The sequence below is a fragment of the Propionivibrio soli genome (assembly GCF_025770765.1).
Classification (GTDB): Bacteria; Pseudomonadota; Gammaproteobacteria; order Burkholderiales; family Rhodocyclaceae; genus Propionivibrio; species Propionivibrio soli.
On record NZ_JANZKY010000015.1, the window covers coordinates 55,936 to 168,390 of the forward strand.

117 protein-coding genes and 2 riboswitches (2 of these 119 cut by a window edge) are annotated in these 112,455 nt (G+C 58.5%); of the genes, 78 read left to right on the forward strand and 39 right to left on the reverse strand.

Annotation, left to right across the window (positions count from 1 at the left end; genetic code table 11):
- Window positions 1–1,531, reverse strand: the start of a protein-coding gene (locus NZ453_RS17265; RefSeq protein ID WP_263772021.1) for a proton-conducting transporter transmembrane domain-containing protein. 2,336 nt of this gene lie to the left of the window's left edge; only the first 1,531 of its 3,867 coding nucleotides appear in the window; its start codon is at window positions 1,529–1,531; the stop codon falls past the left edge of the window.
- A 284-nt stretch (window positions 1,532–1,815) separates the two neighbouring features.
- Here NZ453_RS17265 and hypA point away from each other — a divergent pair, with 284 nt between their 5' ends.
- From hypA to NZ453_RS17295, 6 genes are all read left to right on the forward strand, one after another.
- A complete protein-coding gene (hypA, locus tag NZ453_RS17270; protein WP_263772022.1) occupies window positions 1,816–2,196 on the forward strand; it encodes a hydrogenase maturation nickel metallochaperone HypA in 381 nt (126 codons plus the stop codon).
- Between the two features lie 290 nt (window positions 2,197–2,486).
- Window positions 2,487–3,014, forward strand: coding sequence for a PAAR domain-containing protein (locus NZ453_RS17275; RefSeq protein WP_263772023.1), 528 nt, complete (start codon window positions 2,487–2,489; stop codon window positions 3,012–3,014).
- A complete protein-coding gene (locus tag NZ453_RS17280; RefSeq protein ID WP_263772024.1) occupies window positions 3,011–3,925 on the forward strand; it encodes a DUF6402 family protein in 915 nt (304 codons plus the stop codon). The genes NZ453_RS17275 and NZ453_RS17280 overlap by 4 nt, the downstream gene beginning before the upstream one ends.
- Window positions 3,912–4,334, forward strand: coding sequence for a hypothetical protein (locus NZ453_RS17285; protein ID WP_263772026.1), 423 nt, complete (start codon window positions 3,912–3,914; stop codon window positions 4,332–4,334). The genes NZ453_RS17280 and NZ453_RS17285 overlap by 14 nt, the downstream gene beginning before the upstream one ends.
- Window positions 4,335–4,447: 113 nt before the next feature.
- Window positions 4,448–4,804, forward strand: a complete 357-nt coding sequence (locus NZ453_RS17290; RefSeq protein WP_263772027.1) for a hypothetical protein — start codon at window positions 4,448–4,450, stop codon at window positions 4,802–4,804.
- 31 nt (window positions 4,805–4,835) lie between these two features.
- Window positions 4,836–5,249 (forward strand): hypothetical protein, encoded by a 414-nt coding sequence (locus NZ453_RS17295; RefSeq protein ID WP_263772029.1) that lies wholly within the window; start codon window positions 4,836–4,838, stop codon window positions 5,247–5,249.
- A gap of 128 nt (window positions 5,250–5,377) precedes the next feature.
- On the opposite strand, the gene NZ453_RS17300 is transcribed toward NZ453_RS17295, so the two are convergent.
- Entirely contained in the window at window positions 5,378–6,040 is a 663-nt protein-coding gene (locus NZ453_RS17300) for a glutathione S-transferase family protein (protein WP_263772030.1), read from the reverse strand.
- A 106-nt stretch (window positions 6,041–6,146) separates the two neighbouring features.
- Here NZ453_RS17300 and NZ453_RS17305 point away from each other — a divergent pair, with 106 nt between their 5' ends.
- The 21 genes from NZ453_RS17305 (at window position 6,147) to hypE (ending at window position 25,557) form a co-directional block, all read left to right on the forward strand.
- On the forward strand, window positions 6,147–6,296 hold the full coding sequence (locus NZ453_RS17305) for a hypothetical protein (RefSeq protein ID WP_263772032.1): 150 nt from the start codon (window positions 6,147–6,149) through the stop codon (window positions 6,294–6,296).
- 353 nt (window positions 6,297–6,649) lie between these two features.
- Window positions 6,650–7,492 carry a hypothetical protein gene (locus NZ453_RS17310; RefSeq protein ID WP_263772033.1) on the forward strand — a complete coding sequence of 281 codons (843 nt, stop codon included), beginning with the start codon at window positions 6,650–6,652 and terminating at the stop codon, window positions 7,490–7,492.
- A gap of 70 nt (window positions 7,493–7,562) precedes the next feature.
- On the forward strand, window positions 7,563–8,006 hold the full coding sequence (locus tag NZ453_RS17315; RefSeq protein ID WP_263772034.1) for a hypothetical protein: 444 nt from the start codon (window positions 7,563–7,565) through the stop codon (window positions 8,004–8,006).
- A 120-nt stretch (window positions 8,007–8,126) separates the two neighbouring features.
- A complete protein-coding gene (locus NZ453_RS17320; RefSeq protein ID WP_263772035.1) occupies window positions 8,127–9,125 on the forward strand; it encodes a hypothetical protein in 999 nt (332 codons plus the stop codon).
- Between the two features lie 116 nt (window positions 9,126–9,241).
- Complete coding sequence (locus NZ453_RS17325) at window positions 9,242–9,892, forward strand: hypothetical protein (protein ID WP_263772036.1); 651 nt, start codon at window positions 9,242–9,244, stop codon at window positions 9,890–9,892.
- Between the two features lie 629 nt (window positions 9,893–10,521).
- Window positions 10,522–11,280, forward strand: a complete 759-nt coding sequence (locus NZ453_RS17330; protein ID WP_263772037.1) for a hypothetical protein — start codon at window positions 10,522–10,524, stop codon at window positions 11,278–11,280.
- Between the two features lie 195 nt (window positions 11,281–11,475).
- Window positions 11,476–11,787, forward strand: coding sequence for a cupin domain-containing protein (locus tag NZ453_RS17335; RefSeq protein ID WP_263772038.1), 312 nt, complete (start codon window positions 11,476–11,478; stop codon window positions 11,785–11,787).
- Window positions 11,788–11,849: 62 nt separating this feature from the next.
- Window positions 11,850–12,518 carry an alpha/beta hydrolase gene (locus tag NZ453_RS17340; protein WP_263772039.1) on the forward strand — a complete coding sequence of 223 codons (669 nt, stop codon included), beginning with the start codon at window positions 11,850–11,852 and terminating at the stop codon, window positions 12,516–12,518.
- 67 nt (window positions 12,519–12,585) lie between these two features.
- Complete coding sequence (locus NZ453_RS17345) at window positions 12,586–13,251, forward strand: HAD family hydrolase (protein WP_263772041.1); 666 nt, start codon at window positions 12,586–12,588, stop codon at window positions 13,249–13,251.
- Between the two features lie 486 nt (window positions 13,252–13,737).
- Window positions 13,738–14,103 carry a hypothetical protein gene (locus NZ453_RS17350; protein WP_263772042.1) on the forward strand — a complete coding sequence of 122 codons (366 nt, stop codon included), beginning with the start codon at window positions 13,738–13,740 and terminating at the stop codon, window positions 14,101–14,103.
- Window positions 14,104–14,216: 113 nt separating this feature from the next.
- Window positions 14,217–14,858 carry an FMN-binding negative transcriptional regulator gene (locus NZ453_RS17355; RefSeq protein WP_263772043.1) on the forward strand — a complete coding sequence of 214 codons (642 nt, stop codon included), beginning with the start codon at window positions 14,217–14,219 and terminating at the stop codon, window positions 14,856–14,858.
- Between the two features lie 106 nt (window positions 14,859–14,964).
- Window positions 14,965–15,882: an SDR family NAD(P)-dependent oxidoreductase gene (locus NZ453_RS17360; RefSeq protein ID WP_263772044.1), complete on the forward strand. Its 918-nt coding sequence runs from the start codon at window positions 14,965–14,967 to the stop codon at window positions 15,880–15,882.
- 128 nt (window positions 15,883–16,010) lie between these two features.
- The gene (locus NZ453_RS17365) at window positions 16,011–16,445 is read left to right on the forward strand and encodes a hypothetical protein (RefSeq protein ID WP_263772045.1); all 435 of its coding nucleotides are present in this window, start codon (window positions 16,011–16,013) and stop codon (window positions 16,443–16,445) included.
- A gap of 51 nt (window positions 16,446–16,496) precedes the next feature.
- The gene (locus tag NZ453_RS17370) at window positions 16,497–16,847 is read left to right on the forward strand and encodes a cupin domain-containing protein (protein WP_263772046.1); all 351 of its coding nucleotides are present in this window, start codon (window positions 16,497–16,499) and stop codon (window positions 16,845–16,847) included.
- Window positions 16,848–17,021: 174 nt separating this feature from the next.
- Window positions 17,022–18,044 carry a GTP 3',8-cyclase MoaA gene (moaA, locus tag NZ453_RS17375; RefSeq protein ID WP_263772048.1) on the forward strand — a complete coding sequence of 341 codons (1,023 nt, stop codon included), beginning with the start codon at window positions 17,022–17,024 and terminating at the stop codon, window positions 18,042–18,044.
- Between the two features lie 71 nt (window positions 18,045–18,115).
- A complete protein-coding gene (gene hypB / locus NZ453_RS17380; RefSeq protein ID WP_263772049.1) occupies window positions 18,116–18,832 on the forward strand; it encodes a hydrogenase nickel incorporation protein HypB in 717 nt (238 codons plus the stop codon).
- Window positions 18,833–18,863: 31 nt separating this feature from the next.
- Window positions 18,864–20,594, forward strand: coding sequence for a heterodisulfide reductase-related iron-sulfur binding cluster (locus tag NZ453_RS17385; RefSeq protein ID WP_263772050.1), 1,731 nt, complete (start codon window positions 18,864–18,866; stop codon window positions 20,592–20,594).
- On the forward strand, window positions 20,591–23,011 hold the full coding sequence (gene hypF, locus NZ453_RS17390) for a carbamoyltransferase HypF (protein WP_263772052.1): 2,421 nt from the start codon (window positions 20,591–20,593) through the stop codon (window positions 23,009–23,011). Before NZ453_RS17385 ends, hypF begins: the two co-directional genes overlap by 4 nt.
- 12 nt (window positions 23,012–23,023) lie before the next feature.
- Entirely contained in the window at window positions 23,024–23,302 is a 279-nt protein-coding gene (gene hypC / locus NZ453_RS17395) for a HypC/HybG/HupF family hydrogenase formation chaperone (RefSeq protein ID WP_263772053.1), read from the forward strand.
- Window positions 23,303–23,314: 12 nt separating this feature from the next.
- Window positions 23,315–24,478, forward strand: coding sequence for a hydrogenase formation protein HypD (gene hypD / locus NZ453_RS17400; protein WP_263772054.1), 1,164 nt, complete (start codon window positions 23,315–23,317; stop codon window positions 24,476–24,478).
- Complete coding sequence (gene hypE, locus NZ453_RS17405; protein ID WP_263772055.1) at window positions 24,475–25,557, forward strand: hydrogenase expression/formation protein HypE; 1,083 nt, start codon at window positions 24,475–24,477, stop codon at window positions 25,555–25,557. The genes hypD and hypE overlap by 4 nt, the downstream gene beginning before the upstream one ends.
- A gap of 164 nt (window positions 25,558–25,721) precedes the next feature.
- Here hypE and NZ453_RS17410 read toward each other — a convergent pair whose 3' ends face one another.
- The 3 genes from NZ453_RS17410 to NZ453_RS17420 all read right to left on the reverse strand — a co-directional run bounded on the left by NZ453_RS17410 (window position 25,722) and on the right by NZ453_RS17420 (window position 28,769).
- Complete coding sequence (locus NZ453_RS17410) at window positions 25,722–26,669, reverse strand: manganese catalase family protein (protein ID WP_263772056.1); 948 nt, start codon at window positions 26,667–26,669, stop codon at window positions 25,722–25,724.
- Window positions 26,670–26,928: 259 nt separating this feature from the next.
- Complete coding sequence (locus NZ453_RS17415; protein WP_263772057.1) at window positions 26,929–28,071, reverse strand: sensor histidine kinase; 1,143 nt, start codon at window positions 28,069–28,071, stop codon at window positions 26,929–26,931.
- Window positions 28,072–28,391: 320 nt separating this feature from the next.
- Complete coding sequence (locus NZ453_RS17420; protein WP_263772058.1) at window positions 28,392–28,769, reverse strand: hypothetical protein; 378 nt, start codon at window positions 28,767–28,769, stop codon at window positions 28,392–28,394.
- A 151-nt stretch (window positions 28,770–28,920) separates the two neighbouring features.
- On the opposite strand from NZ453_RS17420, the gene pncB reads away from it, so the two are divergent.
- Window positions 28,921–30,129 carry a nicotinate phosphoribosyltransferase gene (pncB, locus tag NZ453_RS17425; protein WP_263772060.1) on the forward strand — a complete coding sequence of 403 codons (1,209 nt, stop codon included), beginning with the start codon at window positions 28,921–28,923 and terminating at the stop codon, window positions 30,127–30,129.
- A gap of 54 nt (window positions 30,130–30,183) precedes the next feature.
- On the opposite strand, the gene NZ453_RS17430 is transcribed toward pncB, so the two are convergent.
- The 7 genes from NZ453_RS17430 to NZ453_RS17460 form a co-directional block, all read right to left on the reverse strand.
- Entirely contained in the window at window positions 30,184–31,173 is a 990-nt protein-coding gene (locus NZ453_RS17430; protein WP_263772061.1) for an alpha/beta hydrolase family protein, read from the reverse strand.
- Window positions 31,174–31,201: 28 nt separating this feature from the next.
- A complete protein-coding gene (locus tag NZ453_RS17435; RefSeq protein WP_263772063.1) occupies window positions 31,202–32,260 on the reverse strand; it encodes an ABC transporter ATP-binding protein in 1,059 nt (352 codons plus the stop codon).
- 18 nt (window positions 32,261–32,278) lie between these two features.
- Window positions 32,279–33,289 (reverse strand): ABC transporter ATP-binding protein, encoded by a 1,011-nt coding sequence (locus NZ453_RS17440; protein WP_263772064.1) that lies wholly within the window; start codon window positions 33,287–33,289, stop codon window positions 32,279–32,281.
- Window positions 33,286–34,164, reverse strand: coding sequence for an ABC transporter permease (locus NZ453_RS17445; protein ID WP_263772065.1), 879 nt, complete (start codon window positions 34,162–34,164; stop codon window positions 33,286–33,288). Before NZ453_RS17445 ends, NZ453_RS17440 begins: the two co-directional genes overlap by 4 nt.
- A gap of 3 nt (window positions 34,165–34,167) precedes the next feature.
- The gene (locus NZ453_RS17450; protein ID WP_263772066.1) at window positions 34,168–35,145 is read right to left on the reverse strand and encodes an ABC transporter permease; all 978 of its coding nucleotides are present in this window, start codon (window positions 35,143–35,145) and stop codon (window positions 34,168–34,170) included.
- Complete coding sequence (locus NZ453_RS17455; protein WP_263772067.1) at window positions 35,139–35,981, reverse strand: class II glutamine amidotransferase; 843 nt, start codon at window positions 35,979–35,981, stop codon at window positions 35,139–35,141. The genes NZ453_RS17450 and NZ453_RS17455 overlap by 7 nt, the downstream gene beginning before the upstream one ends.
- A 79-nt stretch (window positions 35,982–36,060) precedes the next feature.
- On the reverse strand, window positions 36,061–37,656 hold the full coding sequence (locus NZ453_RS17460; protein ID WP_263772069.1) for an ABC transporter substrate-binding protein: 1,596 nt from the start codon (window positions 37,654–37,656) through the stop codon (window positions 36,061–36,063).
- 262 nt (window positions 37,657–37,918) lie between these two features.
- Between NZ453_RS17460 and NZ453_RS17465 the strand changes: the two genes are divergently transcribed.
- The 14 genes from NZ453_RS17465 to NZ453_RS17530 all read left to right on the forward strand — a co-directional run bounded on the left by NZ453_RS17465 (window position 37,919) and on the right by NZ453_RS17530 (window position 51,873).
- On the forward strand, window positions 37,919–38,383 hold the full coding sequence (locus NZ453_RS17465) for a GNAT family N-acetyltransferase (RefSeq protein WP_263772070.1): 465 nt from the start codon (window positions 37,919–37,921) through the stop codon (window positions 38,381–38,383).
- 222 nt (window positions 38,384–38,605) lie between these two features.
- On the forward strand, window positions 38,606–39,013 hold the full coding sequence (locus NZ453_RS17470; protein WP_263772071.1) for a RidA family protein: 408 nt from the start codon (window positions 38,606–38,608) through the stop codon (window positions 39,011–39,013).
- A gap of 464 nt (window positions 39,014–39,477) precedes the next feature.
- Window positions 39,478–40,425, forward strand: a complete 948-nt coding sequence (locus NZ453_RS17475; protein WP_263772072.1) for a sugar ABC transporter substrate-binding protein — start codon at window positions 39,478–39,480, stop codon at window positions 40,423–40,425.
- A 66-nt stretch (window positions 40,426–40,491) separates the two neighbouring features.
- Window positions 40,492–42,051 (forward strand): sugar ABC transporter ATP-binding protein, encoded by a 1,560-nt coding sequence (locus tag NZ453_RS17480; RefSeq protein WP_263772073.1) that lies wholly within the window; start codon window positions 40,492–40,494, stop codon window positions 42,049–42,051.
- A gap of 7 nt (window positions 42,052–42,058) precedes the next feature.
- Window positions 42,059–43,048 carry an ABC transporter permease gene (locus NZ453_RS17485; RefSeq protein ID WP_263772074.1) on the forward strand — a complete coding sequence of 330 codons (990 nt, stop codon included), beginning with the start codon at window positions 42,059–42,061 and terminating at the stop codon, window positions 43,046–43,048.
- Window positions 43,049–43,100: 52 nt separating this feature from the next.
- The gene (locus tag NZ453_RS17490; RefSeq protein ID WP_263772075.1) at window positions 43,101–44,123 is read left to right on the forward strand and encodes a LacI family DNA-binding transcriptional regulator; all 1,023 of its coding nucleotides are present in this window, start codon (window positions 43,101–43,103) and stop codon (window positions 44,121–44,123) included.
- Complete coding sequence (rbsK, locus tag NZ453_RS17495; protein WP_263772076.1) at window positions 44,120–45,058, forward strand: ribokinase; 939 nt, start codon at window positions 44,120–44,122, stop codon at window positions 45,056–45,058. Before NZ453_RS17490 ends, rbsK begins: the two co-directional genes overlap by 4 nt.
- A gap of 190 nt (window positions 45,059–45,248) precedes the next feature.
- Complete coding sequence (locus tag NZ453_RS17500) at window positions 45,249–45,695, forward strand: RbsD/FucU family protein (RefSeq protein WP_263772077.1); 447 nt, start codon at window positions 45,249–45,251, stop codon at window positions 45,693–45,695.
- Window positions 45,696–45,810: 115 nt separating this feature from the next.
- Entirely contained in the window at window positions 45,811–46,806 is a 996-nt protein-coding gene (locus tag NZ453_RS17505; protein ID WP_263772078.1) for an ABC transporter permease, read from the forward strand.
- 88 nt (window positions 46,807–46,894) lie between these two features.
- A complete protein-coding gene (locus NZ453_RS17510) occupies window positions 46,895–47,896 on the forward strand; it encodes an autoinducer 2 ABC transporter substrate-binding protein (RefSeq protein WP_263772079.1) in 1,002 nt (333 codons plus the stop codon).
- A gap of 136 nt (window positions 47,897–48,032) precedes the next feature.
- Window positions 48,033–49,613 (forward strand): sugar ABC transporter ATP-binding protein, encoded by a 1,581-nt coding sequence (locus NZ453_RS17515; protein ID WP_263772080.1) that lies wholly within the window; start codon window positions 48,033–48,035, stop codon window positions 49,611–49,613.
- Window positions 49,610–50,635 (forward strand): ABC transporter permease, encoded by a 1,026-nt coding sequence (locus tag NZ453_RS17520; RefSeq protein ID WP_263772082.1) that lies wholly within the window; start codon window positions 49,610–49,612, stop codon window positions 50,633–50,635. The genes NZ453_RS17515 and NZ453_RS17520 overlap by 4 nt, the downstream gene beginning before the upstream one ends.
- A gap of 286 nt (window positions 50,636–50,921) precedes the next feature.
- Window positions 50,922–51,410, forward strand: coding sequence for a VOC family protein (locus NZ453_RS17525; RefSeq protein WP_263772083.1), 489 nt, complete (start codon window positions 50,922–50,924; stop codon window positions 51,408–51,410).
- Window positions 51,411–51,423: 13 nt separating this feature from the next.
- Window positions 51,424–51,873, forward strand: a complete 450-nt coding sequence (locus NZ453_RS17530) for an SRPBCC family protein (protein WP_263772084.1) — start codon at window positions 51,424–51,426, stop codon at window positions 51,871–51,873.
- A gap of 96 nt (window positions 51,874–51,969) precedes the next feature.
- On the opposite strand, the gene NZ453_RS17535 is transcribed toward NZ453_RS17530, so the two are convergent.
- Entirely contained in the window at window positions 51,970–52,101 is a 132-nt protein-coding gene (locus NZ453_RS17535) for a hypothetical protein (RefSeq protein ID WP_263772085.1), read from the reverse strand.
- Window positions 52,085–52,783: an enoyl-CoA hydratase-related protein gene (locus tag NZ453_RS17540; protein ID WP_263772086.1), complete on the reverse strand. Its 699-nt coding sequence runs from the start codon at window positions 52,781–52,783 to the stop codon at window positions 52,085–52,087. The genes NZ453_RS17535 and NZ453_RS17540 overlap by 17 nt, the downstream gene beginning before the upstream one ends.
- 43 nt (window positions 52,784–52,826) lie before the next feature.
- Here NZ453_RS17540 and NZ453_RS17545 point away from each other — a divergent pair, with 43 nt between their 5' ends.
- Complete coding sequence (locus NZ453_RS17545; RefSeq protein ID WP_263772087.1) at window positions 52,827–52,991, forward strand: hypothetical protein; 165 nt, start codon at window positions 52,827–52,829, stop codon at window positions 52,989–52,991.
- Window positions 52,992–53,071: 80 nt separating this feature from the next.
- Window positions 53,072–53,680, forward strand: a complete 609-nt coding sequence (locus tag NZ453_RS17550) for a trimeric intracellular cation channel family protein (RefSeq protein ID WP_263772088.1) — start codon at window positions 53,072–53,074, stop codon at window positions 53,678–53,680.
- Window positions 53,681–53,748: 68 nt separating this feature from the next.
- Here NZ453_RS17550 and NZ453_RS17555 read toward each other — a convergent pair whose 3' ends face one another.
- A complete protein-coding gene (locus NZ453_RS17555) occupies window positions 53,749–54,852 on the reverse strand; it encodes an aldo/keto reductase (protein ID WP_263772090.1) in 1,104 nt (367 codons plus the stop codon).
- A gap of 99 nt (window positions 54,853–54,951) precedes the next feature.
- Between NZ453_RS17555 and NZ453_RS17560 the strand changes: the two genes are divergently transcribed.
- From NZ453_RS17560 to NZ453_RS17570, 3 genes are all read left to right on the forward strand, one after another.
- Window positions 54,952–55,848 carry a LysR family transcriptional regulator gene (locus tag NZ453_RS17560; RefSeq protein ID WP_263772092.1) on the forward strand — a complete coding sequence of 299 codons (897 nt, stop codon included), beginning with the start codon at window positions 54,952–54,954 and terminating at the stop codon, window positions 55,846–55,848.
- Window positions 55,849–56,013: 165 nt separating this feature from the next.
- The gene (locus tag NZ453_RS17565; protein ID WP_263772094.1) at window positions 56,014–56,868 is read left to right on the forward strand and encodes an NAD(P)-dependent oxidoreductase; all 855 of its coding nucleotides are present in this window, start codon (window positions 56,014–56,016) and stop codon (window positions 56,866–56,868) included.
- 125 nt (window positions 56,869–56,993) lie between these two features.
- The gene (locus NZ453_RS17570) at window positions 56,994–57,458 is read left to right on the forward strand and encodes a RidA family protein (protein ID WP_263772096.1); all 465 of its coding nucleotides are present in this window, start codon (window positions 56,994–56,996) and stop codon (window positions 57,456–57,458) included.
- A gap of 133 nt (window positions 57,459–57,591) precedes the next feature.
- On the opposite strand, the gene NZ453_RS17575 is transcribed toward NZ453_RS17570, so the two are convergent.
- Together NZ453_RS17575 and NZ453_RS17580 are read right to left on the reverse strand one after the other, a co-directional pair.
- Window positions 57,592–58,071, reverse strand: a complete 480-nt coding sequence (locus NZ453_RS17575; RefSeq protein ID WP_263772098.1) for an ATP-binding protein — start codon at window positions 58,069–58,071, stop codon at window positions 57,592–57,594.
- Window positions 58,072–58,211: 140 nt separating this feature from the next.
- Window positions 58,212–58,643, reverse strand: a complete 432-nt coding sequence (locus NZ453_RS17580; protein WP_263772099.1) for a GNAT family N-acetyltransferase — start codon at window positions 58,641–58,643, stop codon at window positions 58,212–58,214.
- Between the two features lie 304 nt (window positions 58,644–58,947).
- On the opposite strand from NZ453_RS17580, the gene NZ453_RS17585 reads away from it, so the two are divergent.
- Complete coding sequence (locus NZ453_RS17585; protein WP_263772100.1) at window positions 58,948–59,382, forward strand: ester cyclase; 435 nt, start codon at window positions 58,948–58,950, stop codon at window positions 59,380–59,382.
- A 71-nt stretch (window positions 59,383–59,453) separates the two neighbouring features.
- On the opposite strand, the gene NZ453_RS17590 is transcribed toward NZ453_RS17585, so the two are convergent.
- Window positions 59,454–60,053, reverse strand: a complete 600-nt coding sequence (locus NZ453_RS17590) for an MSMEG_1061 family FMN-dependent PPOX-type flavoprotein (protein WP_263772102.1) — start codon at window positions 60,051–60,053, stop codon at window positions 59,454–59,456.
- 266 nt (window positions 60,054–60,319) lie between these two features.
- Here NZ453_RS17590 and NZ453_RS17595 point away from each other — a divergent pair, with 266 nt between their 5' ends.
- On the forward strand, window positions 60,320–60,976 hold the full coding sequence (locus tag NZ453_RS17595) for an alpha/beta fold hydrolase (protein ID WP_263772104.1): 657 nt from the start codon (window positions 60,320–60,322) through the stop codon (window positions 60,974–60,976).
- Window positions 60,977–61,051: 75 nt separating this feature from the next.
- Here the strand turns inward: NZ453_RS17595 and wrbA are convergent, their stop codons facing one another.
- The 3 genes from wrbA to NZ453_RS17610 form a co-directional block, all read right to left on the reverse strand.
- Window positions 61,052–61,651: an NAD(P)H:quinone oxidoreductase gene (wrbA, locus tag NZ453_RS17600; RefSeq protein WP_263772105.1), complete on the reverse strand. Its 600-nt coding sequence runs from the start codon at window positions 61,649–61,651 to the stop codon at window positions 61,052–61,054.
- A 129-nt stretch (window positions 61,652–61,780) separates the two neighbouring features.
- Window positions 61,781–61,912 carry a hypothetical protein gene (locus NZ453_RS17605; protein WP_263772106.1) on the reverse strand — a complete coding sequence of 44 codons (132 nt, stop codon included), beginning with the start codon at window positions 61,910–61,912 and terminating at the stop codon, window positions 61,781–61,783.
- Between the two features lie 402 nt (window positions 61,913–62,314).
- On the reverse strand, window positions 62,315–62,713 hold the full coding sequence (locus tag NZ453_RS17610; RefSeq protein ID WP_263772107.1) for a VOC family protein: 399 nt from the start codon (window positions 62,711–62,713) through the stop codon (window positions 62,315–62,317).
- 232 nt (window positions 62,714–62,945) lie between these two features.
- Here NZ453_RS17610 and NZ453_RS17615 point away from each other — a divergent pair, with 232 nt between their 5' ends.
- Complete coding sequence (locus NZ453_RS17615; protein WP_263772108.1) at window positions 62,946–63,353, forward strand: ester cyclase; 408 nt, start codon at window positions 62,946–62,948, stop codon at window positions 63,351–63,353.
- Between the two features lie 78 nt (window positions 63,354–63,431).
- On the forward strand, window positions 63,432–64,085 hold the full coding sequence (locus NZ453_RS17620) for a dihydrofolate reductase family protein (protein ID WP_263772109.1): 654 nt from the start codon (window positions 63,432–63,434) through the stop codon (window positions 64,083–64,085).
- 344 nt (window positions 64,086–64,429) lie between these two features.
- Here the strand turns inward: NZ453_RS17620 and NZ453_RS17625 are convergent, their stop codons facing one another.
- Complete coding sequence (locus NZ453_RS17625) at window positions 64,430–64,840, reverse strand: DUF4870 family protein (protein ID WP_263772110.1); 411 nt, start codon at window positions 64,838–64,840, stop codon at window positions 64,430–64,432.
- Window positions 64,841–65,433: 593 nt separating this feature from the next.
- Here NZ453_RS17625 and NZ453_RS17630 point away from each other — a divergent pair.
- Window positions 65,434–65,787 (forward strand): nuclear transport factor 2 family protein, encoded by a 354-nt coding sequence (locus NZ453_RS17630; protein ID WP_263772111.1) that lies wholly within the window; start codon window positions 65,434–65,436, stop codon window positions 65,785–65,787.
- A 56-nt stretch (window positions 65,788–65,843) separates the two neighbouring features.
- Here the strand turns inward: NZ453_RS17630 and NZ453_RS17635 are convergent, their stop codons facing one another.
- The gene (locus NZ453_RS17635) at window positions 65,844–66,623 is read right to left on the reverse strand and encodes an SDR family oxidoreductase (RefSeq protein WP_263772113.1); all 780 of its coding nucleotides are present in this window, start codon (window positions 66,621–66,623) and stop codon (window positions 65,844–65,846) included.
- A 155-nt stretch (window positions 66,624–66,778) separates the two neighbouring features.
- Window positions 66,779–67,408 carry a LysE family translocator gene (locus tag NZ453_RS17640; RefSeq protein ID WP_263772114.1) on the reverse strand — a complete coding sequence of 210 codons (630 nt, stop codon included), beginning with the start codon at window positions 67,406–67,408 and terminating at the stop codon, window positions 66,779–66,781.
- Between the two features lie 463 nt (window positions 67,409–67,871).
- On the opposite strand from NZ453_RS17640, the gene NZ453_RS17645 reads away from it, so the two are divergent.
- The gene (locus NZ453_RS17645) at window positions 67,872–68,660 is read left to right on the forward strand and encodes an alpha/beta fold hydrolase (protein ID WP_263772115.1); all 789 of its coding nucleotides are present in this window, start codon (window positions 67,872–67,874) and stop codon (window positions 68,658–68,660) included.
- Window positions 68,661–68,796: 136 nt separating this feature from the next.
- On the opposite strand, the gene NZ453_RS17650 is transcribed toward NZ453_RS17645, so the two are convergent.
- Window positions 68,797–69,102 carry a hypothetical protein gene (locus NZ453_RS17650; RefSeq protein WP_263772116.1) on the reverse strand — a complete coding sequence of 102 codons (306 nt, stop codon included), beginning with the start codon at window positions 69,100–69,102 and terminating at the stop codon, window positions 68,797–68,799.
- Between the two features lie 97 nt (window positions 69,103–69,199).
- Complete coding sequence (locus NZ453_RS17655; protein ID WP_263772118.1) at window positions 69,200–69,451, reverse strand: hypothetical protein; 252 nt, start codon at window positions 69,449–69,451, stop codon at window positions 69,200–69,202.
- A 92-nt stretch (window positions 69,452–69,543) separates the two neighbouring features.
- On the opposite strand from NZ453_RS17655, the gene NZ453_RS17660 reads away from it, so the two are divergent.
- Window positions 69,544–70,179, forward strand: a complete 636-nt coding sequence (locus NZ453_RS17660; protein WP_263772120.1) for a carbonic anhydrase — start codon at window positions 69,544–69,546, stop codon at window positions 70,177–70,179.
- A 111-nt stretch (window positions 70,180–70,290) separates the two neighbouring features.
- Here NZ453_RS17660 and NZ453_RS17665 read toward each other — a convergent pair whose 3' ends face one another.
- The gene (locus tag NZ453_RS17665) at window positions 70,291–71,304 is read right to left on the reverse strand and encodes an alpha/beta hydrolase (RefSeq protein WP_263772121.1); all 1,014 of its coding nucleotides are present in this window, start codon (window positions 71,302–71,304) and stop codon (window positions 70,291–70,293) included.
- Window positions 71,305–71,344: 40 nt separating this feature from the next.
- Window positions 71,345–71,770, reverse strand: a complete 426-nt coding sequence (locus tag NZ453_RS17670; protein WP_263772123.1) for an organic hydroperoxide resistance protein — start codon at window positions 71,768–71,770, stop codon at window positions 71,345–71,347.
- A gap of 110 nt (window positions 71,771–71,880) precedes the next feature.
- Here NZ453_RS17670 and NZ453_RS17675 point away from each other — a divergent pair, with 110 nt between their 5' ends.
- From NZ453_RS17675 to NZ453_RS17685, 3 genes are all read left to right on the forward strand, one after another.
- The gene (locus tag NZ453_RS17675; RefSeq protein ID WP_263772124.1) at window positions 71,881–72,732 is read left to right on the forward strand and encodes an AraC family transcriptional regulator; all 852 of its coding nucleotides are present in this window, start codon (window positions 71,881–71,883) and stop codon (window positions 72,730–72,732) included.
- 172 nt (window positions 72,733–72,904) lie between these two features.
- Window positions 72,905–72,990: riboswitch (cyclic di-GMP riboswitch) on the forward strand.
- Window positions 72,991–73,351: 361 nt separating this feature from the next.
- On the forward strand, window positions 73,352–74,977 hold the full coding sequence (locus tag NZ453_RS17680; RefSeq protein WP_263772125.1) for a methyl-accepting chemotaxis protein: 1,626 nt from the start codon (window positions 73,352–73,354) through the stop codon (window positions 74,975–74,977).
- 13 nt (window positions 74,978–74,990) lie between these two features.
- Window positions 74,991–75,593 carry a hypothetical protein gene (locus NZ453_RS17685; protein WP_263772126.1) on the forward strand — a complete coding sequence of 201 codons (603 nt, stop codon included), beginning with the start codon at window positions 74,991–74,993 and terminating at the stop codon, window positions 75,591–75,593.
- Between the two features lie 344 nt (window positions 75,594–75,937).
- Here the strand turns inward: NZ453_RS17685 and NZ453_RS17690 are convergent, their stop codons facing one another.
- From NZ453_RS17690 to NZ453_RS17700, 3 genes are all read right to left on the reverse strand, one after another.
- Complete coding sequence (locus NZ453_RS17690; protein WP_263772127.1) at window positions 75,938–77,593, reverse strand: ATP-binding domain-containing protein; 1,656 nt, start codon at window positions 77,591–77,593, stop codon at window positions 75,938–75,940.
- A 418-nt stretch (window positions 77,594–78,011) separates the two neighbouring features.
- Window positions 78,012–79,430, reverse strand: a complete 1,419-nt coding sequence (locus NZ453_RS17695; RefSeq protein ID WP_263772128.1) for a heavy metal sensor histidine kinase — start codon at window positions 79,428–79,430, stop codon at window positions 78,012–78,014.
- Entirely contained in the window at window positions 79,427–80,104 is a 678-nt protein-coding gene (locus tag NZ453_RS17700; protein ID WP_263772130.1) for a heavy metal response regulator transcription factor, read from the reverse strand. The genes NZ453_RS17695 and NZ453_RS17700 overlap by 4 nt, the downstream gene beginning before the upstream one ends.
- 324 nt (window positions 80,105–80,428) lie before the next feature.
- Here NZ453_RS17700 and NZ453_RS22085 point away from each other — a divergent pair, with 324 nt between their 5' ends.
- The 12 genes from NZ453_RS22085 to NZ453_RS17760 all read left to right on the forward strand — a co-directional run bounded on the left by NZ453_RS22085 (window position 80,429) and on the right by NZ453_RS17760 (window position 93,753).
- The gene (locus NZ453_RS22085) at window positions 80,429–81,538 is read left to right on the forward strand and encodes a TolC family protein (protein ID WP_263772131.1); all 1,110 of its coding nucleotides are present in this window, start codon (window positions 80,429–80,431) and stop codon (window positions 81,536–81,538) included.
- 19 nt (window positions 81,539–81,557) lie between these two features.
- On the forward strand, window positions 81,558–82,949 hold the full coding sequence (locus NZ453_RS17710) for a multicopper oxidase family protein (protein ID WP_263772133.1): 1,392 nt from the start codon (window positions 81,558–81,560) through the stop codon (window positions 82,947–82,949).
- Between the two features lie 65 nt (window positions 82,950–83,014).
- Window positions 83,015–83,533, forward strand: a complete 519-nt coding sequence (locus NZ453_RS17715; protein ID WP_263772134.1) for a cupredoxin domain-containing protein — start codon at window positions 83,015–83,017, stop codon at window positions 83,531–83,533.
- Between the two features lie 10 nt (window positions 83,534–83,543).
- A complete protein-coding gene (locus NZ453_RS17720) occupies window positions 83,544–83,888 on the forward strand; it encodes a copper-binding protein (protein WP_263772136.1) in 345 nt (114 codons plus the stop codon).
- A 453-nt stretch (window positions 83,889–84,341) separates the two neighbouring features.
- A complete protein-coding gene (locus NZ453_RS17725; protein WP_263772137.1) occupies window positions 84,342–84,833 on the forward strand; it encodes a cupredoxin domain-containing protein in 492 nt (163 codons plus the stop codon).
- A 96-nt stretch (window positions 84,834–84,929) separates the two neighbouring features.
- Window positions 84,930–85,367 (forward strand): DUF411 domain-containing protein, encoded by a 438-nt coding sequence (locus NZ453_RS17730; RefSeq protein WP_263772138.1) that lies wholly within the window; start codon window positions 84,930–84,932, stop codon window positions 85,365–85,367.
- Between the two features lie 41 nt (window positions 85,368–85,408).
- On the forward strand, window positions 85,409–85,780 hold the full coding sequence (locus NZ453_RS17735; protein ID WP_263772139.1) for a copper-binding protein: 372 nt from the start codon (window positions 85,409–85,411) through the stop codon (window positions 85,778–85,780).
- A 272-nt stretch (window positions 85,781–86,052) separates the two neighbouring features.
- Window positions 86,053–87,324: a TolC family protein gene (locus tag NZ453_RS17740; RefSeq protein ID WP_263772140.1), complete on the forward strand. Its 1,272-nt coding sequence runs from the start codon at window positions 86,053–86,055 to the stop codon at window positions 87,322–87,324.
- A complete protein-coding gene (locus NZ453_RS17745) occupies window positions 87,321–88,943 on the forward strand; it encodes an efflux RND transporter periplasmic adaptor subunit (protein ID WP_263772141.1) in 1,623 nt (540 codons plus the stop codon). Before NZ453_RS17740 ends, NZ453_RS17745 begins: the two co-directional genes overlap by 4 nt.
- A gap of 26 nt (window positions 88,944–88,969) precedes the next feature.
- A complete protein-coding gene (locus NZ453_RS17750) occupies window positions 88,970–92,104 on the forward strand; it encodes an efflux RND transporter permease subunit (RefSeq protein ID WP_263772143.1) in 3,135 nt (1,044 codons plus the stop codon).
- Between the two features lie 351 nt (window positions 92,105–92,455).
- Entirely contained in the window at window positions 92,456–92,710 is a 255-nt protein-coding gene (locus NZ453_RS17755) for a hypothetical protein (protein WP_263772144.1), read from the forward strand.
- A 437-nt stretch (window positions 92,711–93,147) separates the two neighbouring features.
- Window positions 93,148–93,753, forward strand: coding sequence for a thiol:disulfide interchange protein DsbA/DsbL (locus NZ453_RS17760; RefSeq protein WP_263772145.1), 606 nt, complete (start codon window positions 93,148–93,150; stop codon window positions 93,751–93,753).
- Window positions 93,754–94,374: 621 nt separating this feature from the next.
- On the opposite strand, the gene NZ453_RS17765 is transcribed toward NZ453_RS17760, so the two are convergent.
- Together NZ453_RS17765 and NZ453_RS17770 are read right to left on the reverse strand one after the other, a co-directional pair.
- The gene (locus NZ453_RS17765) at window positions 94,375–94,638 is read right to left on the reverse strand and encodes a CopK family periplasmic copper-binding protein (protein ID WP_338051182.1); all 264 of its coding nucleotides are present in this window, start codon (window positions 94,636–94,638) and stop codon (window positions 94,375–94,377) included.
- 111 nt (window positions 94,639–94,749) lie between these two features.
- Window positions 94,750–95,076, reverse strand: coding sequence for a CzcE family metal-binding protein (locus tag NZ453_RS17770; protein ID WP_263772148.1), 327 nt, complete (start codon window positions 95,074–95,076; stop codon window positions 94,750–94,752).
- A 372-nt stretch (window positions 95,077–95,448) separates the two neighbouring features.
- On the opposite strand from NZ453_RS17770, the gene NZ453_RS17775 reads away from it, so the two are divergent.
- Window positions 95,449–95,805, forward strand: a complete 357-nt coding sequence (locus NZ453_RS17775; RefSeq protein ID WP_263772149.1) for a DUF305 domain-containing protein — start codon at window positions 95,449–95,451, stop codon at window positions 95,803–95,805.
- Between the two features lie 328 nt (window positions 95,806–96,133).
- On the opposite strand, the gene NZ453_RS17785 is transcribed toward NZ453_RS17775, so the two are convergent.
- Both NZ453_RS17785 and NZ453_RS17790 read right to left on the reverse strand, forming a co-directional pair.
- Window positions 96,134–96,394: a DUF2933 domain-containing protein gene (locus NZ453_RS17785; protein ID WP_263772150.1), complete on the reverse strand. Its 261-nt coding sequence runs from the start codon at window positions 96,392–96,394 to the stop codon at window positions 96,134–96,136.
- 69 nt (window positions 96,395–96,463) lie between these two features.
- A complete protein-coding gene (locus tag NZ453_RS17790; RefSeq protein WP_263772152.1) occupies window positions 96,464–96,823 on the reverse strand; it encodes a hypothetical protein in 360 nt (119 codons plus the stop codon).
- Window positions 96,824–97,497: 674 nt separating this feature from the next.
- Here NZ453_RS17790 and chrA point away from each other — a divergent pair.
- The 5 genes from chrA to bluB all read left to right on the forward strand — a co-directional run bounded on the left by chrA (window position 97,498) and on the right by bluB (window position 102,431).
- On the forward strand, window positions 97,498–98,721 hold the full coding sequence (gene chrA, locus NZ453_RS17795; protein WP_263772153.1) for a chromate efflux transporter: 1,224 nt from the start codon (window positions 97,498–97,500) through the stop codon (window positions 98,719–98,721).
- A gap of 403 nt (window positions 98,722–99,124) precedes the next feature.
- Complete coding sequence (locus NZ453_RS17800; RefSeq protein ID WP_263772154.1) at window positions 99,125–99,454, forward strand: cupredoxin domain-containing protein; 330 nt, start codon at window positions 99,125–99,127, stop codon at window positions 99,452–99,454.
- Window positions 99,455–99,478: 24 nt separating this feature from the next.
- Complete coding sequence (locus tag NZ453_RS17805; RefSeq protein WP_263772155.1) at window positions 99,479–100,384, forward strand: FTR1 family iron permease; 906 nt, start codon at window positions 99,479–99,481, stop codon at window positions 100,382–100,384.
- 315 nt (window positions 100,385–100,699) lie between these two features.
- Complete coding sequence (locus tag NZ453_RS17810) at window positions 100,700–101,416, forward strand: 2'-5' RNA ligase family protein (RefSeq protein ID WP_263772157.1); 717 nt, start codon at window positions 100,700–100,702, stop codon at window positions 101,414–101,416.
- Window positions 101,415–101,602, forward strand: a riboswitch (cobalamin riboswitch). It overlaps the preceding gene by 2 nt.
- A 46-nt stretch (window positions 101,603–101,648) precedes the next feature.
- Window positions 101,649–102,431, forward strand: coding sequence for a 5,6-dimethylbenzimidazole synthase (bluB, locus tag NZ453_RS17815; protein ID WP_263772159.1), 783 nt, complete (start codon window positions 101,649–101,651; stop codon window positions 102,429–102,431).
- A 113-nt stretch (window positions 102,432–102,544) separates the two neighbouring features.
- Here the strand turns inward: bluB and NZ453_RS17820 are convergent, their stop codons facing one another.
- Complete coding sequence (locus NZ453_RS17820) at window positions 102,545–103,810, reverse strand: Hsp70 family protein (protein WP_263772160.1); 1,266 nt, start codon at window positions 103,808–103,810, stop codon at window positions 102,545–102,547.
- Window positions 103,811–104,158: 348 nt separating this feature from the next.
- Window positions 104,159–105,070: a LysR family transcriptional regulator gene (locus NZ453_RS17825; RefSeq protein ID WP_263772162.1), complete on the reverse strand. Its 912-nt coding sequence runs from the start codon at window positions 105,068–105,070 to the stop codon at window positions 104,159–104,161.
- Window positions 105,071–105,180: 110 nt separating this feature from the next.
- Between NZ453_RS17825 and NZ453_RS17830 the strand changes: the two genes are divergently transcribed.
- Both NZ453_RS17830 and dcuC read left to right on the forward strand, forming a co-directional pair.
- On the forward strand, window positions 105,181–106,011 hold the full coding sequence (locus NZ453_RS17830) for an alpha/beta fold hydrolase (RefSeq protein ID WP_263772163.1): 831 nt from the start codon (window positions 105,181–105,183) through the stop codon (window positions 106,009–106,011).
- Between the two features lie 21 nt (window positions 106,012–106,032).
- Entirely contained in the window at window positions 106,033–107,418 is a 1,386-nt protein-coding gene (gene dcuC / locus NZ453_RS17835) for a C4-dicarboxylate transporter DcuC (protein ID WP_263772164.1), read from the forward strand.
- A 916-nt stretch (window positions 107,419–108,334) separates the two neighbouring features.
- On the opposite strand, the gene NZ453_RS17845 is transcribed toward dcuC, so the two are convergent.
- Complete coding sequence (locus NZ453_RS17845) at window positions 108,335–109,306, reverse strand: LLM class flavin-dependent oxidoreductase (protein ID WP_263772165.1); 972 nt, start codon at window positions 109,304–109,306, stop codon at window positions 108,335–108,337.
- A 561-nt stretch (window positions 109,307–109,867) separates the two neighbouring features.
- Window positions 109,868–110,881, reverse strand: coding sequence for an AraC family transcriptional regulator (locus NZ453_RS17850; RefSeq protein WP_263772167.1), 1,014 nt, complete (start codon window positions 110,879–110,881; stop codon window positions 109,868–109,870).
- 78 nt (window positions 110,882–110,959) lie between these two features.
- Here NZ453_RS17850 and NZ453_RS17855 point away from each other — a divergent pair, with 78 nt between their 5' ends.
- On the forward strand, window positions 110,960–112,455 hold the 5' portion of the coding sequence (locus NZ453_RS17855; RefSeq protein ID WP_263772168.1) for a HAMP domain-containing methyl-accepting chemotaxis protein. The gene runs 304 nt beyond the window's last position; 1,496 of the gene's 1,800 nt are visible here — the first part of the coding sequence; it begins with the start codon at window positions 110,960–110,962; the stop codon falls past the right edge of the window.

A 112,455-nucleotide genomic window follows, 5' to 3' on the forward strand; every position in this document is an offset into this window, starting at 1 on the left:
AATACGCGAGCATGCGCTTGATCTCGGTCTGCAACAGCGCCATGACTTCGCCAAGAACGAAGGTAGCACCGCCGAGGATCAGCAATACCGTGCCGAGGTCCACCGACCCCGCGGAGAACTTCGCCAAGGCCGCGCCACCGAATACCACGTAGAGGACTTTCACCACGCCGAAGACACCGGCTTTGGTGAGGATGCCCGACAGCGGCGCCGAAATCGAAGACGGCGCTTCCGGGTGTGCGAGTGGCAGCCAGGAGTGCATCGGGAAGAGGCCGGCCTTGACGGCGAACCCGACGAAGAAACAAAGCGCCGCAAGGAATCCGACCGCCGGGGTCACTTGGCCGATGCGCTCGGCCACGGCGGCGAACTCGAATGTACCGACCTGCGCGTGGACCAGCAGAATGCCGAAGTGCATCACGTAGGCACCGGCCGCGCACATGAGGAAGTACACCATGCCGGCCTTGAGGGCCTTCGGCGTCTGCTCATGCACAACGAGCAGGTAGGAACTCCACGTCATCAATTCCCAGAAGACGTAGAAGTTGCCGAACTCGTGCGCCGTAGCGAGCCCGAGCAGCGAACCGATCAGGAGGAATACGAAGAACGTGTAGCGGTTGGTCTGTTCGGCATGCCGCATGTAGCCATGGGAATACAGAACGACGAGGAAGGCGATGCCGACGAAGATAACGGCAAAGAACCGAGAAACGGCGTCGAGCCCCGGTTCCTGCAGCGTCATCACGAGGCTCACGGCGGCAAGAGCCAACGCCGCTGCGTCGCGGGCGCGCACCGAGTAACGTCCGAGCGCGTAAAGGCAGAAGGCGCCTATATAAGGCACAAGGACCAACGCAGACCATGGCGATTCAAACTGCGGAATTGCTGCCAGATCGGAGATGCCGGCCATCGCGGCCGCGAGGTGAACGAAAGGTTCCGGCCAGACGCTCATGCCCACCGTCAGCGCGGTGAGCAGTGCGATCGGGAGCGGCAAAACCCCAGGAGCAGGCTTCAAGACGCGCTCGGTCGCCGGCGGCGTCAAGCACACGCGCTGGATGACGGCGATGTAGTAAACGGCGGCGATGATGCTCGCCAACGTTCCGCAGGCGGCCAGTAGCCACTGTCCTTGCTCGATGGCGGCATAGAGAATGATGAACTTGCTGAAGGATCCCTTGAACGGCGACAGCCCCATCACGGAGAACATGCCGAACCCAAACAACGTGGCCGCCACCGGCATACGGTGGCCGCTGCCTTCCAGATCGTCGAGAGATGACGATCCGGTCCGGCGGATCAGCCACCACGCCGAGAGCACCACCAGCCCGCGCATCACGATCTGATAACCGAGATGCATCAGCGCACCGGTGCTTCCGGCGTCTCCTCCCAGGCCGATACCGAGGAGCACGTACCCCGCCTCGGCGACCGTCGAAATCACGATCAGACGCGGCAAGTTGCGGAGCGAGAACAGCGCGGCTGTTTCTCCAAGCAGGAGAATGATCGCGCCTAGCCAGGCCATGGTCGCGGGGTCGGCGCTTGTCGAGATGAGCATGGAGTGAATCCCTTCCTAAGGTCTCGTCCGGCGCGGCAGACAAGTGATAACCGCGCCGTTTTGTTTTCGGTGTGCGCAGTATCGGAGCTGCAAAATTCAGTCGCAATGAAAACTGCGCGAACAAAAAAATCGCTGTGTCAATTCGTGACAGCGGCCTTCTTTGCCCTGGAAAGCCCCTCCGGATGATCTCCTGCGCTGGTACAAATACGCCTGTGGGAACGGTGATGGATCAGGGCGGCGGATAGCGCCGCGCGACGCCTTACCCACCAGAGGAGAAATAGTCGATGCATGAAACGGCGATCGTTGCCGGCCTGATGCGGATCATTGAGCGGCACGCCGCGCAACACGGCGTACGGCACGTAAAAAGTGTGCGCGTGAAGGTCGGCCGCCTGCGCGCCGTCGAACCGCAACAGCTTTGTTCATGCTTCGAGATGTTCGCCGAGGGCACTGTCGCGGACGGCGCGCAATTGATCATCGACGTGGTCGACGTGCGCGGGCGCTGCCGAACGTGCGCCACCGAGTTTGTCATTCCGCGCTATCACTTCGAGTGCCCGCATTGCGCTGGAAAAGACATCGACGTAATTCAGGGGCAAGAGCTTTATATCGAGAGCTTCGAGGCGAACGATAGCGGCGCAGCGGACGAAAACCCGGATCGTTCCGCGTAACCGCGGCCCCTTCGGAATAGGATGGCTTAAAGCAGCAAGATCTGTCTCAAGAGAAAAGCCGATTGCGCAGACAAGCTTGCACGCTTACCGCTCCGGACAAAACGCCTATTCGACCGGTCGTCTGTTCGCCTTTCACCGTCACTTCAGAACTGTTTAACTCTGATCACACCTGAGCTCGCGGCTAGCCGTTTGTCGACTTCCACGCCAATCGCCATTGTTGTTGATGGCATAATCACCCAATGACATCGAAGTAAATCACAAGAAAGGACGTCGCTTTGTCTGGAAAACGTGTGATTCGACTGGGTGATCCGACAACGCATGGCGGCACCGTGGTCAGTGCAACGGTGGGTTACGTGATGTTCGGTAAAGAGGTCGCGGGGAGAGGCGATACGGCTACGTGCCCTATCCGAGGGCATGGCGTCGTCACCATCGTGGAAGGCGACCCTTCCTGGACCATAAACGGCAAGAACGTGGCGCTTGAGGGACACAAATGCAGTTGCGGTTGCTCGCTGATTTCAACCCTGCCCAATGTGGGGCGTTCCTACGAGGCGGCGGGAGAGACCGATGCCGGCATTGGCGTATCGGGGGTGGGGACCCTCGCCAAGTCAAAGGAGGGCGGAAGCTACGACGAACATTTCGTCCTTCGCGATATCGCTACCGGAAACCCGATTAGCGGCTTTGCCTATGGCATGGCCACGAGTTTCGGTGAACACCATGACGACACTTACGAGGATGGCGCTACGGCGAAGGCTTATTCGGAATCGCCGATACCCGTCAAGCTCCTGTACGCCATGCAAAAGGAAATCGGACTGCGATGAGCCAACAAGCGACTGCTGCAAGCCCAACTCCTATCGCGACATCGACGACAAGTCCGACGCGGATTACGGAGGGCAAGGAAGTCAAAGTAGATGTCCTCCATCTCGATGAAATTCCCGGTGCCATGGACAAGATGGGGTGGAAGGTCTCGGCCAAGATGATGCGACGCTGGTTCTCGAACAGTCCCGCCTACGTCATGCCGGAAAACCTGCGAAGCGGCCAGGGCGTCGATTACAGGACGTTGCCAGCCAGCCAGATCGACGACCAAATCATCAAGATGGACTGGGTGCTGGGGTTTCCGCGTGCGAAGCAGGTCTTCGACAAATTCTGTAAGGAATGGGATAGCCAAAAAGCAATAGAGACACTGAGAGACAGGAGACTGCGGGGTGCGGGATGGAAGCCAGGAGCCACTGTAGCGATTGGGCAGGGATTGATGTCCGCCAAAGAACTCGATATGTCAGCTCAGGTAAATCGAGCCACGTTTGGCGAGTATTCGGATACTTTCGACGACCTATACGGTGCGATTTTCAAGGCGACACTTAAAGTTGCGGTGGTGGGAAGAACTCGCTACTCATCGCAACTCAGTAAAGACATTTTTGAGATCGAAAAACTCGGCGTCTATGTACGCGATACCTATGATTTCAATTCGGATTGGTTCACCGACGCCGCCGCTGGACTCGGGATCTGGAGCCGTGATCGATTGCTGAGTAAGGCTGAAACGGCCGAGTACCGAGCAAATCAGGCAAATGCGCCGATTGGCTGGATGGCCAATCACATCAAGTACAAAGGGTTTGTACCAGTGAAGAATCGAGATTTCCGGAGATGGCAAGAAAAGCACGGTACAGGCGGCGATTTCTTCGTTTTTTCGGACGTGAAATGGCTGCAGCCAGGTACCGCCTATGTGGTTCTCTAGACACAAAGCTTTAGCCGGTGTGGCAGTTTCCCTGCTCCTGCTCTGGTACGTCGTATTTCAGTGGGACTGGGTGACCTACACCGATGGAGGCACAACAGCGCAAGAACGGTGCTACAGCCCCAACCATGAGTACTATGTCGTTCGATCCCATTCGCTTATCCGTTCCCTGATGCCGATTGCTTTTGAACCTGCTTTTGGTACAGCCAAGCTATACGACAAATCGGGAAGATTGCTCTATTCGGGCAAGACTTTCCTGGATTTTCAAGCCGGGCCTTTATGGGGTGGCGGGCCAACGGCAGATGGCGAGAAGTACTCAGTGTGGTTCATGGGGGATTTGAACAACTGGCTATTTACTCTGCCTTCGACACCCGGAGAGGACTTCTCTATCCCGGAGAAACACTGTTTCTAGCGAGAACGGGTATGAGGCAGCACGGACGGTACAGGCTCTCAAAACGCAAGATTCTCCCTGTGGGCGCCCTCGTTCTTCTGGCAACTTGGTATGTTGTCTTTGGATCGGATTGGATGGCCTACACCGATGGCGGGCCAGTGGCACAAGAGCGTTGCTACAGTCCTAACCACGAGTACTACGTCGTCCGATATCAGTCTCTTATTCGCGCTTTGATGCCGATTGCCTTTGAACCTGCCTTTGGCACCGCGAAGCTATACGACAAGTCGGGCAATCTCCTTCATGCAGGCCAGACGTTACTCGGTTTCCAGGCCGGGCCGAACTGGGGCGATGTGTCGACATCGCGAGGAAAAGAGTATTCCGTTTTTTTCACTGGTAACGCGGACGACTCGGAGCCCCGGGGCGGTTGGGTGTTTTCCCTCCCCAGTTCTCCCGGAGATAGTTTTTCTATTCCGGAAAAGCACTGCTTCTAGCCCAGTGGATACGAAGCCCCAGGGATGCAGCATGTTCAAACTTAGCGCTCTCCTCGGGGTGGTGGGCTTTCTTCTGATGGTTTGGTATGTCGTCTTTGAATGCGACTGGATCACGTACACGGGCGGCGCGCCCTCTCAAGAGCGGTGCTACAGCCCGAACCGTGAATACTATGTTGTTCGCTTGCAGAGTCCGTTTCATGCACTGTTCACCGACTCTCTTTACGCCGAGGGAACGGCGAAACTGTACGACAAATCAGGCAAGCAGCTCTACACCGCACAAACATCGTTGAGCACTAGAGACGGTCCGATGCGGTTCGACGGATTTTCTGGTGAGCGGCCTTGGGTGACCTATATCGGAGATTTGAGCAGCCGATGGGAGTGGAAAGCCGACCTGCCTTCTTCTCCCGGGAGGTATCCGTCCGAGCCTCAACAGAGTTGTTTCTGACAGGATTCGGCGCTATCACTTCGAGTGCCCGCACTGCGCCGGAAAAGACATTGATGTCATTCAAGGGCAAGAGCTCTATATCGAGAGCTTCGAGGCTGACGATGTTCCCTGCAAAGTTAGGCCGGCCCTTAGCTCGCCGGCGACTGGCCCATGAAGACCGCCAATTGGGCGGCGAACGCCCGCTGGTAGGCCGGGCGTGCCTCGCCACTGGCTACGTAAGCGGCCAGGTTCGCATATTCGTCAAGCATGCCCGACGATTTGAGCCTGAGAAGCACGGACACCATCAGGAGGTCGCCTGCGCTGAACACGCCTTCAAGCCACTCGGCATTTCCGAGCCGAGCGGAGAGTTGGCTCAGGCGACTGCGTACTCGATTCTCCGTGAAGCGAAGGCGCTCTTCATACCATGGCTTTTCACTCTCTAGGAGCCGCGTAGTCTCGCGGTCAAGGATCGGCGGTTCCACGGTATTGAGCGCGGCAAACATCCACATAATCGCGCGTGCCCGGGCATTGGCTTCGTCCGGAAATAGACCTGCATGGCGTTCGGCGATATGGAGCACGATCGCTCCCGTCTCGAACAGAGCGAGATTCCCTTCCTCATAGGTCGGAATCTGACCGAAAGGATGAAGCGCCAGATGTTCGGGCTCCTTCATCGCGCGAAACGAAACAAGTCGAACCTCGTACGATTGCCCGACTTCTTCAAGCGCCCAGCGAACGCGCATATCGCGTGCGAGCCCTTTGCCTTTGTCGGGTGAGTGTTCGAAGGCCGTGATAATAGGGGATGGAAGCGACATGTGAATCCTCCTTCGATGTCTGTAGGGATGCCGGAGGGCAGTTCTCGTCGGCTACTGATTCGACGTTCAGGATGGAAGCAAATCGACATCCCTCAACGACTTTCTCGTGGCTAGACACATCCGCCTTGGAGCGGCACTCGGTGCCGACCTCCTGGAGGCCTTCGGAACGTTGATCGGAAACACCGATCGGAAAGCGGAAGAACTGGCGAATGGATTCCTTGCTCGGCTAGAGAGGGAGAAGCGGTTCACCGGCTGATTTCGGTCTTGCATCGCGGCGCTGGGACAACACGCCGAAATGCCCAGGGGCAGGATACGAAAGCTGGGTAAATAGCTCGTTGGCTACTGTTCCGTGATCGAAGACGTCGACTTATTGGCCGGAACGGGTGTTAACTTCACCATTCGACGAAGTCAGGAAGCAACCAGAAGCGATCGTCGAATAAGGCGGACGTTTGCTCTGTCCGTATGATTGTTGGTTGATAAGGAGACCGGAACCGGTCGGTCTCTTTTGTATTCAATACGTTAGACGCGTCTCCAACGTGTCCGTATTATTAACAATAACCCGGACGCTTTGGCGTCTGAATAACTGTTATGCATCTTAGGAGTCTGTAGTTGACCGAATCTCGTAACCCATATATCGACGCCAATGGAACTCCGAAACTGAGGCGATCAGTTGTCGGCTTCATCGACATTTTGGGCTATACGGATCTCGTGAAGTCTGCGAAGTCACGCAAGGAAAGCCAAGACATACTTGATCGCCTTCATAGGACCCTAAAGCGATCGAGAGAACATGTCGATCCGAACCAATCCGAAGACACATTGCGAAGGCTCCGCGATAAGGACTTTTCTGCGTTTCGGGCCTTTACTGACAACATCGTCATTGGTCATCCAATACATGATGATGGCGAAATCGAACTTGGTAGCGTCTTCAACGACCTGTCGTACTTCCAAATGCTCATGACGATGGAAGGATTCTTTGTGCGAGGTGCTATAGCAATTGGCGATCTATATATGGACGACATTGCAGTTTTCGGTGGAGGATTGATAGAAGCCTACGAAGCCGAAACAACGTTGGCCCGCGATCCGAGAATTGTTCTTGCGCCATCCGCTCAAACTGCAGTGAATCGGCATCTTGAGTACTACGGCAGAGGTTCTCATGCGCCTCAAAATCGAGACCTTCTCCGTGATAGCGACGGACAATACTTCGTTAACTATCTCGACACTCTCATTCCCGAAAACGGCCACTTCTACGAAAAGGAACTTTCTTCTCATAAGGCAAGGATTGAAGAGAAACTAGCGCTACTTAGGTCTCGCCCGCCTGTTTGGGCAAAGTATCTCTGGGCAGCCAACTACCATAACTATTGGTGCGACCAAAACTCGTGCGTTGACGCATCAATGAAAATTGACACAGAAACTTTTCAACTGTCGCCCGCTAGGCTGGTGTCAGATGCATAACCTTTCATTCGAGCGGACCTGCGAGAGAAGCCGCGCAGGCCGCTCAATTCAAACGTTAGCCGTCTTAAACATGAATCAACCAGTTGTCCGCGAAGTTACGCTGAAAAAAGAGTATTCGTTTCAATACGAGAACTTCGTGTTGTCATCCCAGCACGAGCTCTACCTTGTGCTCGCCAAAGATGGCTCTTCTGTCAGTGCACTGAAGTTCCGGTTCAGCACATTCAAGTACGGTAGTCCCAATGATGAAGCGCGAGGCAGTCATCCTCTCGCAAAATTCGGTTTGGGCTTGTATGGCCTGTATCAAGTCGAGAACTCGCCTTGGATTCATGAACTCATGGTTGCCAACCGGATTCATCCCAGGCATCAGGATTTAATGTTTGCTGACCGCAAACACTTTATCGCTTGCTTCAAAGATGTGATGCTGGAGGTTGTCTGTCGTGAATTCGAAGAGATCGAGATCGAAGAGCGCGCTTTACTGGCTGTTCTTCAGGCGGAGCTGCTGTGCCTAGAATGAGCGAGACGGCTAACCCTACAGTCGAGCGGGACAGCCAACAAGCTGCGCTTGTTGGTTCCCTCCGTGCTTCGCACTCCGGCTGCCCCTCACTTCCACGTTAGGCAACACAGGACGCACCGTATGTCTCTCGCGACTCTCTTCGCGCTGCATGAACGCGAGAGCCTTTACTCTGGCGCAAATTCTGCAATTTGGCATTCACACCAACTTGCCGACCACCTCGCCAAGGGCAAAATCAGAGAGGAAGACTACGTCGCCACACTCGTAACGAATGGCATTCCCCTGCTATTGGACCGCTGGGAGCCACTCCTGCGTCCAAAGGGAATTACCCTAAAGCTCGCTGGTGTGTTCTGTCACGGACATCCTCAGGTCTCGTTTGGCGTTCCTCGTAATCAGGTTGAACTCGCCGATCTACTCGTCGTACACCAACATACAAAGGGCACCCGCGTATCGGCTAGAGCCATTCTTCTTCAGGCCAAGATGTCGACTGACTCTACGCACAGACTTTCCGCATCAGATCCTCAGCTGCAACTCTTCAGTACTTGGCCGTCGTTCGAGTTTGTTACGGGTGGTCTTGCTCCTGGGCTTCGCAATATCAAGGAGAAGGGGAAAGGCTCTCGCTACGCACTGATACATGATGGCCCCTCATATCCAGAGCAGATTACGTGGACTGATCAATGTCCTTGGGCGGCAAGTCCAGCAACGCCGATGCTTACCGCTGATCGCTCGTTAGCGCGTCTGCTTGGCGACATACTCTTAAATAAGGACGGCAGGCCATTTCAACTCGGAAAACCCAAAGATGATTGGTCTCGCACGATTCAAGAGTTACTTGAGACGACGGGGAAGCGTACGTACAGGCGCGCCAATATCAAGCGTGGGCCTACGCCGCGCATCACCGGCAATCTTGTCGGCTCTGGTGTAATGCTTGCCTACGCGCCTCATCTGCAGTTTCCTTTCCCATTTTCGGCATCCAGAGTTTCCATTCTCGACCGCTACTTCGGAGCGACGCCAACCTCACAGGGCGACGGTAGCGACAACATGTCACCACCAGCAGAGCAGCCTGATCTCCCCCCCGGAGGGATTTCAAGCCTGATCATCGAAACAGCCGAAGGTGCAGGCTAAGTGGCGCAGGTGTTGCCTAACAACTCCGTCGAGAGGGACGGTTTGCAAGCTGCGCTTGCAAATACCCTCCGCCGCTTCGCGGCTCCGGCCGCCCCTCACGTCAAACGTTAGCGCTCATGAGCCCCGAGCTAGAGCAGCGCATTGCACACATCGAGAGCCTTAAGGACGCTCATCTCGCTTTGGCTATGGAGATGCTCAAGGCCGATGGCGGAACGATGTACTCGCTCGACATGCTTGCCGCCGCAGCGATCAAGAGATCAATGGCGCAATGCGCCGGCTTCGCGTCGTTGGTGCGAGATAAGAACTATGTCTGTGCAGCTTCGCTGTTACGACTTCAACTCGATAGTTGCATGAGGTTCTTTGCGGCTTTCATCGTCAAGGAGCCACACGAATTTGCGAGCCAAGTTCTCCATGGAACCCCTATTCGGAAGCTAAAGGACCGGAATGGAAAGTTCATGACCGACAAGCACCTCGTGGACCTTCTTGGGAAGAAGTACAGTTGGATGCCGAGAGTCTACGATTCAACGTCGGGATTCATACATCTCTCACAAAAGCACATTTTCACGGTGTTCCAAGATTGGGAGGGGAACGGGAAGTTCTCAGCGAGAATTGGTGCTGACGACAGAGACATTCCCGAAGACCTTTGGATTGAACTGGCAGATGGTTTTCTTGCGGCAACGGATGCATTGTTCGAGTATCTGAAGGGATGGACCCTTACCAAGAAACACCCAGAACTTGCCAGCCAGGCCCGAAAACATGAGCGCTAACCTTGCAGTGGAGCGGACGCTTCGCCTATCGGCTTGGCGTCACTCACTTTCACGTTAGCCGTTCCATGGCCGATACCCGCCCAACACCACTCTCGTTCTTTGCAGCGCTTAAGCTCTGTTTGCTTCTGCTCGTATCGCCGCGTCGATTCATCGAGATCGAGCGTGCAGATCAGGAAACGCGAAACAACTACACCGGCTATTCTGAGCCACGCCACCGCGTATATGTCATTCGGGCCGCATTTTTCAAATCGCTTGCTCTTGTGTTGGGGTTTTCGGTTCTCGGGTATGCCACCGGGCATTTGATGCATCTGCTAGGCCGATGTGCCACGTCCGAAACCGTTGTTTGGCTCCAGATCGTAGGAGCGGGCCTTCTCCTTTGGGGCACACTATTTGTTCGCGGCTGGGAAGTTCAGTCTTTTTCCGGGGTGCAATTCTCTGAGCGAGTCAATCAATGGCTATACCGCGCGCTCTATTGCCTTGGTACTACGGCTATTGTTTACTCGCTATCGTTTCCCCAATGCGGAGCGTAACGGCTAACAATTCGGTCAAGGCCGCTCCCTGCGGTCGCTGGGCGCTGCGCGATAAAGCTCCGCGCAGCGCCCCTTACCTTCGACGTTAGGCGGCAGAACATGGTCCCTTCTGAATCACCTTCTCCGTTGCCTTGGGTCGAGGCGTTGCGGTCAATTGGTGAAAGTGTGGCGCGCGTTATGCAAGCCTTCTCAGCCAACGTACTACCATCGGTCGTTGCTCTTGCAGAGGGCATACGAAAGCTCCCGGATGAATTGCGCCCCATGGTTCGCTCCTTGGCAGAACGTGGTTGGTTTATTTCCGGTGAAATGGGCATGTCCGAGCTGCGCCACTTTCAACACTTATCAGGCTCTTCTACCCCGGAAGAAGTGGACGCCATGTTGGCGCAATGGATCGAGAACGAAATTGATCGTATCTATGCAACCGCAGTGCAGCACTTCCCGAAGCGCCAAGCCATATTGGCCGCCGCCTTTAACGCACACAGAACCGGCATATATGAACTGTCCATTCCTGCGCTCTTGATACAGGTCGAAGGCATGTGCATCGAGACTCTGGGAAGGAAGTTGTTCGCCACGAAAGGTGGAATTCCAAGAACAAAAGAAGTGACAGACGCGCTAATCGACGGTGCTTTCTCTGAGGTCATTTTCCTTCCGCTAAGGGAAGCAAACGGCTTTACCGCAAGCAACGACACGAGACGCAACTGGCCCAACTCTCCCAATCGGCATGAGATTCTGCACGGCATCTCTACAGACTATCCGAGCAAGCTAAATAGCCAGAAAGCCATTTCCTTGTTGGAGTATTTCGTGACTTTCGTTGCAGCAGAAAAGGCGGAGGGGCCAAGTGGCACATCTGCCGCCTAACCCTTCGGTCAACACGGACCTTGCGAATAAAGCCGCGCAAGGCCGGTGAATTCAGACGTTGGGCGTCATGGAATGGTGTTGCGTTATGCTGACTAGGCCACTTAGTGCGGAGTATGTTGTTCCACCGATTGAGAATGTTTGCTCTGATGCTTTCACTGTCGGTAATGGTTGTTCGACGTAAGGAGATATTTCGCTGTGAAGGTATTCCGAAGCAAGAAATTCAAGGCAAGTCGACCGTGGGGCGCAGAAAACGTCGCCAACATGGCAGGTACCACGGTACGCCTCCACTGGACGGATCAGCCGTACAAATGGCACACCAACGACGGCGAGGAAGTATTCGCTGTCCTTGATGGTACTGTCGACATGCACTACCGAGCCTCAGGGGTAGAGCAAGTAGTGACGTTAGAGACCGGTGACGTTTTCTTCGCAGAGGTCGGGTGTGAGCATGTTGCACACCCTCGCGGTGAAGCCCGTATTCTGGTCGTCGAACGAGAAGGTAGCGTCTGATATGGCGCCCAACGTTTCGGTCGGCCGCCTCTCACCTCGGATGTTAGCAATCGGAGATGTTCGTGTTAGGAACCTTGAAGTTCGCGGTTGTTCTTCTTGCCCTTATCCCTCTCGATGGCATGGCTGTTGAGGTATTTGACAGTTTTCCCAACGAAATACGAGCCAGCGATCGATACGTCATTTATTCGTACGGGCTAATTGTAGAGGGTAGCGATCCGACGCCTGTCCATCCGACGCGCGGCATTTACGACTTCCCCGCGATTAAGCAGGCGCTGTTCATGAATGGGGATTTCAATCTCATCGCACCCCAGCGACCTAAGAACACCGAAATCCGCTCGTACGTAGCGACTCTCGAGTCATGGGTTCGACGCTTGGTGGCCGCAGGAGTCAAGCCGAGTCGAATCACTCTCGTCGGATTTTCTCGAGGCGGCCAGCTGACGGCATACGCTTCTGGTCGCCTCGTCGACCTTGAATTGAATACGGCAATCATGGGCGCGTGCAGCAATGGGGACATAGACCGTGATCCACCTCTAACGCTGAGCGGAAATTTCATGTCCATCTATGACGCCAAGGATTCGGTGCTGTCGTGCGAGAAGATCGCAACGCGAAGTAGGCTCACCTCGTTTGAAGAGATTGCGATCTCAACAGGCAAGGGGCACGCAGCCTTCTTTCGTCCATTGCCGGAGTGGGTAGATCCATTAAAGCAATGGATACAAAAGACCAATCGCTAACAACCCCATGCACGCGACGAGCGAAGACGCACGCACGTGACGACGAACGTTAACCCGCACAACCGAAATGCACTGCGCCATCCTCTGGGACAACGACGGAGTTCTGGTAGACAGCGAGCGCCTCTTCTATGAGGCGAACCGAACCTACTTCGCGGACCTCGGCATCGACTTGGATGTCAGCCTCTACTTCGAACACTTTCTGTGCAACAACGCGGGCTTGTGGCATCTCTTGCGAGACAGGGGTTGGGACGATCAGCGCATCGCCGAAGGGCGAGCTCAGCGCAATCGCCTCTACGCATCTCTCCTGCGTGAATCGCCAAACCTGATCAACCCGGGCATTGAGAGTGTTCTCGAAGAGTTCGTCGGCTCTTGCCGCATGGCGGTCGTCACAAGCTCCGCGCGCGAGCACTTTGATCAGATTCACGGTCGCACAAACCTCCTTAGGCACTTTGAGCTTGTGGTTGCCGCGGGAGACTACGCACGAGAGAAGCCGGACCCCGAGCCCTACCAAGTCGCTATGAACCGGCTATCCGTCGAGCCCAGAGACTGTATCGCGGTCGAAGACTCGCCTCGAGGGTTGCGCGCGGCAACCGCTGCTGGCATCGATTGCATCGTCCTGCGCTCCGAACTTACTGAGCAGCATTCGTTCGAAGATGCATTCGCCACCGTTGACTCGCCAATTGAACTTGGTTGGGAACTTCGTCGCTGGCTGGCGCGACGCAGTGCGGCCTAACCTTCGCTCAGCTTAACCGTTGGGCTGCACGCTGTTTTAGAGGCATACATGCAGAATTCTTTCTGGGAAAAGGTTGACTCTCTGATTCAAACCTCCCAAGTGATAATTGATCGCCCTAAAGGATCGATACACCCCCGTTTCAATAGCATCATCTACCCTCTCGATTATGGATATCTTCATGGGACATCGAGTGGAGACGGAAATGGAATCGACATTTGGAAAGGATCATTGGATTCATGTTTTTGCGATGCCGTAATCTGCACCATTGACGTCATGAAACGCGATTCAGAGATCAAGCTATTGATTGGCTGTAATGAAAGCGAAAAACAAATAGTTCTCAATTTTCATAACGAATCTCGATATATGTCTGGCGTCCTGATTAGTCGCAATTCATGAGCAACAGAGGCCCTCAGCAGCTTCGCCAATCGATCAACCGACTGCCCGGCAAGCTGCGTTTGCCGGGTATCTGAAACGCTAGCCATCTCCATGCGTCCATCGATTTTCCCTTCCGACGATTCGCTCCCGACATGGCTGCATACGACGCTTCTGGTTCTCGTCGTTTCACCGTTCTCACTGATGACGCTTTGGTGGGGAGTTGGCGCCTTGGTTTCAGGATACCTGGAGCCTCTGGCTGGCCCGGAGTTTGGCCAGTTCTTTTTTGGTCCCGTCGCGTTGCACGGCGCTGCAGCAAGACTCGCGGGCTTCGCACTGCTCGTTCTCAGCGGCGCCTTCGCGGCTATCGCTGTGCGGTTCTCACGATTTGCGAGCGACTCAGGATTCACTCGATTTGCACCATGGCTACTCCTTGTTTTGTTCATTTTCGTTTCGTTCGTGGTCAGCACTCTGGCATGACTTTTACACCTAAGCTCTCGGGCAGTACGAACTGCCAGCAAGCTGCACTTCCTAACACCCGCCTGCATACGGCGCACCGGCAGCCGGTTACCTGCAGCGTTTGAACCATAGCCATGTATATCCCGAAGCACTTTGCTGAGCCAAGAGTCGATGCCTTGCATCAGCTCATTCGCGCCCGTCCGCTCGCCACGCTGGTTACGCTTGCGTCGAACGGGCTCAATGCCAATCACATTCCGTTGCACCTGTCTCCGGAACCGAGTCCTTTCGGAACGTTGCGCGGCCATGTGGCCCGCGCCAACCCGATCTGGAAGGACATCGCCAACGATGTGGAGGCACTGGCTATCTTCCATGGCCCCGACGCTTACGTTACGCCTTCGTGGTACCCCACCAAAGCAGAAACGGGGAGGGTTGTGCCCACTTGGAACTATGCGGTTGCCCACGCCTACGGCACACTCCGTGTGGTCGATGACCCCGCTTGGCTTCGCGCACACCTTGAGGCGCTGGTGGCCCATAACGAGAGCGCTTTACCCGAGCCGTGGCATATCGAAGATGCACCTTCGGACTATGTTGAGAAACTCCTTGGGGCGATCGTCGGCATCGAGATCGTCGTCACACGCCTGTCAGGCAAGTGGAAGACAAGCCAAAACCAGTCCGCGGAGAACCGAGCCGGAGTCATTCATGGTCTTCGCGCCAGCGGAGCGTCGGAGGCTAATGACATGGCCGCTCTCATTGAGGGTAGCAACCCAACGCGTTAACCCAACCTTGCCAGGGACTGTCGGCAAGTTCCGCGTGGCGGTATCTGCCTTGCGGGCTCCTGCGGCCCTAGAGCTCAAACGTTGGATCTAATAGGAAGGAGCCGTTGTGACTAGACTCAAAACACCATTCGGATTTCACTCTACGGCTTCGGAGGTCATCGACGGCATCGACTTGACCGGGAAGCACGCTATCGTCACCGGTGGCGCGGCCGGTATTGGCATCGAGACCGCTCGCGCACTTGCACAGGCTGGCGCAGCCGTCACCCTTGCCGTGCGGCGGCCGGAATCGGCCATCGCCGTGGCTGAGAATTTGCGCCACGCAACCGGCAATCGGAATATCCTCGTTAGGAGCTTGGACCTTGCTGATTTGCGCTCGGTAAGTGCCTTCGCCGCAGGGTGGGAGAACCCACTGCATATTCTTGTTAACAACGCCGGGATCATGGCCGTCCCCGAGTTGGAGAAAACCTCTCAAGGGTTTGAGATGCAGTTCGGCACCAACTTTCTGGGCCATTTCGCACTGACTTATTGGTTGCACAAAGCACTTGCTGCGGCTAACGGGGCGCGTGTCGTTTCGCTGAGTTCCAGCGGCCATCTCTTCTCACCCGTCAACTTTGACGACTTGAATTTCGATTTCATTCCGTACACGCCGTTTGGCGCGTACGGCCAATCCAAGACCGCCAACGCGCTACTGGCGGTGGCCGTCACGCGGCATTGGTCCAGCGATGGCATCTTCTCCAATGCCGTAAATCCGGGCGCGATAGCCACTGGTTTACAAAAGCATACGGGTGGATTGAAGACCCCTGTTGAGCGCCGCAAGACCCCGGAACAAGGGGCCGCAACCTCGGTTCTTCTTGCGGCTTCCCCGCTTGTTGAGGGGGTAGGCGGCCTCTATTTCGAAGACTGCAACGAATCCCATCCTGTCTCGAAGCGCCCGACAGACTTCAGTGGCGGTGTCGCCCCCTACGCCCTCAATGCAGAGAATGCGGAGCGTCTTTGGGATGTGGCTCTTAGACTGATTTCGTGAGCGCAACTAGTGTTGCTGCATAGATCCGACCCGTCATTCCAGCGGGCGTTGCGCGATGGAACCGCTCATCGCCGTTGAATTCAAACGCAGGGCGTCATTCGTAGCACTTTTCTAGAGAGGATACCGCCATGCAACTTCCCCCGCTCACACAGTCAGTTGGCTCAGCAGAGCGTTCCATGCGGGCGCTGCTCGAGCGGCATCTTCAAGACGTAGGGCTTTCATTTCCAGCTTGGATTTCCCTTGTATTTACCAATGCTTCGCCACTAACCGTTGATCAAATTGCGCAACGCCAGATCAGTGGTCATGTGGTCTCAAGCATTGATGAGGTGCGCTTGGAAATAGACACACTCTTACAGGCTGGCCTGCTCAAAGCGAGTGAGAGCGGGACTCTTTCGCACACAGACAAAGGCTCCGCTCTCTTTGTCGAACTCAGCGGTAAGGTCAAGGACGTTACTCAGTCTCTTTACGGCGATTTGCCCAGTGAGGACTTGGAAGCCACTCACCGTACCCTGCTAGAAATTGCAAAAAGGGCGAACGGTATTCTCACGTCTTCCAAACCCTAATGCCTAACCGATCATTCCACCGGTTCGATTTGACGTGCCTTAATCCGACCCATGTACTCCAGCAACCTCTTCACCAACGCCAACCCGCCCGCTGAAGGCGAGCGCTTCGACGAGCTCCTTCGCCACAAGAATCTCGTGATCGAGCGGATCATCAGTTCTTCGCTCATCACTCCCCAGGAATACGTGCAATCCCAGGATGAGTGGGTGCTGCTCGTGCAAGGCGAGGCGGCGCTACAGGTTGATGGAAGGTCGGTTTCGCTGAAGGCCGGCGACTATCTGTTCCTGCCGGCCGGCACGCCGCACACGGTTGAGCGCACGAGTGACGGAGCGATGTGGCTCGCCGTTCATCTGCATCCCCAGCCCTTACCGGAATTCGACGGCGGCTCACTCCCTGCAGGCTGATCTTCAAACGCTCCACCAGGGAGGGGGGCTGGACGTTTTTTGCCTGTCCCGAAATGACACAGCCGCTTTTCTGAGTGCGCCCAATCCGTTGCGCGTGCCCGGCCCGACCCCGAATACTGCGGCCAACTGAGACGAAGGCGCTTACCGTGGCGAGCGCGAGCATGGGGTCGGACGATGGACGAGATTTCACTTTCCGCTGGTACGGCGGCCAAAGCGGCTGCGGGGCTGACGGATGGCTTCGGCCGTGCGATCACCTACCTTCGGCTCTCGGTCACCGATCGGTGCAACCTGCGCTGTTCGTATTGCATGCGTACCGACGTCAAGTTTCTGCCGAAAGCCGACATCCTTACCCTTGAAGAAATGGAGCGTTTAGGCGCGGCGTTTATCCGTTTCGGCGTGCGCAAGATCCGGCTGACGGGCGGCGAGCCTCTGGTGCGCCCGGGGGTGATGCTGCTGGTCGAGCGGCTGGGCGCCCGCGTGGCGTCGGGCGAATTGGACGAACTGACGCTGACGACCAACGGCACTTTACTGGCAAAGTACGCCACCGGTTTGGCGTCGGCGGGGATCGGCCGAGTGAATGTTTCGCTCGATACGCTTGACGATGAAGTCTTTCGCCGGCTTACTCGGCGCGATGGTATTGCCGATGTGCTCAACGGCATCGAGGCGGCGCGCTCAGCCGGGCTTGCGGTACGCATCAACGCCGTGGCGATGGCCGGGGTGAACGAGGCGGAATACGACCGCTTGATCCGCTGGTGCGGGGAGCAGGGCTGCGATCTCGCTTTGATCGAGCTAATGCCGTTCGGCGAGCGTACCGAAGGCTTGTATCTGCCGCTCGACCCGGTGCGCGAGCGTCTCGCTACGCGCTGGACGTTGACTCCGGCGAAGCACAAAAGCGGTGGTCCGTGCCGCTATTGGCGGATCGCCGAGACCGGGCGGTTGATCGGCTTCATCACACCGATGAGCCACGGCTTCTGCTCCTCGTGTAACCGCGTCCGCATTACGTGCACTGGCAAGCTGGTGCCGTGCATGGCGCGGCAGGGCGACTACGACTTGCGTGCCGCCTTGCGCTCTCCGGAAGGCGACCAGGCTCTGGAAGCCGCGATATTTGCGGCGGTGGGGTGCAAACCGGAAGGTCACCAATTCAACGAAGGTTACAAGCCCCAGCAGGGCCAGCCGATGTGGCGGATGGGCGGCTAGGGCGATTGAGTCAAACGCGGCGGCAAGCCGCCAACCGAGGAAACGACATGTGCGATAGCTGCGGCTGCAATGTGACCGACGCCAACCGGCACCTTTTGGAACACGATGGCACGCATACGATAGACGTGCTGGAAAACCTGCTGCACGAGAACGACGTGCAGGCCGATCACAACCGGGCGCATTTCGACGAGCACGGCGTGTTGGCCATCAACATGATGTCCGGGCCCGGCAGCGGCAAGACGGGCCTGCTCGAACGCACGATTCAGGCGCTGCCCGCGGGCCTGCGCATCGCGGTCATCGAGGGCGACCTGGAAACCGAGAACGACGCCGAGCGCATCCGTCGCCATGGCGTCCACGCCGTCCAGATCACCACCGGCATGGCGTGCCACCTAGACGCGCATATGGTGCACGATGCGCTCCACGACATCCGGCTGGAAGGGCTCGACATCGTGTTCATCGAGAACGTCGGCAACCTCGTTTGCCCGGCGACGTTCGACATCGGGCAGCACTACAACGTGCTTCTGCTGTCGGTCACTGAAGGCGACGACAAGCCCTCCAAGTACCCGATCATGTTCCGCATCGCCGATCAGGCGCTGATCACCAAGACCGATCTCTTGCCGTACATCGACGAGTTTGACGTGAGCCGTGCGCGCGCCAACATCGCGGCGATTCGCGGCGACCTGCCGGTCATCGAGGTATCGGCGAAGAACGGCGATGGCATCGACCGATGGGTCGAGTGGCTCGTCGACGCCGTGGCGGAGCATCGACGCGAGCTGAAGGCCGCCTGAGCGCGGGTTCGCCATCGGGATGAGCAGCGCAATGTCGCCGGACGATCCCGAAGCGCGCGCACGGCGGGTTCTCAGCCGTTGTTCGAGTTGTGGTCACTGCCGCGAGTTGATGGACGACGCGTCGTGCCTTTTCATGCCCGAGCTGTACCGTCTGGCCGACCGCGAAGCCGCTGGAGGCGAGGCGATTTCGGAGGTCGAGCTGAAGGCGTTGATCGGTCTGTGCAACGCATGCGGCATCTGCCCGTGCGCTCCGGTACAGGCGTGGATCAACGAGGCGCGGGATGCGTTCGTAAACCGCGACGGGCTGGCGTCGGGGGTGCGCCTCCTGGAAAACGTGCAACGCCTTGGACAGATCGGCGAGGCGGTTCCCCACCTTGCCAATGCACTGACCGGGGCAAACTCGATCGCGCGTACGGTACGGCGCATCGTCAGGATTCACCCTGAAAGAAAGGTGCCGCGTTTTCCGATCGACGGTTTCTCCACTTGGGCTCGCGCCCGTGGCCTGCACGGCAAGCCGCGCACGGCTTCACGCAAGATCGCCTATTTTGTCGGCTGTACAGCGCGCTACTTTTTTCCGGAAGTGGCCAAGGCGACGGTTGAAGTCCTTGAACGTAACGGAGTCGCCGTTCATCTACCCGAACAAAAGTGCTGCGGAATGCCGGCGTTGCTCGAAGGCGACCGGTCCTTCACTTTCGACCGCGTACGTTTCAACGTCGAAGAACTCGCGCGCTGCGTCGAGGAAGGATTCGACATCGTCTGTTCGTGCCCGACGTGCGGCTACTTGCTGAAATCACTCCTCCGCGACGGCGCCGAGTATTCCGAGGATTACCGATCGCTGGTCGCCAAGATGATCGACGAGGCGGGGGGCGACATGGGGTTGGTCAGCCAACGCTTGAGCGAGCGGGACGCGGCGTTCACCGGGAACGTGTCACGGCGTGCCGGGCACGGGCGGCAGCCCTGGCTGCTGGGCCTTGTACCGCGGCAGGTGTTTCAGGATCAAGGTTACTTTTCGGCGCTGAGCGGGCTCGCGCGCTTGCGCGTTGCCAATCACACGTACGATCTCGGCGAATACCTGTCGATGCTCCACCAAGCGAGAGAGCTCGCACTCCAGTTCGGGGCCATCGGGAGCAGCGCCAGCTACTTCGCCCCTTGCCATCAGCGGCAGCAGGGTATCGGACAGCCATGGAAGGATCTGCTTGGCTTGATACCCGGCCTGGAAGTCGCCCGTGTGGGTGATGGATTTGATTGCTGCGGGCAGGGCGGCCTGATGGGATTCAAGCAGGATTTTCACGTGACTTCGCTGCGCATCGGCCAGCGCTTGACGGAAAAAATCCGCGCCGCCGCGCCCGAATGTTTGGTAACGGACTGCCTCAGTTGCCGAATCCAGTTCGAGCAGGTTCTTTCAAGGGAAGCGCGCCACCCGGTTGAACTGCTGCGTGATTCGTATCGCGCTTACCGCGCGGCAATGGTCGGAGAGATCAAGGGAGAACAAACTCACGAATGTCGGGGCTCAGACTTCTCACCTGGCAGGCGAGCACCCGAAGAGGGCGGAGAGAGAGGAACGGGGAAATCGCTAAGCCCGCTTCGTTCCGGCATGACCGGTTCGGTTGGTGAAGTTGCCCACAGGCTCTTGAGATGGGACAACTACTCCCCTGACAAGGGAAGGTTGGGAGGAGGGGGCAACGCTCCGTGGACCACGCAATCGTTGTTCAACCCTCCTTGTTTGCCCCCTGTCAGTGGGGAAACGGAGCCTCGATCGTGAGCGCGGGCCACAACGTACCCAACGCCGCATCGGCCGAGCGCATCCGCGTTCGCGGCGCCGTGCAGGGTGTGGGCTTTCGGCCGATGGTGTGGCGATTGGCGAATGACTACGGCCTTCGCGGGTGGGTGGGCAATGACGGGCAGGGCGTCACGATCTACGTACGCGGAAATGCGAACGACATCGATATGTTCGCTCGCGAGTTGCCGCGCAAGGCGCCGCCCTTGTCGCGCATCGTAGCGATCGACCGCGAACGCGTCCTCGACTCGTCACCGGCGACGGAAAACGGCTCTTTTGGCGCAGACGCATTCAGCATCGTGGAGAGTGCCGGCAGCGCGGTACGCACCCAAGTCGTGGCCGATGCCGCAACGTGCCCGGAGTGCTTGGCGGAAATCACGGACCCGACGACGCGCCGTCATGGCTATGCGTTCACCAACTGTACACATTGCGGCCCACGCCTGTCGATCATCGAAGCCATCCCGTACGATCGGCAGTCGACGACGATGCGGGATTTCCAGCTTTGCCGGCAATGCGCAGCTGAGTACGCGGCTCCCGCCGACCGCCGCTTCCATGCTCAGCCGATCGCCTGCCCGGTATGCGGCCCGAGGCTCTGGCTTGAAAAGGCCAATGGAAACGAGTCGGCAGAATCCGATCACCCCATTGAAGCCGCTTGCGCGGCGATCGAAGCTGGCGACATCGTTGCCATCAAGGGCCTCGGCGGCTTCCAGCTCGCGTGTGACGCGGCGGACGCCGCTGCCGTCGACAAGCTGCGCCGCCGCAAGCAACGCGAGCGCAAGCCCTTCGCGCTGATGGCGCGCGACATCGAGATGATCCGTCGTTATTGCAAGGTCGACGAGGCGGAAAGCGCGCTCTTGCTCAGCCCCGCCGCGCCGATCGTAATTCTCGAACGCCACGGACGCACCGAGATTGCCGACGGTGTCGCGCCCGGCGTAAGCACCTTGGGATTCATGCTGCCAAACACGCCGCTGCATCATCTTCTGCTGCGGCAATTGAAAGGGCCGGTGATACTCACCAGCGGCAACCTCAGCGACGAGCCGCAGGGTATCGACAACGACGACGCGCGCGAACGGCTGGGCGCCATCGCCGACCATTTTCTGATGCACAACCGGGGCATCGCGCGCCGCGTCGATGATTCCGTGGTACGGGTGATGGCCGGCGAAGCCCGTCTGCTGCGTCGGGCACGCGGTTATGCACCGGCCCCGATCCGATTGCCGGAGGGGTTCTCGACGGCCGTGCCGATTCTCGCCCTGGGCGGCGAATTGAAGAACACGTTTTGCCTTTTGTGCGAGGGCGAGGCGGTGCTGTCGCATCACATCGGGGATCTGGCCGACGCACGTTGCCATGCCGACTACCTCGCGGCATTAGCCGATTATCGGCGGCTGTTCGAGCACGAGCCGCGCATCGTGGCCGTGGACCGGCACCCCGAATATCTGTCGCGCAAACTCGGTCTTGAGATGGCGACCGAAGAAGGAATTCCGTGCGTCGAGGTCCAGCATCATCATGCGCATATCGCCGCCTGCATGGCAGAGAACGGCGTCGAACTCACCGCTTCCCCGGTTCTCGGCATCTGCCTCGATGGCCTGGGATATGGCGACGACGGTCTGTTGTGGGGTGGCGAAATCGTCCTTGCCGATTATTGCCAGTACCGGCGCTTGGCTAGCCTGCAACCCGTGGCGATGCCGGGCGGTGCGCGCGCGATCCGGGAACCGTGGCGCAACACTTATGCGCATTTGATGGCGGCTGTCGGCCGCAAGCGGCTGGAAGAAGGTTATGGCACCCTCGACCTGTGGCGCTTTCTTGCTTCCAAACCCACGGTGATGCTCGACGGCATGATCGCCCGCGGCATCAATAGTCCGCGCGCCAGTTCATGCGGCCGGCTGTTCGACGCCGTTGCCGCCGCGGCCGGTGTGTGCTGCGAAGAGGCGCTGTACGAAGGGCAAGCGGCCGTCGAGTTCGAAGCGCTTGTCGACCGGAACGCGCTCGCCGAGGAGGATATGTACGCCTATTCCTTCGGCTATGCGCAGACGGCGGACGGCCTCTTGCGCATTGACCCCGCGCCGATGTGGATGGCGTTGCTCGATGATTTGCGCCTTGCGACACCGGTGCCGCTTGTCGCCGCCCGTTTCCATAAGGGGCTCGCCATCGCTCTTGCCCGCATCGCGGAGGATCTGGTGCAGCGACGCCCAAACGGCGGACCGATGGGGGGACCGATTACGACCGCCGCCCTTTCCGGCGGTGTTTTTCAGAATCGCGTTTTGCTCGAACAGGTGCTTACACGGCTACGGAGCGCCGGATTCGACGTGATGACGCATCGGCAGGTGCCGGCCCATGACGGCGGAATCGCTCTCGGCCAGGCGGCCATCGCGGCGGCCAGGGTCTTGGCCGTTCAAATGGATTGATTGGAGAAGTCTATGTGCTTGGGAATTCCCGGACAAATCGCGGCGATCGCGGATAAGGACGCGAAGCTCGCGGTCGTCGACGTCGGCGGCGTGAAGCGGACAATCAATATCGCGTTCATCGTCAATAAGGACCATTCGGTCGAATCGTGCGTGGGCGAATGGACGCTGGTGCACGTGGGTTTCGCCATGGTGCGCATCGACGAGGCCGAAGCCGCGGCGACGCTCGCCTTGCTGCGTGAGATGGGCGAATACGAAAGTGAACTCGATAACGTGCGGCAAGCGGTGGCTTGAGCGGGAGGCAACATGAAATACGTCGATGAATTCCGTAATCCCGAGCAGGCCAAGGCGCTCTCACAGGAGATTCGTGCGCTGGCCTCCCGCATCGGAAGAACGCGCGAACGGCCATTGCAGATCATGGAAGTGTGCGGCGGACACACGCATTCGATTTTCCGGTACGGCATCACGCAATTCTTACCTGAAGAGATTGAGTTCGTGCACGGCCCCGGCTGCCCGGTTTGCGTGTTGCCGATGGGTCGGGTGGACGACTGCGTGGCACTCGCCGAGCTGCCGAATGTGATCTTCACGACTTTCGGCGACGCGATGCGCGTGCCTGGATCGAAGAAAAGCTTGCTCAAGGCAAAGGCCGGCGGAGCCGACGTACGCATGGTTTACTCGCCGCTCGACGCGCTGCAAATCGCCCGGCAGAACCCGTACCGCGAAGTCGTGTTCTTTGGCCTCGGCTTCGAGACCACGATGCCGAGCACGGCCATGACGGTGTTGCAGGCGAAGGCGGAAGGTATCCCTAATTTCTCGTTGTTCTGCAATCACATCACGATCATCCCGACGCTGCGCGCGATCCTTGATGCGCCTGACCTGAACCTGGACGGGTTTCTGGGGCCGGGCCACGTCAGCATGGTGATCGGCACACGCCCGTACGAGTTCATCGCGAGCGATTTTTCAAAGCCGATCGTGATTTCCGGGTTCGAACCCCTCGACGTGCTGCAGTCGGTGTGGATGGTTCTCAAGCAGATCGCTGAGGGACGCGCGGAGGTCGAGAACCAGTATGGTCGTATCGTGCCGCGCGACGGTAATCCGCTGGCGCAGAAGGCGGTGCATGAAGTGTTCGAGGTACGCGAGTTCTTCGAATGGCGGGGCCTCGGATCGATCGATTATTCGGGGGTGAGGTTACGCGACGCTTACGCCGCGTATGACGCCGAGCGCAAGTTCAAACTGCCCAACCTGCGGGTGGCCGATCCAAAATCCTGCCAGTGCGGCGATGTGCTCAAAGGACTGATCAAGCCGGCGCAGTGCCGAGTTTTCGGCACGCAGTGCTCGCCGGAGACACCGCTGGGAGCACTCATGGTTTCGACAGAGGGGGCGTGCGCTGCGTACTACCGGTATGGGCGCATCGATACCAGCGGGCTTGCCAAACGTCCCCAGAGCAACGTCACGGAGATTGCCGCATGAACAGCTTAGAGAAAACGCTGGCGCCGGCCAGCACCGGGCGCCCCCGCCGGTCGCTGCGCGATTCGCACATCAACCTATCGCATGGCAGCGGCGGCAAGGCCATGCGCGATCTCATCGAGGATGTCTTCGTCGGTGCCTTCGAGAACCCTATTCTTGCGGCGATGGAGGATCAGGCGGTCTTCCCGCTTGCCGATTTCGCACGCCTTGGCAACCGTTTGGCATTTACTACGGATACTTTCGTTGTCGATCCGCTCTTTTTCCCGGGGGGCGACATCGGCACGCTGGCCGTTGCCGGTACCGTGAACGATCTCGCGATGAGCGGCGCCGTGCCGTTGTTCCTGTCGTGCGGCATGGTGATCGAGGAAGGATTGCCGACCGAGGTGCTGCGGCGTGCGGTCGCCAGCATGAAGGCGACCGCGCTTGAGGCCTGTGTCACGGTGGTTACCGGCGATACCAAAGTGGTGGGCCGCGGGGCGGCCGACAAGCTGTTCATCAACACGGCGGGCATCGGGGTCGTTCCGGAAGGGGTAAACATTTCGGCCCGGCGCGCCCGGCCGGGAGACGTGGTGATCGTGAACGGCTACCTGGGCGACCATGGAACGGCGATTCTCATCGCGCGCAACGAATTGGGCGTCGAATGCGGCGTGCGCAGCGATTGCCAACCGCTCGGGACGCTCGTCGCTTCGATGGTGGCCGCGTGTCCCGATATCCACTGCCTGCGCGATGCCACGCGGGGAGGGCTGGCGACCGTGCTCAACGAGTTCGCCGAAAGCTCGAATGTTGGGATCCGCATCCGCGAATCGTCGCTGCCCATTCGCGAGGAAGTGAAAGGCGCGTGCGAAATCCTCGGCCTCGATCCGCTCTACCTCGCCAACGAGGGCAAGCTTGTGGCCATCGTGCCGGCCGACCGGGCGGAGTCTGTCCTCGCCGCCATGCGGAGCCAGCCGGCCGGGAAGCACTCGGCAATCATCGGCGAAGTGACGGAAGCCCGATCCGCCGGCGTGATCCTGCATACGACATTTGGTGGTGACCGCGTGGTCGATATGCTGGTGGGCGAACAACTGCCACGGATTTGCTGAGCAGTTGGAGCGGCGTGCTTCCGCACGCTCGTGTGTCCGAAAACGAAGTTGACGTTATTGCTTCTCGGTTGCGGCAAGAACCTTCATCTCAGGCAGTGCACAAGGTCGGCGCTTGATTGAGCAAAGGTGACGGAGCCGTGGCCCAGACAGCTCCGTCCGGCGTGTCATCTCGTCTTCTTCTTTCCGCTTGCCGGGGCGGAGCCGGCTTCCGGGCTAGACAGGGCGCTGTCCGCTGTCGTCTCGGCCATCATGCCCAGGTCCGCACCGGTCACCGGATTGGTGCTCGGGTCCGAGAGCGTACGGTCGGCCATCTGTTTCAGCGGCTTTGATTCCTCTTTTTTGAGGATCACGCTCGCGCTTCCATCCTCTCCATCGGCCGCCGCCTGTTCGTCACGCTCCGATACGTAACTGAAGTTCTCATCGCTGTTCCAGGGACCGCGCGTATCGCCTTCGCCTTGCGACATGTTGAAGTACACGCTGGAGAAGGCTGGAACGCCCGGCAGCTTGCCCGGTGGAAAGTTACCGGCGATGGCGTACAACGCCTTTTCGAACGATTTTTGGTGCGCGATCTCGCGTGTCATCAGAAAACCCAGCGCTTCCTTGACGCCCGGGTCATCGGTCAGATTGATCAAGCGCTCATAGACGATTTTCGCACGCGCTTCCGCCGCGATATTGGAGCGCAGGTCGGCGGTCGGTTCGCCGATCGTGTCGATATAGGCAGCGGTCCATGGGACACCGGCAGAGTTCACGAGCGCCGGTCCGCCTCCGTAAAGTACTTGCGTCACGTGCGAATCGTTACCGGCGCCCGAAATCTGGCGATACATCTCGGCCTCTGTCAGATTGCCTTCCGCCAGCACGCCTTTGGCACCCTTGTTGAGCATGCCGACGATCGTGCCGATCACTTCCAGATGGCTGAGTTCTTCGGTAGCGATGTCCATCAGCATGTCCTTGCGGCCCGGATCGTCCTCGCCGAGCGCCTGCGTGAAGTAGCGGCACGCGGCAGCGAGTTCGCCTTGCGGCCCGCCGAATTGCTCCAGCATGAGGTTCGCGAGGCCCGGGTTGGTCTGGCTGACACGAACGGTGTATTGAAGGCGTTTGTTATGGGCAAACATGAATGTCCTTTCAGTGGGTGATGGCACGACGGCGCCAGTCCGCTGAATTGAGCAAGCCGTATGCCTTGTTCAAACAGTGGGCTGAGGTGTTGTCAAGGTCGGGAGGGTGAAGGACTTACGGTGGCGGGCTTACGGCGCCGGGGCGGTGCCCGGGAGGAAGATGCGCACGGTTGCCGTTCAGGAGCGGCAGCGAATACACATCGAGCTTCTGGTGAGCGCTAAGTCGGAAATGCCGCGGAGATCGATGAAGCGGGGCTCGTCAGTCGTTCTGCTCATCATCGGCGCGCTGATTGCGTGGCAGGTGCACCCGGAAGACCGTTTCCCCATCGTCCGAGCGGGCTTCGATGTTGCCGCCATGTGCCTTGGTGATCTCGCGAGCGATATAGAGCCCCAGGCCGAGGCTGCTGTGATCATTCTCATCCCGCACGCCGCGTCTCAGCGGCTCAAAAAGACTATCGAGCATTACTGGGTCGATCGTATCGCCCGTATTCCAGACCTCGATACGCACCTGATCGGCCTCTCCGATCACGACGACCTGCACTGGGGCGCCGGATTTCCCATACTTGACGGCGTTGACGACGAGATTGTTCAGCGACTGACGCAGGCGCCGCCCATCCCAGTGCCCCTGCACATCGCCGGCTATGCGCAGCTCGATCGGATGATCGGGGTAAGCGGAACGGATTTCGGTCAGCTCCTCAGCACATAGGCCGGCGAGGTCCACCAGGGCTTGCGTCACGGGAATGCCCAAGCCGAGTTGCGTCCGGTTGAAGTCGAGTAGGTCATCGAGCAGCGCGTGCATGCGCGCACCGCTGCTGATGAGGCGCTGGGCGGCCGCGGAGACCTTCTCGCCGGCATTGAGCGCGGCCAGATAGGTGGCCGTCATCTGAATGCTCTGCAACGGACTGCGCAGGTCGTGCCCCAGCATGCCGAGAAACAGATTACGTGACTGTTCGACCTGTGCCGTGAAGTAGTCGAGCGATTCGGCGAGCGCCTGGTCGATGGCCTCATTGAACCGAATCACGTCGTCGAGATGGGGTGGATTGGCCCCGCAGTCGTCTATCCACAACTGAAGCACGCTAGCTCGCAGCGCTCGATACTCCGCCGCGAGCTGCCGGACGTCGAAGCCGCTGTGCGCTCTTAGCAGGGCATGTGTTTGCGCCGCTGTTTCGGGCGCATTTTCGATCTTTGGCGCGAGGCCTTTTGATTTCTGGGCTTGTTCCTCGCGGGTTTGCGGTTTTCCCAGATCCTTGGCGATGGCTTGGAGAATCTCCTCGGCATGGTCACGCAGCGCGAGCACTTCCATCTTCGCTGCCGCAGGCAACTGCGTGCGAGCAAAGGCTTCCCATTGCGCCACGATCCTCTCCATGTCGCGCAAGATGAAATCGGCGAGTCGCATGGCCATTCCGGGCTCCTCCGTCTTGTCCGTCTATTCGGATTATTTGATAACAGATTACGAGGGTCTTTGAGTTTTCTTGCTCTGCAGGAGTTCAGGTCACCGGTCGTCGCGAGAGAGGAGGTGGTTATCTCTGGCAGCAGGAAGGGGGCGTCCCAGATTCTGCGGCGGATGATTTTTGCACCTGGTTTTCACAGAGGCGATCACCTCGCTGGGCTAGTCCGGATACCTTTGTTTGCGTAGCGCATAGCGGCAGTCGGGCCCACGCACGGTGGATACGCCTACGGGGCGGAATGATCACGCCGTACAGGCCCCTTTTGATGCGAGCGCTAATGGAGCCAAAGACTGCCGGAATGGCGGCCGGATGCCAGCCAGCCGGCGACATCCCAGCCGTCTTCTTCAAAGAAGTCAAACCGGTCCCACTCGTCGCTTTCCGAATAGAACTCGAACACTTCACGACCAGCTAGCCGGGCGGCGGCGAGAACAACAGCCTTGCAGCCTTCCTCCTCATCGACAAGATGAGCGTACTCGCGACGCAAATACTCGCCGTCCGGCGAGAGGAAGACGGCGACGACGCGGCGCCCGAACTCCAACTGTGCTTCCAGATGCGGTAACACGGTCTCAAACTCCGCCGCATAGCAGTCGAAGGCAGAGCTCAGGTAGCGGTGCCTAGCTTTTTCGAAATCGAAACGTGCGCGCACGGGCATTCTCTTCTCCTTTGTTGGTGTCCCGAACGATGATGAGCAAAGTTCGCGCCTACAGAGCCTGGTTTTCCGATCGTTCGGTGCGAGTCGTTCAACGACGTGTTGAAGGGAATACCGCATAATTCGTCCGGTGACTCATTAGCGAGCTTTGGACATGAAGAGTGTGGCCCCGGTCGTGCGCAGCCTGCTGGAGAACGACCTTTACAAGTTCACGATGTGGCAGGCACTCCTGCACAGCAATCCCGGGGCGTCGGCTGAATATCGCTTCGTTTGCCGCAATACGCCGGCGTACCCGCTCGCGGAACTGAAAGACGAGGTTGAGCGCGAACTTGGCCGGCTATGCAGCCTGCACTTTACGCAGGACGAACTTGATTACCTCTCCAGCCTGCGTTTCATCAAAAGCGACTTCGTCGATTTTCTCTCGGTGTTTCGTTTCCAAGAGCGATTCGTCGAGGTGCGGACGGTTGGCGAAACCCTCGAAATCATCGCGCGCGGCCCCTTGGTGCATGTGATGGGCTTTGAGGTCTTCATTCTCTATATCGTCAATGAACTGTACTTCAGGCGATTACCGACCGAAGGCGTGCTTGATGCCGCGCGCGAACGCCTTGAAGCGAAGATCGCGGGCCTGCTGGCGGGCATTGCGGAGCTGCCGATCGCCGAAGGTTTTCATTTCACGCTCTTCGATTTCGGGCTGCGCCGTCGCTACTCGGGCACCTGGCATGAGGAGATGGTGAGCCGGTTTGCCGAAGCGGCGCCGGACCACTTTCGAGGCACATCCAACGTCTACCTGGCAAAAAAGCTTGGCCTCACGCCGATCGGCACGATGGCCCATGAATATCTCCAGGCCTACCAAGGGTTCGGTTTCCGGTTGCGGGATTTCCAGAAAGCCGCGCTGGAAGGATGGGTACAAGAATATCGGGGAGACCTCGGCGTAGCCCTGACCGACGTGGTCGGCATGGATGCTTTTCTGCGCGATTTCGACCTCTATTTCGCCAAGCTCTTCGACGGACTACGCCACGATTCGGGCGATCCGATCGAGTGGGGCGAGAAGGCGATCAGGCACTATCAAGCGCTGCGCATCGATCCGGCGACCAAGCGCCTGGTTTTCTCCGATGCGCTCGACATTCCGCGCGCGTTGACGCTGTACCGTCATTTCCGCGGGCGTATCCACACCAGTTTCGGCATCGGCACCAATCTCTCTAACGATACGCCGCACAAGGCGCTCAATATCGTCATGAAGATCACCGCGTGCGGCGGACAACCTGTCGCCAAGCTCTCCGATTCGCCGGGCAAGACGCTGTGCGAGGACGAGACGTTTCTCGCGTACCTTCGGCAAGTGTTCAATCATCCTCAACCGACTTGAGGCAAGGAACCTCTTGCCTCTCGACGGGGGGAACCTCCCCGCAGCGAAGTGCCGCTATGGGTTCGTTACAAGGTGCTTGTCAAAGAAGTCGACCATCGCGTGTCTCAGCGCGTCATGCACGGCGGCCCGGTCCACGCCTGGCGGATCGATGCACAGAGCGGGCGACGAGATTTCCATTGCGGCGTTGCATGGGGCAAGGAAAACGAAATGGCCCGCTTTCGGGATTTCCTCATATTTGGCCGGGACCGGTAGGTGGTCTCTGAGCCAGCGTGCGTTCTCGCCCACCGGAAGAATCGCATCGGCTTCGGATGCCCAGATCGCCACGGGGCGCGAAATGGACGATAACTCTTTGGCGCTGAAGTAGGCGGCGACCGGGTTCATGACAAACGCGGCTCGAACGCGTATATCGGGACGCGGAATCAAGGGCGGTGACGAGATGTTCACCTTCCCGCCGCCGGAGCACAGGACGCTTTGCGGGTTCCTTGCGCAGTAAGGCTTCAACTGCGAGAAATCCGGTTTCGCTCCGATCATCAGGAGCGCCGTGTAGCCCCCGGCGGAAAAACCCGCGACACCGATGCGGTCGGCGTCGATACGCGCTCCATAGGACGAATGCCCAAGCAGTGCATCGAGCAACGCGATCAATTGCAAGTTGCGCCCGACAAGGACGCGGTCGCTGCCCAATCCGGATTCATCGCGGAAGTTGTCGCCGGGATGCTCGATCGCCGCGACGAGATAGCCGTGTCGAGCGAGGAACGTCGCGATGTCGTGATGACCGAACAGGCTGCCGCTGCTGCCGTGCGAGAGCAGGAGCAGCGGGTGACGGCCCGGCTCGAGCGCTGCATCCTTCTTTGCCCTGATTTCAAGCGGCCCAACGTTCATGTCCTGCGCGGCGTCATGCGTCGGGAAGAAAACCGCGGCGCGCGCGGGTCGCCCGGACACCGGGTCATTGAACTCGAACAGGCGAACGCCTGCATTCAGCCCTTCTTGCGCTGCCCACGCCGGAAGATGCAGAGCCAACGCTAGGAGGAACGTCAGGAATCGCATCGTTGGTCCGGAACGTACAAGGTGGCTGTCACGGTTCAAGGACGCAGGCCGACCAGTGCCCGGGCGCAATTTCCCTCAGCGCCGGCCGTTCCGTGATGCATTCGGCCCTGGCAAAGGGACAACGCGGATGGAAGTGGCAGCCCTTGGGTGGATGGATCGGGGAGGGCGGCTCTCCTTGAACCGGTTGATACACGCGATGCCGTTGCGAAAGTGAAGGCAATTCGGCAATCAAGGCCCGCGTGTAGGGGTGATGTCGGCGTTCAAAGATGTCGGCTGCCGAAGCGACTTCGACAATTCGGCCGAGGTACATGACAACGACGCGGTCGCTGATATGGCGGACGACACCGAGGTCGTGGCTGATGAAGAGGTACGTCAGCCCGAGATCCGCGCGCAGTTGCATGAAGAGGTTGATAATCTGCGCCTGAATCGATACGTCGAGCGCGGCGACGGCCTCGTCGCAAACGATGAATTCGGGTTGCACGGCCAACGCCCGGGCGATACCCAAACGAGCGCGCTGCCCGCCGGAGAACTGGTGCGGGTAACGTTCGGCAAGGCTCGGATCGAGCCCGACTCGCCGCATCAATTGCGCGAGCCAGTCCTCGCGATCCTGGCGCTTGATCAGTCCATGCGCTAGGGGCGCTTCGCTGATCGCCGCTCCCACCCGCATTCTCGGATTGAGCGAAGCCGACGCATCCTGAAACACCATCTGCATCCGGATCTGAATCGCCTGCCTTTCGGAGGCGGGCAGCTCGTCTATGGCGAGCCGTTCGGTTTGCTTGCCGGGAGCACCTCCCGTCTCTTCGCCGTACCAGAAGCGCTGTCCGCTGGTCGGCGCGTACAAACCGACCGCCAGGCGCCCAAGCGTCGACTTGCCGCATCCGGACTCTCCGACGAGGCCGACGATCTCCCCACGGGCAATCGTCAGCGAAACGTCGTCGACCGCGTGCACAGTCTCCGTCGAGACGGCGGCGCCAAGCTTTTGCGCCACGCGCGCCGCCAGGTCCGGCGAGCGGACGAACAACTTGCTGATGTGCCGGAGCTCAACGAGCGGCGATGAGCGAGACGCGGAAGCGGGGGAGTCGGTCATATCCAGGTTCGGGCCTGCTCAGCGCTGAATAGTAGGCATAGGCGCAGGCACCGGACTATGCAACCAGCACCGCGTGCGGCGTGGCCCGGCGTCGCCTGCGATTTCTGTCTCGCCGAGGGGTACCGAGCATTGGGCGAAAGCCCGCGGACAACGATCGGCAAAGGCACAGCCTGTGGGCAGGCTTGCCAGCGAAGGCGTCGCACCGGGAATCGCGCGCAAGGGCTCGCCTCGCTCGTGCAAAGCGGGAATCGCGCCGAGCAATCCTTCGGTATAAGGGTGTAATGGAGCGGCAAGCACGGATTGAACGGGCCCGGATTCGACGATTCTGCCGGCGTACATCACCGCCACTTGATCGGCCAACCCGGCGATGACCGACAAATCGTGCGTAATCCAGATCAAGCTTGTCTGGCGCTCACGGCAAAGCCTCTGCACGAGGGCGAGGATCTGCCCCTGGATCGTCACATCCAGCGCCGTGGTCGGTTCATCGGCGATGACCAGATCCGGTCGGTTAAGCAGGGCAATCGCTATCGCCACGCGTTGCCGCATGCCGCCGGAGAACTGGTGCGGATAGGCACTGAGCCTTTCGGCTGGCGAGGGAATGCCAACGTCGGCGAGCGCCTCGATGGCTCGCGTGCGTGCCAGAGAGCGGCTGATGGATTGGTGGGCCTGCAGCGTTTCGACCATCTGCGTCTCGATCCGGAGCACCGGATTGAGCGTCATCATCGGGTCCTGGAAGATCATGGCGATGCGGTCGCCGCGCAGTTGACGCAGGCGCTCCGGGTCCATCGTCAGCAGGTTCTGCCCCTTGAACAATACGTTGCCCGCAACCACCTTTCCGGGCGGATCGACGAGACCGAGAATCGAAAAGCCGGTCATCGACTTTCCGGACCCCGATTCTCCGACCAGGCCGAGAATCTGGCCGGACTGCACTCGCAGGCTCACGTCGTCGACGGCGCGAACCACGCCTTTGGCGGTCGCGAAGTGCGTGCTCAAGTGGCTGACGTCCAGCACGGGCAAGGGCTCCGTCATTGCTTTTGCAACCGTGGGTTGAGCACGTCGCGCAAGCGATCGGCGACCAGGTTGATCGACACGATCAAGAGCACGAGCGCGATCCCGGGAAAGAAGCTGATCCAGTAGTCGCCGACCATGAGGTATTGAAAGCCCGTCGAAATCAGCAATCCCAGCGAGGGTTCTGTGATTGGCAGACCGATGCCGAGGAACGACAACGTGGCTTCAAGCGATATGGCGCTTGCCACTTGCAGTGCCGAAACCACGATCAGCGGCGGCAGACAGTTCGGCAGCAAATGCCGGAAGAGGATGCGCCAAGTGCTTAGCCCGAGCAGTCTGGCCGCGGCGATATAGTCCTTGTTGCGCTCGACGAGCGCGGCGCTGCGCGCGGTCCGCGCGTAGTAGGCCCACTGCACGGCGAAGAGTGCGGTGATGATCTTGCCTACGCCTTGACCCAGCACAGCCAGCAGCACGAGGGCGATCAGGATGGCGGGGAACGACAATTGGATATCGGCGATGCGCATCACAGCCGTATCGATCCAGCCGCCGAAATACCCGGCCAGCAGACCGAGGGAGAGTCCGAAAGCCAGTGCCAGCAAGGTACTGCTCAGGCCCACCGTCAAACTGATGCGCAGCCCGTAGAGGATCGCCGAGAACATGTCGCGCCCTTGATCGTCGCTGCCCAGCCAATAATGTTGAGGTCCGGTGGCCGTGTCGCTTCCGGCATGGGTCCCCGGGGGCAGACGGCCGTCGGCGATGTTCAGTTGCGCCAGGTCGTACGGGTTCTGGGGCGAGATCAGCGGGGCGGCGAGGGCGGCCACCACGAGCACGAGCAGTGCGAACAACGCCAGGCGGTCGGCGAAGTGCGGCGAATAGGCGTCGAGGAGTTTGCGCATCGTTCAGTCGGCGGCGGCGTTGAGGCGGATGCGCGGGTCGAGGAGCGAGTAGAGGATGTCGACGATGAGATTGATCACGACGAACATCGCGACGACGATCAACAGGTAGGCCACGACCACCGGCCGATCGAGCAGGCTGATCGACTCGATCAGCAGCTTGCCCATCCCAGGCCAGGCGAATATCGATTCGGTGACGACGGCAAAGGCAATCAGCGAGCCGAGTTCGAGGCCAAGCACCGTGACGATAGGAATCAGAATGTTCTTGAGAACGTGGACGCCGACGATGCGCGACGCCTTGAGCCCTTTGGCGCGCGCGAAACGCACATAGTCCTGCAGCATTGCTTCCTGTGTGCCGGCGCGAGTCAGTCGAATGACGAGCGAGATCTTGAAGAGCGCCAGATTCAACGCGGGCATCAGGATGTGTTTGAGCCCGTCCCATGTCAGGATCGAAACGGGCAGGCCAAACAGGTCAACCGTGCTTCCACGGCCATTCGACGGTAGCCAGCCGAGTTGGACCGAGAACACCATGATGAGCATTAGACCGACCCAGAACGTCGGCAACGAGAAGCCGAGGATCGAGAGCCCCATGATCGTTCGTCCGCTCGCGCTTTCAGGCCGCAGCCCGGCCCACAGTCCGAGCGGAATGCCGAGGACGATGGCGATCACGAGAGCGGCAAACGCCAGTTCCAGCGTGGCCGGCATCCGATGCAGGATCAACTGGGTGGCGGATGAGCCATGCACGAAGGAATTCCCGAAGTCGCCCGAGAATGCCTTCTGCAGAAAGATCAGGTATTGCGTCCACAGCGGCCGGTCCAGGCCCAACGCCGCCGTGGCGCGTTCGATCTCCGCGCTGTCCGCTTCGGGGTTGACGAGAATATCGATTGGGTTGCCGATGGCATACACGCCGACGAAAACGAGCACCGACATGACGAGCAGCGCCACGCCGCTCTGCATCACGCGGCGCAGCAGGAACACTAGCATGCGACGCTTTCGGCCTTTTCGCTGTTGTCTGGCGCTGCCGCTTCCTGGGGTTCCTGCTCCGGCGCATACCGGCGCACGATTTCGCCATTGAGAAAGGCGATCAGTTCTCCATGCTTGAACTTGGTCCAGTTTTCGTTACAGGTGAGCGGCTGGGTGGTGATCACCGTGATCAGGTCGTTCGGCTTGTTGTAATGGCTGAAATCGATGGAGAGATCGCAGTCGACCAGTTTCGCTGTGGAGAAGGGATAACCGCGTTGCACCCAGTGCAGATTTGTCGAGCAGTGGGCAAACATCGCGTCGCCGTTGGAGAGCAGGAAATTGAAGGTGCCGTGCCGAGCAATGTCGGCAACGATTTCCTGAATGCTCTCAAACAGAACCCCGAGCGGTGGCTCGCGGTAGGGGTGCTGTTCTCTCAGCCGTTGAAGAATCAAGCAGAACGCCGCTTCGCTATCGGTAAAGCCTACGGGGAGAAACTGACCGGTGAGTTCGGGGTAAAAGTCCTTGAGATCGCCGTTGTGAGCGAACACCCAGTATTTGCCCCAAAGTTCGCGCATGAAAGGATGGCAATTGGGCAGGCATATCTTGCCCTGGGTCGCCCGGCGCACGTGCGCGATGATGTTGGTCGACTTGATCGGGTAGTGCTTGATCAGCTGCGCCACCGGCGAGTCGATCGAAGCCTGGTAGTCGATGAAGACGCGGCACCCCGTGTCTTCGAAAAATGCGATTCCCCAGCCGTCGCGATGATGGTCAGTCAAGCCTCCTCGGGCCACGAATCCTTCGAATGAGAAAGTGATTGAAGCGGGGTGGTTGCTGTTCAGCGCGAGCAATTGACACATTTTCGGGTCGTTCTGTTTGAGCGCCTCGCCCCGTTTTGTCCTCCGGGGCGAGGTTCTACGCCGGTCTACGGCATTCCTTTCATTCTGGCTGGACAAACTGCGCCAGGGTCGCTTCGTCGGGCCGCGGCGTATAGCGGATTCCCTTGCGCGAGGCCCACGTAGCAACCTGATTATACAGAGGGATTATCGCGTGGTCGTTCTTGATTGCGATTTCCGCCGCATCCTGGAAGAGCTTTTCGCGTTTTTTGTCGTCGATCGTGCTCAAGGCTTCGACCAGCGTCGCGTCGAACTTGGGATTGCTGTAGCTGCTCCAGTTGCTCGCTCCGAGACCTTTGTCCTTGTCGGTCGTCGCCAGAACGCCGCGCAGCGGGCTTGACGGCTCACCGCCGCCGACCCCCCAGCCGAGCAGGCCGAAGCCAAGCTCCTTCTTGGCGGCCTTCGGAATATAGGTCGCCATCGGCTGCGTCTGTACCTTCGTCACGATGCCTCCGCGCGTCAGCATCTGGCCGATGGCCTGCAGGACCTGCTCGTCGTTGATGAAGCGGTCGTTGGGTCCGAAGATCGTGATCCCGAATCCATCCGGATATCCGGCTTCGGCGAGCAGCTTCTTGGCGCCGGCGATATCCAGTGCGTCGGGCTTGAGGTTCGGGTTGTGCCCGAACATTCCGGGAGGCGCCGGGTTGGCATTTGGCACCCCGAGTTTGTCGAGCACCTTCTCGGTCAGCGTGTTGCGGTCAATCAGCTTTGAGATCGCCTCACGAACGCGCGCATCCTTGAGCGGGTTCTTGTCGAGCGGCTTGCCGGCCTTGTCGGTCACGAACGGCGACGTGTCGCGATGGTCGGTATAAAGGAACATGTAACGATTCGACATTTTCTCGAAGACGTTCAAATCCTTGTTGCTCTTGAACTGCGAGACGAGGTTGGCTTGCACGTTTTCGATCAGTTGAACGTCGCTCGAAAGCAAGGCGGCCATACGGGCAGGATCGTTGGGCAGGAACTTCAGCGTAACGGACGACCATGCCGCCTTGTTGCCCCAATAGCCGTCGAAGCGCGCAAGCTGGAGATTCTCGCCCTTGCTGAACTTCACGAGCTTGAACGGCCCGGTGCCGCCTTCGACCTTGCCTTGATTGAAATCGTCGGTCGTCGCTTTCTCGGCGGCCTTGCGCGAGACGATGAATATGCGCGTCAGGTCGTTGGGGAGCAGCGGCGCCGGGGCGGCGGTCGTCAACTGGATTGTCAGCGGATCCACCACTTTTTTCGCCACGATCGACTTCGTGTAGGTGGTGAAAGAACTCGGGCTGTTGGCGATCGTCGCCGGGCGTTCAAGCGAGAAGATCACATCGTCCGCCGTGAAGTCGCTGCCGTCATGGAACTTCACGCCCTTGCGCAGCTTGAACTCCCACGTCGTGTCGTTCACGGTGCGCCACGAAACTGCGAGCGCCGGCGCGAGTTTGCCATCGGCGTCGATGGCCACGAGGGGCTCGTAGATATGGCTGCACAGCGCGCTTACCGCATCGTTATTGAAGAAGTGCGGATCGACCGCCACCGGGCTGCTGCTCAGCCCAATCTTCAATTCCTGCGCGGACGCGCCATGAGGAGCCGCCGCGAAGGCCAAGGCGAGAGAAACGAAGCAGGCGCGCAGAGTCGTCATGCGCGGCAGAATGGAAGAGCTCACGAATATTCTCCTTTTTCGAGGGGGAAAGCGGCAAGAGCCGAAACCGTGCGAATGTAGCAGCGAGGTTGCCAGGGAGAAACGAACATTTTTCCATATGGGTATTCCAAAATACACCATCGGAACCGGTGTTGCCCGTCGCGATATGCAAACCTGTACCCGTTGTCCGTGGGACGATTCAGCCTGGATAATTGCCGTGTGGTATCAGACTGGAAACGGCCTGAAACCCCTTCCGCACAACTAACTTAGCCTTTGACATCCACTCATGCCAACACCGCTTGAAGTACGCCTCATCGCTCGCAACGACTACGACCAGTGGCGCCCGCTCTGGGACGGCTATAACGCATTCTATGGCCGCGTTGCCGACACGGCGCTTCCCGAGCCCATCACCGCCACGACGTGGGAACGGTTCTTTGATCCCAACGAGCCCGTCTTCGCCCTGGTCGCCATAGCCGAAGGCCAGATCGTCGGCCTTACTCATTATCTGTTCCATCGCAGCACGACCAAGATCGAGCCTGTGTGCTACCTCCAGGATCTTTTTACCAGCCAGGAGCATCGGAGGGCCGGCATTGGGCGCGCACTCATCGAAGGCGTGTATGAGCAAGCACGGATGGCGGGTGCGAAGCGTGTCTATTGGCAGACCCATTTAACCAACATGGCGGGTCGGGCGCTTTACGACAAAGTTGCAAAGCATCTGGGTTTCATCGTCTATACCTGCGAGCCCGTATGAGGCGTCCCCCGGTCGGGTGGATGACCGAAACTCATCCTGTGACTGGCGCGGTTGGCTGCTGAACTCCAATCCGCCGGCGACGCCGGTTTGGGCGCGCGCGGTATTGTTGGGTAATTCTTGGGTTGGCCGGCGGCCTGATAGGCCTTATTGAACTCTTCCTCCGATGCGGCAGTCTGCTTGCTTCATTCCATGCCGATAACCGGCATTAATCCAAGGAACCTCATGAAGCCAAGTATTGTTCGCATGAATCCCTCGTCGCTCCCAGACGCCTCCGCCATGGGCTACTCGCAGATTTCCGTTGTTGAGCCGGGGCGTATGGCGTACATCTCGGGGCAGGTCGCTTGGCGTCCAGGCGGGGAACCTGTGCCAGAGGATTTGGTGGAGCAGATGAAAATCGCGACGGGGAACGCTAAGGCGACTTTGGAAGCGCTCGGTGCAACGCCGCACGATATCGTCATCGCCCGCTGTTTCATGACCGATTTGACGACGGAAAGGCTGAACTTGATTTTCCCGCCTTTACTGGCGTTCTTCGATGGTGCCCAGCCCAGCGTTACCGGCGTCGGCGTGGCCGCACTGGCCGCGCCGGACCTTCAGATCGAGTTGGAGCTGACGGTCCGCCTTCCCGATTAGCCAGCGTTGCCTGCGGCTCGACGTCTAGGCGTCGTCTCCACGTTCGTACGCGACGCGCATTCGACCGCATTCGAACCCATTACGGTGCTAGGCAGCAAACGCCGCCCCCGCTGCCTCGTTTGACGGCAAATCTTGCTTGCTCGGTGCTCTGCGTGGGTTGGTGTCTGCTCGTTTTTCGGATCGTGGAACCGCCTCGATTCTCCTGCCAAGACGAGCAGATCACGTCCTAAAGGGGCTATCCTTCTTCTGGCGCGCTCTACGTCGCTCCAATTGTTCGTTTGACGCGAGGGCGCAACCTAACGCAAGGAGAACGTAGACGACCCCCTGTGCTTGTATTTCAAAAACACCTTCGTATAATGAGGCAAACGTTTGCGCAATCGTTTGCCTGCGAGCGCATACCGTTTTGTAGCGGTTCGGGTATCCACACGGTGGTTTTGTTATCGCAAACACTAAAGGAGAGTCACATGAATAGCCGTCGTATAGCCGTCAAGACGTTAGCCACACTCGCCGTACTCGCAGCTTTCCCGTTCACGAATGCGCTGGCCGCCGACGCGAAGCCAAAAGTCGCCTTGGTAATGAAGTCGTTGGCGAACGAGTTCTTCCAGACCATGGAGCAAGGCGCGAAGGCCCACCAAAAGGCGCATGCCGCGGATTACAACCTGGTGGCCAACGGGATCAAGGATGAGACCGACACCGCCGCGCAGATCAAGATCATTCAGCAAATGATCGTCGAGAAGGTGGACGCGATCGTGCTGGCCCCGGCCGATTCCAAGGCGCTCGTGCCGGTGGTCAAGGAAGCCGTCGACAAGGGCGTGCTGGTGGTCAATATCGACAACAAGCTCGATGACGGCGCGCTGAAGGAAAAAGGCCTGGTGGTTCCCTTCGTCGGTCCTGACAATCGCAAGGGCGCCAAGCTGGTCGGCGACTATCTGGCGAAGCAGTTGAAGGCCGGAGACAAGGTCGGCATTCTTGAGGGAGTATCGACGACGTTCAACGCGCAGCAGCGTACGGCCGGTTTCCAGGATGCCATGAAGGAAGTCGGCGCCGTCGTGGTTGGCGTCCAGTCCGGCCAATGGGAAATGGAGAAGGGCAACAAGGTCGCCAGTGCGATGTTGCGTGAACACCCCGATATGAAGGCCCTGCTGTGCGGTAACGACAACATGGCGCTCGGCGCTGTGGCCGCGGTGAAGACGGCCGGCAAGACCGCGCAGGTGAAGGTCGTCGGCTACGACAACATCAACGCCGTCAAACCGCTGCTGAAGAGCGGCAAGATGCTCGCGACGGCCGACCAGTATGCCGCCAAGCAAGCGGTGTTCGGCATCGAAACCGCATTGAAGGCGCTCAAGGCGAAGACTCCGCAATCCGAGCTGCCTGGCGTAGTCGAGACCCAAGTCGACCTCGTTACCAAGTAATCCGAGGGGAGAGCGGTGCCCGGAACGCCTCCGGGCACCTGCTTTAAGCACGAGCGGAGTATCCAGATGACCCCACCGTTGCTGCATGGCGAAGGCCTCGGCAAAACCTATGTGACGCCCGTCCTGAGCGACGTTTCGTTCGACCTGCAGGCAGGCGAGGTATTGGCTTTGGCCGGCGAAAACGGGGCCGGCAAGAGCACTCTGACCAAGATCGTCGCCGGATTGATCCCCGCCACGGCGGGCCGCATGTCCCTCAACGGCCAGCCTTTCCAGCCCGCTTCGCGGCGCGAAGCGGAACACCTCGGCGTGCGCATGGTGCTGCAGGAACTCGGCTTGATTCCGACGCTCACGGTTGCCGAGAACCTGATGCTGGATCACTTGCCCCACAAGGCCGGCTTCATCGACAGAGATACGCTGAACGAAGCGGCAGAACGCCAGATGGCCAATATCGGCCTCGGCAACATCGACCCGCGCACGCTGGTTGGAGAACTCGGCGTCGGCTACCAGCAAATGGTGGAAATCGCCCGTAACCTCGTCGGCGATTGCCGGCTCCTGATCCTCGACGAACCGACAGCCGCGCTGACGAGCCGGGAGATCGAGCACCTGTTTTCGCAGATCGCCGTTCTCAAACAACGCGGCGTGGGCATTATCTACATCTCACATCGATTGGACGAATTGCAGGAAATCGCCGACCGGGTGATGGTCCTCCGCGATGGTCGCCATATCGGTACCCGTCCGATGCGCGAGGTAAACCAGGAGGACATCGTGCGCATGATGGTCGGGCGCGACGTCCATGAGGCGCTTGATCGGCCGCGCCGTCCGGCGGGCAAAACGGCCCTCGAAGTCCGTGGCCTGAGCCGCGGCAAGGTCGTGCAGGACGTGAGCTTTTCGCTCCAGTCCGGCGAAATCCTCGGCGTTGCCGGGCTTGTGGGTGCCGGTCGTACCGAGTTGTTGCGCCTGATCTACGGCGCCGACCGCCGCGATGCCGGCGAGATATTCTTGAATGGCCGCGAGACGCCGGCCCACATTTCTTCACCGATGTCGGCGGTACGACAAGGCATCGGCTTGGTGACCGAGGACCGCAAAACGCAGGGGTTGCTGCTGCCGCTGGCGATCCGTATCAACACGACGCTGGCCAACATCGCTTCAGTTTCTCGTCGCGGCTGGCTGCAGGCCGACGAGGAAAGATCACAGGTCGGCCGCTTGAGCAGCCTCCTTGGCGTACGCAGCCAGTCGATCGAACAACCGGTCGGCGAACTCTCCGGCGGCAACCAGCAGAAGGTCGTCTTTGGGCGCTGGCTGCACCGCGACTGCGCGGTTCTCCTGCTCGACGAACCAACGCGCGGCGTCGACATCGGCGCGCGAGCCGACATCTATGCGCAGATGGATCAATTGGCCGAGATGGGCAAGGCGCTATTGATGGTGTCCAGCGATTTGCGCGAACTCATGTCGGTGTGCGACCGAATCGCCGTGATGAGCGCGGGCCGACTCGTGCGGATTTTCGAGCGAGGCGAATGGACGCAGCAGGACCTCCTCGAAGCGGCTTTCAGCGGCTATCTCACGGGCGAAAAATCTTCCGGAACAACGATTTCCACCACCGAAGCTGTTGGTGCGACTTGCCATTGAGGTTCGAATGAACAATAAGACAGGACAAATCACCGGTGCGGGGAGCAGCTCATTGCTGCGCGGTGCCTTCGGCAATTATGTGGGCCTGATCGCGGCGCTCGCCTTGATGGTGGTGCTGTTTGGGTCGCTGAGCGAATACTTCTTCTCGGCCGAGACCTTCGTCACCATCGCTAACGACATCCCGGCGATCGCCGTCACTGCCGTCGGCATGACCTTCGTGCTGATTATTGCCGGCATCGACCTTTCGGTCGGGTCGGTGATGGCGTTGACGGCCGCCGTCGCGGGAATTGCGATGGTGCAATGGGAATGGCCGCTTTATCTGGCCGTCGTCGTCGCGATGGTGGTCGGGACGGTGGCGGGGCTGTTGAATGGAGCGATCTCGGTCGGGTGGCGGATTCCGTCCTTCATCGTCACGCTCGGCATGCTCGAAGTGGCACGCGGTGCCGCCTACATCGCGACGGATTCGCGTACGCAGTACATCGGCGAAGCGGTGGAGTGGCTGAGTGCGCCGATGTTCGGCGGCGTATCGCCCGCGTTCTTGATTGCCATCGTGATCGTCATCGTTGCGCATCTTGTCCTGACGCGTTCGGTTTTCGGGCGTTACATGATTGGCATCGGCACCAACGAAGAAGCCATGCGGCTCGCCGGCGTCGACCCGCGGCCGATCAAGATCGCCGTTTATGCGATTCTCGGTGCGCTCGCCGGGCTTGCCGGCATCATGCAGTCCTCGCGCCTCGAGGCCGCGGACCCCAATGCGGGGATCGGCGCGGAGCTGGTCGTGATTGCCTCGGTGGTCATCGGCGGAACGAGCCTGATGGGTGGGCGCGGTTCGGTCATCAGCACCTTCTTCGGAGTTTTGGTAATCTCGGTGCTGGAGGCGGGACTGGCGCAAATAGGCGCTTCGGAGCCGACCAAACGAATCATAACGGGCTGCGTGATCATCGCCGCGGTAATCCTCGACATGTACCGCGAGCGGAGCCGGAGCAGGCGCACCTGAGTATTGAAATGTCGGGAAACATCGCGCTCAAGACGATACCGAAAGCAAACGAATGGCGAACATCAAGGACGTAGCGCTTCGCGCCGGGGTCTCGGTGACCACCGTGTCGCATGTGGTCAACGGCACGCGCTTCGTCAGTGAAGCCGCCCGCCAGAGTGTGGAGGAGGCGGTGCGGGAACTGGGCTACGTTCCGAGTGCCGTCGCGCGCAGTCTCAAGCACAACACCACGCGCACCTTCGGCATGGTGATCCCGAACAACTCCAACCCATACTTCGCAGAGATCATCCGAGGCGTCGAGGACCGCTGCTTCGCCGCCGGGTACAACATCATTCTGTGCAACTCCAACGACGACCCGAAGCGGCAGACGGCGTACGTGCGCGTGCTTGCCGAGAAGCGCGTTGACGGCCTAGTGTTCGTGGCGTCGGGCAGCGATGCCGTCGTGCGTGCCACCTTTAGCGACGTCAATATCCCGTTGGTGCTCCTCGACCGGGAGGTGGCGGGCCTACCGAACTGCGACCTTGTGGAGGTCAACCATACGGTCGGAGGGGAACTCGCCACACGGCATCTGCTCGACCTCGGGCATCCCCGAGTGGCCTGCATCAGCGGACCGCCGGGATTGTCGCCGAGCTCGCAGCGGCGCGCCGGGTGGAAGCAGGCACTGGAAGAAGCACGTGTCGAACGGAAGGAAACCGACTTGGCGCGCGGCGACTTCACGGCGCGTGGCGGCTACCTTGCCATGCAGGTTCTGCTCAAGCGCAAGCCGCGTCCCACAGCCGTCTTTGTGTGCAACGACTTGATGGCGTTTGGTGCATTGCTCGCGGCTCGGGAAGCCGGAATCTCCGTACCGGAGCAGCTCTCCATCGTTGGCTTCGATGACATCGAGCTCGCTGCGTTTTCTGCGCCGCCTTTGACCACCGTAGCCCAACCGAAACGGCAAATCGGCACGTCCGCCGCCGAACTCCTGCTCGACCGTCTCAATGCCAGCGGCAATGAGGGGCGGCGCATCATTCTCGACCCCGAGTTGAAGGTTCGGGAATCAACGGCCGCCTATCGACCCGCTAAAGCAAAATCATGAGCTCATTGGATTTCTCAAGCCGAAAAGGCAAACCGATCGTTGTCGTTGGCAGTCTCAATATGGACTTGGTGATGCGCACGCCGCGCGTCCCCGCCGGTGGAGAGACGCTGCACGGCCATGAGTTTTCCACCCTGCCGGGGGGGAAAGGAGCCAATCAGGCGGTTGCCTGTGCCCGCCTCGGCGCGCGCGTGAGCATGATAGGGCAGGTGGGCAACGATGGTTTCGGCACCACCCTGCGCGAAGGGCTCATAGCGGACGGCATCGACGTCACCGGTGTTCGGCAGACGACCGAAGTCGGCACGGGAGTCGCCATGATTCTCGTCGAGGACATCGGACAGAACCGCATCGTGCTGGCGGCGGGTGCCAACGGCGCTCTCACACCGCAGGCCATTGATTCCCATGCCGGGATGATCGAGGGTGCGGCCTTGCTGGTGCTGCAACTGGAAGTGCCGATGCCGGTCGTAGAGCACGCCATCGGTATGGCTCATGCGGCCGGTGTGCCGGTTTTGCTGAACCCCGGCCCGGCCGCGCCGTTGCCCGAAAACCTTTGGACTAAGATCGATTTCCTGGTGCCTAACGAATCGGAAGCTTCGCTCCTTTCGGGAATCGAAGTGGTGGACGTGCCCAGTGCGTTTGCCGCCGCGAGGGTATTGCGTCAACGCGGTGTGAAGTACGTGCTGATTACCTTGGGCGAGAACGGGGTAGTTGTTGTCTCCGACGCCGGTGAGAACCATCTGCCCGCCAACGTGGTCAAGGCCGTGGATACGACGGCAGCCGGCGATACCTTCATCGGCGGTTTATCTGCCGGGCTTATCGAAGGGATGGGATTGCTTGATGCCGTGGCACTTGGACAACGTGCAAGTGCCGTATGCGTCACGCGACGCGGAGCGCAGCCGTCGATTCCCTATCGCCGAGAACTGAAGCCGGCGGTCTGACGCCGGGTCACCGATTCAAGGTGTGTTGCTAAGCGGTTTTCGCGCCTGTATAGTGAGGCAAACGTTTGCGCAAACGATTGCTAACGGTTTTTAGTTATTGCGTTTGTTTTGTCCGGCTTGAGGAGTTGCGCCGCGAAAGGCGCGCCCGAACAGGGAGAGCCGCTGAGACGTTCCAATCAAGGAGGGAAGAATGCTGAAACACGTGCCGGCGTTCATGGATGCCGAATTGTTGTGGGTGCTTGCGGCGATGGGCCACGGCGACGAACTCGTTGTCGTGGATCGAAATTTCCCCGCGCAATCGGTCGCCATGGAAACGCAGTCCGGCAAGTTGATCACCCTGGGCGGCATGGATGCGCCGACGTCCATTGGCGGAATTCTCGAACTGATGCCGCTAGATAACTTCGTCGATGCCCCGCTCGCCTGGATGGACCCGGTTGACCAGCCCGGCGCCATCCTCCCCGTGCACGCCGATGTACTGGCTGCCTGCAACAAGGCGGAAGGGCGGGCGGTACAGCACACGGTGATCGAACGCCATCAGTTCTACGCCGCCGCGAAGAAATGCTTCGCCGTCGTGCAGAACAGCGAAAACCGACCCTACGGCTGCTTCATTCTCAAGAAGGGCGTCGTTTTCGACTAAGCGTGGTCGCCGGCAAGCGGTTTGGCCGCTGTACAGCGTTGCGCGCGTATCTCGCGCCGCGATAGCGGCGCTGTCTGACCGTCAAAGCGCAAGGCACAAAACAAGGATTGGGTCGATGAAAGAGTGGTTCTCTGATCGTCATCTGGTTTTTCTGGTCGCCATGAACGTGGTCGTCGTCCTGCTTGCGACGGCGGTCTCTGGGGGACTTTTCATTGACATCGACAACTTGCAGTCAATGGGTGGCCAGGTATCGGAACTCGGCATCCTGGCGATTGCCGTGATGCTGGCGATGATCTCCGGCAATGGCGGCATCGATTTGTCCGTGGTCGCCCTTGCCAACTTGGCGGGCGTGGTCGCCGGCCTCGTCGTTCCGCACTTTTTCTCACCGGACGATGCTCCGGTTGCTTTCACGCTCGGGTTCGTCGGGCTCTCGCTACTTGTCGGTGCAGCCGGCGGCCTCATCAACGGCCTCCTCATCGCGCGCGGCCGCATGACACCGATCCTAGCCACGCTCGGCACGCAGCTTCTCTTCACCGGCCTCGCAGTCGGACTGACCAACGGCTCGGCCGTCCGCATCGGATATGTCGAAGCGCTTTCGGCCATCGGCAACGAAACGCTGTTCAACGTGCCGATTCCTTTCCTGATCTTCATCGCCATCGTCGCGTTGGTCGGTTTCGTGCTCAAGCGCAGCCCGTTCGGCATTCGTCTTTTCTTGATGGGGACGAACCCTAAAGCGGCGCGCTATGCGGGCATTCCAGAGAACCGCATGCTGGTTTTCACCTACACCTTCTGCGGCATCCTGGCAGCGATCGCGGGAATCATCATCGCCTCCCGAACATCGAGCGCCAAGTGGGACTTCGGTAGCTCCTACCTCATGATCGCCATCCTGACGGTGGTGATGGCGGGCGTGAAACCGGAGGGCGGTTACGGCAGGGCGCTGTGCCTGTTCTTTTCAGCGACGACGCTGCAGGTCATGTCCAGCGCATTCAATCTGGTCGGCATTTCGAGCTTCTTCCGCGACATGGCATGGGGCGCACTACTGCTGCTTTCGCTCGCTTCCAGCCGTTTCGATTTACGAGCTTTCTGGCCGCTGATCCGGAGTCCGGGTTAGTCGCTTCCTAATTCATTTGTACGACCCGAAGCGGCGCCCTCCCGCGCAGGGACAAGAAACCGGGGGCATATTTCACGAGGAGAGGTTGATGAATCGTAAGCTGATTTGTTCCGCGCTCGCCCTGGCATTCCTGGGTGCCGCGGGTACGCTCTACGCGCAAGGCAAGCAACAGACCATCACGACGGTCGTGAAAATCACCGGCATTGCCTGGTTCGACCGCATGGAAGCCGGCGTCAAGGAATTCGGCACGCAGAATGCGGGGATCAAGACAGAGCAGACCGGTCCTGGCCAGGCCGACGCCGCGCAGCAATTGCGCGTGATCGAGGATCTGATTGCCAAGAAGGTCGACGCGCTGGCCGTAGTGCCGATCGACCCCGCTGCCCTTGAGCCGGTGTTCAAGAAGGCCATGTCGCGCGGCATCAAGGTCGTTACTCATGAAGCGGATAACCAGAAGAACACGATGGTCGACGTCGAAGCGTTCGAAAACGCGGCTTACGGCGCACGCATCAACGATCGCCTGGCGAAATGCATGGGCGAGGCGGGCAAGTGGACGTCGTTCGTCGGATCGCTGGGCATGCAGTCCCACGTGCAATGGGCTGAAGGCGGTGCGGCCAATGCTGCCAAGAAGTATCCGAAGATGCAGCTCGTCGACGCCAAGACCGAGTCGAACAACGATGCGACCAAGGCTTACGAGAAGGCCAAGGAACTGCTGCGCAAGCATCCGGACATCAAGGGCTTCCAGGGCGGTTCGTCGGTTGACGTGCTAGGCATCGGACGCGCGCTTGAGGAAGCCGGCCTGCAAGGCAAGGTTTGCGTGTTCGGTACCGGTCTGCCGAGCGAGACGGCCAAGTACCTCGAATCCGGCGCCATCAACGGCATCGCCTTCTGGGATCCGAAAGACGCGGGTCTGGCGATGAACAAGATCGCCAAGCTGTTGCTCGACGGCAAGACCGTCACCGACGGCATGGACCTGGGCATCAAGGGTTACGACAAGGTCAAAGTGACAAAAGGACCCGGAGGCGGAATCGTCGTTAAGGGCCAGGCGTGGGTCGACGCCGACAAGAGCAACTACAAGCAGTATCCATTCTGACGAATGGACCGGAACATGCGGACAACGGAGCAATCCGAAATCCGCGTGTTCCGGGACGCGTAGTCCCACCGCCGCGCTTCGTAACGGTTAGCGCGGCGGATCTTCATCCCTATAGCGCCTCGATGATTTGTCCGCAATGCCAATAGACACTTCAACGCAAGTCGGTAATTCGTCTCTCCAAGACTCTGGACAGCCGTTCCTGAGCGCGGTCGGAATCCACAAGCGCTTCGGTGGCGTGCACGCGCTGAAGGGGGTTTCGCTCGATATCGTGCCAGGCGAGATCTATCACCTGCTCGGCGAGAATGGCTGCGGCAAGAGCACGCTGATCAAGATCATTTCGGGGGCACAGCCGCCGGACGAGGGCCACTTGATCGTCGCCGGCCGCACGTATAGCGAGCTCAAGCCGCTCGATTCCCTGGGAGCCGGCATCGAAACCGTATACCAGGATCTTTCGCTGATCCCCAATCTGAGCGTCGCGGAAAACGTTGCGCTGACCGAACAACTGGTGGCCACCAACGGTCGTCTGTTGCGCCGTTACGATCGGCCGACTCTGGCGCAAACGGCCGTCCACGCGCTGGAGGCCGCGGGCCTGCCCAGTGATGCGCGATTCCGCGATACGCCCGTCGAACTGCTGCCCATTGCTACGCGCCAACTGGTTGCCATTGCTCGAGCCATTGCCACCAAGGCGCGCATGGTGATCATGGACGAACCGACGACGGCGCTGACGCAGCGCGAGGTCGACAACCTCATTCGTGTTATCGAAGGGCTGCGCGCATCCGGTGTCGCGGTGCTTTTCGTCAGCCACAAGCTCGATGAGTGTTATGCCATCGGCGGGCAAGTCATCATCCTGCGCGATGGCGAAAAAGTCGCGCAAGGACCGATCGCCGACTACACCAAATCGCAACTGATGCAGCTCATGACTGGAAAGCAACTCGAAGGCCGCCGTTACCGAGCCAACGCGAACTGGGGCGAAATCGTCCTCGACGTGCGCAATCTTGGCGTTGCAGGAGCGTTCGATGGCGTTTCCTTCGCCCTCCGACGCGGCGAGATTCTGGGTTTGACCGGGCTGCTCGATTCAGGGCGCAACGAGCTGGCGTTGGCCCTTGCCGGTGTCCGCCCGGCGGATCGCGGCGAGATCCGCGTCGATAACGAAGTGCAGCATTTCAAGACGCCGGCCGAAGCCATCGCCAAGGGGATTGGCTATGTGCCGGAGGACCGATTGAGCGAGGGCCTGTTCCTCGACAAATCCATTCGCGACAATGTCGCCACCGCCGTGCTCGATCGCCTGCTGGGCCGCTTCGGCATGCTCGACGCCGGGAAGGGCGATGATTTGGCCGCGCGCACGATCAAGGATTTGCAGATTGCCGCACCGAACATCCGTCTGCCCGTTCAGTCGCTCTCGGGCGGCAACCAGCAACGCGTGCTGATTGGGCGCTGGCTCGCCATCGAACCGCGGGTGCTGGTCCTGCACGGGCCGACCGTCGGTGTCGATGTCGGTTCCAAGGATACGATCTACCGCATCGTCCAACGGCTGGCCGAAAACGGGCTGACGGTCCTCATCATTAGCGACGACCTTCCCGAACTCCTGCAAAACTGCGACCGGATTTTGCTCATGCGCAAAGGACACCTGGCCGGCGAATACGATGCGGCCACCCTGCAAGAAGCGGACTTGTACCATGCGCTGATCGGTGATGACGCCGAGGAGGTACGCGCATGAATGCCGTGGCATCCGCATTGAAAGGCGGTTCGCATATGGCGGGCGTGCCGCACCGGGGCTTTTTCGCCCGGCATCCGGAGTCATTCACGCTGGTTCTTATCGTTGCCGTCAGCGTGATCGTGGGCAGCATCAATCCCAACTTCTTCGAACTCTCGACCGTCTTCGACATCCTGCGTTCGTCCACCGTCACCGGCCTGTTCGCGCTCGGCGTGTTGATCGTGCTCGCGGCCGGCGGCATCGACGTCTCGTTCACCGCCATCGCCGTGCTGTGCATGTACGCGATCACCAAGGCCGTACTGGGCTACTGGCCGGAAGCTCCATTCATCGTCATTATCGTGAGTGGAGCCATCATCGGAACGCTGCTCGGCGCATGCAACGGTTATATGGTCCACAGGCTCAAGGCACCTTCGCTGATCGTCACCATCGGGACTCAATATCTGCTGCGCGGCTTTCTTCTCACGTTCGTCGGCACGTTGTTTTTCATGGTGATTCCTCAGAGCATGGATAACTTTGGGCGCATCGCGTTGTTCAATTACCGGTCCGCCACCGGAGCAACGGCCATCCTGCCGGCGTCGGTCTTGGTCCTTGCGCTCGCGGCCGCCGTGACGTGGTTCCTGCTCAACCGTACGCTGATGGGCCGAGCGATCTACGCGATGGGCGGCAGCTTAGCCATCGCGGAACGACTGGGCTACAACGTGCGCGTGGTACACGTTTTTGCCTTCGGCTATGTCGGTCTGCTCGCCGGCATCGGAGGCATCGTGCATGCTTCCACCATTCGCCTGGCAAGCCCATTCGATCTTGTCGGCACCGAGTTGGACGTGATCGCCGCGGTCATCCTGGGTGGGGCGCGCATTACCGGCGGCACGGGAACGGTATCCGGTACGTTGCTCGGCGTGATCCTCGTCACGCTGATCAACAACGTCATGATCCTGGCCGGCGTCCCGAGCACTTGGCAAAAGGTCGTGATCGGCGCTTTCATCCTGCTGGCCGGGGCGGTGTTCGCCACGCGCGGCAAGAAATAGCCGCACATTGCCGGTACATGAGCACGTCACGGCGTGGCGTGCTCGGTGCCGGAACGCTTCGATCAAATCCCTCTCTAAGACCAACATGGCCCTTCCGTCGAATTGGGCGGCGATTCGTCCTGACGTGACTTGACGGGTAGTAGCAGGGCCTCTGTGACTTGGCCCCCTCTCGGGAGGCGCCTGCGAAGGTGCGCGTGAGGGCTTCGCGTGACCCGCACAGGCGGGAGCACGGGAACCGCTCGCCGTACCCTATGGACACCTTCTCCCACCCGTTTCAGGAGACCCCATGGTTAGCAAGAACACGATTTGCCTTTGGTACGACGGCACGGCGTTGGAGGCCGCGACGTTCTACGCCGAAACCTTCCCGGACAGCGCAGTGAAAGCCGTCCATCGCGCACCCGGCGACTATCCGTCGGGAAAGGAAGGCGATGTCTTGACCGTCGAATTCACCGTGTTGGGCATCCCTTGTCTCGGCCTCAACGGAGGGCCGGCTTTCAAGCATAGCGAAGCTTTCTCGTTCCAAGTGGCTACTGACGACCAGAGTGAAACAGATCGCCTATGGAATGCGATCATGGAAAACGGAGGTCAGGAGAGTGCTTGTGGCTGGTGCAAAGATAAGTGGGGAGTGTCGTGGCAAATCACGCCGCGCGCGCTCACGGCGGCCGTGACCGACCCGGACGCCGCGGCGGCCAAACGGGCATTCAAAGCGATGATGGGCATGCGAAAGATCGACATCGCCGCCATCGAAGCTGCGCGCCGCGGCACCGGATCTTGACGAAAGGTGAGCGATGGAACCCACTCCCAACCGTTCGGACACCCGAAGCAAACAGATTTCCGCCAGCCCCTCCGAGGTTTTTCGCGCCATGAGCGATCCGGCGCGTATTGCCAGGTGGTGGGGACCGGACGGATTCACCAACACCATCCACGAATTCGCCTTCCATCCAGGCGGAACATGGCGTTTGACGATGCACGGGCCGGACGGTCAAGACTATCCGAATGAAAGCCGCTTCACCCGCGTCGAAACCGACAGGGTTTTCGAGATCGAACATCTCAACGGACATCACTTCGTATTGACGATTGAGTTGTCTCCGCACGGCGAGGGCACCGAAGTGAGATGGCGCCAAGTCTTCGATACGGTCGAGCACTACCAACGCATAGCGCAGTTCGTTGCGGCGGCCAATCAACAGAATCTGGAGCGCCTCGAAGCCGAGGTTCTGCGCGGTAGAGGCGCTCCATAGCTCTACGAAGAATTTGCCGAAGCAGGCAGATCGCTCGCTTGACCGGAAGTGAGTGTCCGGTTTCCCCTGCAAGTAGACTGTTCCTCGTTGCTCGCCTTACTTGCCCACGAAACTCGGACGGCGTTTCTCGACAAAGGCGGCGACGCCTTCTTGGGCGTCAAGGGTTGGAACGATACGCGCGAAAGCCGCTTCTTCGATGGCGAGCCCGTCGTCAATGGAAGCGTCCATGCCGCGGTGAATCGCTGACTGAGAGCGTGGCCGCTACGGAGAGCGGAGGTTTGGCGGCCAGTTCGTTCGCGAGCGCCATTGTTTCGTGGAGCAGTTCGTCGTCCGCAACGACTCGGTTTACCAACCCAAGGTCGGCGGCCTCGCTCGATGAGAATACTCGCCCCGTCAGAATCAGTTCGATTGCCGCCTTCCGGCCGACATTGCGCGGCAAGCGTTGAGTGCCGCCAAAAGTCGGCATTATTCCGATATTGATCTCCGCTTTCGAGAAGGAGGCGGACTCCGCGGCAAGGGCAAGATGCGCGGCTTCGGTCACTTCGCAGCCGCCGCCAAACGCGAGCCCATTGACGGCCACGATAATCGGCTTGGGAAAGGATTCCACCCGGCGGGTCAGGTGATGACCAGGGCGCATGAAATGCATGACGGCGCTTTCCGGGCCCGCTCGCATGTGTTTCTGGAACTCCGCGATGTCAGCGCCAGCGCTGAAAGCTCTTCCAGACCCTACGATCACAACGACCCGGATGGTGGAATCGAGCTCAATACGGTCGAAGGCTTCCATCAGGCAAGCGATCAACTCGTTGTTCAGAGCGTTAAGCTTGCTCGGCCGGTTCAGCGTCAAGATGGCGACGGCGCCGCGATCCTCCCGCAAGACCACGGGGGGCATTTCCTGTTTGATTGCGCTCATGTTCCCTCACGCCTGTGCTCGATAAGGGGAATCAGACAAATGCATGATCTTCAAGTTCGACTGCCTCGGTGGCGAGCATGGCGAGACGGTCTATGACATTGGGTCTCGCGCCATGAGCTGGCCGGCACTGAATCACGAGGGGGCTGATGCCGAAGCCATGGATAGCCAGGGCAACAGTCTGGGAGAGGTTCGTCGGCGAGGCGTTTGATCGCAAGCATGAGCTCGTGCACCCGACGCAAAGAATGGCTGGTCCCGGCGGTCTTTTCTGGCCTGCTATAGTTGGCACCTATGACCGTATTTGCGCTTCTTGAAGCTGTCGGCGTCGTTGCCTTTGCCCTTTCCGGGCTTGTCGAGGCAAGACACCGCGATATGGACCTTGTAGGTCTGTTCGTCGTCGCCTTGGCGGCGGCATTTGGGGGCGGCACGCTGCGCGATCTATTGCTCGATCGCTCCCCGGTGTTCTGGATCGAGCATGACGCGTATGCCGTCGCGATCCTTGGCTTGTCGGCGGTTTTCGCATTTTTTCCCATCACGGCACGGCTCCCCGCTTTCGTGTTGCTGGTAGCGGATGCGCTTGGCCTTGGGCTATTCAGCGTTGCCGGGGCGGGATACGCGTTGCAGGCTGGCACGTCGACATTCATCGCCGCGCTGATGGGCACCATTACCGGAACATTCGGCGGCGTCATTCGGGACATCCTGTGCCAGGAGCTACCTTCCCTGTTCCAGCAGACGCCCCTTTATGCGACATGTGCCTTCGTCGGGTGCTACTTCTTTTTCCTCCTGACATACCTTTCCATCCCGAGCGAGGTGGCGGGGTGGGTGGCGACGGCCGGCATTACGGTCTTTCGCCTGGCCGCCGTCAAGTGGAACTGGGTGCTGCCTGTTTCTCGGCACTAGCCTGATCGACGGGCAGGGTTCCCCAATCCTTTCAAAAAGCACATCTCCAGACGCGGACTATCGCCCGGTCATTCCACGCCGCTGCCCGAGCCGTACACTCGGATTGGCCTGTAGTATCCGTCTGGTTTGTCGCCGACCGTCGCGCCGCCATACATCATTCCCTGCATGGCATTGGTAAAGAAGTAGTACGGGAACGGCAGCGGCGATTCGCTGGCTTGCGTCAGGCGTTCGGCCAATACCGAGGGTAACTCGAAATCCAACGCGCCCAAGTTGTCGACAAGCTGCTCAGGGCGACTCGCGCCCAGAATGACACTTGCTACACCGGGCCGGCCGGCTACCCAGTTCAACGCCACCTGCGCCATCGGGCGACCGACCTCCGCAGAAACGCGCTCCAGTTCTTCGACGATGCGCCAGTTACGTTCGTTGAGATGCTGGAAGGCAGGATTGCCGTTATCTTTCATCGCCCCTAAACGTCCATCGGGTGCGGCATCGCGCCGATATCGCCCGGAAAGCAGGCCGCTGGCCAATGGGCTCCAGACGGTGATTCCCATGCCGAGCTCAGTCGCCAGCCGCGCATGTTCGTGCTCAAGATGGCGTTCCACCAAGGAATACTGGAGCTGCAATGCCGAGACCGGTTCATAGCCTCGCCATTCGGCGAGCGTCTGGGCCCGGGCCGCATACCAGGCGGGAACGTCGGAGAGGCCGACGTGCCTCACTTTGCCGCTGCGAACGAGGTCGTCCATGGTGCGCATGACTTCTTCTACCGGCGTTAGCTGATCCCAGGCGTGCACATAGAACAGATCCAGGTAGTCCGTATTGAGCCGCTTGAGCGAGCCCTCGACGGCTCGCAACAGGTTTTTGCGCCCGTTACCGCCGCCATTGGCATTACGATCGCCCAGGTTGAACGTGTACTTGCTCGCGATTACCAGTCGGTCTCGTAGGTGGGACTCGGCGACGAACTCGCCGAGCCAGGTTTCGCTCGTACCGTTTGTATAGACGTCGGCGGTATCGACGAAATTGCCGCCGCGCTCGACATACAGATCGAAGATGCGTCGTGCGTTTCCTTTGTCCGATCCCCAGCCCCATTCGGTCCCGAATGTCATGGCGCCGAGTGAGAGCCGGCTGACGCGCAGTCCGCTGCGGCCTAGCGTGTAGTAGGTGTCAAGTGACATGGTGTGCTCCTTCGCGTGTTGGATGAAGAGAAGCTTAGTCATTGTCGAAAGGTGAATAAATCCACATAATCTTCACGTGCTAATAAGCAGGGCTACATAATGAAGCTCACCCAACTGGATGGTCTGCTTGCCTTTACCACGGTGGCGCGGCATCGGAGCTTCACGGCGGCCGCCTCGGCGCTTGAAGTGACGCCGCCAGCGGTGAGTCAGGCCGTCAAGCAACTTGAAGACCGCCTCGGGGTTCGGTTACTGCACCGCACGACGCGTAGTGTCAGTCTCACCGAGGCCGGGGAACGTTATCTGGCGCGGGTCGGCCCGGCGGTGAGCGAACTGATGGAGGCGTCGGAAGTGCTCGACCACTTTCGCGTGGGCGTAGGGGGCCGTTTGCGGGTCAACGCACCACTGGTGGTGCACGAGATGTTGTTGCGCCCGGTGCTGCCGGGTTTTCTGGCAACGCACCCGGCCGTGCAACTGGAACTCACCCTCGATGATGGTTTTGTGGACATCGTCGGTTCGGGCTTCGACCTCGGTATTCGCCTCGGTGAGGCCGTGCAGCGGGACATGGTAGCCGTGCCGCTGACACGCCAGGAACGCACGTGCATGGTGGCTTCGCCCGCTTATGCCAAGCGGCATGGACTACCTGAAACACTGGAGGATCTACGCAATCATTCCTGTATTCGTTATCGTTTTCGCAGCAGCGGTGCGATTTACCGATGGGAGGTCAAACATCACGGCCATGTTGCCGAAGTTGCGGTGGAAGGCCCGCTAACCGTCTCCGATAGCGTGAGCATGGCGCTAGCGGCGCTCGATGGGATCGGCATCGCCTACGTGTTTGAACGGCAGGTGAGGCGGTACATTGCCGATGGTCGGCTATTGCCCGTTATGGCCGAGGCGTGGCCCACGCATCCCGGGTTTCATTTTTACTACGCGAGCCGGCAGACGCCCACCGCCGTACGGGCCTTCGTGGAGTATTGCAAGGCACATGTAGCCGAATGACGCGCAAAGTCATGTTGCAGAGCTTCATGCCGCATGCTTTTCACTGGTTTGCTTCGCGGGAAGTGAAATTGCCGGGACGTTGCGCGTAGGATAGATCACATATTTCGCGGGCTGAATCGCTGATCGTCAGCGTGAGGGACGCACCACCTTTTGAGGAAAGACGCCATGGGCACTATCGCATTTCTCGGCACAGGATTACTCGGCAGCGCTTTCGCGGAAGCCGCCGCCAAACGTGGCGATGACGTCACGGCTTGGAACCGGTCGCCTGATAAAGTCCTCGCTTTGGCACCGTTCGGCGTCAAAGCCGCCGCCACGCCAGCCGATGCTGTTCAAGGCGTTGATCGGGTCCACCTGATTCTCAAGGATGATGCGGTGGTGGAAGACGTAATCGCCACTGCGCGTCCTGGCCTTTCCTCCAGTACGGTTTTGATCGACCACAGCACCACCTTGCCCAAACTGACCGCGGAACGAGTTACGCGGCTTCAGGCCGAGGGAATCCAGTATCTTCATTGCCCCGTCTTCATGGGACCAGCGGCCGCTCGGAATGCACAGGGATCGATGTTGGCGAGCGGGCCGGAAACCGTATTCAACAGCGTCAAAGCAGAACTCGCCCGCATGACGGGACGGCTGGATTATCTCGGGGAACGCCCGGATCTTGCCGCGCTCAACAAGCTATTCGGCAATGCCATGTTCATTGGTCTTTGGGGTATTCTGGCCGATATTCTGACGCTGGCCAAAGCCGGGGGCGTCGAGCCCGAAGATGCCATCACGTTGCTCGGAAGACTCGACCTGAATGGAGCGGCTGCCTCACGCGGTACGAATATGGCGGCATGCAACTTCACGCCAACGTTCGAACTTGCCATGGCGCGCAAGGACGTGGGATTGATGCTCGAAACAGCAGGCAATCAGCCGCTCGCCGCGTTGCGCTCCATCGCCGCGCGCATGGATCAACTGATCGCCGCCGGCTATGGCGCCGAGGACGCCGGCGTGTTGGCTATCGACGCCGTGCGCCAAAGCTGACAGCGCCGTTCTGCGCCTGCGCCGAGATAGCTAAAGCGGTGGAGCCGTCTTGGGCTGCGCGGCCCTTAGCGGGAACAGTACTTCAGCAAAACGTATAGCAGTGTGGAAAGGATAGGGGTTGCGACGTGGATGCAGAGCAACGACTAAAGGATCTTGGCCTCGTGCTTCCTCCGGCGAGTGCTCCCGCGGGGAACTACTCGTCGGCGGTTCAAACCGGAAACCTGTTGTTCATCTCCGGCAAAGCGCCACGCCCGATTGACCATCGGCCGTTGAAAGGCAGGCTAGGGCGCGAGTACTCGGTGGCCGACGGTTATGCGCTGGCGCGCTCGGCGTGCGTGGAGCTGCTTGCCGCGATCAAGAACCAATTGGGCTCCCTCGATCACGTGGCTCAGGTGGTCGAACTTACCGGTTCGATCAACGCCGTTCCGGAGTTTGAGGATCACGCCAAAGTCCTCGATGGCGCATCGGATCTTCTCGTCCAAGTATTCGGTGCCGCGGGCGCCCACGCACGCTCCGTCGTCGGTGTGAGTTCGCTGCGAAACGGATTGCCGCTCACCCTCAAGGCAATCGTGGAAGTGAAGTCCGCGTAGCGGTTTCAACGGAACGGAGAGGCCGGCTTCTCTGCCCTTGGCATACTGTACGGACTTGCCATTGGAATCTGCACCGCTAGGCGTGGAGCGGTTTGCTTCTGGCTTCAAAGCTACTGAGATGGCCCTGAAACGGTTACATTTTGTCGGCGCCGTCTACCACGATGACTTCATGAAACCCTTCATCAAGCGTAGCTGGCTCGAGATTTGAGTACACGTGCGCAATGATCGATTCAGGAACCCTCGCCAAACCTTTTCGCTGAGCATTTCGTTCTAGAGCGAGGCCGAGCGGAACCTTCACCCAGACGGCAGTAACGCTGCAGCAATAACGTCCTGCAATCGCCAGAACGCGATGACGATGCCTTCGAGAAGGCAGAGGGCCTGAAAAGAACACCGTATGGTCTGACGCGGACGGGATTCTATGGCGAACCCAGGTGGACTTGCCGCCGGCCTGCACTCCAAACACAACGAAGAGTTGGGCTCGTTCTCCGAGGACGCTGAGCCGTTGATCAAGTGCTGCGTAGGCAGCCTCCCATGCCGCCAAACCCTCTTCGCGTGAGAAGGGGGCGGTCCGGGATAAATCGAGAAACTGATCGGGATCGATCGTCGTTGCCATGGAGTCCGAGCCGTTTGCTTGCCCGCGGAAGGGGAGTCACTGGGCCATGTTCAGACTCGAGACGGACGCTGGAAGCAATTGAACGGAGCGCGTTGCTCGAAGGCCGCAGTGGAATCCAACGGTTAATCGCTAGAGGGACCTTAACGTGTGGGCGACTGGTAAATGTCAGGCCGCAGAATTTCCATGTAGATGTGGGGATTGGCAAGCTCGGAAAAGCCGAACTGGCTATAGAGCCCGTGCGCGTCTTTTGTAGCGAGCATGAAGCGGCGCAGCCCTTGAAGGTCTGCGTGCTCGAAAACATGCGCCATGAGCCTTTTCGACAGGCCGAGCCCGCGATGCCCATCGAGGATAAAGACATCAGCGAGGTAGGCGAATGTCGCCTTGTCGGAAATAACGCGAGCGAAGCCAACTTGTTTGTCATCAAGATAAACGCCGAAACACATCGATCCTTGAATCGCGCGTTCGACGGTTGAGCGCGGAATCCCCGGGGACCAGTAACTTTGTGACAAGAACTCATGAATCGCATCGATGTCTAGCCGCGACTTGTCGTCGGATATTTCGTAGTCGTGCATGCAGTAAGCCTCGGTTTGCGGGTTGTACTAGGAACGGTTTGAGAGCTGCCGTGAATCAATGCCACAGGGCAGAGAAACGCGGATCGCCAATGCCACCTTCCTGTGATTGACTCGGTGACATCCGGTTCCGTTCGCGTTCGATGTCGTCATTTCCAGGCCCTTAGCCACCTCGCAAAAAAAGAAATCCGAACTCCAACTCAAAGGAATTGTCTTGTCCGGCAACGATAGAAGGCGGTCGGGACGCTTGGGAACCATCTCATGCGGCATAAGTTGTACTTTCGTTGCATTAATGGAGGAATTCAAAGTGGTTGATCAACAAACGCTGCAGCGCAACAAGGAAGTTGTCCTAAGGTTCAACCACGATTTCATCGAAAAGGGCGACCTGACTGCATTTAAGGAGATCATGGCGCCAGACTTCGTCAATCGAACGGCCGCTCCAGGAATGTCGCCGGGATCAGATGGCATGTTTCTCACGCTGAATCAGATTCTTCGACCGGCTTTCCCCGATCTACGAGTCGAGATCCACGATCAAATCGCTGAAGGCGACAAAGTGACGACGCGCAAGACGATACACGGTACGCATTTAGGGGCGCTTCAAGGGATTGCACCTACAGGACGCTCTATCGCCATTGAAGTAATCGACATCGTCCGGCTCTGTGACGGCAGATACACTGAGCATTGGGGCATCAACACATTGCCTGTCGTCATTGCCCAGCTTAGGACGGTCTCGCCCGGATAGTGGCGAAGGTGCGGACCGAGGTTCTCCATGTACCCGGCCCCCGCTTGTCCTCCGTCTCCGTCGTTATGCGCTCACAAGTCCTTGGCAAAGTCTGCACGGGTCTCTTCGTGCGTTTTCACGGGAAGCGTTATGCCCGTTTGGTCGTTAATCATTTCGATTACGGTGGGCATAACGGAACGCTCGACGTGCGCTAGCTGATCCCATAGCCTTGAACGCATAAGTGCTTTGGGGCAATGAAGAAAGACTTCCTCGGCCGTTACCTTGATGAGCAACTTCGGTTGCCGTTTCTCCTCGGCAAAATGCGTCATCAGCGTCTCACACGTCGAAAGCTGCGCCGTACCATTCACACGCAGCGTCTCGTCGATCCCAGGTATCAGAAATAGCAAGCCCACGTGGCCGGTATCGACGATATTCTGCAAGGTGTCGATCCGATTATTCCCTGGGGCATCCGGGATAAGCAGCGTCCTATCATCGAGCACTTTGACGAAACCTGGAGCGCCACCGCGGGGAGAGGCATCCGCCGAGTAATTGCGAGCGGAGCTCGCAATCACGACGAACGGGGAGAGCGAGATAAAGCGGCTGCAATGGGAATCAAGGGAGGAAAGCTGCTTCTTCACAAGGCGCTCGGTCGGCGCTGGGTAAAGGTGGCGGAGTTCTTCGATCGTATTCATTGGAAAATAGTCTTGGAATGGGGAACGCCGTGGGTGATGCGTAGGTTACGCGCCGTTCCCGGAAAATGGCAGTTTCCCCGCCTACGGAACGCGTGATATCGAGGCAACACGCGAACTGGCCAGCAGGCAGCGCTATTCATGCCATGGGCGCGCCGCTTGCTTACACCGCCGGATGCATTCCATCCCGCTTCGGTACCCTGGAAAGCAAGAAAGCTCGATGGACCTGAAGCAAATGCCGTGGATGCAGAAACGGAGATATAAGAGAAATGGCCACCTTTATCTTGATACCTGGCGGTTGGCAGGGTGGTTGGGCGTTCGAGAAAGTCGAAGAATCGCTCATCGCGCGCGGTCATAAGGCTCTGCCGTTAACGCTTGCCGGGCTTGGCGACGTACCGGCTCCGCTGGCTAACCTCGACCTTCACATACACGAAGCGGTTCGCGCCATTCGGGCTCATCGAGGCGATGAAATCGTTTTGGCCGGTCACTCGTACGGCGGAATGATCGTCAGCGGTGCCGCCGACGTGGAAGCTGCCGATATCCGGGCTCTCGTTTATTCCGACGCGTATGTCCCCGAGTCGGGCGACTCGGTCTGGTCACTCACCAGCCCTCGCTTTCGGGATATGTTCATTCTCGGGGCGGCGGCCGACGGCCTGACTTGCGCACCGCCGCCCAACCTGGACTCCCGATGCCGCGCACACCCCATGGGGACGTTCTTACAGGCGATCAAGCTAAGCGGGTCCTGGCGCGAAGTCCCGCGAAAAGCGTTTGTCGGAGCGCATGGATGGGAAGGCAGCCCTTTTCTCGATCTCTATCAACGATTGAGCGCCGATCCTGAGTGGGCCACGTTTTCTTTCGACTGTGGCCACAATATTCCTCGCTTGAAGCCAGAAGCCTTCGTCGAGATATTGTTGGCGCAAGTCTGATGCCAGAAGGCATGACTCTCTCGTGCCTTCTGGTGTCTGAGAGTACAAGCGCAAAACTACATGGAGGCCGGAAAACTAACCGAACAATTTGTTGGCGGTTTCAGCGATCAATCGCCCCTGGTACCGGGCTCCCGCGAGTTCGTTCGCACTGGGTTGCCGCTGCCCCTGGCCACCAGCAATCGTCGTTGCGCCATAAGGGCTGCCGCCAACAATCTCGTCGAGCGTCATTTGTCCCTGATAGCTGTAGGGCAGGCCGACCACGACCATGCCGAAATGCAACAGGTTGGCAATGACGGAAAACAGGGTGACTTCCTGCCCGCCGTGTTGCGTTGCCGTCGACGTGAAGGCGCCGCCCACCTTGCCGTTGAGCGCACCGCTCGCCCAAAGTCCGCCCGCCTGATCGAGGAAGCTGGCCATTTGGGACGGCATGCGGCCGAAGCGCGTGGGGCAGCCAACGATGATGGAGTCGTAATCAGCCAACTCGGCGACTGTCGCGACAGGCGCCGCCTGGTCCAACTTGAAGTGCGCGGCCTTTGCAACCTCCGCAGGCGCCGTTTCAGGAACTCGTTTGATGTCAACTTTCGCCCCCGCGGACTGGGCGCCTTCGGCAACCGCTTGCGCCATGGTTTCGATGTGACCGTAACTGGAATAGTACAGAACGAGTACCTTGGACATGAACGACCTCCTGCGATAAGTGAATGCCTGCGATGTGAGCGGGACTCTTTGGCAACTTCCACAGCCCGTATCCCGATACCCATCCTAGGTCAAATTCCGATGCTTCGCCTCGAAACGGGTCCAGGAAAACTAAGGCGCTACCCCATACCACATGGCAAGGAGCGCGAGGATTCCTCCCAGGTTAATGAGCAAGCCGACGACGAACTTGATGGGATGTTTTTTCATCGAATGGGCGAATACCTCCGACAGGCTATCGGACATGGCGGTCTCCTTCTGTCCGGCCATTGGACAACTGGCCAAGGCAATTGTTAGCAAGGAGATTTCGACCGCGCTTTGGCGAGAGACCGGGGAATCAGCACGTAACCCGGCCTTCTGTATGAATGACAAGCTCTTTGAGCCTTGCGCAGCGCGTAATTTGCCCCGGCGAAGTGATTGACCTGCTTGCGCGGTCTACCCACCGTGCATGCCTGCGCCGGATGCCGGGTACCGATAGTCTCGAGTAATCGCTAGACAGATATTTGCTCGCTGTTCGTGGTCTTTTCAGCACCTGCTAGGCACCGAATAACGCTTTACCTTCGCGTCGCCCTCCTTGCCGAACAGGAATCCCGAGACAGGCAGTGGAGGCAACACCCAAGCTCGAAACAACAGGTTTCCGATCGTCTTCTACTTCTTCGGCTCAGGAGCAGGTTCAAATATCTCCACGAGATTTCCTGAGGGATCCTCAACAAGAATCTGTCGTCCTCCTGGGCCGGAAACAATGTCGCTGCGAAAACCAACGCCCACAGCGCGCAAGGTGGAAATGTCCTCATCAAGTCTTTCGCTTTTCACGATGAGACGATTCCACCCGCCAGGCTCCGGCCTACGGCCATCGGGCGTCGGTTGAGAGCCTCCTCCGGGCCCCTTCGGCGGACTCAATACGAGCTGCAAGTTATTCTTCTCAAGAATCGCGAAGTACGGCCCGGACTGGCCGATCACTCGGAACCCAAAGTGCTCGGTGTAAAAAGCTACCGCGGTATCGACGTCGTGAACGATGTAGCGAACCATCAGTGCGTTTAGGTTCATCAGCCGACTCCTTCTGCATTGCCCCAGGGCCCTTTGTCCAGGCAATAAGTGTTCCTTCCTTGGACTGGGGCGATCAACCGTGGGATCCCAGCAAGAGGCGTCAGCCGCTTCGATGAAAACGCGTCAAGCGGTTGTTGACGAGGGCTATCCCCTGGGTCCAAGGCCTGGACGTAGCGGGCACGACGCATGCTGAATGGCTTGCTTCTGATCGAAGCTTAGGGATGAACGCCTCTTGACTGAGACTCACCTTGCCCGCCTCTACAAGGAGTATATCGCCTGCTTGAACATGCAGAAATGGTCAGATCTTGGGCGCCATGTTCACGACGGTGTTGTGCACAACGGGAAACGTCTTGGCCTCGCGGGCTACCAGGCGATGCTGGAGAACGACTTCGCCAGCATACCGGACCTGCACTTCAACATAGAACTCCTGGTGGCTGACTCACGGTTTGTCGCCAGCCGACTGGCCTTCAACTGCACTCCCCGTGGGCGATTCATGAACCTCGATATTGATGGACTGACCGTATCGTTTTCCGAGAACGTTTTTTATGAGTTCACGGAAAACAAAATCCTTCGCGTATGGTCTGTGATTGACAAGGCCGCCATTGAGGCGCAGCTGCCGGGCGCGCGACAGCCTAGATGACAGTTTGTCATCCGCAAACGAAGAGCTTTCACGGTCGAATTCCTGCATTGGCATCAAGACGAATTAAGGAGGATTGAGGTGACCCGAGTGCGAGTCGAAAGCTTCACCATCTCCCTTGACGGATACGGCGCCGGGCCTCGTCAGGACATCAACAATCCGCTAGGCGTGGGCGGTAACGATTTGCATCAGTGGGCATTGCCGACACGCACGTTCCAGCAAGCCCTGTTTGGGTTGAATAGCGGCACCATGGGCACCGACGAGGAATTTGCGGCGAGAGGGTTTACGAATGTCGGGGCATGGATTCTCGGCAGGAATATGTTCGGTCCGATTCGAGGCCCGTGGAAAGACCTGAATTGGAAAGGCTGGTGGGGAGAGGACCCGCCTTATCACGTCCCAGTCTTCGTCCTCACTCATCATGCGCGTTCTCCTATCCAGATGGAGGGCAACACCACATTTCATTTTGTTACCGGCGGCATTCTTGAAGCGCTGGACCGGGCGCGTGATGCGGCCGGCGAGATGGATGTGCGTATCGGTGGCGGCGTCAACACGATCCAGCAGTATCTGCGCGCCGGCCTAATTGACGAGATGCATCTTGCTATTTCGCCTGTGCTACTGGGCAGCGGCGAGCGCCTCTTCGAGGGCGTTGACCTGCGAGCCTCCGGATACAAATGCGTGCAGCATGCCGCATCGGAGAAGGCAACTCACGTGGTGCTTCGCCGAGAAGTGGAGTAACTCGCAGCAGCCGGTGCCAATTGAGTTCTCCGCGAGCGCCGTGCTGAAACGGGGCCTCGGACTGCCTCTGGCTCAGCCCGGCGTCACCATGTCAACTTGGAACCCCCAATTTCCTCACCCTCGTACATGCATATGGACATGAACTCGTCTATGACCGAATTCGTGGGACGGACTGGTGAACGGGTAGGGTGGGGGAGCTGAACCGATTTCTGCTCGTCAGCCAGGCCGCGCGTTCGATCAGGACGTCGAGGACAGGCCGCGCAACCGTATGGACGTACCTTGCCTCGGAACTAAACGAGCTGAGACGGCTGGAAGCCGTGTAACTTTGCTCGAGAGAATGGAGCCTAAGCGTGCATCGGCTGGTGGGCATTCAGGCGCAACCAACCGCGCATGATTCGGTAGATGGCCCACAAGCCGAGTATGAACATGCCGAACGCCCAGGTTCCGAAGCCGATGATGACCAGCGTCAGCGGCAGAGAAACCAGGGCCACCAACACTGCCCAAGCCAGCGCGTACCAGAAGGTGCGGATTTGCCAGTCGAAATGCGACTCAAGCCACGTGCCGCGCGCATCGCCGCGATAGATGTAGTTGACGATCACCGCAATTATCGACGGCCAGCCGAGCAGGAAGGAACCGATCACCGTGGCTGCTCCAAACGCGCCTACCGCCAAGCCCAACGCATGAAGTGCGTAAACGATATGCGCCGTGCGCACCAGCGCAGGCGAGGCTTCGACGGTCATCACTGAGTTGTTCATGCGGCCCGCTCCTCGATATTGGGTGACGGCATCAACGTGGGGATCAGCCCTCGATCCCCAAGAGCCATTACATTACATAAGGATACGAAATTCAACGCCACTCTGCCGAAGTAGCGAGGGAGGGGTCTAGTCGTGGTCGATATCATTGCCACTCGGTGAGGCGCGTCGGTCTTTGCCTGATCGTCGCTCGCTATCGCCCCACCATGCGATCAAAGCGCTCGACTGCCTGCGTTCCGCGCGTCGCCTCGTGGCGTTGGCAGGTGCTTCACCTGGCGTCGCGCCGACTAGATCGCCGCCTGTTTTTCTCTCACTCTCGCGCGATACGACCCGGCCTGCGGGTTGGCATTCCTCACCATTTCTATTTTGATGTTCGCCACCCACGGTTTTTCTCCTGTCCCGTAACTAAAATTAGACAGGGCGAATTTTCCTTCCGTTCATTTTCAGCCACACCCTTAAACCGCGTGAATGATCCCACCTTTCATGGTTCCAAAGACATATCCGTCCTTCACAACCGTGGAGAACGACTTCTGGATAGTTCATGTCAAAAAATGGCGTTTCACGAACGTTAGAAGCACCACATGGGATGACGGCAGATGAACGAACTGATTGATCTGGAGCGCCAGGGATGGGAGGCGCTTTCGTCGGTAGGCGAAGCGGGGAAGGATTTTTATGCCACCATGCTCCGCGAAGATGCCGTCATGCTGTTTCCTGGCGGAATGCGCATCGAGGGGAGGGAACGCATCCTGCAGTCCCTCGGCATACAGCCTTGGGAAACATTCCAGATCGAGAATCCCCGGGTGATTGCGCTCACGGAGAACGTGGCAACCGTGGTCTACAAGGTCACGGCGCAACGCCAACGGCTCCAACCTTATATTGCTTTGATAAGCAGTACGTACGTGCGCAATGAGGGGTGGAAGTTAGTGGTGCACCAGCAGACTCCGGTGTAAGAGCTTCGGCGAGCATTGCTGACTAACTGCGAAACAAGAATTATCGTGCTTCGCCATCAGAGGACGCCTGGATAGCTCCCCCCGTCCATAAGAAAATTCTGCCCCGTCACGTAACCGGCGTGAACGCTGCAGAGGAAAGCGCAAGCCGCCCCGAACTCCTCGATTTGTCCGAAACGCCCGCAGGGAATGCCTTGCAATTGACGCGCCGTTACTTCTTCGGTGCTGAGATTGGCAGCTTCGGCTTGGGCGCGCGTGACAGTAGCTAAACGATCGGTAGCAAACAAGCCCGGCAGGAGATTATTGATCGTCACGCCATACGGCGCGACTTGGCGGGCTAAACCAGCCACGAAGCCTGTCAGTCCGGCTCGAGCCCCGTTAGACAGACCCAGCACCCCGATCGGCGCCTTGACCGCAGCACTCGTGATATTGACGATGCGTCCAAAGCCGCGGGTGATCATCCCGTCGATGGTCGCACGCATCAGCGCGATCGGCGTCAGCATGTTGGCACCCAGGGCGCGATACCAGTCCTCGTCGGTAAAGTCGCGGAAGTCGCCGGCTGGAGGACCGCCCGCATTGTTGATAAGAATGTCGGGCTGCGGGCATGCAGACAGCGCTGCGGTTCGTCCTTCCTCCGTGGTGATGTCGCAAACGACGGTCGTGACCTTGACGGCAAAACGTTCGCGAATCTGTTCGGCCGTTTGCTCCAACTCGACGGCGCGGCGTGCCAGGATAACGAGGTTCACTCCTTCCTCGGCGAGCGCCTCCGCGCATCCGCGCCCCAATCCCTTGCTGGCCCCACACACAAGCGCGTTTTTTCCTTTCAGCCCCAAATCCAAAGTGTTTTCCTTCTGTGAGTTCCGCTGTTATCTGCCCTCTGTTATCTGCCGTTGGATCAGCGAGGTCGAGAAGCAGCGGTTTTCAATCCGATGAACTGCTCCTCGCGACCACGTGGCCGCCATTCAATAGGCTCTGAGGATCGCATCTTTTGACTTCAAGCGGCCTTACTCGGCAAACGCAGCAGCCCAAGCCCAAGGCAGCAGAAGATGGCACCGGAAACGCGATTGAATAGCCGGATGCGGGTTGGATTTTCAAATTGTCTTCTCAGGCTGTGCGCAAGCAGAGCATAGAACGTGTGCGACAGGACAGCGCAGGCCGAGAACGAGGTCGTCAGGACGACAAATTGTTCGATGAGCGGCAAGTCGCGCGTCAGGAACTGCGGAAAGAGCGCTGAGAAAAAAAGAATGGCTTTGGGATTCGTAAGCGCCAGCACGATTCCCCTGCCGAACAATTGCCAAGGCTCTCTGGGTAGTGTCGCGTTGGCGCTGTTAAACGCACTCGCCCGGCTTCGCCACTGCTTGTATCCGAGATAAATGAGATACAGAGCCCCCATGACCTTCAAGACGGTAAAGGCAAGGGCTGAGGTCGCCAACACAACGCCCATCCCAGCCATCGCTATTCCCGACACGATAAACAAGCCGAGAGCATTGCCCAGCGAGCAAACCAATGCACTGCGCGGGCCGAGCGAAACCGAGTTGGATATAGCGAGCAGCACCGCGGGTCCGGGAGTGAATGTAGTAAGGAGTGCCACACCACAAAAGAGCAGCCAGTGGGTTAGGGTCATATCGAAAACCTTTCTTTGATTAGCCGCCAATAGCGTCTGCCCCTGCAAATGCGGCCAGGTCCGACCTACTGTCTATGCGCTTATGCCAGTTTATCCGTATCCGGAAATCCTCGCAGCTTCCGCACACCCTTCCCTAAGTCAAACAAGTCAAACACCCAAGCACACGAGTCAAGGCTCGTTCACTACGCCTGACCAGTGCACCAAACAATGCAAGACGGTCGTAATGCGGCTCACCCTCGAACTGTTTGCAACTTGGCTCAATTTTCTCAGCAGCCGTTTTCATGGGCGCTCCTGACCTTATCGCGGAACAGACAGGGACTCCCGGATAGCGGAACTGAAGATGCGCTCATCTATCCAAGGGAGCGAGGAGGGGGGCTGGCGAAGTACTGAGCATCTTTTGCCTCCGGTCTTTCCTCCGTAAGCGGGTTCAGCGCTCAATATTGTGGGTCGAGGAGAAGAACTGATGGGCGAGGTCAAGTCAGACGGAATAGGCGTTAGTTACGATGACAAAGGACAAGGGGAGCCCGCGCTCCTCTTCCTGCCTGGCTGGTGTGGAAGCCGCCAGGTTTTTGGTCAACTTGCCGCCCGCTGCGTCACTCGGCGGCGTGTCCTGTCTGTTGACTGGCGAGGCCATGGGCAGTCCGAGACGCCCACCCATGACTTCGGGGCTGACGATCTGGTTGACGATGCGCTTGCAGTCATCGAGGCAAGTGGGGCAACGAACGTCGTACCGGTCGCGCTCTCCCATGCAGGCTGGGTAGCCATCGAACTCCGCCGCCGGCTGGGGCCTCGTATTTCCAAGCTCGTACTGCTTGACTGGATCATCCTCGAGGCTCCGCCGCCGTTCCTCGAAGCGCTGCAGTCGCTCCAAGATCCAACTCAGTGGGGACAGGCGCGCGACCAACTCTTTTCCATGTGGCTCCATGGACTCGACATTCCCGAACTGACGAGTTACGTCCGGGAAGATATGGGATCCTACCCATTCGATATGTGGCGCCGCGCGGGGCGCGAAATAAGTGCGGCCTATGCCCATGCAACAAGCCCACTCAAAGTACTTGCCGGACTAAACCCTCCCGTTCCGGTATTGCATATTTATGCTCAACCGGAAGATCCGGGATATCTCGCCGCGCAACGTGCATTTGCGGCCGAGCACTCATGGTTCAATGTATTGAAGCTGGAAGCGCGTAGCCATTTTCCGATGCTCGAAGTACCCGGCGAAATGGCGTCCGGGATCGAGCGGTTCCTTGCATAGCGATGAGTGTGCAACGAGATAACGTTTCCCCTTAGCTTCGCATGCTGCTTGGATTTGCGAGGTTGGCCTCTGACGACATAGTTATAAGGCGCTCTTCACAATGCCGCTCTTTGCACAGCGTGAAACACAAATCGGATCAGAGCGTGTGATCGGCATAGTGAGCCAATGCTGCCGCCTGACCAGCAATGCTGATGTTGGATGAAACAACAAATGTCTGACGTCCGGGAACCTCTCCCAACGCGAAAGCCAGACTGAGTGCGGCAACGCCAGCTATGGCCAAGCGTACGCGGTTACCGCAGGAACTCACAAAATCTCGGATGGCTTCGACGCCCACCGTCGTTGCTGGAAATTCCATCGCAACCGCTTTCTTGCCACGTTGCAAGGCCACAACTTCATACACGCCATTCTTTGAAACGATACCAATACAGAGGGCTGAGCTCATTGCCAGTCTTCCCTTTCCTCTAGTCAAAAGCCACGTTGATCGCCTGTCCGGATGCATTTTTTCGTTAGTGACCGGGGGCTCCGGGTTAAACAACGTTTCATCTCGGCAAAGCGTTGTCAAGATAGCGAATTGTTTTGGTAACAATCCGTAGCAAGGTCAGCAGGGCCACTGCCTGGAATTGCGAGGAAAGCGCGGAATCTCCGGTTTCGTATACGGCAAGTTCAACGGGTATTGGCTTTGCCGCCACCGCCTGCTGCGCGATCAGCGGTAGGGAAGGCGGCGTCCAGGTGAAGCGCTCAATGGACAGCGACAGCAGCGGAATCGTCCGCTCTACGGATGCAGAAAGCATAGTGTCGAACCCGGGGTAGGAACTTCTAAGCACGTTCCGGCTCTACCGCAGACATTCACATTCCAACAGCGGAAATCCCTTTGGAGCACGCAGTGCAAAAAGTCATTGAAGGTTTCTTGAAGTTTCAAAAAGACGTTTTCCCGGAAAGAACGCAGCTGTTCAAACAATTGGCACAGAGCCAGAGTCCCAAGGTCCTGTTCGTGACCTGTTCGGACAGCCGGGTCGTACCGGAGCTGTTTACCCAGCAGGAGCCCGGCGATCTGTTCGTTATCCGCAATGCGGGCAACATCGTTCCGTCCTACGGGCCTGAGCCTGGCGGCGTTTCGGCGACAGTCGAGTATGCGGTGGCCGTCCTCAAGGTCACCGATATTGTGATTTGCGGCCATTCGAATTGCGGGGCGATGTCGGCGATTTCCAGTTGCCAGAATATGGACCAATTGCCGGCAGTTGCTCATTGGCTGCGCTATTCGGATTGTGCCAAGGCGATTGTCGAAGCCCAGTCGCATGCGACGCAACACGAGAAGGCTGATGCGCTGGTTCGGCAAAACGTTATCGCCCAGCTCGCCAATATTCAGACTCATCCGTCGGTCGCGGTGGCCCTTGCCCAGCATCGCCTTAACCTGCATGGCTGGGTCTATGACATAGAGAATGGCGTGATTGATGCACTCGATGGAGCAAGCAAGACGTTCGTGCCGCTGTCCGAAAACCGTCAAGTTGTCGCTACTTAGCGCCAACCTCATCGTTTCTCGCACTCGGCCGGCATCCTGAAAAGCCGGGAAGAGCAGGGCGTATCGCACCGGAGCGGGGTAGCTCCGGTGCGTAATAACGGCAAAGAAGACTTAACGCAGGCGTGCCTTCAACTCTTCGCTGGCCTGGTGCAGCGCCGCGCGCGTCGCAGGCAGATCAGACAGCACGTTGAGCAGACCAAAGTCGTGGATCATTCCGTTATAGCGTGTCGCCACGACGCTTACGCCCGCCGCATCCAACTTGCGTGCGTAAGCTTCGCCTTCGTCACGCAATACGTCTTTCTCGGCCGTCTGAACCAAGGTTGGCGGCAAGCCTTTGAGCTGCTCGGCGGTCGCCAGTAGTGGCGACGCGTAGATCTCCTGACGCTGCACAGAGTCCGTGGTGTACGCATCCCAGAACCACTTCATCATGCCCTTGGTAAGGAAGTGCCCGTTGGCGTACTCGTCGTAGGACGCATTCTCGAAGCTGGCATTCGTCACGGGCCAGAACAGTACTTGCGAACGCAGGGTGGGGGTACCCTTGGCCTTCGCCATCAACGCCACTGCGGTGGCCATATTTCCGCCCACACTGTTACCCGCGATGGCCAGGCGTTTGCCGTCAACATTGATCTGCGCACCGTTCTCGGCTACCCATTGGGTAGCTGCGTAGATTTCGTTGATCGCCACCGGGTAGCGTGCCTCTGGCGATGGAGTGTAGTTCACGAACACGCCCACCGCGCCGGAGTCGGCCACCAGGTCGCGCACAAAGCGTTCATGCGTCGGGAAGTCGCCCAGTATCCAGCCACCGCCATGCACGAAGATAAACGCGGGCAAAAGGCCCTTCGCGCCGACTGGCCGCACGATATTGAGCACGATCTCTTTGCCGTCGACAGTGATCGTCTTCGCGTCCACTTCGGCGGACGGCATCTTCGCGCCCTTTTGTGCGTCAACGAGTACCTGGCGCGCATCGGCGGGTGACAACGTTTCCAGCGGCTGACCACCGCCTTTGGCCAGCGCTTCGAGGAAGGTCTGAGTGCTGTGTTCTACGCCGGGGCTGCCCGCCGCGAAAGACAAAGAAAATGCCAGGGAGATGGCGGTGGCGGCAATGAGTTTGTGTTTGAGTTTCATGCTCTTGATCCTTGCTGATAAATGGAGAGGGAGGGGCGCTTCAAAGAAGACTCAAGCGCACATCAATGTTGTTGCGCGTGGCGTTGGAATACGGGCAAACGATGTGAGCTTTGTCCACCAAGTCCTGAGCTTGCTCGCGCGGCAGATCCGGTATGGAGATTTGCAGATCGACCTCGATGCCAAAACCGCTGGGGATGGCGCCGATTCCAACCGTGGTCGTGACAGTGGTCGTGTCTGCGAGCTTGACCTTCGCTTGGGCCGCAACGAATTTCAGCGCGCCGAGGAAGCAGGCCGAGTAGCCTGCGGCGAACAGTTGCTCGGGATTGGTGCCGGGGCCTCCGGCGCCGCCCAACTCACGCGGTGTAGAGAGTTGAACTTTCAGAACGCCATCTGAAGACGCAGCGCTGCCTTCCCGACCGCCTGTGGCAGTGGCTTGGGCACGGTACAGAACTTTTTCGATAGACATGAGGTACTCCTAAGGGGTTGAGGGTTTAGCCGTTTGGCTGAACGAACTATAGGTGCAGATAGAGGACTAAAGGTCGAATAAAATCCTGATAACTTGATAAGGAGTATCAAATGGCTGAAACGTGCACGGATCGTCTGGATGCCTTGCTGAACCATTTCCCGGTCCGCGCCCGCCTGTTCCACTCGGGCGCTTTGTGTGGTGTCACGGATTTCTCCACGGCGGGGGAAGGTGCCGGCCAGATGCACTTGGTCAAGGCGGGTTCGATGGATGTCAGCCGTGCTGGGTACCCGACACTCCATGTGGACGTTCCCAGCCTGCTGCTCTATGCACGGCCCACGGTTCGCCGTTTCGTGACGGACGCCGAGCGGGGCGCTGACCTCGCTTGCGCGGAACTCCATTTCGAAGGAGGCGCAGCAAACCCCATTGTTGCCGCTTTACCTGAAATCGTCTGTCTGCCGTTGGCGAGTATTGAAGGCGCTGACCAGGTTCTGGCGCTGCTATTTGATGAGGCGTTTGGTACCCATTGCGGCAGGCGGGCTGTGGTGGATCGCTTGTTCGAAGTCGTGCTGATTCAGGTGCTGCGCCATCTGATGGAAACGAACCAGATCCGGGGTGGCATGCTGGCCGGCCTTTCGCACCCCAAATTGCGCAAAGCGCTCGTAGCGATGCACGAGCAGCCGGGAGACGTTTGGTCTCTGGAAGAGCTAGCGAAAGTGGCGGGCATGTCCCGCAGTGTTTTCGCCGGAACCTTTCGTAGCGCCGTTGGCTGTACCCCCGGCACCTATTTGCAAAGCTGGCGGATCCAGTTGGCGATGCAGGCGTTGCGCCAGGGGCAGTCGTTGAAAATGGTCGCCGTCGATGTGGGTTACGGCAGTGAGGCCGCGTTATCCAGAGCCTTCAAGGCGCAATGCGGTCAGACCCCGCGTGAATGGCGGCAGATACAGGGCAGGGGGCGAAGCTAATGGGAGCGGCGGGTGTTCTCCTGTGTCAACGCAATCAGCCTTTTTTCGTAGACGGGTCGAGCAGGGCACTACGCCAATATGACTCACCCGAACAGCTAGCCACGGACTCCAGTACTGTCGCCAGTTCTATCAAGTCCATTCGACAACCTCAACTCTGGTACTGTAAAATACTGAAATCAAAAGGCATACCCGTCTGAAAAGCGGGGACGCAAAGCCACCGGCCTAACGATTTTTATCTATGGTAGCGGGGTTGCCAAATGCGCTCGAAGTATGAGGTCAGCATTTGACCGCATGTGTGAAGCCTTTAGCCAATACGGTTGAAGGCTTTTTTTTGCAGTCGATTCGACCAAAGATGCAAGTCGGCAGGGCGTGTATCGACGCTTTGGTACATTGGATATCTCATTTCTCTCGTGGCGAAAACCAAACTTCTTATGTAGGGCATGTGCCCACGCAGAAAAAACGCCACGGTTTCACTGGGCTCACAGAATCTACCGCCAAGCTGCCGGCTTGCCGAAATCTGCTCAACACCGCCAACGCCTCATCTGGTGTCACTCAAGGTGTTTCCTAAGTTCTCACTCTTCCTTGTACCAACCACTATTTGTTTTGATCTGGAAATCGAATGAACTCAATTACTATTAGCCGACGAATCCTACTCATGGTGACGGCTTCCATCATTGCCTTGATCTTGATTGGGGGCGTCGGACTTTACGTCTCAAATGAACAAACCGAGAGCATCAAGAAAATCCAAGGTGACGTTCTACCGAGCATCCAGACGCTCAGCGAAGCCAGACAAGCTTATATGGAATTGCGCGTGGGCATTTATACCCATCTCGTAAATACCGACCAAGCAGCAATTCAAAGCGTTGAAAAAAGGATTGAAGACGCCTCAAATAGCCTGACGAAACACCTTGCGGCCTATGAAAACATGATCTCCAACGAGCAGGACAAAAAACTGCTCGAAGTCGAGGCAAATGATCTGAAAGCTTACAAGGAGTTAATGCTCAATAGGGTATTGCCTTTGTCACGTCAGAATGACAAAGAAGGAGCACGCAATCTGATCGTGGCTGAAGGAACTGCCCTCGGAGGCAAGGTTCGAAAAAGCCTCAGCGATCATATGGAGCTGAACAAGAACGTCGGTGACGAGGTGGTTAACTCGGCGATAGCTAGCGCTTCTCTCGGGAAGACAGTCTCGTTGTCCGTCATTCTGGGCGGCGTGCTCGTCGTCGGGCTGTTTGGTTTCTTCCTGCTTGCTTATGTTCGACAGTCCCTAAACCAAATTCAGTCGATGGTTAGTAAGGTGGAACACGACCTCGACTTCACGGTTCGCGTCGAGGTAACTCGTCAAGATGAAATCGGGCAGACCACTTCGGTGCTCAATCGTCTGTTGGACAAACTGCAAGCCAACCTGAAATCCATCGCCGATGGGGCACACTCCGTGGCCTCTGCGGCCAGTCTGATGTCCTCGACCTCAAGCCAAGTGGCCGTGGCTTCCCATCAGCAGAGTGAAGCGGCTTCCGATATGGCTGCCACGGTCGAAGAGTTGACGGTCAGCATCAACCATGTTGGCGACAGAGCACAGGAAGCCAATAGCCTTTCGAGCGACTCCGGGCAATTGGCCGCCTCCGGCGAGAAAGTCATTAGCCAGACGGTAAGCGATATTCAAGACATTGCCGCCACCGTGAGCGAAGCGGCCGAGCTTATTCATGGTCTGGAAAAACACAGTCAGGAAATTTCCACGGTGGTGGCCGTAATCAAGGAAGTGGCTGACCAGACTAACCTTCTCGCATTGAACGCAGCGATCGAGGCCGCCCGTGCCGGTGAGCAAGGACGGGGATTCGCCGTAGTGGCCGATGAGGTCAGAAAACTGGCGGAACGTACGGCTCTTTCAACCCAAGAGATTTCCAGCACGATCGACACCATGCGTACCGGTGCCAGTAACGCCGTCAGCAGTATGGAGAGCGTGGTAAGCAAGGTCGCCAAGGGAGTGGAAAGTGCCCAAGAAGCGAATTCCGCCATCGTTCAGATCGGCCAAGGCAGCCGTGAGGCAGTTGCCATGGTGGAGGAGATCACTTCTTCAATCCGAGAACAAGCCTCTGCCACCAACAATATCGCCATACAGGTGGAGAGGATCGCGCAGATGTCAGAGGAAAGCAGCGCAGCGGCTGGTAACAGCGCGGAGACGGCGCGTGATCTTGACCGGTTGGCAACGAACATGCGACAGATTGTTAGCGCATACAAGCTTTGATCTGGAAATACTCATGATTCCCCCGGATTCCAATTCCAGTCCTGCTATCCAACGCATCCTCACGCTTCTTTCACGGAAGTCGAACATGTCGGCCAGTGATATCTCACGGGAGGCCTTTGTTGGTTTGACTACGTTAGCCTGCGGGGGTTATCTAAAGGCCTTGCGCACAAAAAGGCAGGTTCATGTCAGCGGGTGGCGAAAAACGAGCCAGGGGTTCGTGACGCCACTATTTAGCCTTGGAGATCATCCAGATCTTCCCAGGACGAAGTTCACCGATGAGGACCGCGATTCAAATGGAATGAGGCTGATCGTAGCGGCGCTGGAAAAGTATGGCCGCTTAACCTACCTTGAAGCCTCCCAGGCTTCAGGGATATCGGCAAATACGATCAAGAACGCGCGCTATATGGACATTCTGGTGAAACAGAAAAGAGTTCATATTGCCGCTTGGCGCCGGAATAAAGCCGGCCCGATGGTGGCAGTTTATGCGGCGGGTGACGGGGAGCCTGCTGAAAAACCGGCCCCACTTTCCAGCGCGGAAAAAAGTCGCCGTAGCCGGGAAAAAAAGCGCGTCTTGACGGAAGATCGATGTTTTTCTGCCCAGCTTTCTAGACTCTAGAATTGGGCGATACACTTGCACCGCCTACGACGAGGAGGGCCGTCTAGTGGCGGCGGTAAATCAGCTTGGAGACATGAATCGAGCAAACTCGCTTTACCATAGATCGTCGGATTAAAGCGGGCCTGCTGAAGTGCCCAAGCCCATCAATGCCGATGAACAAAAGCACGGCGGCCATTTCGACCAGGGAAGAAAACCGCCGCTCGCTTGCCTCCCGCATCGGATACCTTCGTCGTCGTTATGTCGTTGGCGCGGCCAAGACCGTCGGTGCATCATAGCCGATCGTGGTCATACGCGGCTATGCCTTGGGCATGGTATCCGACCGGACCAATGTTGAAACCCGAGGCCTAACTCCGCTCTTGGCTAGGGGCCCGTGGACCGCCAATCGCCGTGCCGGCGCGCTCCGAAACGACAAGGATAAGTTTCATCGTCGCCCGCGTCATCCCGACGAATAGCTTGCGGCACTCTTTCTCGCCCAGTACTTCGAAATCGACTTCCGTGAAGATCACGCACGGGGCGGCTTGCCCTTTGAAACGGTAGATCGATTCGGATGCGATGTCGCCCGAGGTGAAGACGGGATTGCCCAATAGGTCGTACTGGCCAGTGAAGATCTTGAGCGGGTACGGACCTAAATGGTCGTAAGGAGCCAAAAGGGAATGCTCTCGGCCACGGAAAGTAACTAGCGCGATCATCTCCCGGCGGAACCCGGCAGAAAGCCCCGCGGTGATCGCACGCTTCGTTTGCTTTAGGAGGTCTGGGGCATCCTTGTAGACGAGAATCTCGACCCCGGACCCGGTGAGCGGACTGCCCGCCTCAAACCGATGCATGTTACCCATCAACTGATTGAGCTGGACCAGGATGTCTTGCGGGCTGCGGTAATTCGTTTCCGAGCGGACAACCACCCATCCGGGCAGACGTACAGGCTGGCGGCCATAGAGGTTCTGCGTCGGGTCCTCTAGCCACCACGCGCGTCCCGACGGGCGAAGCAGGCGAAGCACGTTGTCCTTCCATGCCTCCTGGAAGTCCTGCCCCTCATCGACGATGATCTCGTCGAACAACCAGCTTTCGTCCGGCTGGAAGCCAGAAAGAAAGTCTTCAAGCTGCGCGAACGCGCCCGGCTGAGAAAAGTCCGGCACGTGACCCGCGCCGCGATAAATCCTGTCTGCCAACTGATGATAGGTGGCGACGATGCCACCGCTCGGTGCAATCAATGCCATGTGATCGGCCAAGGGGCGGTTATAGCAAACATACAGCGGGCGCCGTCCAGCCACTACCGCATCCCGTAAGACGGCCAGCGCCAACTGGGTCTTTCCCGAACCGGCCGTACCGATGACACGAAGCCGGAAGGGGTCACATTCGATATGGCGAGCCCAATGCGTAAGGCCGCCAGACAGTCGTGTATACAAAGTCCCTGCTTGCCCAGCGACAGCCGTTACCTCTGGAACCAATTCGAGTTCGTCGGCCAGGAACCGGTGCAGTTTGTCGATTGCCGGGTGCGCCTGCGCGCCGAGCGGCAGGATCGATTTGACGACTGCCACGAGGTGTTCGCGGCGCGTCGCATCGACGATGCGCTCGGGATCAATGCCGGCCGAGCCGGGCTGCCTGACGGTATAGTCGGGACAATAAAGTAGTGCGTCGAGGTGGAAGGACGGATTCGGACAAGACTGGTCCAGGCGCGTTTGCAGAGCATGCATTGACCGGCTCATCTGGATCGGTACCGATTTCTCCTTGGCGCCGTACGCTTTGCATAAGCCGTCTGCGGTCTCCGCCAGAAAGCCGCTCTTTTGCTCGATCAGGAGCAGCCTTCCCGAGGGGCTGACGACGACGAAGTCGATCTCGCCGAAGAAGGCCGTACCCTGATGCACACGGGTCCAATGCAGGCCATGGTAGATCGTGTAGTCATCCGGAAGGCCATTGGCCAGCACGGTCAGCGTTTCAAGTTCCCGCTGCGCGGCCCCCAAAGCGGTAAGTTCGCGCCAGCCGGTGGGTATTACATGAGCCATGAAGGGTCTGAGGTAGGTGGGCTAGAGGACAAATCCTACCGCAAGGGGTATGGCTTTGTTTATGGCGCAGCTCGTTTTCCAGAGGTTTGGTGGGCAAGGCAAAGGAGAAATAATGTCAAACAGGGTAGGGGAGTGTTGCCCCCGATTTCTGCTTGTCGGCTATAACTGCCGTTGGTCCGTGCTGACCGATCTGTCTGGCGTGTCGCTGGTGAGGAACCCGAGAGGATCGCTCGTGCAGAGCACAGCCTTGTGCATTCCGAGCAACGCCGGAAGAATTCCCGTCGCTGCTGAATTGTCGATAGTAAGCGCATCGAAAATGCCATGGCGGCATTCTAGACAAAGCGCCGTAACTCGGCCTAGCAGCCCCTCAGGTACAGAGGCCTCCGGTGTCGCTTCCTTTGCTAGGAGAGTCTGACTCTCAGCTTTCCACTGACCATCGCTCCTCTGTCGGGAACCGCAATTCGAACACCGTAATCCCGTTCTCCGAACGAACGCTTACCGAACCGCCATGTGCCCGCGCTATGGATCGCGTAATCGCTAAACCGAGCCCGGCGCCGTCTGACAAGCGATGGCGCGACGGGTCGGCACGGTAGAAGCGATCGAACAGGCGTGGCAAGTGTTCTGGGGGGATGGTGGGCCCCGAGTTTTCGACGGAGAGTGAGGCAAACGAACTGTCTGTGCTTGCGATGCGAATGGTCACATGTCCACCCGCAGGCGCATGGCGTATCGCGTTTGACAAAAGGTTGCTGACTGCACGTCGGACCATCAGCGAATCGCCCCGGATGATTGCATCACCGTCGTATGAGAGTGCAATGTCTTTGTCTTCAGCGATCAGACGGTAGAACTCAACCAGGTCTTCAACCAACCGCTTCAGTTCGAGCGTTTCCTTTGTCGGAATGATCTGCCCATCGTCCGCCTTGGCGAGGAAGAGCATGTCGGTGACCATGCGCGAAAGCCGTTCGTACTCCTCGATGTTCGACGCCAGGATTTCTTGGTATTCCTCGGCGGTTCGCGGTTTGGAGAGAGTCACCTGAGACTGTGTCAGCAGGTTGCTGATCGGTGTTCTCAATTCATGGGCGAGGTCCGAAGAAAAGTCGGACAGGCGACGGAAAGAGTCCTCAAGGCGAGTCAGCATGGCGTTGAGGGTGTCCGCAAGAGCTTGCAGTTCAGCCGGTATCGCTTCTACCTCCAAACGAGCGTTCAGCCGGTGCGCCGTGATGTTCTCCGCCTGCCGACGCAGTGAATGCAAGGGAGCCATGCCGCTTCTTACGGCAACCCAGCCAAGAAAGCCCGTGAGCGCCGCGGCCAGCGTGACAAACGACCACATCGTCCGACGGAACAGATCCATGAAATGCTCGTGGTAAGAGATGTCGATTGCAGCAACCGCATAAATCTGCTTGCCTCCGTCGATGGCGGTTCTGATCGACGTTGCGAGACCTCGATAGGGCGTGTTCGCGCCTGTTACCCATCGCACGGGCCGTAGCGTTTCGGTGGATGGCGCCGGCTCCAGTATGCGTTTTGGGAAGTCGGCTCCCTCCGTGGCGTAACCGATCTGGCTTCCAGGCATCAGGATAATGACGGCGAGCCCTTGATGTCCCACAAGCGCATTGTCGAGCTGGCGAAGTGTATTCACCAACTCCTCTTCCGAGCGCACCTTGCTTAGTTCATTCCTTGCTAATTCAAGCTTGCCAGTAAGAATCTCCGTGTCTTGAACTTCAAAATGGCGCTCGACAGAATTGCCGATAAGAATGCCTAGAAGCAGAAACACCACCGAGGAGATCGACGCAAAAAGCAGTGTCAGTCTGAGTGTGATCGACTTGCGCCAGCGTCCTTTCACGATTGCGTCTCGAGCACGTAACCCATGCCACGCACGGTATGGATCAGTTTGGGTTCGAAATCATCGTCGACCTTCAGCCGCAAGCGTTTGATGGCCACTTCAATCACATTCGTATCGCTGTCGAAATTCATGTCCCAGACTTGCGAGGCGATCAACGACCTGGGTAACACCTCCCCTTGGCGACGCAGGAGAAGTTCGAGCAGGGCGAACTCCTTGGCCGTCAGGTCGATGCGCTTGCCGGCCCGCGTAACGCGGCGCCGCAGCAGATCCAATTCAAGGTCGGCTGCGCGCAAGACTTCCGATTCTTTCGATTTGCCGCCGCGCCTCAGAAGGGTTCGCACTCGCGCCAATAATTCGGAGAAGGCGAACGGCTTCACGAGGTAATCATCCGCGCCGAGCTCAAGCCCCTTGACGCGGTCCTCGACCTGATCGCGTGCAGTGAGAAAGAGAACCGGCATGTCCTTCCCCGCCTTGCGGATTCGCTGCAGCACCTGCCAGCCGTCTACGCCGGGAAGCATCACGTCGAGGATCGCCAGATCGTAGGCCTCGGTCAGCGCAAGGTGCAGACCGTCCAAACCGTCGTTCGCCAGGTCTACCACGAAGCCGGTCTCCATCAGGCCCTGTTTCAAATAGGTCCCTGTCTTCGGCTCATCTTCGACAACCAGAATCTTCATCTTCATTCTCCATAGCGCTTCTGACCTCACGAGCGGATTGTGCCGTGTTTGGTACGGCGGGAGTCGAGGATTACGCAAATGTAATCTTGCCGTCAGCTTCAAGTCGGTTTCGGAGCGGGGAATGCCGATTTTTCGCTGTGAATGGTCAGAACGCGGAACTTTCGAATCAAGGGTCTGCTCTGTGTGCCCGTGTGGCGATTGGAACACCATGTGGAGAACACCGTTGCTGCGATGAAGCAGCCATCGCGTGGATCCCGTTCTTGGGCCGCTGCGCGCTACATGGAGCTCGCGTTGCCAGTCGTACCGTAATGACAGGAGGTTATTGTGAGCACACGGTCGGTTAGTTCCTTCGCCGTTGCCTTGTTTGTTCTGCTGGTATCGGTGATCGAAACGCCAGCGCTTGCTCAAAGCGCACCGAGGCCGGAGCAGAGTGATGATTGGCGCACTGCGAACGACACTGTAGGAAAGTTCCAGCGCGGGCACAGCGACGTTCTCAAATGGGAAAGCGGCAATCAGCCCGCCGTTCCCGATGTTCCGACGCATGGCGGAGAGTTGGTACTCAAATCGTCTGGCGACGCGGCTCGTGAGGCATGGAAAATTCATCTCGATCTCGCGAAGACGCGGGCAATACTGGGCTCAGAGAACGAGCGTTTCGTCGCAGAAGGCCGATGGGGCGACGTCGATCCTGACTGGTTGCGCCGCGCCGAAGGGCTGGATGAATTGATTGACGTGTCGGCCGCTGCCCGAAAGGCGTGGCTCGATGCCGTAGCGGCTCAGCAGGCCCTCCGGTATCGAAAGGAAGCGCTGGTCGCCGCTGAATCGGCTGCGGAGTTGGCGACGCGCATGGCCCGTGTTGGCAACTGGAGCAAGCTGCAGGAGACACGTCTCCACATTGCACTGAATGCCGCGCGGATGGATGTCGAACGCGCAGGCTACACGTTGGCGTTGGCCCAGGCGGAGCTGCTTGGTGTGTTGGGATTATCCGGCGTTCATACATCGGTAGCGTTGCCAGACGCATTGCCTGAGCTGCCCAAGATGGCATCGACGACGCAGGCCATACAGCAGCGATTGGACGTGCTCTCCATAAAACTGCCGCGGGCGGACAACCTGCGCGTGCGAGCCAATGCGCAGGTCTCCGCTGCTGCCTACAGAGCAGCCTACGACCTGGCCCGTCTCGCGACTGAAAACCTCAAGTGGCAGGAGACTGTCGTCGAGGAAACGCTGTTGAAATACAACGGCATGCTCGCGAGCGTGTGGGATCTTTTGGGCGAGGCCCGTGAGCGGTCGCAGGCGGCGCTCGATAGTGTCGAGGCGTTACGTGATTTCTGGATGGCCGAGGCGGACTTGCAGTATGTCCTCATCGGCGGTGTTCCAGAACGCTTTGTTTCCCTCGGGAATAGCGGTGCGGGTAACCAAGCTACCTCGTCTCACTAGGCACGCTCAAAGGAAGATCATGAGTACAGTAAATCCACGTCGTCAATTCCTCGCCGGTGGTCTCGCCAGCCTTGCCGGGTTAGCCGCTGCGCGTTCGGCCCTGGCGGCATTGCCCGAACCCGTTATCCAGACTTCGCCAGGCACAGCGCCACCGCTTGTTCCTACGACCGGCCGTCCATACACGCCGGTGGTGACGCTCAATGGCTGGACCTTGCCATGGCGCCTCAACAACGGCGTAAAGGAATTTCATCTTGTTGCCGAGCCGGTGGTGCGTGAGGTAGCTCTAGGTTTCAAGGTCAACATGTGGGGGTACAACGGCCAGAGCCCGGGTCCGACGATTGAAGTCGTCGAAGGCGACCGCGTGCGCATCTTCGTGACCAACCGCTTGCCTGAGCACACGACGATTCACTGGCACGGACAACGCCTCCCCAACGGCATGGACGGTGTCGGCGGATTGACTCAGCCGCACATCCCGGCGGGCAAGACCTTCGTGTACGAGTTCGAGGCGCGCCGTCCAGGCACCTTCATGTATCACCCGCACGCCGATGAAATGGTTCAGATGGCAATGGGCATGATGGGCCTTTGGGTCACGCATCCCAAGGGAAAGCATCCGCATATTGCTGAGGTGGACCGGGATTTTTGTTTCTTGCTCAATGCGTTCGATGTCGAACCGGGCAGCCGTACGCCTAAAGTCACGACGATGACCGATTTCAATATCTGGTGTTGGAATAGTCGGGTTTTTCCTGCGATCGATAGCTTCAACGTACGTCTGAACGATCGAGTGCGTATCCGCATCGGTAATCTGACGATGACCAACCACCCCATACATCTTCATGGTCATGAGTTCACTGTGACGGGTACCGACGGCGGGCCGACACCGCCCAATGCGCGCTGGCCGGAAGTGACGACGGATGTTGCCGTGGGGCAGATGCGGCAGATCGAGGTACTTGCCGACGAGGAGGGGGACTGGGCCATACACTGCCACAAGAGCCACCACACCATGAATGCCATGGGGCACGCCGTTCCCACCATGCTGGGCGTCGACCACCGGGGGTTGATCGGGAAGATTCAGCAAGTTGTTCCCGACTACATGCTCATGGGCGAACGAGGCATGTCGGATATGGGCGGAGAAATGGAAATGCCGATTCCGGACAACACGGCGCCAATGATGACGGGCCGCGGGCAATACGGCGCGCTGGAGATGGGCGGCATGTTCACGGTGTTCAAAGTTCGCAAGGAACAGAAGCCCGGAGACTACAGCGACCCCGGGCCCTATCGTCATCCGCGGGGCAGCGTCGCCTATGCATGGGAGGGGACGCTCCCCCAAGAAACCCGGATGCCCACGGGTACGAGCAATTTGGTACCGGATGCGCGGGCAGTGAAACCGCGCGGCGGACATTCCGAACATTGATCTGAGACGCGTCCTTACCCCTTGGTGGTTAAAGGGCGCCGCACTTTGTCGAAAGGAGACATCCGTTGCACTGGAAAAAACCACTCTGTCTTGCTCTTCTAGCCGCATCGGCAACGACAGCCTTGGCACACGGCGATACCGAACACGCTCCGGCGCGGGTCAAGTTCGAGCAGAAACCCTGGGGGATCGCGGGCGAAGCGCGTTCAGTACGACGCACGATCGAAGTAAAACTGACGGACGACATGCGGTTTACACCGGACCGGGTGAAAGTTAAGCAAGGTGAGACGATCCGCTTCGTGCACAAGAACATGGGGGCCGCCATGCACGAATTCGTCCTCGGGACAAAGGCCGAACTCGACGAACACGCGGCGCTGATGAAGAAATTCCCGGGAATGGAGCACGACGAGCCCTATATGGCGCATGTACCCCCGGGGCAGCAGCGGGAACTGATCTGGACCTTTAACCGGAGCGGAGATTTCGATTTCGCCTGCCTCTTGCCAGGGCACTACGAGGCCGGTATGAGAGGAAAGGTCGACGTTACGCCTATCGCGTCCAAGAGTTCCGGTGAACGGGCCAAGGATTAAGGAGACGCTGATGAAAAGAGTGCTACAAATAATGGCAGTCATTTCAACCTTGAGCGCAATATCAGCCCTACCCACGGCGAGCTTTGCGCAAACCCCGGCCGTCAGCAGTTCGGCATCGGGGTCGGAAGTCGCGACCTTAACGGACGGTGAGGTTCGAAAGATCGACCGCGAAGCCGGGAAGATCACGATCAAGCACGGCCCGATCAAGCACCTCGATATGCCACCTATGAGCATGGTGTTTGTTGCAAAAGACAAGTCCCTGCTCGACAAGGTCAAAGTCGGCGACAAGATCCGCTTCATGGCCGGTACCGAGGGCGGCGCACTGATCGTCACCGATATCCAACCTGCGCAATGAGGCAAGTGCACTGCGTGGTCACGGCATTGTCCGTTTCCGCGCGGAGTGCTTTTATCCGACCGCTGATCGTGTGAGTTCCTGTTTAAAAAAGAACCCACACGGCGTTCAAAGTTGCACGGGCTCTCAAGCGAGTCTGAGCAGCGGCGTTCACTGTGGAGCCGCCGATTCCGTGAAACGGTGCACTCGCTCCTGGGGACTGCATCCCCAGGTTCCACTGAAGCAACTGTCTCGTGGCCCACGCTGACTTCTCCTCCCCGAACCGTCGCCTTACCGGTCCCGTGATCTGAGACCGGGTCCTTCGTCTCCCCAACCTGCAGAGCTTTCTCCGGCCCGCAGATTACAGAGATGTAATCGCACGGTTAGCCTCCTGTTGGCGTTAGCCGGACATACTGCGCGCCCTGCGTCGGCAGATCGCCGACGGCGCAATCCGAACACACATAAGGAGGACTTCGCATGACATTACGTTTCGCCGGGATCATCCCCCTCGCCGTAGCGTTGGTTCACCCTACAACAAGCCATGCAACGGGTGCGGGCGATCACCGCCACGACTCTTCAGCGTCCGCACATGCAGCGGCGCTAGGGCAACCCGGCGTGCTCAAGGACGTCAACCGCACGGTCGAACTCGATATGACGGACGCGATGCGTTTCACGCCAGAACGGTTGAACGTCAGGCGAGGGGAGACGGTTCGTTTCGTCGTCAAGAACTCCGGGATGTTGAAGCATGAAATGGTGTTGGGAACGGCCGCTGAATTGAAGGCGCATGGTGCCCTGATGGCGAAGAATCCGAACATGGAACATGCCGATCCCAACGCCGTTTCCGTTGATCCTGGCAAGACGGGCGAGTTCGTTTGGAAGTTCACAAAGGCCGGCACTTTTGATTTCGCCTGTCTTTTACCGGGGCACCTCGAATCGGGCATGAAGGGACGAATCACCGTCAAGAACTGACCACAAACCAAGATTACGAAAATGTAATTTTTCCGTCAGTTTCCTGTTGGACAGGCCTCTCTAGACTGGCTGCATTCTCATGGACAAGGACAAGTCATGAAACGCTGGTTTTCTCCTCTTCTCGTAGTTGCCGCGCTCGGTTCAACCGCTGCGCTGGCTCAGGAACTGCCGCAGGTGGATATTTACAAGAGCCCCACGTGCGATTGCTGCGGCAAGTGGATCGAGCACATGCGCAAGGCCGGTTTCAAGGTCGAGGCGCACGTGGTTACCGATGTTCCTGGAAACCGCAAGAAGCTCGGAATGCCGGATAAATACGGTTCATGCCATACGTCGAAGGTTGCAGGCTATTTGCTCGAAGGGCACGTGCCGGCGGCCGACGTTCACCGACTGCTCAAGGAAAAGCCGAAGGCCGTCGGCCTGGCTTCTCCTGGGATGCCCCCAGGTTCGCCTGGGATGGATATCCCCAATGCGCCTCCTTATGACGTCCTTCTGGTGCAAACGGACGGTACCTCGAAGGTGTTCGCGAAACACTGACCGAAACCTTGATCTTTCTCACTCATTCTTCTTTCTTGATCATGACTACGACTCTCAAATCTTCGAAGACCCTCCTGGTTCTTGCCTTCTCCGGCCTCCTCATTGCAGGTCCCGCTTTCGCAGCGAACGAGCACGACCACGGCGGACATGGCGCCGCGGCGCCCGAAACCCAAGCACCGACGAGCACGGCAATGACCCGCGGTGTGGTGAAAAAAGTCGACAAAGCCGCCGGCAAAGTCACGTTATCGCATGGCGCGCTGGTCAATCTCGGCATGACGACGCCGATGACCATGGTTTTCCGTGTCAAGGATTCCGCTTGGCTCGACCAGATGAAGGAAGGCGACAAGATTCGTTTCTTCGCCGATAACGCCGATGGAGCAATCACGATCCTGCGGTGGGAAGCGGCTAAGTAAGGAACATCCGGTAAGCAATCGGCGACGGACGAGACCGTAACCACCTGATACGGACGCGCCAAGCTTCGCCCCGTAGTTTCCGCAGAAAACCGGGAATTGTACGGATAGACAATGAAAGCGCCCCGACAGAGAACATCGCCGCGGAACACCATTGGCTCCATCCCTGTTTTGCACGGGAAACAACCCCTCAAAGCAGGGCCGGTGAGTCTCGGCGGGTGGTCGAAAGCCGGAGCCAAAGACAACCGAATTTCCGACGTACGGAGAACAAAATCATGCGAATCAGCGTTTCCCTTCGCGTTCTGACGCTTGCGTTAGCCATCGCGCTGCCGCCTTTGGCATCCGCGCAGGATGTACCGCCCGGGCGGACTGTGGCGAGTCTTCTTGATTACGCGCGGCAGAACAACCCGGACTACGCCTCGATGCGCCACGAAGCGGATGCCGCGGCGGAGAGGGTGACACCGGCTGGTGCCTTGCCCGATCCGAAGATGAAGATCGAATTGATGGATATCACCAAGATGGGCGAACAAAACCCATCCCTGGCGCCAAACCGGGTGGGCAGCACGCAGTACACGCTCTCGCAGGAGTTGCCCTGGTACGGCAAGCGAGACTTGAAACGCGAAATTGCGGAACTGGATGCAGAGGGTGCCCAGGGGCGGTCTCGCGGAACCTGGGCGGAGATCGCCGCGCGGCTCAAAGCAGCCCATGCTCAGCTCTACGTGGTGCATCGCAACGAACAGATCACGCGCGAGATCCTCGATCTCATGATCCGGCTCGAAAAAGTGGCACAAGCCCGATACGCCGGCGGCCTCGCCATGCAGCAGGACGTCATTCGGGCGCAAGTTGAGCAAACCGCTATGCGCAACGATCTCGTGATGCTGGAAAACGAAGCGAACATGCTGCGCGCGCGTATCAATATGGTGCTTGCGCGCCCCGCCAATGCTCCTCTCTCCAGTCCCGAAGCCGTGGCTCCGCTGCCCGCGCCGGCCAAGCTGGATTATGTGGCGCTCGAGGAGCGGGTACGCGGCCGCAATCCGCGCCTGTTCGCTGAAGATGCCGCGATCAAGTCAGCGGAGAAGAAGCGTGAGTTGGCGTACAAGGAACGCTACCCGGACTTCATGGTCGGCGTGACGCCTGTGCAATACCGCAATTCGGTGAAGGAATGGCAGCTGATGGTCGAGTTCAACATCCCGCTGCAGCAGTCATCGCGCCGCGCGATGGAAAGGGAGTCCGAGTCGATGCTTTCTGCCGCTCGCGCACGCAAAGAGGCGGCAGCCAATGAAGTCCTTTCCGAACTCGCCGAAAACCTCTCCGGTATCGAAGCGGCACGACGCACCGAAGCACTTGCCGGCACGAGCCTTCTCCCGCAGGCCGAACTCACCTTCAATTCGGCGCTCGCCTCCTACGAGAACGGTAAGGTCGATTTTGCCACGTTGCTTGAAGCGCAGCAGCAGATACGTAAAGCACGCCTGAGTCAGATCAAGGCGCAAGGCGAGGCACAAATACGCGTCGCAGAAATCGAAAAACTCCTGGGAGAAGAACTATGAAGCAAGGAGCGGGATTGACGATCGGTATTGTGATCGGCGCCCTGTTGGCAGGAACGGTGGGTTATTGGCTGGGCGGCCGAGGTGTGGCGACACCCCATTCGGAACAGGCGGCCAGTGCCGCACCGACCTCCGCTGGAGTAAAGAAGGAACGAAAGATCCTTTACTACCGCAACCCAATGGGTTTGCCCGATACCTCACCGACGCCCAAGAAGGATCCCATGGGCATGGATTACGTCCCGGTCTTTGAGGGCGACGAGAGTAGCGAGCCGACGTCAGGTAATCAGATCAAAATCAGTACCGAGAAGGTCCAGAAGCTGGGTGTGCGTACCGAAGCGGCGCAGCTCCGCGCACTGGATAAGGTTGTCCGCGCGTCGGGTCGTGTCGAGCCCGATGAACGGCGGATTTACGCGATTTCGCCAAAATTCGAAGGCTATGTCGAGCGCCTGCACGTTAACGTCACCGGCCAGCCGGTTGGCAAGGGACAGCCACTGTTCGAGGTTTACAGCCCCGAACTTGTCTCCGCGCAGCGTGAATACGCCATTGCGGCGCAAGGCGTGGACGCGCTGAAGGAGGCTGGTAGCGCGGCGCAGTCCGGCATGAAACAGCTCGCTGAATCCAGCTTGTTACGCCTGAAGAATTGGGACATCTCGGAGGCTCAGATCAAGCAGCTGGCCCAGTCGGGCGAGACCAAACGCACGCTCACCTTCCGCTCGCCGGTTGGCGGCATCATCACCGAGAAGAAGGCCGTGCAGGGCATGCGCTTCATGCCCGGGGAAGAACTCTACAAAGTCGCCGATCTCTCCTCCGTGTGGGTCGTGGCGGACGTGTTCGAGCAGGATATCGGCCTCGTGAAATCCGGTGCCACCGCCAAGGTGCGCATCAACGCGTATCCCGATAAGGTTTTTGAAGGCAAGGTCAGCTACGTTTACCCGACCTTGAACGAAATGACCCGCACGATTCCAGTACGCGTCGAACTGGCCAATCCCGGTCAACTTCTCAAACCCGCCATGTACGCGCAACTCGAACTGCCCGCCGGAGGACGCGGTACGGTTGTAACCGTACCGGTTTCGGCGGTGATCGATAGCGGAACGCGCCAGATCGTCCTCGTGCAACTGGGCGAAGGTCGCTTTGAGCCCAGGGAAGTCAAGCTGGGCGCTCGTAGTGATAACTATACCGAGGTGGTCGAAGGCGTGAAGGAGGGGGAACACGTGGTTATCGCCGCGAACTTCCTCATTGATGCCGAGAGCAATCTCAAGGGGGCAATCGGCGGGTTTGGCCATTCCGCACACGGCGCGAGCAAGCCTGCAGGCGGTGAGCCAGCCGCGCAACAGACACCGGCCGCTGCGTCGGGCGGTCATCGCGCCGAAGGAACAATCGAAGAGCTTGACACCAAAGCGGGAACGATGAGCATCGCGCATGGCCCGATCGACACGCTCAAGTGGCCGGCGATGACGATGGAGTTCAAGGCTGCCAACACCGCATTGCTGGCCAATCTGAAACCCGGTGCCCGCGTCGCGTTCGAGTTCGTCGAGCGCGGACAGGGTGAATGGGTGATCACCTCGGTCAAGCCCGTCGGAGCCGTAAGTCCGGCGCCGGCAAACGCCCATTCGGGCCACTGAACGGGTGGTCAGGGAGAAAACTCGTCATGCTCGCCAGAATAATTGAATGGTCGGGGAAGAACCGCGCCCTGGTCCTGCTCGCCACCTTGTTTATCATTTTGGGCGGAGTCTTCGCCGTCCTGCGTACGCCACTTGACGCCTTGCCGGACCTCTCCGACGTCCAGGTCATTGTCTACACCGAGTACCCCGGGCAAGCCCCACAAGTGGTCGAGGACCAGATTACGTACCCGCTGACGACAGCGATGCTTTCGGTTCCAAAGTCGAAGGTTGTGCGCGGGTTCTCCTTCTTCGGCGCCTCCTTCGTCTACATCATCTTCGAGGATGGAACCGACATCTATTGGGCGCGTTCGCGTGTCCTCGAATACCTCAACTTTGCCTCTGGACGCATGCCGAAGGGCGTCACACCGCAGATTGGGCCCGACGCCACAGGGGTCGGGTGGGTCTATCAATACGCGTTGCTGGCCAAGGACAAGACGCTCGCCGAATTGCGCTCGATCCAGGACTGGTTCGTTCGCTATCAGCTGACCAAGGCGCATGGCGTGTCCGAAGTCGCCTCTATCGGCGGTTTCGTGCAAACGTACCAAGTGACCGTCGACCCCGTGAAGCTGCGCGCATATGGCATACCGCTGATGAAAGTCGCGCAGGTCATCCGCGATTCGAATCGTGACGTCGGTGGCCGTGCCGTCGAAATGGCGGAGACCGAATACATGGTCCGCGGCAAAGGGTATCTGCGCGGCATAGCGGACATTGAGAATCTGGTCGTCAAGAGCGAGAAAGGCGTTCCGGTGCTGGTCCGAGACGTCGGCCGCGTTGAGCTGGTGCCCGATGAGCGCCGGGGTCTGACCGAACTCAACGGCGAGGGCGAAGTCGTTTCCGGCATCGCCATGGCACGTTACGGCGAGAACGCGCTTGAGGTCATCCACAACCTCAAAGAGAAGATCAAGGACGTCTCCGCCGGTTTGCCGGAGGGGGTGAGCGTTGTCCCGGTTTATGATCGTGCCGATCTGATTCACCGCGCCATCGACACATTGAAGCATACGCTGGTCGAAGAATCGATCATTGTTGCCCTGGTGTGCATCGTGTTTCTCTTGCACGTGCGCAGCGCGTTGGTCGCTATCCTTATGCTGCCGGTCGGTATCCTGATGGCATTCATTGCCATGCGGCTGCTCGGCATGAACTCGAATTTGATGAGTTTGGGCGGCATTGCCATCGCCATCGGTGCCATGATCGATGCGGCGATCGTCATGATCGAGAACGCGCACAAACACCTGGAACGGCTACCTGAACAGCATACGAATGCGGCCCGAGCACGGGCTATGATCGAAGCCTGCCAAGAGGTCGGTCCGGCACTCTTCTTCTCGCTCTTGATCATCACCGTTTCATTCCTGCCGGTGTTCAGCCTCGAGGGACAGGAGGGACGGCTGTTTTCGCCGCTCGCCTACACGAAGACCTTCTCGATGGCCGGTGCCGCCTTTCTTTCGGTGACGCTCGTGCCAGTACTGATGCTGTTCTTCATCCGCGGCAAGATCATGCCCGAAGCCAAGAACCCGGTTAATCGCTTTCTGATCTGGCTCTATCGACCGATTATCAGTGCCGTTATGCGCTGGAAGAAACTGACTATCGCGCTGGCGCTGGTGGCGCTTGGCGTCACGATCTATCCGGCATCCAAGTTGGGATCGGAGTTCATGCCGACGCTAAACGAGGGCACGCTGCTCTATATGCCGGCTTCGCTCCCCGGCATGTCGATTACCAAGGCCGCTGAGTTACTGCAGACGCAGAACAAAATCATCAAGAGCTTCCCGGAAGTGGAGTCGGTGTACGGCAAGGCGGGCAGGGCGAACACAGCGACCGACCCGGCGCCGACGGAGATGTTCGAGACAGTCATCAACCTGAAGCCTGAAGCGGAATGGCGGCCGGGAATGACGATCGACAAGCTTGTCGCCGAAATGGACAAAGCCATGCAGTTTCCAGGGGTTTCGAACGCCTGGACGATGCCCATCAAGGCGCGGATCGACATGCTCTCCACCGGCATCCGCACGCCGATCGGCATCAAGGTTTTCGGCAAGGACTTGAACGAGATGGAACGTCTCGCGAAGGAGATCGAGGCGGCCGTCAAGGACGTGCCTGGAACATCGAGCGCTTTTGCCGAACGTATTACCGGTGGCTTCTACCTCAATATTGAGCCGGATCGTACCCAGCTTGCACGTTACGGGCTCTCGGTTGGCGAGCTGCAGGATGTGATTGGAACAGCGCTGGGTGGCGAGATGGTAACCACGACGGTGGAGGGGCGCGAGCGTTACGGGGTGACGGTAAGGTACCCGCGTGAATTGCGTTCGGATCCTCAGTTGATCGCCCGTGAAGTTCTGGTGCCGACGATGGGGAGCGGCATGATCCCGCTCGGACAGGTGGCCAAGGTCGAGGTAGCTAAAGGGACTCCTGGCATACGCACCGAGAACGCGCTGCTTTCGGCGTACATCTATGTCGATACCCGTGACAGCGACCTGGGGGGCTACGTAGCGCGCGCGAAGCAGGCGGTGTCCGAAAAGGTGAAGTTTCCGTCGGGTTATTACATCACGTGGAGCGGCCAGTTCGAGAATATGGAACGCGCGATTGAGAAGATGAAGGTTGTCGTTCCTGTGACCTTGCTTGTCATCTTTTTGCTTCTGTTCATGAACTTCCGGCGCATGACCGAAACGCTGATCGTGATGCTGTCCGTACCCTTCGCTCTGGTGGGAGGTATCTGGCTGATGTGGGCGCTGGGTTACAACATGAGCGTTGCCGTCGCTGTCGGTTTCATCGCGCTGGCTGGTGTCGCGGCAGAAACAGGCGTCGTCATGCTCATCTACCTCGATCACGCTTGGGAAGAAATCAAAGCCAAGTGCGTTGCGGACAAACGGGTTCCGGCTGTGGCGGATCTCTACGAAGCGATCATGGAGGGCGCGGTGGAACGCGTGCGCCCGAAGATGATGACGGTAGTGGCCATCATGGCAGGTCTGCTGCCGATCATGTGGGGAACGGGAACCGGGTCGGAAGTCATGAGCAGGATCGCCGCGCCGATGGTCGGCGGTATGGTTTCCTCGACGATCCTCACGCTTGCCGTGATTCCCGCGATCTACGCGCTGGTCAAACAATGGAGGCTAAAGCGCGGCCTCGAGAGCTAAGCCTCGAGAAAATACGGGACCGTGATGATGCCGCGGTCCCGTAAGACGCAATCCGCGTATACCGATTGTGAGCAAGCCAGCCAGAAAAACCGCAACACCTTCAGCATCGTTTGCTTCCGCGCATCACGGGCATCGCTCCTTCAGGCTCTCGAAGAAAGCTGATGGGTTCTCTGGGCTCCGCCGTCGAGCCCGTCGTAGTCGGCGCGATGCCCCCCAACTCCTGGCGTATCGAAGCTGTCCATTTTGTAATCCTCCGTTCACTTCAATGACAGGGGAGGCGACCCATACTCCATTCTGCGCCTCATACCAGGGCGTTCCGTGTTGTTCCACAAAATCTTTTGGAGATATGTCATGAAGCAGAAATCGTATGTCTTGTCGGGTCTTTTTGCCGGAGCCCTTGCCCTGTCGCTGAATGTCTTTGCTGCCGCGGATACGGACAAAGCGGAGAAGGCTGAAAAGCCCGAGGCGGCTAGTGCACCGATGACAATGCACTCACACATGCAGGAGAAGACCGGTGCTCCGCAAAAGATGGAAGCCGCCAAGGACAAGAAAACCTCGGCAATACCGCCAGCCAGTAAGCATTACCACCCGCGCGACGGAAAGTGACAGTGCCGAAGACGGCGCTGCTCCAGCGTAACGGCAGCTCAGACTCCGGCACTACCTGAGTCTTTCGCCCACTGTTCTGGCGGGTCGGTACAGCGTATTAGGCGGAGCCAGATCTCGCGAGCCGTTCGATTGGAAGCAGCGCCCCTGGCGTTGTGCACGAGGCCACGGAGTCGGGTACGACCAATTTTGAAGCAAGCGCAACATCCTACGCAGGCCCTCTCTTTATTGATCGGCATGACGTGGCGACAATTCTTCAGTCATGGCTCTGACAGCGATCGCTCTCTAGCAACGGCGCACGGACGCATGCTCTCGTTCCTTTGAGGGGACCGCCCGCGGACATAGGGCCCATCAGAGCGGCCGGGTTATCAACAAATAGATCAAAAGGTACCTTAGGTGAAAAATTCCTTGCAGGATGGCTGGCCATAACCGGAGTCGTCATGGCGTTTGTTTCGGCTCCCGTTGGAGCACAACAATTGGGTCGGGAGTATTCGATGCTCCCGTCCGCGTTGCCGAAAGAAGCGCCGGACAAGATCGAAATGATCGAATTTTTCTCATACGCATGCCCACACTGCAACGCGCTTAACCCGTTTATCGCCGAATGGGCGGCCAAACTGCCTAGCGACGTATATTTCCGCAAGGAGGCTGTAAGCTTCGATAGCCCGTTCTATCTGCTCACCGCCAAACTATTCTATGCCCTCGAAGCGATTGGAGAGGAAAAGCGCCTTGACTCGGCCGTCTTCAACGCAATTCATAAAGATCGCGTCAAACTGATCGATGAAAAGAGCGTGACCGCCTGGGTTGCGGCGCAAGGCATCGACCAGAAGAAATTCAGCGAAGCGTCCAGTTCATTTTCCGTGACGTCGCGTATTGCCCGCAGCGACAAGCTGGTTGAGCAAGCAAATCTTCCTGGTGTTCCCGTTCTCGTCGTGGATGGGCGATTCCTGGTTGGCGGCCCCGGCATCACGAGCTACCCGCAAATGTTGTCGGTTGCCGATCAACTCGTCGCCAAAGCGCGAGCCGAGCGTGTGTCGGCAAAGAAATAGCGCATTCCTGGCCCAAGCGATCTGCCGTACTCTCCCCGGATCGCCTGGTCACCTTCTTTATCGCGGTCACGCCCGCGGGCATAGGCTCTGCTGTCCCACCGTAAGCGCAGAGGCGCAATAAACGTTACGTGCCAACGAAGTGGGATGCCTGAGACGCCGATGGCTGCCGGGATAACGCGCGCGCCCTTTGATTTGACCGGACAGGAAAGCTCGCGAGAATCCGACGATTTCATCGGTTTGTCAGTGTGGTCGTGGCTGTCCGGACGGCCAATGGGGCGAACAGCAGTCAGATTATGACGACGTCCGCTGGGCTGACCGCGAGGCGAAGGTTTGAGCCGTAGCAGATTAAGCGGCGCACCTGACCCGTCGCTCGAGCAACCAAGAAGTAGTTGTCCAAGCGAACCCCGTGCGTGCGAGCGCGTTGAGAGATTACTTCGAACAACCGGGAATTAAGCCTTACCATCCGTCCAACGTAGTGTTCGACTCGTCTTGTCATGTCGTAACTTTGTGCTTCGCACGCAGAGCGATCATGTCGTTGGCCTCGTCCAGAGGAATCGAGAGAGGAAGCGGCTAAACCGCGTTTCCTATACGGCGGCCACGCTGAGCGGGCCGCATGCACCGTCAACGACTGATGTATTTCAGCGAATCCAGTTTCATCACTTCATCGCCCACCATGACGATTTTTTTCCCGTCCTTGGTTTCCATCACGTCGCCAGGTTTCATCCGTTCAACTCTTCCTGTCACGCCCTCCATCGCCATCTTTCCATCGGGGAAGATGTACACCGTCGAACCGTTCTTCAACTCAAGCGTCTGGTTCGCCGCCGTGTGCGCCGCGTCTGCAGCAAAGGTTGAGCTGGCAATGGCGCCGATCGCGGCGGCAATCATGATTCTCTTCAGCATTTCATTTCTCCTTCAGTGGTTCATCTAAAACTGGGGTTTATGCTCCCGTTTTTGAGGTTGGCGCCAGCGGCTTGGGAGCGCGCCGCCGGCCGACTCTCACTGGATGCTTCCGAGGTAGGGCTGCGAAACATAGACGGTGGTACCGCCTGCCTCCGGTACGATCTTGGATAGAGGGAAGGCGATACTGCCCTGATACGGCGTGTCGAACTTCCAGGTAACCGTTTTGCCGCCGGCATTGATCGTCACTGTTTCTCCACGCTCGACGTTTATGTATTTGGTCTGACTATCGACGGTTACGGTACGCGCGCGGGATACGGCAACGCTCGCTTGTCCGAAACTCGTATCGATCGCTGCATAAGCGGTAGCGGTACCTGCTACGCAAAGGCCGGCGATCAAGGCAAATCTCGTGAAACTGGTATTCATGCATGTCTCCTAAGTTGATGGGGTTTCGCGTCTGCCGCTTATCGTCAGATCGTGAGGATCATCTTAAGGAGCGAAGACCAACGGGACGGTGAACAGGAAATTACAAACGCGTCAGGGCTTCGCGGTCGTGGGTATAGCGTGTCGGAGAAGTGGTTTCCTCTCGGTGCGCGCTAATTGGATCAATGATGGCGTACTACCGATTTCTTGGCAGTGAGAGGCGTGTTCTCCGCGTACTGGAGAAGGAATGGTTCTTGCCGATGAATGGCTGCATAGCGAACGTAACGCGTCTGCGTTCTATCCGCCTGACACGACGGAAACTTTCCTTGGCTCGTTGATGCCGGCGGTTTTTCGACACTCCTGTAGGAGCCCTCCATGACTCACGATTACGCAACCGTCAAATCAACACGGCAATGGGCCACCGTTTGCCTTATGGCATTAGCAATAAACCCAGTGTTCGCCCAAGAAGCAGTGGGTTCCAAGGAAACGGACGAACTCAGTCATTCCATGATGAAAGGCATGGAACAAATGCAGCAGATGAAATCCACAGGGGACGTCGACAAGGACTTCGCCACGATGATGAAAATGCATCACCAACAGGCGGTCGACATGGCACGCGTGGAAGTTGAGCACGGTAAGTCGGCGCAACTAAAGCGCATGGCGAAGAAGATCATCGAAGACCAGAAGAAGGAAATCGAAGCTTTCGACAAATGGCTGAAAAACGCGCCTTGAGCACGCCAAGGAAACAATGATGGCGACCGCTTCGAAGTACCCGCGCTACGTGGCCCCCGGTCCGAAAGGACGCGGGAAACATGTCAGGAACGAGCGCAGCAGCCGCGTTGTAGCATAGGCGGCGCCTACGCCAAGTCCGATTAGCGTCCACATGTTCGGTTGACGTGTGATGACGGACCGTGCTCCGCATAAAAAAAGGCGCACCCGCCCAGAGAACGACTGGAGTGGCCAGGCCGCCAGTCGCGCGTGGTTTGCGGCTTAAAGAAACCCGACAAAAATGGCTGCGTTCAGGAAAACCAAGCCCCAAAGACCGTAAGCCGGAGCATTGTCAGCGAACATTGCGATTCTCCTCTGGTGGTTCCCTGTGATCGTTGGAATGCTGATGTTGCGCATGCTCGTGGCCGTGACCGCGGTGCATGAAGAAGTGCATCAGCGGACAGATCAGAAGGAACAGATAAGGAAGATACCCCAGCGCATGGACCCGATGTTCGACGAGGAAAACGAACAGCGCCAACGCGCCGAGAACCAAGAGCGCCGTGCCCGTGCGCGAGCGCCAGAAGGTTGAAGTTGAGTGAGTGTCGTTACGCATGGCGGATCTCCTTTGTGAGCTTGCTTGTTTTGTAATCGTTAACCGTAGGCGACGTCTGTCGTACGGCGCTTACATGCAATCGTCTTTCATCATCGTGGTCATCATGTCTCCCGCCATGCCAGGCATTGCGCCCCGCGCATGCATCGCTTGCATCATTGGCATTCCACTTTGCATGGCCGGATTACGAACATCGGTGCCCGCGTCAGCTTTCTCGCCAATTCTCTTGGCCGCCTCTTCTTGCAATGAATCGGTAGCCGGCGTTGCCTTCGGCAGCGCGGCGCTCGATTCGAGAGTCGGTGGGACCGCCGCCGCGGCAGCGTGGTGTTGCTCATGCTCGGCATCAGAAGTCGTAACGGAAGGAGCTGCTTGAACAGCCGCGCCAAGACTCCATAGAAGCAGTGGAACAATAAGTCTGCGTGCGTTTGACATATCCGTTCTCCGTGGTGGTTAGGGTCTTCGTGTATATGCAGTTTGGTACACGTCCCCCAACAATGACCTGACGGAGTGATTACATTTATGTCAGCTTCGATTCAAGGTTCTTATCTCCAACCATCTAGCAAGATGGGGCTTAACAATCGAGGAGTTTTCATCAGACATTCCATTTCCTTCTCTTCCTGCTCCATCGCGTTGCTGGTCGATTCGGATGTCTTATCGATAGTTCTTTGGCGCAAAGGCACTGGGTGCCCTCTGGGCCGTCATGGGCGGTTCTGTCCAAGCTCTACCAGCATGCTGATGGGGTATGCGATACGGGGCTAAACGCAGTCGTTGGTTGAACTCGGGTCGGAGTGGCCCTGTCGGCTTGAACGGTGGCGAAATGACTTGGAGCTAAGCAGAATCACCGGCGCTTTTGCAGCGTACTAGCCTGCCGGGTACCGTCACGGTTATTCCCGAAATCGGCGGGCGCTATCTGTTTGGCTGGTGCTGAGCTAAGTTTTGGTCCCGCCGTTTACGGTGGAATGTCTATCGCCGTAACTCTTGCTCAGGTTTAACTCTGTTGATGATGTTCCGTTGCCACGCTGATATATCCTCGTTGCCAGAGATGCTCTGACGGACGTGGCGGCCATGCCCCTTTAACCTTCTGCTGCTTAACTACACAAATCCTCATGACACACGATGTTGCGCCCGGTGCCCGGGACACGGAAAACAGACAAGGAAGCCCAGTTGAAGTACTCACCATTTTCCTGAGACTCGGCCTCACGTCCTTTGGCGGTCCCATCGCCCATTTGGGCTACTTCCGTGCCGAGTTTGTCGAACGCCGTCGATGGTTGGACGACAACAGCTACTCCGACTTGGTGGCGTTGTGCCAGTTCCTGCCGGGCCCTGCCAGCAGTCAAGTTGGTATGGGTTTAGGGTTGGGGCGAGCGGGGTGGCTGGGGGCTGCGGCGGCTTGGCTCGGTTTTACTCTGCCATCCGCTATCGCGCTCATCCTCTTTGCCTTTGGTGTGGTCCATTGGGCCGGATTGGCGCAATCCGGCGTCATTCATGGCCTGAAAGTCATGGCTGTTGCGGTCGTCGCGCAAGCCGTCTGGGGTATGGCGAAGTCGCTCTGTCCGGACCGCCTTCGTGGGGGTATCGCTATCGCTTCTGCCATGCTCGTGCTGACTTTGCCATTATCGTTCAGCCAAATTCTCGCGATCACGCTCGGTGGAATCATCGGGTGGTCTCTGATATCGGCTGAACATATCCCGACGACGGAGCATCGGAACTATGGAGTCAGCCGGACAACCGGCGCCGTTTTGCTGGCACTGTTCGGTGCACTGTTGCTTGGTTTGCCGGCACTGGCCGCGCTGTGCAACTCAATGGTAGTTTCGGGAGTTTCGGGCTTTTATCAGGCGGGTTCACTGGTGTTTGGCGGCGGGCACGTCGTCCTACCCTTGTTGCAGGCGAGCGTTGTGCCACCCGGGTGGGTTAGCAATGACACGTTCTTGGCCGGCTATGGCGCAGCGCAAGCCGTGCCAGGCCCGTTGTTTACCTTCGCAGCCTTTCTTGGTGCGGCAATGCCTGTTCCGCTAGGTGGTTGGATTGGCGGGATTGTGTTGTTGTTGGCCATTTTTCTTCCTTCCTTTCTACTGGTGGCTGGCGCGTTACCCTATTGGGAAAGCTTGCGTCAGCTTGACGGTATCCGACAAGCGATGAGCGGCATCAACGCGGCCGTAGTAGGCATTCTCGGCGCGGCGCTTTATGACCCAGTCTGGACGAGCGCCATTCATTCGAGAGCAGATCTCGCTTTGGCACTAGCTGCCTATGGCATGCTGGCCTTCGGGAGAGTTTCGCCGGTGTTCGTTGTTGGGCTGGCCGGACTTGGAGGAGGGCTATTGGCTCCCTGATTCTTGAGACCACATTAATCTTGCTCCGTATGCTGCTGGTCGTGAAGACGTCTGAGAACAATCCAGGACTCGTATTCGTCACCAAATTTCGCAGAGTGGCTGACTTGCTTGTGTAGTGCGGTGGCCTCAGCGTTTGAGTTCGCCACATCCGCAGACCTCGCTCCTCGACCGCATTGCCCCCATACGCCTCGCTTAGCGAATCCAAGATCCTCTCTTCGGCGTGATACTGCTTACGTCCAATCCCTTTGCTGTGGCGGGACTGAACGCTACTTCCATGGCCAATCCTTACGGACGTTGGGCTGAAGCCGAAATAGAAGAGACCAGATGAAGACTTTCAGGCAGGCGGTCTTTACCTTGTTATTGCGAACGATTATCATTCCGTAACAGACTACAAGGAGCAAGGATGAAATCGCTGATATCGCTTGTATTGATGTTGTCCGTCGCCACTGCCGCGGTGGCCGCCGGGGACGAGATCACGTTAACAATTAAGGACCATGCGTTCGATCCGAAGGAAATCACCATCCCTGCCGGAAAGAAGATCAAGTTGCTCGTGGTGAACAAAGACGCCACCCCCGCCGAGTTCGAGAGCAAGCCGCTCAACCGTGAGAAGGTGATTCCCGCCAAGTCGACGGGCACGGTCAATATCGGCCCTTTGAAACCAGGCCGTTATCCTTTCGTCGAGGAGTACCACGAGAATGACGCCGCCGCCCAAGGCGTGATCATCGTCGAATGACGCGTCAGTTTGTCAGGCCTCCGCATGTTCGCCGCAGCTCTCATCGTCTTTCGTGAATCGCTGGAAGCGTCACTGATCATCAGCATCATGGCGGCGGCTACGCGAGGAATTCCTTGGCGGGGTCGCTGGATCCTTGGTGGCATCTTCGCTGGCATCGCCGGTGCGGGGTTCGTAGCCATGGGCATGGAGGCCATTTCCGAGATGGCGAGCGGGATGGGCCAGGAACTGTTCAATGCCGCCATCTTGACGCTCGCCGTGGGGATGTTGGCGTGGCACAACATCTGGATGTCGGTTCATGGCCGTGAAATGGCGGCACAAGCGCTGAATACCGCGAGCGAAATCAACGGCGGCACCCGCGAACGCTCGCTGATTTTCATCGTCGTCGCGCTTGCGGTGCTGCGTGAGGGCTCGGAAACGGTGCTTTTTCTCTACGGACTGGCGGCCAGCAGTGAAGAAGGTCTGCGCACGACGATTAGCGGGGGGCTGAGCGGTCTCGGGGCAGGATTGCTGGTTGGTGCTTTGCTTTACGCAGGGCTTTTACGCATTCCCTTGCGCTGGTTCTTCTCGATCACCAGCCTCTTTGTGCTGCTACTGGCAGCCAGCATGGCGTCACAAGCGGCTCGCTTCCTGGTCCAGGCGGATCTGCTGCCGAGTCTTGGCGCTCCGATTTGGGATACCTCCGGGTACTTGTCGCAGACGACGGCGGCCGGGACGTTGCTGCATGGCCTCGTCGGCTACGAGGCCCAACCGGCGGGCATGCAGCTGGTGTTCTATTTGACGGTGTTATTCGCCATTGCCATCGGGATGCGTTACGCGCAAACCCGCGTTCGGCAAGGAGCAAAGAAGGCTGATTCAAAAAACTGGCGTGAATCGTTGGCAAGAAGAGCAACCAACGCCAAGGGCTATCCTACGTACGAAGAAAACGACTAGTTCAGCAGCGCCATTGATGTGATTAAGAGCGTTGGTAGCCGTTGCCGAAACTTCCGCTCGCTGTTTCTTTGGCAGTTTGGAAACGTCGGTAATGCGCTGAGCAGCAGCCTTTCTATCATTACGCTGTGAATGGCGGTTTTGGCTGGCAACCTGGCACCCCAACGCATAAGACGTCGCGAGCCATGAGCTACTAAAGTAGGTTACCAAGGGTTTGCATAAACGAAGCGGCCTATACAACTCACCTGCTGAGGACACTCTTCGAACGGGACGCGGTTCTTTCTTCAGCTCGACACACGAAACGTACAATGCAGGGCGATGAACTTCGATGACTCGCTTTGCCATGCTCCCGAGGCGGAGCAGGATACGCCGTTGACCTCCGCGAGCATTCACGCGGATTTCGTCGACTGGCGAAAAGGCCGTCGACGCTATGCCGTTTGGGGTATCGACGTGGATTGCGCTCCACTGCGGGCGATGACTTCACGTTTGCGTCATGTGCTCGGTGATTGCCTGCTTCCAGGATACGAACGGCAACCGCACATCACGTTGCGTGCCTGTGGTTTTCCCACACCCGCTCCGGTGTTCGACGACGACTATTCCCCTGCGCATTTCGCATGCCACATCGAGGCATTGGTGCAGGCTCAAATCCCTCCGTTCAGGGTGACGGTGGGTAGGCCAGCAACCTTTCCCTCGGCCGCCTACTTGTCTGTTCAAGACGAGGAAGGCGGCATCGCACAGATCAGGGATGCCTTGATCGGACTGGAACCGGCGGAACCGGATTTTGAGTTCGTTCCACACATCACGTTCGGACTTTACCGGCGACGCATTCCAGTCGCCCAGGTCATGCAGCGCCTAGCGGCGTGTCCCGATGTTTTTGCGCGGCAACTGGACGTACGCCAGATTTCGCTAATGACTTACGAGGCCTCCGTCATTACGGGGCCGCTACGTTCCATTTGTGAGTTCAATCTCGCTGAAGGCCGGGTGCGGTTACGTCGAGAGCTTCGGCCGTTTTTGACAACGATACCTTGTTCGTAGATCATTCCGCGCCTCAGGTGCCTCGTGCAAGAAACGCTCGAGGAGAATCGGAAAGACGGTGCAAGACCGTCACGTACCCAACGCTGTAAGGACGATGCTTCGGCAACACGCCACTGGTATGTACCGGGAAGGCGCCGACGGCAGATGAATCCGAGTCAGAAGACCGGCCTGAGATACCCCGCGCATGACCAGGCCCGGTCGTGCGCCCACTTTTCTAGCAAGGGGAATTGCCATGAAAACTGAACAAGCCAGCCACGACGGTCACGCCTTTACTGCCGAAGCACGTGCCGCAATCTATCAAGCCATCTTCTCCCGTCGCGATGTACGCGGTCAGTTTCTGCCCAAAGCCGTGCCCGACGATGTCCTTAGCCGCATCCTTACCGCCGCGCACCATGCGCCGTCGGTCGGGTTCATGCAGCCGTGGAACTTCCTGATCGTGCAGTCCGAACCGACGAAGCGGCGAGTGCACGCGGCGTTTGAGAAAGCGCACGCCGAAGCCGCCGACATGTTCGCAGGAGACAAGCGGGCCACCTACCGGAAGCTCAAGTTGGAGGGGATTCTCGAGGCGCCCGTTGGGATTTGCATCACTTGTGATCGCGAGCGAACGGGCCCAGTCGTCGTCGGCCGCACACACATGAAAACGATGGACCTCTACAGCAGTGTCTGCGCGGTTCAGAACCTCTGGCTGGCGGCGCGCGCCGAAGGGCTAGGTGTCGGGTGGGTCAGCATCTTCAATCAGGTTGATTTGCAGACGGCTTTGGGTATTCCGAAGGAAATCGTGCCAATTGCCTATCTGTGCGTCGGTTACGTCAGCCATTTCTACGCCAAACCCGAACTTGAGACTGCGGGTTGGCTGCCGCGGATGCCCATTCAGGACCTTGTCTACTTCGAGGCGTGGGGTCAGAGCGACGCGAAGCGACCTTTAGTGCAGGCTCTGATGCGAGAGCAAGCCATCTTGCAAGCCGACGCGAACGGTTCCCTATACCAGAAATCCACCGAATCACCGGGCGACTGATTGCAGCGGCGTAAGCACGGGAGAACCCGCCAGGCCAAGTCAAGTGGATACCGACTGAGCATTGAGCACGCTGAGTCCGCGCTTTTCCTTGGACTGGACAGGCGGTGTCAGATCTACCCGTAACGTCGTGCCGCCTCGATCGCGAGTCCTGCGCCAATGCTCCCAAACAGGTCACCCTCGACGGGGCGCGCTTGCGGGAGCAGGGCGGCGATCCGGCGGCGCAGGAGTGGCACGCCACTGGCGCCGCCGGTGAAGAAGATCGTATCGATGCGTTCAGGCGCCAAGCCGGCGTCGCGCAAGAGCACTGCGAGCTTCGCTTCTATTTTGCTGACCAAGCCGGTCGTTGCCGCGTCAAATTCGTCGCGGGTCAACTGCAGACGCAGGCCGGTCTCGATGCGATCGAGCACCAAGGTCGTGCTCACCTGATCCGACAGGATGATTTTTGCCTGCTCCACCTCGTTGGCCAGCCAGTGGCCAGCGCGCTTCTCGATCAGCGTGAGCAGGCGGGCCATTTTTTCCGGTTCCTGTGCGTCAAATGAAAAACGCGTCTGTTCGGTCAATACCCGGTACGTGTAGGCCGCGTTGATGCTGTGCCACGTCGCGAGGTCGTAAAAGACGCGGGAGGGCATTTCGCGCTGGCTTTTCAGCCGGCTGCGGAAGCCGAAGAGCGGCATGACGCTGGACAGGCTGAACAAGCGATCGAAGTCGGTACCGCCGATATGCACGCCACCGTTGGCCAGCAAATCCTCGCGACGGTCTGGCCGCGTCGCGCGTTGCGGCGAGAGGCGGACGAGCGAGAAGTCCGAGGTGCCGCCGCCGATATCGACAACGAGGACCAATTCCTCGCGATGTATCTCCGTCTCGTAATGGAAGGCCGCGGCAATCGGTTCGTACTGGAAGCTCACCTCTTTGAAGCCGACGGCTCGCGCGATCTCAGCTAGCGTCGTTTCCGCCATCCGGTCGGCCGCTGGGTCGTCGTCGACGAAATACACGGGCCGTCCGAGCACTACGTGCTCGAATGAACTCTTTCCTTGAAAGTCGGCCCGCCGCTTGAGCTCGCCGATGAACTGCTTGAGTAGATCTCGAAACAGCAGAGAACGGCCGTGGACTTCGGTTCTTCCGTCGAGGAGGCGGCTGCCAAGCAGGCTCTTCATCGAACGCATCAAGCGGCCTTCGTAACCGGCCAGATACTCTTGCAATGCGGCGCGGCCAAAGCAAGTGCGGCCATCGTCAGCATTGAAAAACACGACCGACGGCAGCGTCACCTTGCCATCTTCCAACGGCAACAATGTGTCCTGCCCCGGCCGAACGCAGCCGACCGTCGAATTGGATGTGCCGAAATCGAGGCCGCAGGCGCGGGTGGAGGTGGCGTGGGACATGGAGAAAGCAGGTGAGATGCGCAGCGGGGCGGCGATGCTACGCGACCCCGCGGCGCTTGTCCAGGCAGGAGGATGTCCGGATTTCTCTGTACATCGGTCCGGCCCCTCTGATCATCGGCAGGTCGCTTTGACCGAATCTCGGCCTCCTGACGACGCATGCCGTAGTACAAGCGCAGTGCGATTCAGATTGATACAAACCATCTGATACCGCGGCATTTCTTCGTCTGTAGGCAATGCTGGCTGACAACGGTGGGAATGCTAGAGTCAGCCAGAACAGCGGTTCCCTCAACTGGCCATTGCCGCTTCCATCGAATCGTTAAGGGGAGAATTACCGCTGGAACCTCGGCCTTATATCCGCTCGATTGAGCCGGGAACCAGGTGGTTGTCCACCTCACTTTTCAGGCAATCGATGAACTCCTGCGCCAGAGGGGGAACGTCGCCCGCTTTGGGCAAGATGACGCCGAAATTGAACCAGCGGGCGGGAAGCAGCGGACGCATCACGAACTGAGTGTGATCGAAGCTATCGGCGCTCAAGCGGTCGATGATCGTAATCCCGGCGCCCGCGATGACCAGCTGGCAGGCGATTTGCGACGACGAGGTGATCACGCTGTAGACCGGCTTGAGACCGCAGCTATCGAAGATGTCGTCGATTTGTTGACGCAGCAGCAGACCAGGCAGCTGACCGATTAGTCGCTCGCTGACGATATCCTCAACGGCGATTTCCTCCTTCCCCGCGAGGTGGTGATCCTTACACAGTAGAACCTCGAGCCGCACCTTGACTAGCGAGTTACCGCGTACCGCAGGATGGGTCACCGGCGTACCGCCGAACCCAATGTCGTATTCCTTACCGACCAGCCATTGCTCAAGATCGCGGCGCGTTCTTAAGTCGACCGAGACATGAACGTCGGGGAATCGCCGTGTGAACAGGGCGACCGCCGGGCAGACTAGGCTCAAGGCCACGCGCGGCATGGTGACGATGCGTAGACGGCGGACCTTGCTGCTGCGGATTTCATTGGCAATTCGCGGGATCTCGTCGAGATTGGCCAGAATGCGGCCCGCCTCATGCAGGAAAGCCTGCCCCTCGTCGGTCAGGATCATGCGCCGCCCAGAGCGTAGAAACAACGTCAGCTTCAGTTCGCTCTCTAGCAGGGCGATCAGGCGGCTGACCGCCGGTTGGCTCAGGTGCAGGGCACGTGCCGCGCCGTTGACTGAACCTTCGGTGACCACCAGGCGGAAGGCTCTCAATGCCTTGATGTTCATTGTTACCTCTCAATGCATCAGAAAATTCTATCGATTGATAAATAATCAACATTATATGCATCGATTATCGGGTGATAGAGTGGATTTCAGTCTTGGTCGCGAGGTTGTGTATGGCATTGGATACGGATGCGAGCGGGGGAGTACCGGTTTGCCCGCCGCTGCAAATCGCCGAGTTGACGCATCGAAAGCTGGCTTTCCGCTCCCAAGGGGAGGGCAAGGCGATTGTTTTTCTGCACGGACTGCTCGGTAGCTCGAAAAGTTGGGCCTTTCAGCTCGAACATTTCTCGCGCCGCTATCAGGCGATTGCGTGGGACGCGCCGGGATTCGGCGAGTCCGAGATGGTTCCCGAGTCGATTGACGCGTATGTCGAAGTTTTGCGCGAGTTCCTCGCCAAACTGGATGAGTCCATGGTCTTCCTGGTTGGGCATTCGATGGGCGGAACGGTCGCTTCGCGCTTCGCGGCGAAGTATCCGCAGACCGTGTCGCGCTTGGTATTGTCCTGTACCCACCCGGGCTACGCCTTGCCTGAATCGGTTCCGATGCCGCCAAAATTTCTGAACCGCATGCGCGAACTCGCGGAGATCGGGCCGCAGGCCTACGGTATCAAGCGCGCCACCGACCTTTTGCCAACACCTTGTTCAGCGGAGGTCTTCAACTATGCGGCACAGGTTGCCTCCGAGACGAAGCCGGAAGGATTGCGCCGTGCGACGCGCATGCTTCAGTTAGCCGATAACAGGCCGCTGCTACCGACGCTGAAGATGCCTGTGCTGATACTGACCGGCGCCATCGATACTGTCGTGCAGCCGGCGCTCAATGCCGACTTGCTGAGGCTGACACCATTTACCCGCCACGTCGAGATGCCGGGAATCGCTCACGCCCCGTATTTCCAGGAACCACTGTATTACAACGGACTAATTGAGACTTTCCTGTCAGAAAAATAGATCAACAGAGGAGGGGAAATCGTGTTGGGATTTTTGATTGGCATCGTCGTCACAGGTATCGCTGCGCGCCTGATCATCAAGAACTATCAACCGCAAACGGTGTTGCTGGTTGCCGGACTTTCGCTCCTGACGCTGACCGTCGTTCTTTTCCCCGACCAGTCGATCCTATACCAGAAGGCCAAATCGACCGGTTGGACAGGATTCGACATTTTTGCCTTCGTCAAGGAATCGCTGACGACGCAAATTGCAGGGATCGGGCTGATCATCATGTCCTCGGCGGCATTTGCCGACTACATGGATCACATCGGCGCGACGGGATCGATGGTCCGCCTCTGCATCAAGCCGCTTAGGCTGATCAAGGCCCCGTACGCGATTCTCGCCTTAGGCTATGTCCTCGGTCAGTGCTTGCACGTCGCGATTCCGAGCGCCGCTGGTCTCGCTATGCTGCTCTTAGTCACCTTCTTTCCCATGCTGATTTCACTGGGCGTCAGCCGACCTGCGGCGGCGGCGATGATCGGGCTGTCCTCCTTCATGGACTTGGGGCCCGCCGTCGGCACGGCGAATCTGGCGGCCAAGACCTCGGGGATGCCAGCGGCCATCTATTTCGTCCATCACCAGATCCCGGTCGCCATGTGGGTCGTTGGTGTCGTCGCCATCCTGATCTTTTTCACCGCCCGCTACTTCGATCGCCAGACCGGACATGTCGCCGCCCATGTATATGCTGAACAGCCGGCGACGGTAGCGAGTACAGACGTGGCGTCTGAGGCACCTCAGTTCTACGCTTTGATTCCATTGCTCCCGATTGTGCTGATTCTGGTCTTCAGTCCGCTGCTCTACGGTCACGTCGCGATGGACGTCGTGACCGCGATGATCCTCGGTTCGCTAGTTGGCATGACTTGTGAGCTGGCGGTAAAGCGTGACGTCAAAGCCGTCTTCAAGAGTTTCCAGGTCTTCTTCAACAGCGTCGGCGCGACCTTCGCCAGCGTTGTTTCGCTGCTGGTCTGCGCCGACGTATTTGCCCAGGGACTGCAGGCAGTAGGGGCAGTGGGTTTCATGATCGACTCGGTGCGCGACGCGGGCTTTGGCGTCAATGTCATGGCCGCCATCATGACCCTGATGGTCGGCGTCACGGCGATGATTACCGGCTCAGGCGTGGCCGCGTTCTTCGCCTTCTCGGGACTTGCGCCAACGATCGCCACTAAGTTCGGCGTCAGCGCCGTAACCATGGTCCTGCCGATGCAACTGATGGCCGGCATGGGGCGAGCGATTTCGCCGGTCGCGGGGGTGATCATCGCGGTCAGTAAGGCAGGCCAATGCTCGCCTTTCGAAATCGTCAAGCGCACCATGATTCCTTCGTTGGGTGGAATAGCCACGATGTTGTTGCTCAACTACTTGCTTAACGGATAAACAAGCGCGCTACTCGCCACCTCAAGCCTCTTTCGTGGCGTTTTCGAACGTTACGGGTACCCGAATGGAAACCGCTGCGCAGCGGTTCGTACGTTACATGCACATACACAGGGACGGACTAAACGCTTTTCGGTTTCCAACCGCCGTCACGGTCGAGAATGGTGCCCGGAGTAGGTGGACAAAAAAGAGTGAGCGCACCAGCGTGAAAAATCAAGGATCTGACAGGGGGGCAAAAAACTCACTTTTTTTGTCGCTTTGCGCGGACAAAACTAGGTTAGCGGGATGTTGCAGGACGCAAATAGGTTAGTTAGCAGACGTCTCCCGAGCAAATTCGCAAAAGGGTAAGCCACACGACAGTCGAACAATCTCGCAGTCACCTCAGCGCATGCGGCTTTCGTTCCGATAGGCCGCCTCCCTTGGCGTACTGAGCGTACCGAGCTGGGCGGGTACGCTCACTTCATATTGCATTGATCTCCTTCATGATCACCACCTTGAGATCACGTGCGGCCAGCAGCTTCTTCAGGGCGTTCTCCTGTTCGGCCGTTTCATCTCATCGCCAATAATCGGCCTGAAGCGCTCCTGCAAGTAGTATATCGGTTGTCTGCTTTGCTCAGGATCACGACGGTCTGCGTGCCTGTAACCCGTTTTATCGCATGATTTCCTTTCTTCCAGGAAAGCCCTCTTTGCTCGACATACTGTGTGGGTCTGCAGTGTGACAATTTGCTACAGCTCGGCAACGTTGCTTGCCGAAGGCCAGCTTCCAACGCCAACGAACTCACACGTCCGACCCATAGAAACCCTTCGCTTCGTTGCCAAGCGAACGCCCGTTAACAAAGTACAACAGCCGGTCCCACCGGCGCCGGTCATCATGTTAGGCGGCATACAAACCCCAGCGCGGCACCTAGAGAAGCATGGATTACGTTTTGCAAACCGAAGAAACGATGTCGAGCGAGCGCAAACGAAATTCGGGATCGTAGATGTCGCAGACCAGCATCAATTCATCCGCTGCAGTGGTCCGCAACAGTTCGGCCAGGCCGCTACGCACGGTCTCAGGACTGCCAATTACCGCGGTCCCCAGGAAATCGCCAATGGTGGCGCGTTCCTGCGGACTCAACTGCGCCATGAAGCCCTCAATCGGCGGTGGTAAGCGGCGCCGGTCTCCTCTCAGAAGAGCAAGGACACGTTGGTAGGTACTGCTAGCAAGGTATTCAGCCTCTTCATCGCTCGGCGCCGCAATCAGTGGCACGCCGATCATGACATAAGGGTCCCCCAGGGACGTCGAGGGGCGGAAACGACGGCGATATAAATCGATGGCCTGATGCAGCAGGCGAGGCGCGAAATGTGAGGCAAACGCATAAGGCAAGCCGCGCTCTGCGGCCAATTGCGCAGAGAAAAGGCTCGAACCCAATAGCCAAATCGGCACCTCGGTTCCGGCACCGGGCATGGCGGTGATCGCTTGACCTTTTTGCGGCGCGGCAAGCAATTGCTGAAGATCAGCGACATCGCGTGGAAAATCGTTTTCGGTCTCCACTCGTTCCCGGCGGAGGGCTCGCATGGTGACCGGGTCGGTGCCAGGTGCTCGGCCTAAGCCCAAATCGATGCGACCTGGATATAGCTCGGCCAGCGTACCAAAGGCTTCTGCGACCACCAGAGGCGCGTGATTGGGCAACATGATTCCGCCTGAGCCGACGCGAATACGCTGCGTCCCTCCCGCGATGTACCCGATAAGCACGGCGGTGGCTGAGCTCGCGATGCCCGGCATGTTGTGATGCTCGGCCAGCCAATAGCGGGTAAAACCAAGACGCTCAGTATGTTGTGCGGTCTTTAGGGCAATAGCGAGAGCGTCTGCCACGCTGTAATTCTCCCGTACGGACACGAGGTCCAGCATGGAGAGGCGAATATCGGACCGAGGTTTCATGTGTAGCAATGGAACCGCTAAGGAGGGTGATCGACCTAAGATCAGACGGCACTTTCTTCAAGTGGTTCGGTCGCGGATACGTTGCCAATGCTTCAATAGAATGATCTTCTCGCTATTTGACCGAGCCAATACCTTTGCTCCCAAGCAAAGGTGAAAAAGCTATCACTGATAGCAAAGACCGTAGAGTCGAGATGCTGCCGCGGTTCGGAGACGGATTGGATCGAAACGGGCAGCATGAAGCGGGCATGTTTTACCGGCCAGCGTCTGATGTCGACAAATGCCGAGCTGCGTACGTCGCCTGAACGGCGGGTTTCAGAGAAAAGAGGACCACTGATTGACCGCAAGCCGGAAAAGGCGATCGGTCGCTTTTGGCCGGGGGCTGTCCTTCAGGATGCTTTTCGGAAAGCTGACGTTAGGCCAACGATAAGGCGCCAACGGCCGCTTATCGACGATGTCTTTGAACTGTGGCTTCGGCCAGAAGCGGGCTGTCAGCTGACTACCCGGATAGCGAACGTTCCTCGTCGCAAGCCTTCAGCTCAAAAGTCGATAATCAAACATTTTCCGGCGCTCGCGCCAGGTCTCGGGCGTCATTCCGCTCCACCGTCGAAACGCCCTACAAAACGAACTGGCGGCGGTATAGCCCAACCGTTTAGCCACCTCGGCAATCGGGAGTTTGGCATCTTCCAGAAGCACGCGAGCTAGGTCAAAGCGCTGCTCATCGAGCAGTTCATGGAAGCTCGTCCCTTCGTCGGTCAGGCGACGATGAAGCGTGCGCTCGTGGACCCCGAAGGTATCCGCTAATGCGGGTGCCGTCGCCTCGCCGGCCAAGATTGCCTTGCGCAAGGCACCGCGAACGTCGCGTGTGAAATCGCCGCCTGTGGAACCGGCGAACACGCCCATCGATTTCTCAAGATAGGCCACTAAATCGCGGTCGTACCGAGAAAACGGAGTGTCCAGCCAACCGGGATCAAACACCACGGCGTTACGGTCCGCTGAGAAAACGACCGAGCAGCTAAAGGCCGCCTGGTACGGTGCAACGTTCGTCGGTCGCGGGCGCTTGAGCCGGACTTCCTTCGCTTCCCACTTCGGGCCGCATAACTCCTTTAGAACCGAGTACAAGCCCCCGATGACACCGTCGCCGATCTGGTCGGGGGTAGTGCGGTCCTTCGCATACATCTCGTACTCCAACTCGGCGGCTTGGGTGCTCTCGGTGAAATGGATCATCGAGCCATGCACCTGAAAGCGGCGGTATTCCACCAACGAACGGAGCGCCGCGCGCAGGTCGCGTGAATACCTCATAAGCAGGCCCAGCGCACCAAACCCGCGAAGTGGCATTTTCCGGCCAACGAGTAGCCCGAAATGTTCGCACCCTGTGGCGGCCATACAAAAGGCGACGACCTCGCTCCGTGTGGCGTGCGAGATCGGCGTATCCGGGTCATCGAAAATCGAGGCGTCGACACCACACCGGCTCAACAACTCCTTCGGATCTTCCCCCAAGTCCCGCAGAACATCCGGTAGTGCACACATCGTTCCGACTCGAAGCACCTCTATTCTCCCATCATCTTTATGACTGCTTTGCCGACCAACCGACGGCTATGACCTTGGTAATATCCGTACGCGCTTTTGGAATTGTCTGCAAATGTACATTCGGACGTTGATGCAGATCAATTCTTAAGGCAAAAACCATGTACACTAAGGAGGTTACGGGAAACTCCTGTACACAAAAATAGTACAACAAGGCTAACGCTGCTAACGTTTGGCGTCACGACCATAGTCCATGCAGCATCAGCGAAAGCGCATTTGGGGAACACCATGAAGATTTCAAAGAAACTGCTCATCATGGGCTGCTGTTCGGTGGCGGCTCTGCTTGCCCTGGGCGGACTCGGATTCTATTTGACGGAAACGCTGGGTGGTGCCCTCAGCTATACCACCAAGAACGTTCTCCCGAGCTTGGAAACGATCTATAGGCTAAAGACGAATCAACAACAAGTGGCAATGAACGTGTATCGCCACATTCTGGCTGATGAGCCGAAGGAGTTCGACGAAGCAGAGAAGGGTATTGCAGTCGCGCAGAAAGCGATGCGCGATGAGTTCGTCAGGTATGAGCCGCTCATTAGCTCCGCAAGAGATAAAGAACTCTACGAAGCGGAAAAGTCGACCGCTGAGGAGTACTTCCGCCTGCTTCCATCGCTTCTGGAGAAGTCTCGCGGGCTCGACAAAGAAGCCGCGCAGACTCAAGCAGCGGCGATGGCCGCGGTTCGTATGAAGCTCGCCAACGTCATTGACGAACATATCGGAGAGACCGAAACCCAGTCGAGAAGCATGGAAGCACACGCCGTTAAAGCCGCTAATCGTGGGCGGATGCTCACCTTAGCTATTACGTTGTTCGCGTCGATCGTCGTCGGCACCGTCAGTTTCGTTGTCGTGCGCGGCATCAACCGCTCGTTATCCGAAATTCAGTGCGCCATCGAGCGTATTGAAGGACAGTTGGATTTCACCGTGCAGGCGGAAGTGATCGGCAAGGATGAGATTTCCGATGTTTCTTCGGCCCTGAACCGGCTATTGGCCAAGCTCCGTTCTAGCCTCAGTTCTGTGACGATGAGTTCCGCCAAGCTCTCGGAGGCGGCGGCCCAATTAGCCCTGGCGTCGGACCAGGTGGCGTCGGCGTCGGCACATCAAAGCGATGCCGCGTCCGGCATGGCCGCCAGCGTGGAAGAAATGACCGTCAGTATTACTCACGTCAGCGACCGGTCGAACGAAGCGCAAACCTTATCTGCAGACTCTGGGAAACTGGCCGAGGAAGGGAAGCACGTTATCTCGCAGACGGTTGAAGACATCAATCAAATCGCGGCTTCCGTATCCGAAGCCGCCGAGTGCATTCGTCAATTGGAGGCCCGGAGTGAGCAGATTTCTTCGGTCGTGTCCGTCATCAAAGAAGTGGCTGACCAGACGAACTTGCTCGCTTTGAATGCCGCGATCGAGGCCGCACGCGCCGGAGAACAGGGACGCGGGTTTGCCGTCGTTGCCGACGAGGTGCGTAAATTGGCGGAGCGTACCGCTGGGTCAACGACGGAAATCGCCGAGATGATCAACGCCGTGAAGTCCGTTTCGAAAACGGC

Coding starts and splice junctions, on each gene's coding strand:
- NZ453_RS17710 (WP_263772133.1), top strand. CDS start 81,558: ATGAGTACAGTAAATCCACGTCGTCAATTCCTCGCCGGTGGTCTCGCC.
- NZ453_RS17605 (WP_263772106.1), bottom strand. CDS start 61,912: ATGTCCGATAGCCTGTCGGAGGTATTCGCCCATTCGATGAAAAAACAT.
- NZ453_RS17515 (WP_263772080.1), top strand. CDS start 48,033: ATGCCAATAGACACTTCAACGCAAGTCGGTAATTCGTCTCTCCAAGAC.
- NZ453_RS17450 (WP_263772066.1), bottom strand. CDS start 35,145: ATGCTAGTGTTCCTGCTGCGCCGCGTGATGCAGAGCGGCGTGGCGCTG.
- NZ453_RS17445 (WP_263772065.1), bottom strand. CDS start 34,164: ATGCGCAAACTCCTCGACGCCTATTCGCCGCACTTCGCCGACCGCCTG.
- hypD (WP_263772054.1), top strand. CDS start 23,315: ATGAAATACGTCGATGAATTCCGTAATCCCGAGCAGGCCAAGGCGCTC.
- rbsK (WP_263772076.1), top strand. CDS start 44,120: ATGAGCTCATTGGATTTCTCAAGCCGAAAAGGCAAACCGATCGTTGTC.
- NZ453_RS17595 (WP_263772104.1), top strand. CDS start 60,320: ATGGCCACCTTTATCTTGATACCTGGCGGTTGGCAGGGTGGTTGGGCG.
- moaA (WP_263772048.1), top strand. CDS start 17,022: ATGGACGAGATTTCACTTTCCGCTGGTACGGCGGCCAAAGCGGCTGCG.
- NZ453_RS17690 (WP_263772127.1), bottom strand. CDS start 77,593: ATGGCTCATGTAATACCCACCGGCTGGCGCGAACTTACCGCTTTGGGG.
- NZ453_RS17755 (WP_263772144.1), top strand. CDS start 92,456: ATGAAGCAGAAATCGTATGTCTTGTCGGGTCTTTTTGCCGGAGCCCTT.
- NZ453_RS17370 (WP_263772046.1), top strand. CDS start 16,497: ATGTACTCCAGCAACCTCTTCACCAACGCCAACCCGCCCGCTGAAGGC.
- NZ453_RS17525 (WP_263772083.1), top strand. CDS start 50,922: ATGGTTAGCAAGAACACGATTTGCCTTTGGTACGACGGCACGGCGTTG.
- NZ453_RS17800 (WP_263772154.1), top strand. CDS start 99,125: ATGAAATCGCTGATATCGCTTGTATTGATGTTGTCCGTCGCCACTGCC.
- NZ453_RS17610 (WP_263772107.1), bottom strand. CDS start 62,713: ATGAACCTAAACGCACTGATGGTTCGCTACATCGTTCACGACGTCGAT.
- NZ453_RS17665 (WP_263772121.1), bottom strand. CDS start 71,304: ATGAAACTCAAACACAAACTCATTGCCGCCACCGCCATCTCCCTGGCA.
- NZ453_RS17655 (WP_263772118.1), bottom strand. CDS start 69,451: ATGCTTTCTGCATCCGTAGAGCGGACGATTCCGCTGCTGTCGCTGTCC.
- NZ453_RS17750 (WP_263772143.1), top strand. CDS start 88,970: ATGCTCGCCAGAATAATTGAATGGTCGGGGAAGAACCGCGCCCTGGTC.
- NZ453_RS17520 (WP_263772082.1), top strand. CDS start 49,610: ATGAATGCCGTGGCATCCGCATTGAAAGGCGGTTCGCATATGGCGGGC.
- NZ453_RS17805 (WP_263772155.1), top strand. CDS start 99,479: ATGTTCGCCGCAGCTCTCATCGTCTTTCGTGAATCGCTGGAAGCGTCA.
- NZ453_RS17505 (WP_263772078.1), top strand. CDS start 45,811: ATGAAAGAGTGGTTCTCTGATCGTCATCTGGTTTTTCTGGTCGCCATG.
- NZ453_RS17295 (WP_263772029.1), top strand. CDS start 4,836: ATGTTCAAACTTAGCGCTCTCCTCGGGGTGGTGGGCTTTCTTCTGATG.
- NZ453_RS17700 (WP_263772130.1), bottom strand. CDS start 80,104: ATGAAGATTCTGGTTGTCGAAGATGAGCCGAAGACAGGGACCTATTTG.
- NZ453_RS17765 (WP_338051182.1), bottom strand. CDS start 94,638: ATGATTGCCGCCGCGATCGGCGCCATTGCCAGCTCAACCTTTGCTGCA.
- NZ453_RS17680 (WP_263772125.1), top strand. CDS start 73,352: ATGAACTCAATTACTATTAGCCGACGAATCCTACTCATGGTGACGGCT.
- NZ453_RS17825 (WP_263772162.1), bottom strand. CDS start 105,070: ATGAACATCAAGGCATTGAGAGCCTTCCGCCTGGTGGTCACCGAAGGT.
- NZ453_RS17325 (WP_263772036.1), top strand. CDS start 9,242: ATGAGCCCCGAGCTAGAGCAGCGCATTGCACACATCGAGAGCCTTAAG.
- NZ453_RS17725 (WP_263772137.1), top strand. CDS start 84,342: ATGACATTACGTTTCGCCGGGATCATCCCCCTCGCCGTAGCGTTGGTT.
- NZ453_RS17550 (WP_263772088.1), top strand. CDS start 53,072: ATGACCGTATTTGCGCTTCTTGAAGCTGTCGGCGTCGTTGCCTTTGCC.
- NZ453_RS17770 (WP_263772148.1), bottom strand. CDS start 95,076: ATGAATACCAGTTTCACGAGATTTGCCTTGATCGCCGGCCTTTGCGTA.
- NZ453_RS17565 (WP_263772094.1), top strand. CDS start 56,014: ATGGGCACTATCGCATTTCTCGGCACAGGATTACTCGGCAGCGCTTTC.
- NZ453_RS17285 (WP_263772026.1), top strand. CDS start 3,912: ATGTGGTTCTCTAGACACAAAGCTTTAGCCGGTGTGGCAGTTTCCCTG.
- NZ453_RS17790 (WP_263772152.1), bottom strand. CDS start 96,823: ATGTCAAACGCACGCAGACTTATTGTTCCACTGCTTCTATGGAGTCTT.
- NZ453_RS17490 (WP_263772075.1), top strand. CDS start 43,101: ATGGCGAACATCAAGGACGTAGCGCTTCGCGCCGGGGTCTCGGTGACC.
- NZ453_RS17555 (WP_263772090.1), bottom strand. CDS start 54,852: ATGTCACTTGACACCTACTACACGCTAGGCCGCAGCGGACTGCGCGTC.
- NZ453_RS17675 (WP_263772124.1), top strand. CDS start 71,881: ATGGCTGAAACGTGCACGGATCGTCTGGATGCCTTGCTGAACCATTTC.
- NZ453_RS17355 (WP_263772043.1), top strand. CDS start 14,217: ATGTATATCCCGAAGCACTTTGCTGAGCCAAGAGTCGATGCCTTGCAT.
- NZ453_RS17385 (WP_263772050.1), top strand. CDS start 18,864: ATGTCGCCGGACGATCCCGAAGCGCGCGCACGGCGGGTTCTCAGCCGT.
- NZ453_RS17510 (WP_263772079.1), top strand. CDS start 46,895: ATGAATCGTAAGCTGATTTGTTCCGCGCTCGCCCTGGCATTCCTGGGT.
- NZ453_RS17810 (WP_263772157.1), top strand. CDS start 100,700: ATGAACTTCGATGACTCGCTTTGCCATGCTCCCGAGGCGGAGCAGGAT.
- NZ453_RS17485 (WP_263772074.1), top strand. CDS start 42,059: ATGAACAATAAGACAGGACAAATCACCGGTGCGGGGAGCAGCTCATTG.
- NZ453_RS17280 (WP_263772024.1), top strand. CDS start 3,011: ATGAGCCAACAAGCGACTGCTGCAAGCCCAACTCCTATCGCGACATCG.
- NZ453_RS17315 (WP_263772034.1), top strand. CDS start 7,563: ATGAATCAACCAGTTGTCCGCGAAGTTACGCTGAAAAAAGAGTATTCG.
- NZ453_RS17440 (WP_263772064.1), bottom strand. CDS start 33,289: ATGACGGAGCCCTTGCCCGTGCTGGACGTCAGCCACTTGAGCACGCAC.
- NZ453_RS17465 (WP_263772070.1), top strand. CDS start 37,919: ATGCCAACACCGCTTGAAGTACGCCTCATCGCTCGCAACGACTACGAC.
- hypC (WP_263772053.1), top strand. CDS start 23,024: ATGTGCTTGGGAATTCCCGGACAAATCGCGGCGATCGCGGATAAGGAC.
- bluB (WP_263772159.1), top strand. CDS start 101,649: ATGAAAACTGAACAAGCCAGCCACGACGGTCACGCCTTTACTGCCGAA.
- NZ453_RS17760 (WP_263772145.1), top strand. CDS start 93,148: ATGGCGTTTGTTTCGGCTCCCGTTGGAGCACAACAATTGGGTCGGGAG.
- NZ453_RS17730 (WP_263772138.1), top strand. CDS start 84,930: ATGAAACGCTGGTTTTCTCCTCTTCTCGTAGTTGCCGCGCTCGGTTCA.
- NZ453_RS17830 (WP_263772163.1), top strand. CDS start 105,181: ATGGCATTGGATACGGATGCGAGCGGGGGAGTACCGGTTTGCCCGCCG.
- NZ453_RS17590 (WP_263772102.1), bottom strand. CDS start 60,053: ATGAATACGATCGAAGAACTCCGCCACCTTTACCCAGCGCCGACCGAG.
- NZ453_RS17290 (WP_263772027.1), top strand. CDS start 4,448: ATGGCCTACACCGATGGCGGGCCAGTGGCACAAGAGCGTTGCTACAGT.
- NZ453_RS17775 (WP_263772149.1), top strand. CDS start 95,449: ATGACTCACGATTACGCAACCGTCAAATCAACACGGCAATGGGCCACC.
- NZ453_RS17625 (WP_263772110.1), bottom strand. CDS start 64,840: ATGAACAACTCAGTGATGACCGTCGAAGCCTCGCCTGCGCTGGTGCGC.
- wrbA (WP_263772105.1), bottom strand. CDS start 61,651: ATGTCCAAGGTACTCGTTCTGTACTATTCCAGTTACGGTCACATCGAA.
- NZ453_RS17410 (WP_263772056.1), bottom strand. CDS start 26,669: ATGTTTGCCCATAACAAACGCCTTCAATACACCGTTCGTGTCAGCCAG.
- NZ453_RS17560 (WP_263772092.1), top strand. CDS start 54,952: ATGAAGCTCACCCAACTGGATGGTCTGCTTGCCTTTACCACGGTGGCG.
- NZ453_RS17645 (WP_263772115.1), top strand. CDS start 67,872: ATGGGCGAGGTCAAGTCAGACGGAATAGGCGTTAGTTACGATGACAAA.
- NZ453_RS17740 (WP_263772140.1), top strand. CDS start 86,053: ATGCGAATCAGCGTTTCCCTTCGCGTTCTGACGCTTGCGTTAGCCATC.
- NZ453_RS17580 (WP_263772099.1), bottom strand. CDS start 58,643: ATGCACGACTACGAAATATCCGACGACAAGTCGCGGCTAGACATCGAT.
- NZ453_RS17365 (WP_263772045.1), top strand. CDS start 16,011: ATGCAACTTCCCCCGCTCACACAGTCAGTTGGCTCAGCAGAGCGTTCC.
- NZ453_RS17475 (WP_263772072.1), top strand. CDS start 39,478: ATGAATAGCCGTCGTATAGCCGTCAAGACGTTAGCCACACTCGCCGTA.
- NZ453_RS17820 (WP_263772160.1), bottom strand. CDS start 103,810: ATGTCCCACGCCACCTCCACCCGCGCCTGCGGCCTCGATTTCGGCACA.
- NZ453_RS17575 (WP_263772098.1), bottom strand. CDS start 58,071: ATGGCAACGACGATCGATCCCGATCAGTTTCTCGATTTATCCCGGACC.
- NZ453_RS17545 (WP_263772087.1), top strand. CDS start 52,827: ATGATCTTCAAGTTCGACTGCCTCGGTGGCGAGCATGGCGAGACGGTC.
- NZ453_RS17480 (WP_263772073.1), top strand. CDS start 40,492: ATGACCCCACCGTTGCTGCATGGCGAAGGCCTCGGCAAAACCTATGTG.
- NZ453_RS17530 (WP_263772084.1), top strand. CDS start 51,424: ATGGAACCCACTCCCAACCGTTCGGACACCCGAAGCAAACAGATTTCC.
- NZ453_RS17745 (WP_263772141.1), top strand. CDS start 87,321: ATGAAGCAAGGAGCGGGATTGACGATCGGTATTGTGATCGGCGCCCTG.
- NZ453_RS17415 (WP_263772057.1), bottom strand. CDS start 28,071: ATGGCCATGCGACTCGCCGATTTCATCTTGCGCGACATGGAGAGGATC.
- hypA (WP_263772022.1), top strand. CDS start 1,816: ATGCATGAAACGGCGATCGTTGCCGGCCTGATGCGGATCATTGAGCGG.
- NZ453_RS17650 (WP_263772116.1), bottom strand. CDS start 69,102: ATGAGCTCAGCCCTCTGTATTGGTATCGTTTCAAAGAATGGCGTGTAT.
- NZ453_RS17320 (WP_263772035.1), top strand. CDS start 8,127: ATGTCTCTCGCGACTCTCTTCGCGCTGCATGAACGCGAGAGCCTTTAC.
- NZ453_RS17300 (WP_263772030.1), bottom strand. CDS start 6,040: ATGTCGCTTCCATCCCCTATTATCACGGCCTTCGAACACTCACCCGAC.
- NZ453_RS17670 (WP_263772123.1), bottom strand. CDS start 71,770: ATGTCTATCGAAAAAGTTCTGTACCGTGCCCAAGCCACTGCCACAGGC.
- NZ453_RS17420 (WP_263772058.1), bottom strand. CDS start 28,769: ATGCCCGTGCGCGCACGTTTCGATTTCGAAAAAGCTAGGCACCGCTAC.
- NZ453_RS17470 (WP_263772071.1), top strand. CDS start 38,606: ATGAAGCCAAGTATTGTTCGCATGAATCCCTCGTCGCTCCCAGACGCC.
- NZ453_RS17735 (WP_263772139.1), top strand. CDS start 85,409: ATGACTACGACTCTCAAATCTTCGAAGACCCTCCTGGTTCTTGCCTTC.
- NZ453_RS17535 (WP_263772085.1), bottom strand. CDS start 52,101: ATGGACGCTTCCATTGACGACGGGCTCGCCATCGAAGAAGCGGCTTTC.
- NZ453_RS17330 (WP_263772037.1), top strand. CDS start 10,522: ATGGTCCCTTCTGAATCACCTTCTCCGTTGCCTTGGGTCGAGGCGTTG.
- NZ453_RS17845 (WP_263772165.1), bottom strand. CDS start 109,306: ATGCTGGACCTCGTGTCCGTACGGGAGAATTACAGCGTGGCAGACGCT.
- chrA (WP_263772153.1), top strand. CDS start 97,498: ATGACACACGATGTTGCGCCCGGTGCCCGGGACACGGAAAACAGACAA.
- NZ453_RS17350 (WP_263772042.1), top strand. CDS start 13,738: ATGCGTCCATCGATTTTCCCTTCCGACGATTCGCTCCCGACATGGCTG.
- NZ453_RS17455 (WP_263772067.1), bottom strand. CDS start 35,981: ATGTGTCAATTGCTCGCGCTGAACAGCAACCACCCCGCTTCAATCACT.
- NZ453_RS17640 (WP_263772114.1), bottom strand. CDS start 67,408: ATGACCCTAACCCACTGGCTGCTCTTTTGTGGTGTGGCACTCCTTACT.
- NZ453_RS17685 (WP_263772126.1), top strand. CDS start 74,991: ATGATTCCCCCGGATTCCAATTCCAGTCCTGCTATCCAACGCATCCTC.
- hypE (WP_263772055.1), top strand. CDS start 24,475: ATGAACAGCTTAGAGAAAACGCTGGCGCCGGCCAGCACCGGGCGCCCC.
- NZ453_RS17540 (WP_263772086.1), bottom strand. CDS start 52,783: ATGAGCGCAATCAAACAGGAAATGCCCCCCGTGGTCTTGCGGGAGGAT.
- NZ453_RS17720 (WP_263772136.1), top strand. CDS start 83,544: ATGAAAAGAGTGCTACAAATAATGGCAGTCATTTCAACCTTGAGCGCA.
- NZ453_RS17435 (WP_263772063.1), bottom strand. CDS start 32,260: ATGACCGACTCCCCCGCTTCCGCGTCTCGCTCATCGCCGCTCGTTGAG.
- NZ453_RS17630 (WP_263772111.1), top strand. CDS start 65,434: ATGAACGAACTGATTGATCTGGAGCGCCAGGGATGGGAGGCGCTTTCG.
- pncB (WP_263772060.1), top strand. CDS start 28,921: ATGAAGAGTGTGGCCCCGGTCGTGCGCAGCCTGCTGGAGAACGACCTT.
- NZ453_RS17785 (WP_263772150.1), bottom strand. CDS start 96,394: ATGCGTAACGACACTCACTCAACTTCAACCTTCTGGCGCTCGCGCACG.
- NZ453_RS17500 (WP_263772077.1), top strand. CDS start 45,249: ATGCTGAAACACGTGCCGGCGTTCATGGATGCCGAATTGTTGTGGGTG.
- NZ453_RS17430 (WP_263772061.1), bottom strand. CDS start 31,173: ATGCGATTCCTGACGTTCCTCCTAGCGTTGGCTCTGCATCTTCCGGCG.
- NZ453_RS17345 (WP_263772041.1), top strand. CDS start 12,586: ATGCACTGCGCCATCCTCTGGGACAACGACGGAGTTCTGGTAGACAGC.